This is a genomic window from Alcanivorax sp. (assembly GCF_002726155.1).
GTDB lineage: Bacteria > Pseudomonadota > Gammaproteobacteria > Pseudomonadales > Alcanivoracaceae > Alcanivorax.
In genome coordinates this window covers 1-111750 of the sequence record NZ_PBSH01000050.1, presented here as the reverse complement: position 1 = coordinate 111750, position 111750 = coordinate 1, and the positions used below count along the sequence as shown (strand labels likewise).

Genomic DNA, 111750 nt, shown 5'->3' with positions numbered 1-111750 from the left:
TGTTGTCAGCCTTCACGCGAACCTTGACGTTGTAATCAACGACTCGCTTGATGGGTACAAGAACCTTCATAGGATCCTCGGAATGTTCCATTGGGTGACTTGTAGAAGGAGGCGACATGACGCCGTTGCCGGGTCCACCCCCGCGAAAGAGGGGCTATCTTGAACGCTCGCCTACAACAGGTCAATAGGCCGAAAATCTGTAAGCAGATGATTTTGCTGCAAATAGACCACACAAACTGTCCACTTTTTGTGACCTGTCGGTCGGCGATTTTCTTGTAAATCAACCATCTAGCAAGAGATAATCCAAACACTTGTTTGAAAGTGCCCTGCGCCGGTTCAAATGTTGACACAAGTTCGCGTCCGCAGGGTCAACCCCAGTAGTGGTGTGGTTTCTTCTATCTCTATATACTCCGCGCCACCCCAAGGCTGGTCTCGGTTGGCCACTGAGAAAGGGTTTCTGTTACTAGTAATGTCAGAACCTCTTTCTCAGTGGCTCCCGGGCCAAACACGCAATCGATAGCGAGGAGACAGGCTGTGGAACGCGAATCTATGGAAGTCGACGTAGTCATCGTCGGCGCCGGTCCTTCCGGTCTGGCAACCGCCTGCCGTCTGGGTCAGATCGCCCAGGAAACCGGTCAGGAAATCAGTGTTGTTGTTGTAGAGAAAGGCTCCGAAGTTGGCGCTCATATTCTTTCTGGTGCCGTGCTCGAACCACGCGCCCTGAACGAACTGTTCCCTAACTGGCAGGAATTGGGCGCACCGGTGAACACCAAGGTCACCGGCGACGAGATCTTCTTCCTCACCGGCCCGGAAAAGGCACAGAAAGTGCCTAACATGTTCGTCCCTAAAACCATGCACAACGAAGGGAACTACATTATTTCCCTGGGTAATCTGTGCCGCTGGCTGGGCGAGCAGGCCGAAGGCCTGGGCATCGAAGTCTTCCCCGGCTTCGCCGCTACCGAAGTGCTGTACAACGACGACGGGTCTGTTAAAGGTATCGCTACCGGCGATTCCGGCATCGGCCATGACGGCGAGCACAAGCCCAGCTACACGCCAGGCATGGAGCTTCACGCCAAGTACACCATCTTCTCAGAAGGTTGCCGTGGCCACTTGGGCAAGCAGCTGCAGGAAAAATTCAACCTGCGCGAAGGCACCGATCCTCAACATTACGGCATCGGTATCAAAGAGCTGTGGGACATTGATCCTGCCAAGCATCAGGAAGGCCTGGTGGTTCACACCGCTGGCTGGCCGCTAACCGAATCCGGCTCACCGGGTGGTGCGTTCCTGTATCACATCGAGAACAATCAGGTTGCTCTGGGCCTGATCACCGACCTGGCCTACTCCAACCCGCACGTTTCTCCGTTCGACGAGATGCAGCGCTGGAAGACCAACCCGGAAATCAAGAAGCATCTGGAAGGCGGAAAGCGTGTCTCTTACGGCGCACGCGCCATCTCCAAGGGTGGCCTGCAGTCCTTGCCGAAGATGACCTTCCCTGGCGGCCTAATGGTGGGCTGTAACGCCGGCACCCTGAACTTTGCCAAGATCAAAGGCACTCACACGGCCATGAAGTCAGGCATGATTGCCGCTGAAATTCTGGCTGAAGCCCTCAAAGGTGGCCGCGGCAGCGACGAGCTGACCGAGTACAAGGATGCCTTCGAGAAGAGCTGGGTTTACGAAGAGTTGCACGCCCAGCGCAACTTCGGCCCGGCCCAGCACAAGTTCGGCAATCTGGTTGGTTCCGCCTTTGCCTTTGTCGACATCAACCTGTTCAACGGCAAACTGCCCTTCACCATGCGCGATACCACACCGGATCACGCTACCCTGAAGCCGGCGGACCAGAGCAAGAAAATCGACTACCCGAAACCGGACGGCAAGATCACCTTCGCCAAGCTGGACAGTGTTTTCCTGTCCAACACCAACCACGAAGAAGATCAGCCCTGTCACCTGACGCTGAAAGATCCGAGCGTGCCACTTGAGGTTAACCTGCCCAAGTGGGACGAGCCGGCCCAGCGTTATTGCCCGGCGGGCGTGTACGAAGTGGTGGAAGACGAGAACACGGGCGAGAAGCGTTTCCAGATTAACGCCCAGAACTGTGTCCACTGCAAAACCTGTGACATCAAGGACCCCACCCAGAACATCAACTGGGTGGCCCCGGAAGGTACCGGCGGCCCGAATTACCCGAACATGTAATTCGCCACGGTTTCCGTGTCACAAACAAAAAAGGCGCCTTTTCAGGCGCCTTTTTTGTTATGGCCGGACAGTCAGGAGCAACAACCCTGGGAGCCCGGCATCAAAGGTCAGGCCAGAGGCCTTTGCAAACGCTGGATCACCCGGGCGCGCTGCTGCGCACGGTTCTTGCGCAGGCGGTACCAGGCCAGACGAATGCGATAATCCAGGGCATCCATCATCGCCAGCGGAGGCATGGCCGGCATGTGCAGGTCCGGTTTGCGGGACTGAATCCGTACCGGGGCTTCAAGTGTCTTGGTTTCGTTGTGCTTCATGGTCTCCTCCCTGTCTGATGACAATATGGAGTGGCTGGGCTGTGATTGGCCTCCATGATGCAATCAGGTTTATCATCAGTAAATCGAAAAGAACTGCACCTATCGTTCAATTTTTCTGAAAGGCCTGCCATGCCACCCAACCCCCCTCTCCAACCCCTGCTGGATACGGAAATTCTGCGCAGTTTCGTGGCCATTGCTGAAACCGAGAGCTTCACCCAGGCCGCCAACGAAGTGTTCCGCACCCCCTCCGCATTGAGCATGCAAATCAAGCGCCTGGAGGAACAGGTCGGCCAACGGCTATTCCTGCGCGAAGCCCGTCGGGTCAGCCTGACCGCCGAAGGGGAAGCCATGCTCGGTTACGCCCGGCGGCTACTGAAACTGAACCAGGAGGCGATCAGCCACTTCACCGCCCCGGAGCTGGAAGGCACCGTACGGCTGGGCACCCCGGATGATATCGGCACCCGCATTCTGCCCCAGGTGCTGACCCAGTTTTCCCGCTCCCACCCTGCGGTGCAGGTGAATGTGATTGTCGGTCGCAGCGCCGACATGTTGCAGCAGCTGGATGCCGGCAAACTGGACCTGATTATGGTAACCACGGGCAAACAGGCGCGTCCGGCACGAGGGGAAGTGGTGCATAGCGAGCCGCTGGTATGGGCAGGCGCCCAGAGTGGTATCGCGGTCACCCAGAATCCTCTGCCCCTGGCGTTGGCCAGCCAGGGTTGCCCCTGGCGAAAAATGGCGCTGGAAGCGCTGGACCACAGCCAGCATCGCTACCGGGTCGCCTATACCAGCGAACATTGTGCCGGCCAGGAAGCGGCCATGCAGGCGGATCTGGCCATCGGCCCCTTCCCTCTCAGCCTGATCCAGCCCCCCTTGCAGCAACTGGGTGACGAATACGCCCTCCCCGAACTGGGCGATTATCAGATCGCCATGCTTTACCGTGGCGAAGAAGGGTCAGCCACCCACGTACTCGCCGGTCATGTACGGGCGGTCTTCCGGGCACTGCGGTTGTAATACGTTTGAGCACTGCTCAGATGATACAAATGATTTATTTTGTCTCATTGTTTGATGATGCATTCCTCGTTAGCATAAATGAAACAAGCGTATGAACGGCCCTGCGGGCCAGTAGCGTCGAGGAATAATAATATGAATGCACAAGCCAACCACTTGGGCAAAACCCGGTTCGAGCACGAATGGCCAACACCGCTGAGCCCGGAACAACTGGACGAGCGCTTCCCCGGCATTCTGGACACCTCCATGGTCATGGCCGCCGGCGCCAACATTATTATGCAGCTGGCCCTGCCGGCGGTGGGCTATGGCGTTATGGAAAGCCGCGTCCCCAGTGGTTCGGTGCTGCACAATCCGCTGAAACGAACGCGCACCACCTTTACCTATCTGGCCGTGGCCATGGTCGGGACCGCAGAAGAGAAACTGGCCTATCGCCGCGCCGTCAACGGTGCCCACGCCCAGGTCTACTCCACCGATGAATCGCCGGTGGAATACAACGCGTTCAATCCCGAACTGCAATTGTGGGTTGCCGCCTGCCTGTACTGGGGCTTTGCCGACACGCACCAGAAGCTGCGCGGCCCATTGAGCCGCGCAGATCAGGAAGCGCTTTACCAGCTCTCGCACCCTCTGGGCACCACCCTGCAAGTGAATCAGGACATGTGGCCCAAAGACCTGGATGCCTTTGAAGCCTATTGGCAGGACGGACTCAAGAACCTGCGTATCGACGAACCGGTTCGCGAATTTCTGATGGTGATTGCCGATCTGAAATTTCTCAGCCCAGTCAGCCAGTTCCTGTTCGGCCGCTTCAATCGTTTCATTACCACCGGATTTCTGCCCGAAGAGATACGCGACAAGATGCAGCTGGAGTGGAACGACAAGAAACAACGTCGCTTCGAACGCACCGTTCGCACTATCGGCAAGCTGATTCATATTCTGCCGCGCCCCATGCGGCAACTCAGCTATACCCTGCCCCTGCGCGACTTCCGCAAGCGGCTGGCCAAGAAAAAACCGTTGATCTAACGGCCACTGAGTCGGCCGCTATGCCTCTGGCACAGCGTCAAACACACCGTGCTGCTCGGCCTTCGTCAGCGCCCGGCTTTCACCGGGCGCCAAGGTGGCATCTAACTGGATGCCACCCACTGCCAATCGATGCAACGCCGTTACCGTCTTGCCGCTACGCCCGAACATTCGCTTGATCTGGTGGTACTTGCCCTCGTGAAGCCACACATCGGCCTCGAACGCAGAGCGGATAACCAGCCTGGCCGGTTGCGTATGGATTTTCTCGAAGTCGAACCACATTCCCCGCGCAAACGCCGCCACATCCGCCTCACTCAGGGCCTTGTCGACCCTCACCCGGTAATGCTTCCAAAGGCCCGTTTCCGGCAAGCTCAAACGCCGCGACCAGACCCCGTCATTGGTAAGCAGCATCAACCCGGTGCTGTTAAAATCCAATCGCCCGGCAAGGTGAAGCCCCTGGCGCTGATCCTCCGGCAGCAAATCCATCACCGTCATGTGCTGCTCATCGCGGGTCGCACTGACCACTCCAGCGGGCTTGTTCAGCATCCAATAGTGCCGCGTCTGCTGTGCCAACAACCGGCCATCGCATTCCACCCGATCAAAGGGACCGATACGAAGCTGGCGATCACGGACCACCTCCCCGTTCACGGACACTCGACCGGCAGCCAAAACCGGTCGCAGATCACTGCGGCTTGTTTGCAGCTGCTGACTGAGAAAACGATCGAGACGGTGGTAACGGCTTGGCATGACGCAATCATAATCGTGCAGCTCACCGCTGGCGAACCGTTCCAGCCCTATAGCCATAACCGATAGGTGCAACCGCACCCGAATCCGTATAATTGAAAAAATCCTGGCAGTGTCACTGCATCAAGCAAAACACAAGGGACAGACTTTCACGCTTGGGTTCCCGGTTTATGCAACAAACAACATTCCGCACCTGGTCCTCCCTGCACACCTGGACCAGCCTTATCAGCACCGCCTTCCTGTTAATGCTTTGCATCACCGGGCTGCCGCTGATCTTTCATGATGAACTCGATAACGTTCTGCATGGCGACAACTGGCAGCCGGCCAACCCTGACGGTGCGCTGCTGAGCCTGGACGCTATTCTCGAGCAGGCGGCGCAGCACCGCCCTGGTGAAGTGCCGCTGTACATGAGCTTCGATATCGACCGGCCGGTTATCAACGTCACCAGTGGTCCCGCTCCGGATTCCCCCGGCCGCGACATGACCATGGCGTCTTTCGATCGAACCAGCGGCGAGCCGGTACCCGGGCACGATGGCTTCGACATCATGGAATTCCTGCTACAACTGCACACCGACATGTTCCTGGGCTTACCCGGCATGCTGTTCCTGGGCGCCATGGGCCTGCTGCTGATCATCGCCATTGTGTCCGGCGTTGTGCTCTATGCCCCCTTCATGCGCAAACTGGAATTCGGTGCCTTGCGCACCCAGCGCGCCAAACGCATCAAGTGGCTGGACTATCACAACCTGCTGGGCATCGTGACTGTTGCCTGGCTCACCGTGGTGGGCCTCACCGGTGTGGTGAACAGCCTTGCTGACCCCATCACCACTACTTGGCGAACCCAGGCACTGGCCGACCTGACTGCCGGCTACCAGGGCGACACGGTTCCCACCCCGATGGAGATGGCCTCGCTGGATGATGCCGTCAAGCAGGCAGTAGAAGCGGCACCAGACATGACCCTGCAATTCGTGGCCTTCCCCGGCGGCTCCTGGTCCACCAACTATCACTACGCCATTTTCCTGCACGGCAACACGCCGCTGACATCGCACATCACCACCCCAGTACTGATTGATGCACGCACCGGAGAGTTTGCCGGCATGCGTGAGATGCCCTGGTACAACAAGGCACTCGCCCTTTCCGGGCCACTACACTTTGGGGATTACGGCGGATTACCGCTGAAGATTCTCTGGTTTGTACTGGACCTGTTTACCATTGTGGTGCTGGTGACCGGACTATACCTGTGGTGGGTACGGCGCCGAAATCGCACAGCAGGAGGTGCATGATGGGCCGTATTTTTGCCCTCCCCCTGCTGATAGGCATCACCAGTATCGTGGGGCTGCTGGCCGCGCTGCTCGGCGATGGCGTCTACGACGCGGTCTCGTGGTTAGGCTTGGGCCTCCCGGTGGCCGCCGTGATTTACGCCTACGCCAAACGACACTGAGCGCCACCACAGCAGACGACTGTAGGAGCCCCACTTGAGGGACGAACAGCGACGGAGAGGATCGAAACTCGTCTCACCACAGAGCAGAAGCCGCAGAGACAATCAGATTTCTTTTCAGGCTTGGATTTCGCCCCTCAAGTGAAGCTCCTACAGGGAAGAAAAGCCATTAGAAGCGCACGGTAACAGCCGAAATAAACGCATCGCGCGTGCCGATGAAACCATCGTATTCCAGCATCACCGACAACCTCGGCGTCACGTCCCAGTTGGCTCCGGTCACCAGATTCCAGCGGTCAGAATTGCTCTGATCCACCTCGTAATCCAGCACCTGATCCGTACCCGGTATAGCCAGACTGCCGGCCGCCACCGTGCGCACATCCAGATAGTTGCCACCGGCAAACACCGTCAACCGCCCTGCCCGATTTAATGCAAAACCGCGGCCCAGGCGTGGGCTAATGGTAAAGGCACGCCCTTCCAGCGTAGTCTTATCGGAATCCGTCCAGGTCACGTTGAACGGCACCAGCAGAAACCAATCACGCCAACCGGAGGCCACCACGCCACCGGCACCGTAATTTATCGGGCTCAGGTCCACCTCAATGGGAAAACGTACCTGCTTGCCTTCAAACAGATAGCACACCGGCGGCCTGATCGCGCCGGTACAGTCCTTGCCGATTTGATCCAGCATGGTGTCGCCATCCAGTTGGATATCCAGATCCAGATCCCCGTTTACCTGCCCGAAGGTGCCATACAGATTCAGGAACGGCAGCACCCAGGCATCCACCTTGATCTGCTCCGTGATCAGGTCACTGTCAGCACCGAAAGACACAAAACGGTACGGCCGGGTGCCATTACCATTAAAGCCCACCTCCAGGTTTTCGATGCGCATGTCCTGGCGAACCGCCGCCCGCAACACCCCCACGCCAAAGGGCATGGGCAGGTCATAACCCCGCGCTACGGCCTGCTTGCCAAGCAATGGCAAGGGATGATTCCAGTAACGCGGAGCATCGTCGCTCAGGGTGTCATAACTTGTATGGCGGTTTGGGAAGTTATACTGGGACAGGCCCGTATCCGACAGCCGATGATTGACCCGTACCTGGCTGATATCCATGCTGGCACCCGCTGACACGCCCGCCTCACTGGACACAAACAGCTCAATCCCCGCATTCCCGGAGCGCATCTGTTCATCGCTGTCACCCACATTGGAGGCCGCGTTGGACTGCAAAAGCCATTTGCCATCCATGATCTGCTCGATCACGACAGGGTCGGTAATGACGGCGACAAACCGTTCCGCCCGCGCACCCAGTCCCAGCCCCATGCGAACGGAATGAATATCCAGATAGGTATGAGTGCCATCACGCTGGTCGTGCAATACCGCCACCGACGTGCCGCCACCCAATGGGCCCAGAAACAACACATCAGTGGTACCAACAATATAAGCAGGTGCACTATCCAGCTTCTGCTGCAACGCCGGCATCTCGGCAGAGAACTGCTGCAGCGCCTTGTCGGTTTTCCAGTCTACTTGCTGGCGTACCGCATCCACATCGGCCACAGACATTCCCACACAACCGGTAAGAACCCCCGCCACACCGAAGATCAGCAATGCCAGCCTGGCTGATACGAACAAGTGCCCCATCCACCGTTTCCCTCTGCCACTTATCGGGCATTCCATCACGCTGTTACTGGATGGTGGACGGTTTTAGGGGAAGTGTCACGCGACTGACAAGGAACTCAGGACGACCAGCGTGATGGTCTAGCCAGGGAGCCCCAGGCCGTTATATCCCAACGCGACGACAACCCCGCCAATAACAATGCACAACACAACAGATAGCTTGAGTTCGGAAGAGGGCCCCGAAATGGTGGCGATATCGCTCGACAAGAGCAGCGAGATATCGAAAGCCCTGACCGTCCAGGCGCCAATCATTCCGCACTTTTTTCAAACGGGAACACCCCGCCCCACGGCCAGGACCTGTCAACCCAGCTCCCTTACGGCTGTCTGTCGAAGGTTTTCACCCCTTCCGGGATCTTGAACCAGTCCTGCTTTTCACTGATCCAGATATGCGCCTGGGGCTCAAGAATACTGGTATCCGCCAGATTGGCCGGCTTCAATTTGATGCTGTCCGGTTCGTCCGGGTTGACGTGATAAATGCGATTACCGCAGGTGGGACAGAACATTGCCGCACTGGTATTGCCACTATCAGCGGTACGCAGCCATTCGCGCATTTCACCGTGAAACACGATGTCTTTGGCATGCACAACAGCGGTAAGGCTGAACGCGCTGGTGGACAGCTTCTGGCACGCCTTGCAGTGGCAAGCCAGTACCTTCTGGGGTTCGGCCAATAACTGGTAGGTCACCTCGCCACACTGGCAGGCGCCATCGATTGGGTAGGTCGCCATCATTTCCTCCGTTCATTCAGTCATTCGATTTACGGGCACTTCCGACACGCCCATAACATGCCAGGTCGTCTCTGCCTGATTGCCTGGCCCATTCATCTGCCCATTGAGCCAACGGCCCTATCGCTTCCATGAGCTGAGTCCCCAATTCGGTGAGGGCGTAGCCACTGCTCTCTTCCAACGCAACAATTCCCGCCTCACGAAGCTCCTTGAGCCGGGACATCAGCACGTTGGGCGAGCTGATACCACACTCCTGTTGCAGTGCGCGGGTACTCTTTCGCTGCTGGTGTCGCAAGCACCAGAGAATACGCAACGCCCAGCGACGACCAAGCAGATCCAGGGCCACCATGATTGGCTGGCCCGATTGGGAATTGCGAACCGGCTGGCCGGGTTTAACAGGTCGACTTTGCGTCACGCTTGATCTCCTGGTCAATCGCTATTACTTTGATAGCGTTATTTATTTAATAGCGCCATGCTAGCACATGCGAGGAGCAAACCATGATCATTGATGCTTGGGCCCAACACCCCACTCTGCGTCACCTTCAAGACCCCATTTTCGATTCGCTACGGCGATGGACCAAAATGCCAACGCCACAATCAGAGCTTCCTGTATCGACAACGGTTGCCCTGATGGATGCCGGAAACGTGGATCTGAGCTTGATATCTGCCTGGGAAGCGCCCGGCAAGAGCATGATTTCCAATGATGAAGTCGCTCAGTTCGTTCATCAGGCGCCAGACCGATTAATCGGTGTCGGTTCGGTCGATATCTCACGCCCCATGGCAGCGGTGCGGGAAATTCAACGCTGCGTTAATGAGCTGGGCTTCAAAGCCATACGCGTACTGCCCTGGCTATGGGAAGTGCCACCCACCGATCGGCGTTTTTATCCTGTGTATACGGCCTGTGCCGAACTCGGCATTCCTTTCTGTACCCAGATTGGCCACACCGGCCCGTTAATGCCCAGCGAAGTGGGACGCCCTATTTACCTCGATCAGGTGGCGCTGGATTTTCCAGAATTGAGTATTGTCGCTGGCCATATCGGCTACCCGTGGACCGAAGAAGCCATCGCGGTTGCCACCAAACACGAAAATGTCTACATCGACACTTCCGCCTATACAACCAACCGTTACCCCGCCGCACTGGTGGATTTCATGCGTCACCACGGTCGTAGCAAGGTATTGTTCGGGACCAATTACCCCATGATCACGGCCGACAAGGCCCTGGAGGGGCTCGACGCCCTGGGGCTCGATGAGGAAGCGAAAACGCTTTTTCTTGCTGGCAATGCTCAACGGGTTTTTGACCTGCCCTAAAACAGGCAATGATTTACCGGGGGCTCCCGGCGTTCCTTGAGGGACGGTAGCGGTAGTGCCCGGTAATCGGATAGTCGAACAGCATGTTCTCCAGCTCAGGGCCCGCACCAATGTTATGCACAATCAGCGGGTTGTCGCTGCCTTCGCTTGTCCGGTCTGTGACAATGCCAATGTGCGGCAAATTACCTGGCAACATCCAGGTCACCACGTCACCGGGAGCGTAATCAGCCGGCGCCTGGCTTATGGGGAGAGATTCGCCATGGCGACGGAAGAAAGCCTGCAAGTTCGGCACGCGGCGGTGATCGATATTGCGATCGGTGGAACTTAGCCCCCAGATCCGTTTGGACGGATATGCCGCGAAGTGGGCTGCCATATCCTCATGAACCAACACCTGAAGGTCTACACCGAGGGCACGGTAAGCACGAATGATGACATCCGTGCAGACGCCAATATTCGCCGGCACATCGCCATTGGGGTAATCCAACCGGTAATAGGCGCCGTTGTAAGTTACTCGATGTTCCGTGCGCTCAAGCGCCGCCGACACCAGATCCTGTTGAAAAGCGTTTGCCTGCACAACGCCTGACAACAGCATCCAAAGTAACGCTAACCCAAGTGCCATACGTTGCGGCATATGCCTGCCCCTCTTTCTCACATCCATTCAACGAACTCTTTCCTGTCGGTTAGCAGAGATTCAGAATGAAGGGTTAGCTATTAGAGCGTTGCGAAAGCGCCACCCAACCGAAGAACAACATAAAGGCCACGTCATTGAGCCCATAGATGCTAAAGAAAGCCCCGGCGAAAAGATCTTGCTCATACAAAGCACCAAGGTCATTGCTAAAGATCCACAATCCCCAAGCCACAACGTATACCAGCTTCTCAATGGCAAAGGCCGCCGCCAACCAGCGAAGACTCCCCTTGATAAAGGCCGCCCCTAAATAGGCTAACCCCCACACCACAATCATCAACAACCCAAAGTTGGACATCACCACCGGATCGGCCTGATTGATGACGTCATTGGTGAAGGCACGGGAAAAAAGCAGCACGCCGCCGATGTTCATGGCAGCGGCGGCGATAAAACCGTTTCGGATCAGGTTGGCGTTCATTGTTTCTCCAGAGAGTGTAGGGATACTTTTGATTTCATTCTGCTTGCTAGGACACGACAAGATCACCATTTACAGGCTGAGCCGGAAGCCTGCTGTAGGAGCGCCGCTTGAGGCGCGAAAAAGCTAGCCACCAACGCTTTCGGATTTGATGAAATGCACGAAGCAAGACCTGACCCTCGTGTCCATGACCCTCGTGTCCATGTTCGAAACAGCAAATCTCTCATGGAGCAAAAGGGTCAGACCTCATATTTCACACCTCTCCTAGAAAATAACCGTTCGCTTACCAACGGGACTACCAACGACTGACAACTCTTTCCTGGAATCATGCCAGAATGCGGTGGAGGTCTGTGAAATGTGAGGTCTGACCCCGTGACGCCCACAGATCACCAGTCGGTTTACTCTTTAACCCAGCAGTATTCTTTATCTACATACGCCATAGGAGGGGTAACAATTTTCTTTCCTTCAGAAAAATCGGCAATCACTTCTTCGATAACAGTTTCACGAGCGATCTGTTTTCTACGCATCTCCGCCCTTTCTTGTTCATCAAATACGAGTGACAAAGGTGCTTTAGACTGCTCTTTTTGATAATTATTGGAATCAAGCCTTACATAATCAGTAATTGCTCGAAGATTTGTAGATGAAAGTTGGCTATTTATCACATCCAAAGTGTATTCATACGGAATAAACTCTTCATTCTTAGCCTTATAGAGGTAACTTTTTGCCTCCCTAAATCCATACCCAACTTGTCTGTTATACACTGGAATATCGAAATCAATTTCAAGATCATCAAATGGCACACCACCTTCCCGACCTAGACCACGAAACACAACGCCCGCATCTTTAAATTCGGCATCTTTGAGCTCATCCCACTCTATGCCGGATTTCCAGAATAGGGCTGGACCACTAAACATTCCAGACGCTATTTTGAAAACACTTCCACCAGCCCCACATGTAAAAATCATTTCCGCACCGGAGTAAGACTCCAAAACTCGATCAAACTCGAAATGCATGCTTTTTCTATTGTTTTCTGCCCCAGACGCCCCCGAAACAGACAATCCAAGCAAAAAAACCAGCAGCTTCGTCATAATCACGATCCTCAATAATCTAAAACGATTAGAATAAAACGCAAAAGGGGTCAGGGTCAGACCTCATATTTCACACCCCTACCAGAAAATAAGCGTTCGCTTGCCAACTGGGCTACCAACGAATGACAACTCTTTCCTGGGATCATGCCAGAATGCGGTGGAGGTCTGTGAAATGTGAGGTCTGACCCCGTGACCTCCGTAATGGGAATTGGGAGACCTGACCCCATTGCTTTCATTTAGGTTTAATTTTTTATCTAACCCAGCCTAACCAAATCAGAAAATCGTCATTTCAGTGTCATCTTGAGAATCTACTTCAGGAGCGCAGCTTAAAGCGCAAAACCTCAACCTCTAGTGCTTTTTATCAATTCGCTCAAGCTTTCTAAGCCATCATAAGTACTAGGTATTTTTCCAGGATCCGAAAGCACACCGCTAAATATTAAGTTTTCGAATTTCTCTAATGAACCTGAGTCTTGTTTTTTTATCTTACCTGAGTACTCAGCATAACTCTGGATGAACTGACATAGGGTTTTCCTTAGTTCAATCTGATCAACCTGACCTTTAACTGATCGATAATTAAACAAAACAACCCTAAAAAAATATATAAGAACTATTTCAATAGAGATCAAAGGAAAAACAAGGAAGAAATTATCAGAATTGATAACAAACCCATCCCCGTTACTGGAAACGACAAAGACAACTTCAGCAACAAGGGGAGCGACAATTGCCACTCCCATAAAAACAAGCCAGCCAAGAAGCCACCGAGCCTCTAAAATCTTCTTCTTGGCCAAATCTGAAAACCCCTGATATAGACCAACAAAATTAAAGCCAACTTCATAATCTTTCAATTTATCGCCAATAACCTGCACAGATTTCTTTTTATCTTCTATCTCTTTATTCCACTCGCCCTTTAACTTTTTCGCCTCCTCGACCGCACCGGAGAACCCACGAAAAGAGTTTATATCATGATGATTAACAAACTGCTTAATCATATTCGCAGGCATTATATAAGAAGCATAGACCACTTGAGACCTTACTGATTCACTCAAAAGTTCTGTCTGATATTGAATCCTGTCTTTTATAGACCGAAGATCCATTGACATCTCTTTACCAGGGCCTACAAAAAAATCGAACTCACACAAAAACCTATAGCAGAAAACAAATATTTTCTCTATAACCTTCTCATTTCCAGAGTCAAAATCATCTAGGTATCCAAAGAAACGCTGCCCAACATGTTCAATATTAAATTCACACCGATCATCCCAAGCCCTGAGGTCAGACACCATAGCCCCAACAATCTCTCTTGATATTTCAAGCATGAAGTTTTCATTTTCCCCTTCTAGAACCACACTTGATTTTCTCAAAAAATTTTCTAAGGCAGTCTTTCTATTCTCTTGTACAAAAAATTCCACGCTCCCCCTCCTAGAACCTAAACATAGAGTAATGCCGATTTAGTTCAAAATTTCTTCCATTCCAAACTATAAAGATCATCCCGACGATCGCGCAGGTTGGTCACCGACCCTTCCCTGTGTAGCAGCTTCAGTTTTTCCAGATCCACATCCGCGAACATCAGCATCTCGGTATTGGGGACCGACTCACTGATGATGGCATCGTGGGGAAAGTAGAAGTCGCTGGGAGAAAATACCGAGGACTGGGCGTACTGGATGTCCACCGCATCCACTCGCGGCAGGTTGCCCACGGAGCCAGAAATGGCCACGTAGCATTCGTTTTCGATGGCACGGGCCTGTGCGCAGTGGCGTACACGCAGGTAGCCGTTCTTGGTGTCGGTCCAGAACGGCACGAACAGGATATCCATTTTCTCGTCGGCGAGAATCCGGCCCAGTTCGGGGAATTCCACGTCGTAGCAGATAAGGATGCCCACCCTACCCGCATCGGTATCGAATACCTGCAGCTTGTCACCACCCTGAATCACCCAGTCACGGCGTTCATGGGGGGTGATATGGATCTTGTACTGGGATTCCACCGAACCATCGCGGCGCATCAGGTAGGCCACGTTGTAGACCTTGTCATCCTCAATCACCGGCATGGAGCCGCCGACAATGTTGATGTTGTAGCTCACCGCCATGTCCGCCAACGCATCGCGTACTTCTTCGGTGAAGCTGGCCAGGAAGCGCACCGCTTCCACGGAGTTCAGTTCCGGGCGCAGGCCCATGAGCGGGGCGCTGAAGAATTCCGGTAGCACCGCGAAGTCGGCCCGGTAATCGGACAACGCATCGATAAAGAATTCCACCTGATTGAGCAGGTCCTGCACGTCACGGGCGGCGCGCATGCGGCGCTGGACCACGCCCACACGCACCACGGTACGGCGCGGCCATTCGGCGTCGTCATCTTCCGGTTCGTAGAGGATGTTGTCCCATTCCAGCAGGGTGGCGTAGCCGTGGGAGTCTTCGTCTTCCGGCAAATACGCTTTCATCAAACGCTTCACGTCGAAGCCATTGGAAAGCTGGAACGACAGAATCGGGTCGTAAATGGCGCGGGATTCCACCTGCTCGATGTACTCGGTGACCTTCATCTGGTCAGCGTAGTTGGTGAACCCTGGCAGGCGCCCCCCGGCCAGAATGGCGCGCAGGTTTTCTTCCCGGCACAGCTCCTTGCGGGCTTCGTAAAGACGACGCCCCAGACGGTAGCCGCGGTACTCCTTGTCCACAAACACGTCCAGGCCGTACAGGGCATCCCCCTTCTTGTCGTGGGAGCGCACCTTGTCATCAGTGATCAGGTCTTCGTAGCGGTGCGGGTTGGAGAAACGGTCGTATTTGACCTTGATGGTCAGCGCCGTGGCCACCAGCTCGCCATTGTCTTCGATCACCAGCTGCCCATCCTGAAAAATGCGGATCAAGGTCTTGATGGTGTCTTCCGGCCAGGCCCCACCAATATCGTGATAGACCTGATTCATCAGACGCGCCAGCGCCGGGTAATCGTCTTCGGTGAGAGTACGCAAACGCAGGCGGGTTGTTTCTTCGGCCATAAAAAAACTCCGTTTTCGCTGCACGCGTCACGCTCAACGCAACAACGCGATACAGATCAATTCATCTCTTCAATGCCGCACCCGCGCGTTAACGCTGCAGGTTACGACGGTTTTTTGCTTTTCCATGTTGCGTGCCGCGTGCCGCATGCTGCGTCTCTTGTTGCATGTTGCTTCTCTATTTACGCATTCAATGGCGGGAAGGAAATCAACCAGCTCATTTCCTGATTCTGCAACGCATGCATGCCACTGGGATAGAGGGCTACACCATCCGGGCGAATAAAAAGCACGCCCCCTTCATTCAAGCCAACAAAGCCGGACTGGTGCTCGCGGACAAAACCACACACCTCGCTCCACTGCGGCTGCAATGAAGGTGGAATGGTTTCGTAGCCGATGACACCATTGGCCAGAGGGTCATCGATGGCGACCCGGTCGCGATACAGGCCCACCGCGTCTTCGCCGACCAGCAACACCATGCCCTGATGAAAGTGGAGCAGGGTCACGTTACCGCGCGGTGGCAAGCTGAGGTTTTCCTGTTGGTCAATAATGGTGTCCATAAACTCTGAAACCTTACGTAATACGGGCGGATAAATGGCTGAAAACATTGTAATACTTACCGGCGCCGGAATCTCTGCGGAATCCGGCATCAAAACCTTCCGCGCCGCTGACGGACTGTGGGAAAACCACCGGGTGGAAGATGTGGCCACCCCGGAAGCCTTCCTGCGCAATCCCCTGCTGGTGCAGAACTTCTACAACCAGCGCCGCCAACAGCTGCTTACACCGGCCATTCAGCCCAATGCGGCCCACCGGGCACTGGCCAAGTTAGAGAAAGCCTTCCCGGCGGGCAAGGTACTGCTGGTGACCCAGAACATCGACGACCTCCACGAACGGGCTGGCAGCCGTAATCTGATCCACATGCACGGCGAACTGCTCAAGGGGCGCTGCCAAACCAGCGGCGGCCTGGTGGACCTGGACCACGACCTGACCGTCAACCTGCCCTGCCCACTCTGCGGCGGCAAAGGCTGCCTGCGCCCCCATGTGGTGTGGTTCGGGGAAATGCCCCTGCAGATGGACGCCATCTACCGCGCCTTGTCCCAGTGTGACCGCTTTATCAGCATCGGCACCAGCGGCAATGTCTACCCGGCCGCCGGCTTTGTGGAAGAAGCCAACCGCCATGGTGCGCACACCGTGGAACTGAATCTGGAGCCCTCCCAGCGGCTCACCGCCTTTGCGGAGCACCAGCATGGGCTGGCCAGCGAGCTGGTGCCGGCTTATGTGGAAGAGTTGATTGCAGGACTCTAGCTGCTAGCTACGAGCTTCTAGCTGCGAGGAACACCCGTTTCTTAAATAACCTGTCAGGTATGCGGATTCGGTCGGAACCCGGGCACTGACTATTCGTACCCCAGGACCACCTCGCGCCTGGTAGCTAGCAGCTCGTAGCTAATAGCTGGCTTTTCCTTCATTGCCTCCTTCATTGCCCCACCCTATGGCGCAGACAGCCCCCCTTGATATTTCTATAACCGGCTGATTCCGCTAGACTGCTGAACCTCTACAAAGGGAGTGTCAGCCAGAGCCCGCCGCGCAAGAACGGGGCACGGGGCCTCCAGCAACTACAGGTAGCAAAGCACATCATGACCGACAAGCAGGTAGACGACCTTAACATTGCCTCGCAGGACGTACTGATTACGCCCAACGCGCTGAAGGAAAAATTACCCCTCAGCGATAACGCCCGCCAGACTGTTATCAGCGGCCGCGAGACCATCCGTAATATTCTGGACCGCAAGGACCACCGCCTGTTTGTGGTGATTGGCCCCTGCTCTATCCACGATACGGACGCCGCCATGGAATACGCCGCCCGGCTGAAGAAGCTGGCCGACGAGGTGAGCGATACCATCTACCTGGTGCTGCGTGTCTACTTTGAAAAGCCGCGTACCACCGTGGGCTGGAAAGGGCTGATCAACGACCCTTACATGAACGATTCCTTCAAGGTGGAAGACGGCCTGCATATCGCCCGCAAGCTGCTACTGGATGTGGCTGAACTGGGCCTGCCCGCCGCCACCGAGGCGTTGGACCCGACCACCCCGCAGTACCTGCAGGACTTGATCGCCTGGAACGCCATTGGCGCGCGCACCACCGAGAGCCAGACACACCGGGAAATGTCTTCCGGCCTGTCCAGCCCGGTGGGTTTCAAGAACGGTACCGATGGCAGTCTGGATGTGGCCGTGAACGCCATGCTCAGCGTAAAACACCCGCACCGCTTCCTGGGCATCGACCCGGAAGGCCGCGTGGCGCTGACCACCACCAAGGGCAACCAGTATGGTCATGTTGTGTTGCGTGGCGGTGGCGGCAAGCCGAACTACGATTCCGTATCCGTGGCGCTGGCTGAACAGGCGTTGGAGAAAGCCGGTGTCTCCACCAACATCATGGTGGATTGCTCCCACGCCAACTCCAACAAGGACCCGGGCCTGCAGCCGCTGGTGATGGAAAACATCGCCAACCAGATTCTGGAAGGCAACGAATCCATCCTTGGCCTGATGGTGGAGTCACACCTAAAATTCGGCAACCAGAAGATCCCGCCGAACCTGGACGATCTGGAATACGGCGTGTCCATCACCGATGGCTGTATCGCCTGGGACACCACCGAAGAAGCCATTCGCAACATGGCAGACAAGCTGCGCGAGGCACTGCCGAAACGGCAGAAGTAATCGCCCCGCTGCTGACAAAAAAACCGCCTTCAGGGCGGTTTTTTTTATGGTTCATCGCGCGCTAGAGGGAATGACATGCACAGAATGTCCCCAGCTCGACTGCCGCTACGCTCAGTACGACTGTGGGCAAGCTGCCACTACAAAACGCGCCCACGCCAGTCAGCACAAAAAAAGCCCGGCAATTGCCGGGCTTCTTCAAACGTTTAGCAGAACTAACTTCAGCCGCCAAACAAACCGGCCAAGCCAGAACCTCCCTCCAGCAAACACTCGAATGCCAGCGTCGGGCTAAGGCCTCCTGCAGCCGCATCAGGGCAGATTCCATCAAGGATCGGATCAAGCGGCGTGCCGTCACCGCCAGCGCCACCACTGATGGCTTCCATGAAGCACGCCGCAGGGTCCACGTTACCGTCGGCAGACTCTTCTGAACAAATCTGGTCGGTCAGCGGATTGGAGCCCGAGATGGCATCCTGAATATCACCGAAAGCAGAACCGGCTTCGATCAGACAGTCGAAAGGCGTCGTCGGCCCCAGATCCGCTTCGGAAGCATCCGGGCAGAACTGACCCAGTACTGGCGCCAGCGGGTTGCCATCAGCACCCGGCAGGCCACCACCACCCGGAGCAAAACCACCAGCGGCTTCTTCGAAGCAGGCAGCCGGATCAATCGGGCTATCTGCAGAGGCTTCCGGACACAGTTGCTCGGTCAGCGGATTGCTGCCCAGCAGCAGCTCCTGCACATCGCCAAAGTTACCGCCAGCTTCGGTCAGGCAATCCAGCGGAGTGGTCGGCCCCAGATCCGCCTCGGAAGTGTCCGGGCAGAATTGAGCCAGTACCGGCGCCAGCGGGTTGCCATCAGCACCCGGCAGCTCACCACCGCCCGGCGCAAGACCACCGGCCGCTTCCATGAAACAGGCTGCCGGATCAATCGGGCTGTCTGCAGAGGCTTCCGGACACAGTTGCTCGGTCAGCGGATTGCTGCCCAGCAGCAGGTCCTGCACGTCGCCAAAGTTACCGCCAGCTTCGATCAGGCAATCCAGCGGAGTGGTCGGCCCCAGATCCGCCTCGGAAGTGTCCGGGCAGAACTGAGCCAGTACCGGCTCCAGCGGGTTGCCATCAGCGCCCGGCAGCTCACCACCGCCTGGCGCAAGACCACCGGCCGCTTCCATGAAACAGGCAGCCGGATCAATCGGAGCATCCGCAGAGGCTTCTGGACACAGCTGCTCGGTCAGCGGGTTGCTGCCCAGTAACAGGTCCTGCACATCGCCAAAGTTGCCGCCAGCTTCAGTCAGACAATCGATCGGCGTGGTCGGGCCCAGATCTGCTTCGGAGGTATCCGGACAGAATTGAGCCAGTACCGGCGCCAGCGGGTTGCCATCGGCACCCGGCAGCTCACCACCGCCCGGCGCAAGACCGCCGGCCGCTTCCATAAAGCAGGCTGCCGGATCAATCGGAGCATCCGCAGAGGCTTCCGGACACAGTTGCTCAGTCAGCGGATTGGAGCCCAACAGCAGGTCCTGCACGTCCTGGAAGTTACCACCGGCTTCCGCCAGGCAATCTACCGGAGTGGTCGGGCCCACTTCGTTTTCAGCGGTTTCCGGGCAGAACTGCTCCAGCACTGGCGCCAGCGGATTATCACCGCCCCCACCGGGTAGGCCGCCAGCACCACCGGCCGCTTCTTCAAAGCAGGCAGCCGGATCAACCGTACCGTCAGCAGACTCTTCCGGGCACAGCGCCTCGGTCAGCGGGTTGGAACCGGAGATCAGATCCTGAACGTCACCAAAGGCGGAACCGGCTTCGGTCAGACAGTCGATGGGTGTGGTCGGACCCACTTCACCAGCAGCGGTTTCCGGGCAGAACTGTTCCAGTACTGGCGCCAGCGGATTATCGCCACCACCACCGGGCAGGCCGCCAGCACCACCGGCCGCTTCTTCAAAGCAGGCTGCCGGATCGATAGGCGTGGTCTGGGCCGCTTCCGGGCACAGGTTTTCAGTCAGCGGGTTCGGACCGAGCAGCAGGTCCTGCACATCCTGGAAGTTGCCACCGGCTTCCGCCAGGCAATCTACCGGGGTGGTCGGGCTGACTTCGTTTTCAGCGGTTTCCGGGCAGAACTGTTCCAGCACTGGCGCCAGCGGATTATCGCCACCACCACCGGGCAGACCACCAGCACCACCGGCCGCTTCTTCAAAGCAGGCAGCCGGATCAACCGTACCGTCAGCAGACTCTTCCGGGCACAGCTGTTCGGTAAGCGGGTTGGAACCGGAGATCAGATCCTGAACGTCGCCAAAGGCGGAACCGGCTTCGGTCAGACAATCGATGGGCGTGGTCGGGCCCACTTCCCCTGCAGCGGTTTCCGGGCAGAACTGCTCCAGTACTGGCGCTAGCGGGTTATCGCCACCGCCGCCACCGGGCAGACCGCCACCGCCAACTTCCATGAAGCAGGCTGCTGGATCAATTGGGGTGGTCTGGGCCGCTTCTGGACACAGGTTCTCGGTCAGCGGGTTCGGGCCCAGCAGCAAGTCCTGTACATCGTCAAAATCACCGCCCGCTTCTGCCAGACAGTCCACAGGGGTTGTCGGACCGATCGGTGCGGCTGCGGTATCCGGACAGAATTGTTCCAGCACCGGCGCAAACGGGTTACTGCCATCACCACCGCCCGGGTCGCCGGGGAAACCACCAATACCCATGGTCGCTTCGGCGAAGCAATCCGGCGGGTTCACTCGGCCATCTGCCGCATCCTGAGGACAGATCTGTTCTGTCAACGGATTGGGCGCGGTGATCATGTCGATGATGGTGATATAGACACGGCTGGCTTCATCCAGACACGCGGTCGGAGAGGCAGGGTTGGGCGCAATCGAGCCGGTTTCCGGGCAAAGCTGCTCGGCAATCGGATCTGCGGCGCCATCACCACCGTCACCACCACCGGGCAAATTGCCACCAGCGGCGGCTTCTGCGAAGCAGTTGGCAGGGTCGACTGTGCCGTCCATGGATTCTTCAGGGCAAATCGCCTCGGTAATCGGGTTGGAACCGCCCAGCAAATCGCCGGCATTCTGAAGATTGCCCGCCGCTTCCTGCAAACAAGCCGCAGCAAAGGTGCCGGACTGCTCGAAGAACCCGGTCAGGGCAGTCTGCGGATCTTCCTGCAGCATGGCAGGATCAAACAGGCCGGCAGGATCAAAGGCCACCGCCGCATCCGGGCAGAACTGCTGAACAATCATGTCCTGTGACAGCTCGAAACCGGTGTCGTCTTCCGACCCTTCTTCACCTTCAGTCAAACACTCACCGGGATCCATGGATCCCCCATCGCCGGCGTCGCCAGACGCATCCGGACACAAGGCATCGGTAAGCTCATTCTGTTCGTCGATGATCTCTGCGATTTCCGGTGGTAGCGCGCGCGTGGCAGCGTCCGAGGTGTTGGAAGCGGGCGTTGAGCTGCTGCCTCCCCCACCACAGGCTGCCAGCATTGCCGCAAGGGCGCTGCTGCCGACCAGAAGTTTGAATTGATTAGCCAAGATGAACCCCTCCATCATATCTTTGTCGTTATGGCCCCCAGAACAGGAGCTGGTAGCATCGACTATGAAAGGGATGTGCAATCTGCTGTAGAGCAAGGAGGTTGGTAGACTGTTAACAAGCGTAGCCAGCGTTACCCATTAGTGTCTGAACAAGGCTCAGGACAACTTTTTGATTACAGTCCGGCCATGATCGGCAGCGAGTAGCTAGTAGCCTCCGGCAATCTGCGCACGGGCCCGTACATGGGCCGCCTCATCGCTGTGGCCTAGCCTGGCATTCACAAATACGCCAATCTCACGCAGTGCCATACTGGCCTCGGGCAACCAGGCGGCAAGGGCATGGAACACATGGGGCATCTGCTCCCAAACCTGCAACGTATGCTCTACCCCCGCCCGCTCGGCCTGGTCCGCCACCCGCACCGCATCACTGTAAAGCACCTCAGTACTGCCCACCTGAATCAGCAATGGTGGCAACCCCGAGTAATCGGCAAACACGGGGGACAACAAAGGCGCAGCCGCATCCTGGCCCCGGCTGTAGGACTTGGCCACAAAGCGCAATGCACCAAGCGGAATCAACGGATCGTTGTCTGCATTAGCGTGAATGCTCTCACCGCTGCAGGTGAGATCCCCCCAAGGGCTGATCAGCACAGCCGCAGCAGGTAACGGCAGTTTCAGTTCACGCAACCGCAGTAAGGTAACCAGGGAAAGATTGCCGCCGGCGGAATCCCCCGCCAGCACGATATGCTCCGGCCGGTAACCGGTATCCAGCAACGCCTTGTAAGCGCGCACCGCATCTTCCAGGGGTGCGGGGTAAGCCCAGTCAGGCGGCTGGCGATAATCCAGCGCCAGCACTTTGGCGCGGCATTCACGGCTGAGCCGCCAGGTCACCGCCCGGTGGGAACGGGGCGATCCGAAAAAATAGGCCCCCCCGTGAAAATACAGCACCACCCGATTACTGCGCACGTTGCGCCCGGCAATCAACCACTCACCAGGGACTCCCCCCATATGAGCGCGGGCAATATGCACTGACGAAGGCACCGGTAAAGCCAGGGTAACGGCATCAAAGCCCAACTGAGAGAATTTCATAAAACGGCGGCTAAAGCGGATACGACTGACCACCGGTTTGACCACACCCTTGATGGTCCGGGTGATCACTTTTCCTTGCCAGCTCCGGGCCGGATAATGTTTCTTGTTGTTGTCTGCCATGCTTTTGGCCGTCCCACTGTAGAGACTTGAGCCTAAGTGGTCATCCCGGCTTGAACAAGCCACAATAAGTCACACTTTATTCATCCACGGTCAAGGATTTAACCCGCGTATGAAAACCCTGCGGCAACGCTGGCAACACATCATTTTCGGCACTGACACCCCCGCCGGGCAGTTATTCGACATCATTCTTATTGTGGCGATTCTGGGCAGTGTTATTGCCGTGATGCTCGACAGTGTGTCCAGCCTGCACGAAGAATACGGTGTCGCGCTGTACGCCGCCGAATGGTTCTTCACCATTCTGTTTACGATTGAATACACCATCCGGCTGTGGGTCAGCGAACGGCCGCTGCGTTATGCCCGCAGTTTTTTTGGCGTTGTGGATCTGTTGTCGATTATCCCCACCTATCTGAGCCTGCTGATCCCCGGCTCCAATTACTTGCTCACCATCCGTGCCTTGCGCGTACTGCGCGTGTTCCGGGTGATGAAACTGGCCAAGTTCATGGGCGAGGCCAACCAGTTGGGCATTGCCTTGATCCGCACCCGACGCAAAATCGCTGTGTTCATGTTTTCCGTGTTTGTGGTGATTATTATTTTCGGCAGCCTGATGTATGTGGTGGAAGGCCCGGAGCATGGTTTCTCCAGTATTCCGCAGAGCATTTACTGGGCCATTGTGACCATTACCACGGTGGGCTATGGGGACATTTCACCGCAAACATCACTGGGGCAATTGATCGCATCGCTGGCCATGATCACCGGTTATGCGATTATTGCCGTGCCCACCGGGATTGTGACCGCCGAAATCTCAGCGGCCCGGGTGAGCATGCGTTATGAACGTGAATGCCCCGGTTGCCACCGCCATTCCCACGAGCCCGACGCCCGCTTTTGTCAGCAATGCGGTGAAGAATTACCGAAGCTTTCCCTGAAAGGGCCGGATGATTAAAGACAACGGCAGATTTTTAGCTTCCAGCTTCCAGCTTCTAGCTTCTAGCTTCTAGCTTTGATCGTCCTGCGGACAATGTTCGCGCTACGCGCGGTTCGCACCCTAAACGGTGCTCCTACAGCGACTTCGTAGGAAAGCAGATGCTGAGGAATTTTTCCGCCTTTCTTTATCGAAGCTAGCGTAGCTCGTAGCTCACCCCTGCTTTTACCCGTCAATCAGGCCCTTCTCACGAAGCACCTGAATAAACAGATCAGGCTCTGGGCGAACCCGGTAATTGTCTGTCAGGTGCTGATACACCAGCCGGCCTTCGCCATCCACGATAAATACCGTTGGCATGACGGTGTCACTGTCGTAGCCCAGCGCCTCCAGCCCGGCCGGGGTACCACCCGCATCGACAATACCTAAAGCACGCGCCGCCTGATTGTCATCATCGCGCAGGTATTCAAAATCCACCTGAAATTGCTTTGCCAGGTCCGCAGACTGGCTATGGGATTGCGGGCTGATCAATGCCACACGCACTCCTTGGGCCTGCAACGACTGGTACTGCGCCGCCACTTCACGAATCTGTGCCATGCACAACGGGCACCAATTACCGCGGAAGAACAGCATCACCATTGGTTGGCCCGCGTAATCCGCCACGGTTACCGGCTTGCCCTCCAGGTTCGTGAACGTAACGGCCGGCAACGGTTCACCCAGCGCCACATTTGCCCCGCGAGCACCATAGCGGCTATACCAGCGGATATAGGCGTGCACCCCGAGCAGGTTGAGAACCGCCAGGCTAACCATCACCACACAGGCCTGACCGGCCAATGCCAGGCTGATAACCGCCAGCGTACCCAGCAAGGTCGGCCAAAATACCGTTGGCAGATTCTCGCTGGTGCGCGCCGGTTTCAATACGAACAGATAACTGAAGAATCCCACCGAGGGGACACAGGTCAGCAACAATACCGCCCACGGCCAGCCGCCACCGGTAAACAGCTGCCAGAGCGCCATGCCAGTGGTGAACACCGCCAGGGAAATAAAGGTGGAGATAAACAGTGATTTAAGGCTTTTCATCGTCGTTCCCGTTTCGAATCAGTGGATAAGATGCGAAACAGGAACCCGCGTTACAAGGGAGCCTCTGAATAACTCCTTGCATGCTCAGTCTTTCAGGCTGGTTCGCCCCCTCGGCCAAGGTAAAGAGGGGCGCGCTTTTGAAGGTGTCCCCTAACTGGGATCGAGATATGTCCATCCATCGACTCTTCACCTTCAACACGCAACAACGAGTGCGGGCCAGCCTGAAAGACCCGAAGGGCACGGCCTGGAGCGCCCATCTGTTACGCCTTGTCTCTTGGAAAGGGAACCACCCTGACCATCGAGACAAGACACAACAGCTGCACGCTCCAGACCACGCTGAGTACGCAAGGAGTTATTCAGAGGCTCCCAAGCAAAATGATGCCAGGAAGAAAATAAGAATCAGCTGGTGCAGGTTTCCAGCAAGCCGCGCAGCTCCGGAATACAGGAGCCACAGTTGGTGCCCGCCTGGCAGCCTTTGCCGATAGCTTCCACGGAGTCCGCGCCCTCTTCCACCACACCCTCGATGGTTTTCTGACGGACCTGGAAGCAGCTGCAAATCACCGGCCCCAGGTCTGGCCCTGCATCCGCCGGTTGCCCGGCAAGGATCGCCATGTGCTGGATGTCCGCATCGTCAGCAAAGCAATCTGCCAACCAATCCACGTCGCACACCGGCAAGGTTTCGCCGATGGCCAGCCAGGCCAGCAAGCGCCCGTCCTTGTCCAGCGCTGCACGCCGATAGTGGCCAGTGGCTGGGTCGTTTAGCGCCAGCCATTGTGCTGCCTGTGGCAACCAGTCGTGGAGCTGTTGTTCGGTTAGGTCCGCATCGCCGGCCAGCCGATAGCGTTGTACCTGGCCCGCCTGCAAAAATGCATCGACGGGAACTCGGGCCCAGTACTCCACGGCGGGTGGGGACGCCGCCGTGAACAACCAGCCATGCCAGCGGGGTTGCCAGTCGCTGACGTTAACCGGCGTATGTTTGAACGCCGGCTGGCCGGAATGCGGATCCAGACGTGCCGGCACCAGGGCATCCACCCGGGCGCGGCGAGAAAACTGATCGGTCCAGTGCATGGGCATGAACGCGGTACCGGGGCGCTGCCCGGTATCGCGGGTGACCCGCACCAACGCATCACCGACACGGCTGGTCAGGCGCACGAAGCCGCCCTCCTGCAGTCGATAACGCTCGATATCCTTGGGATGCAATGCCGCAAAGGGCTCGCTGAGATGGGCAAACAGGCGCCCGGCTCGGCCGGTGCGCGTCATGGTATGCCACTGGTCCCGAATTCGCCCGCTGTTGAGAATAATCGGGAAGGCATCGCCGATCTGGCGCACAGGGGGATTTTCACAGGTCACAAAACGGGCCCGCCCACTGGGAGTAGAAAACTGGCCATCGGCAAAACAGCGGGGATCGCCCTTCAGCGGCCACTGCTGTGGCTGCCACTGGGCATATTGGTCGGCGCTCAGGTCCGCAGCTCCGGTCAAATCCAGCCGCTTGCCAAATTGGCCGGCCACCGCGGTGAGCGCCGAGTACTCGGCAAAAATGTCGCGTTCATGCTGATAAGGAAAGGCGTCGGCAAAGCCCATGCGTTGCGCCACTTCGGTAATGATCCACCAGTCTGCTTTCGCTTGCCCGGGGGCAGGCACAAAGGGCCGCTGGCGCGATACGCATCGCTCGGAGTTGGTGACCATGCCGGATTTTTCGCCCCAGCCCAGGGCCGGCAAGCGAATATCCGCACAGGCCAGCGTGTCACCGCTGGCCACGCAGTCAGATACCACCACGGTGTCGCAGGCCATCAGTGCCTGGCGTACCTTGTCCGCTTCCGGGAGGGAATCCACCGGGTTCGTGGCCATGATCCACACGGCTTTCACCTCGCCGCTGGAAACCGCCTCGAACAGCTCAACGGCAGTAAGACCGTTTTTTGTGGCCAATGCCGGCGCCTGCCAGAAGTCCGCCACGGCGGCGTGGTGCGCCGGGTTGTCGATATCCAGATGCACGGCCAGCTGGTTGGCCAACCCGCCCACTTCCCGGCCCCCCATGGCGTTGGGTTGCCCGGTGATGGAAAACGGGCTGGCACCGGGCTTGCCTACCCTGCCAGTGGCCAGGTGGGCATTGATAATGGCATTGCCCTGGTCAGACCCATTGCGGGCCTGATTCACGCCCTGGGAAAACACGGTAACGGTACGCTCGCAGGTGGCGAACCAATGATAAAACGTGGTCAGGTCCACCTTGCTCACACCCATCTTCGCGGCCAGTGTGTCCCAATCGTTGCCCTGGCTGCGGGCGGTTTCCAGGGTCGCCTGAAAGCCTTCGGTATGGGCGTCGATGTAGGCCTGGTCCAGCGCTTTGTTGTCGTCCAGCCAGGTGAGCAAACCATTGAACAGCGGCACGTCCTGCCCCGGGCGAATGGCCAGGTGAAGATCGGCCAGGTCACAGGTAGCCGTGCGGCGAGGATCAATCACCACCACTTTCATGTCCGGGCGCGCCTGTTTGGCGGCCACGATGCGCTGATACACGATGGGATGCGCCCAGGCGGTATTGGAGCCGGTGAGGATGACCAGGTCCGCCAGCTCCAGATCTTCGTAGCAACCGGGCACCACGTCTTCACCGAAAGCACGTTTGTGGGCGACCACGGCGCTGCTCATGCACAGGCGGGAATTGGTATCGATATTGGCGCTGCCGATGTAGCCTTTCATCAGCTTGTTGGCCACGTAATAATCTTCTGTCAGCAGCTGGCCAGACACGTAGAACGCCACCGCATCTGGTCCGTGCTCCTCGACGATGCGACGGAACCGCCCGGCCACTTCATCCAGCGCCTGGTCCCAGGACACCACCTCGCCATCCACTTCCGGATTCAGCAATCGGTCCTGATCGCCCAGGGTTTCCAGTACCGATGAACCTTTGACGCAGAGCCGCCCGGCATTGGCCGGGTGCTGCGTGTCCCCTTTCAGGGTTACGCCGTCGGTGCGGATACCACAACCCACGCCGCAGTACGGGCACGTTGTGCAGATGGCTGTACCGGCGTTCGTTGCCACCGCTTTAGGGGTATTCGCTTCAGCACTCACGCCGCGATTTCCTCCGAATTCTGATCTCTGTCGCCGGGGCGTTTGCAGAAGGCCTCGCCCAGCAACAGGGTTTCACGCAGCGCGCTGATGTCTGTCTTTTCCTTCCACAGTTTTTCGAAAAACGGGGCGTCAGACACATCGCCATAGAGCACCATGCCAACCACACGGTTATCGCGAATCTGCAGCCGGCGGTAGCTGCCCGGCAAATTCAGCTGCTGGGTTTCGCCCGGGCTGGCGTCCTTCTCTTTATCACCGAGAAAATCTCCACAAGACACCAGGTCGATGCCGGAAATTTTCAGGCGTGTGGCGGAATCCGCGTAGAGATAACGGCGGTGCCCCAGTTCCGCCAGGTGGCTGGCACAAACAGACGCCTGTTCGTACAGCGGAGCCACCAGGCCAAAGGTGCGCTCGCGGTGTTCCACGCATTCGCCGATGGCATAGATGGCCGGGTCAAAGGTCTGCAAGGTATCGTCAACACGGATCCCTTGATTCACCGTCAGCCCGGCACTGGCGGCCAGTTCGGCACGGGGCACAATGCCCACTGCCTGCACCACATAATCCGCCGGCAACCGCTGGCCATCTGCCAGGTGCACGGCGGCCACCCGGCCATGGCGATGCTTTTCTGAGCTGCTTTTTCCTGAGCCTTTTTCTTCCGGGTACGTGCCTTCGATGGACTGGGTGCGCGCCTGCATTACGAACTTGAGCCCGCGGGCCTCCAGGTCCTGTTGCAGGCGATGCCCTGCGCTTTCATCCAGCTGCTGGTTGAGCAGATGGCCGCGACTGTGGACCAGGGTCACGTCATGCCCCTGCTTCACCAGCGCATCCGCGGCTTCCAGCCCCAAAAAGCCGCCGCCCACGACCACCACCCGGGCAGCCGAGAGCGACAACAACCGTCGTACATCGTAAAGATCCCGGAAACTGACAACACCATCCAGGCTGACGCCTTCCACCGGTAACTGACGCGGCGCCGCCCCCGTGGCCAGCAGCAACCGGTCGTAATCCAGCAGGTGCCCGGCAGCGGTTTCCACCTGCCGCCGGCGGCGATGAATCGCCACCACCGGGCTACCGGTAATCAAGCGAATATTGCGATCCCGATACCACTGGTGAGGGTGCGTGGTAATGGTCTTTTCATCGGTGCCACCGCCCAGCAGGGGCGACAACATGACGCGGTTGTAGCCGGCGAAGGGCTCATCCCCCACCACCGTGATCTGATACAGATCCGGTGCCAGGCGAGTCAGCTCTTCCAGCAGGCGGCAAGCCGCCATGCCATTACCCACTACAACCAGTCGCTTCATTCGCACGTCGTCCTGTGGATTTGTTTCAGGCCGGGGTGGCCAGTTCGATCACGTCACCCTGCACCCGCACCGGGTACACGGTCAGCTTGACGCTGTCGTCTTCGATGCATTGCCCGGTTTCCAGGTCGAAGTGCTGCTTGTACAGCGGTGAGGCGACAACACGCTTGTCACCCAATGAGCCCAACAGCCCCCGGCTGAGCACGTTGGCATGGCTAAACGGATCCATGTTGTCCAACGCGTAGAACTTGCCGTCACGAGTGCGGAACAAGGCGGCCTGGCCCTTGGGCAGGCGCACGCCTACCCCGGTGCCCGGCAACACGTCGTCAACGCTGCAGATTGCTTTCCATTCCACGGTCACTGCGCTATTCATGGCTTACGCCTCCTCAACCAGTTCGATGCGTTCGTGCTCGTAGGCCGGACGACGCTGGCCGCGCTCACGCACGTAGGCCAGGTTATCGTCCGCTTCGGCGGTCTCATTGATGAAATGGTTAAAGCGTTTCACCGCTTCCGGATCCTCAATGGTGGACTTCCACTCGCACTGGTAGGTCTCAATCACGTGCTGCATCTGCGCTTCAAGTTCGTCACCCATGCCCAGGGAGTCGTTCAGGATCACGTCTTTCAGGTAATCCAGTCCGCCTTCCAGGTTTTCCAGCCAGACACTGGTGCGCTGCAAGCGGTCCGCTGTTTTGATGTAGAACATCAGGAAGCGGTCGATGGTCTTGATCAGCTGCTCGTCGGTGAGATCCGACGCGAACAGATCCGCGTGGCGCGGACGCATGCCGCCGTTACCGCACACATACAGGTTCCAGCCCTTCTCGGTAGCGATCACTCCCACATCCTTGCTTTGCGCTTCGGCACATTCGCGGGTACAGCCGCTCACCGCCATCTTGATCTTGTGTGGGCTGCGCAAGCCCTTGTAGCGATCCTCTACCTGAATGGCGGTGCCCACGGAGTCTTTCACACCGTAGCGACACCAGGTGGAGCCCACACAGGATTTCACCGTACGCAGGGATTTACCGTAGGCGTGCCCGGTTTCAAAACCGGCATCCACCAGAATTTTCCAGATTTCCGGCAACTGCTCCACACGGGCACCGAACAGATCCACCCGCTGGCCGCCGGTGATCTTGGTATAAAGATCGTATTGCTTGGCCACTTCCCCCAGCACGATCAGTTTGTCCGGGGTGATTTCGCCACCGGCCACACGGGGCACGATGGAATAGGTGCCGTCGCGCTGCATATTGCCCAGGAAATAATCGTTGGTGTCCTGCAGCCCGGCATGTGGTTTATTAAGTACCCAGTCGTTCCAGCAGGACGCCAGCACATTGGCCACGGTCGGCATACAGATGTCACAGCCGTCACCGCTACCGTGTTTTTCCAGCAGCTCGTCGAAGGTAGTGATCTGCCCGACGCGCACCAGGTGGTAAATTTCCTGGCGGGAATACGGGAAGTGTTCGCAAATGTGGTTATTCACTTCCACACCGCGTTTTTCCAGCTCGCTGTCCAGCACCTGCTTCACCAGCGCGGAACAACCGCCACAGGTAGCCGACGCCTTGGTGCAGGCTTTCAGGTCGCCCACGGTCTGGGCACCGCCGTCGATGGCGGCACACAAATCGCCTTTGGAAACGTTGTTACAGGAACAGATCTGCGCCGTATCAGGCAGTGCATCGGCACCCAGCAGCGGCGCACCATCAGACATGGGCGCCACCAGCGCAGACGGGTCACCGGGCAGGTCCATTTCGTTCAGGCAAAGCTGCAACAGGTTGCCGTAATCCGCGGCATCCCCCACCAGCACGGCGCCCAACAGTTTCTTGCCGCACTCACTGATTACCGCTTTCTTGTAGACACCGGCGGTCTGGTCCATAAACACGGTGCTACGACAGCCGGGCGTGTTGCCGTGAGCATCACCGATGGAGGCCACATCCACGCCCATCAGTTTCAGTTTGGTGCTCATGTCCGCACCGGCAAATTGCTGTTCGGCCTTGCCCATCAGGTGCTCGGCCGCGACTTCGGCCATTTGGTAACCCGGCGCGACCAGGCCAAAGATGCGACCTTCCCACAACGCCACTTCACCAATGGCATAGATATCTTCGTCGGAGGTCACGCAGTGGTTGTTGACCACGATGCCGCCGCGTTCGCCGATGGCCAGCTCGCAGGCCCGGCCCAGTTCGTCCTGGGGACGAATGCCCGCCGAGAAGACAATCACATCGGTTTCCAGATACTTGTCTTCACCGAAGTTCATGCGGTGCGTGCAGTTTTCGCCGTCGACAATATCCTGGGTACCGGTGCTGGTGTGCACGGTGACTCCCAGTTCCTGAATCTTGTCTTTCAGCAGGCCGCCACCGAAATCATCCACCTGCACGGCCATCAGGCGCGGGGCGAATTCCACCACGTGGGTCTCCAGGCCCAGATCGTGAAGCGCCTTGGCCGCTTCCAGGCCCAGCAGGCCACCACCGACAACCGTGCCCACCTTGCCGGTTTTGCTGGCGGCAATCATGGCGTCCAGGTCGTCGATGGTGCGGTACACAAAGCAGTTATCGCGATCATTACCGGGGATCGGCGGCACGAACGGATAGGAACCGGTGGCCAGTACCACCTTGTCATAGGGCAGGGTCTCACCGGTGTTGGTGGTGACCGTTTTGCCAGCCCGATCAATCGCGTCAACTTTGGTGTTCAGTTTCAGCGTAATGCCGTGCTCTTCGAAAAAACCTTCCGGCACCAGCGACAGGTCATCGGCGGTCTTGCCGGAAAAGTAACTGGTCAGCCCTACGCGGTCATAGGCCGGCAGAGGCTCGGCACACAGTACCGTAATATCAAAAATCTCCCGGCCACCCTGGACCACCAGAGACTCCAGATAACGTTGTCCGACCATCCCGTGGCCGATCAGAAGAAGTTGTTGCTTTGCCATAAGGCTCACCCTCGCGGTGCGTAACTGACACCCGCACTACAGCAATCCCTATGCCAACTTTATAACTCTATGTAATTTATGGATTTATTCTCTTTTTTTCCGAATAACCACAAAAAACCTGCTTTCTTTTAATGCGCCAGTGCACGAGATGAATGCACTTTTATGTGCACCGATATGAACCACAATCGCGCTCTCCCTTTGCGCACAGCCGGTGCATTTCCCTCGCAACAACACCGCTTACCCAAGACAAATCAAACAGTTAACTGGCTGGCACAGGAGTTGCTCGCAACCCCCCACCGTTAATCGCCCATGCATGGAGTAGTCATGAGCGCAGATAGACTGAATCTTCTGAATTTTTCATTGCCACGCATCCGCCTTCTCCATTTAAGTTGGGTGGCGTTCTTTATCAGTTTCGCCCTGTGGTTTTCCCACGCCCCATTAATGGGGCACCTGCGCGAGGTCTTCGACCTGACCAGCGAACAGGTAAAGGCATTACTGATTCTCAACGTCGCCCTGACGATTCCGGCACGGGTGGTGATTGGCTCTTTGGTGGATCGCTTTGGCCCGCGCCGGGTTTTTTCTACCCTGCTGATGAGTGCAGCTCTCCCCTGCTGGGCCTTCGCCCTGTCCAACAGCTTTGAGCAACTGGCGATCAGCCGCTTGCTACTGGGTTTTGTGGGCGCCAGTTTCGTGGTCGGTATTCGCCTGATCAGTGAATGGTTTCCCGCCCGGGAAGTGGGCCTGGCGGAAGGTATTTATGCCGGCTGGGGGAACTTCGGCGCCTTTGCCTCTTATGTCACGCTTCCCACCCTGGCCCTGTTTTTTGGTGGCGAAGACGGTTGGCGCTGGGCGGTGGCCAGCACCGGCTTTATTTCCTTCTTTTACGGGCTGTTCTTTATGTGGCGCGCGCGCAATACCCCCGCCGGCGCCTCCTATTTCAAACCGAAAAAAGCCAGTGCGCTGGAAGTCAGCAACCGGCGTGACCTGTTCTTCTATATTGGCGCCAGCCTGCCGTTGTACATCGCGTTGTACATCATCGTGTGGCGGCTGGGCCCGGCAGGATTTCGCTTGTACGACAGCAGTACCCAAGCCATTTTCATCGTCGCTGTCAGTTTGCTGGCCGCCATTCAGTTATCTCAGATATGGAAGGTCAATCGCGAACGCTGGCAGCAAAGCGCCCCGGAACAGGACAGCTATCCCTTCAAGCAGGTGGCCATTCTCAACCTGTCTTACTTCATTACGTTCGGCTCGGAACTGGCCGTGAATTCCATGCTGCCATTGTTCTTCCTTGACACATTCAGCGAAGTCACACCGGTCACCGCCGGTTTACTGGCGTCCGCCTTTGCCTTCACCAATTTAGTGGCGCGCCCCGGCGGTGGCTGGCTTTCCGACCGCATTGGCCGCAAGAAATCCCTGACCATTCTGTTCTGTGGGTTGCTGATGGGCTTTGTGCTGCTCAGCCAGATCAACAGCGGCTGGCCTGTCCTGCTCGCCATGGCGGCCACCATGGTCTGTTCCTGCTTTATTCAGGGCGGCGGCGGTGCCATTTTTGCCACTGTGCCGCTTATCAAACGCCGCCTTACCGGGCAGATTTCCGGCATGGTCGGCGCCTACGGCAACGCCGGCGCCGTGGTCTTTCTCACCGCACTGACGTTTGTGGATGCCAGCACCTTCTTCCTGGTCATCGCCGCCTGCGCCACCGCCGTACTGGTTGCCGTCCAGTTTCTGGACGAACCCAGGGGGCACATTGCAGAGGTGGATGAAGATGGCCGCGTTCAATTAATCGAAGTGAGCTGAATGGCCTTACATGCGCGTGCCCCATTGCGCCGGCCATCCATCATCCACCCCACCCACAGGAGCAGGGCTCGACCCCGGCTCTGCGGGTAGGGGCAATGCCCCAATCACGAACACTTTTCGTGCACCACCCTACAGCTTGCCGTTTCACCAACAGGCACCCTGTTTTCTAAAAAAGCACAAGAAAACAAAATTAATTCATCAAAATCATAGCGTTACAAACTGGCACGCAGATTGCTTTATCCACACTTGTCATCAATGCTTCCGTGTATGGAGATACCATGAGCGCCGACAAGCTGAACCTGCTGAATTTTTCCGCGCCACGCATCCGGCTGTTGCACCTGAGCTGGCTCGCTTTCTTTATTACCTTTGTGGTGTGGTTCTCCCACGCGCCCTTAATGGGCCACCTGCGCGAAGCCTTCGATCTAAGTGCAGAACAAATCAAGGCGCTGTTGATTCTTAACGTGGCACTAACCATTCCTGCCCGGGTGGTGATTGGTTCGTTGGTGGATCGCTTTGGTCCACGGCGGGTATTCGGCCTGCTGTTGATACTCGCCGCCTTTCCCTGCTGGGCTTTTGCCCTGTCGACTACCTTTGAGCAATTGGCGGTCACCCGCCTGCTGATGGGGTTTGTGGGGGCCGGCTTCGTGGTGGGTATTCGCCTGATCAGTGAATGGTTTCCGGCCCGGGAAGTGGGGCTGGCTGAAGGTATCTACGGCGGCTGGGGCAACTTCGGCTCTGCCGCTGCGGCCATTACGCTTCCTACCGTGGCGCTACTGTTCGGCGGTGACAATGGCTGGCGCTGGGCAATTGCCAGCACCGGTGCACTGGCGATGGCTTACGGTGTGTTCTTCCTGTGGCGCGCGCGCAATACCCCCGCCGGCGCCTCCTATTTCAAACCGAAAAAAGCCAGTGCACTGGAAGTCAGTACCCGCAAGGATCTGTTCTTCTATCTGCTGATGAGTTTGCCGCTGTATATCGCTCTGCTGGTGATCGTATGGCGCCTGGGTCCCAGCAATCTGGATCTGTTCGGCAGCACCATGCAAATCATTCTGGCCGCGCTGATCGTCAGCCTGGCGGTCGTGCAGCTGGGGCAGGCCTGGCGCGTTAACCATGAACGCCTGAAAACCGGTGTTGAGGAACACGACCGCTACAGCTTCAAGCAAGTGGCCATTCTTGATCTGGCCTACATGGTGACCTTTGGTTCGGAACTGGCCGTGGTCTCCATGCTGCCGCTGTTCTTCACTGATACCTTCAGCCTGTCTGCAGTGACCGCCGGCCTGCTCGCGTCCGGCTACGCCTTTATGAACCTGGTCGCACGGCCGGGTGGCGGCTGGGTCTCTGACAAGTTTGGCCGCAAGAAATCCCTGGCCATCATGCTGTGCGGCCTGATGGTGGGCTACGGAATGATGAGCCAGATTGCCGGTAGCTGGCCCATCGCACTGGCCGTGATCGCCACTATGTGCTGCTCGTTCTTCGTGCAGGCCGGTGAAGGCGCCGTGTTCGCCACCGTGCCGCTGATCAAGCGCCGCCTCACCGGGCAGATTGCCGGCATGGTCGGCGCCTATGGTAATGCCGGTGCAGTGATCTTTCTGACCGTGCTGACCTTTGTGGAACCATCAACTTTCTTCCTGGTGATTGCCGCCAGTGCAGCGATTGCTCTGGCTGCCGTTCAATTCCTGGATGAACCAAAGGGGCACATCGCAGAAATTGATGAGAAAGGCGAAGTACAGCTGATTGAAGTTGGCTGAGCCACACTGATCTCCGGGCTTACAAGGACAGTAAGCCCGGCTCACTACAAGCACCGCCATATCAACGGTATAGGAGCATCAAGATGGACGTGTCCACCGCCTCGGCAACCGCGCCCCTTAGCCTGATAGAGCCAGAACTGCATCCACGCGTTCGTATTGGCCAATTCAGTGACAGCGGCCCCAAGCTGCATAACCAGGACGCCCTGGCCATGCAGATACCGGAAGGGTCGCTGATGCGCACCAAGGGCATCGTGGCAGCACTGGCCGATGGTCTGTCCAGTGCGGGCGCAGCCCGGGAAGCGGCGGAATCCTGTGTGCTCGGTTTTATCAGCGATTACTACGCCACCCCGGCACTATGGAGCGTGCCCCGCTCTGCCCAGCGGGTACTGGAAGCCCTGAACCGCTGGCTATGTCGACAAACCCTGGCCGGGGAAAGTCATCTGTGCACACTGTCCCTGTTGATTTTGCGCTCACGCACCGCCCACATCTTTCAGGTGGGCGACTCCCGTGTCTGGCGCCTGCGCAACAACAAGCTGGAATGCCTGACCCGGGATCACAGCCGCATGATCGGCGAGAATCGACAGGTACTGACCCGCGTTATGGGCGGTGACACACGCCTGGATGTGGATTACAGCAACAGCGATCTGCAAGTGGGCGATGTCTATCTGCTAACCAGCGATGGTGTACACGGATTTCTTACCCGCTCACGCATGCAGGGTATTTTGCGCGGCGCCAACCAGCCGGAACTAGCGGCGCAAACCCTGGTGGAAGCGGCGCTGGCCAACGGCAGTGACGACAACCTCAGCTGCCAGGTACTGCACGTGGAAGGCTTGCCCGATGCCAGTGCCGATGAAACCCTGAAACAGCGTGGCAACCTGCCGCTTCCCCCGCCACTGTCTGCCGGTATCCGCATCGACGGCTTTACCGTGAAACGGGAGCTCTATGCCAGTGTGCGCAGCCACTTGTACCTGGTGGAAGACAACGACGGCAAACAGTCGGTATTGAAAACGCCATCGGTGAATCTGGAAGATGACCGCGATGCCCTGGAGCGTTTCGTCATGGAAGGCTGGGTGGGCAACCGGTTGCGCAACCCACATTTACTCCATGCCCTGCCTGTGCCCGACAACCCCTCGTGCTTGTACCAGCACCTGGAATTTATCGACGGTGTGACCTTGAAGCAGTGGTTAAAGGAACACCCGGATGCACCGGTTGAAGAAAAACTGTATCTGGCTGATCAATTACTCAATGGCGTGCGGGCCCTGCACCGTGCCGATGTGATTCACGGGGACCTGAAACCGGACAACATCATGGTGGATACCGAAGGGCTGGTCCGCATCGTGGATTTTGGCAGCTGCCATTGCCGCGGCATGGAACAACACACCGCCAGCATTCCACTAGGGACCCGACACTACAGTGCGCCGGAACTGGTGGAAGGCGAAGCGCCCAGTGAGCAGAGCGACCTGTTCTCCACGGCCGTCATCATTCATGAAATGCTCACCGGTGCCCTTCCCTGGCAGGGGCGCTATGAAAAAGCCGTGCACCGCCCGCTGCCGCCCCTGCAAGGGCACAATGCGTTTATCCCCCTGTGGATCAACAACGTGCTGCAACTGGCACTGCAACGGCAACCCAAGATGCGCTTCACCGATGCGGCAGAATTTCGCGACGCACTGCGCCGCCCGGTACGCAGCAATAAACCGGTAGCGGATAGTAATATTCGGCAATTACGGATGTGGAAAGGCGCGGTGGTGGTCCTGGCCGTGTTGCTGCTTATCAGCGTTACGCTACGCTGACGCAACCAGAAGAGGCCAAGCTTGTCGGGCTAGGCGCCCGACAAGTGCTATAAGAAAGTCAGCGGTTAGTCTGCCAGACTACCAAGAGAGAACGTTTCGCCGTTGCTATGCACTTGCAGGATATCACCCTGCTGCTCGGCCCAATCGACCAGCTGGTAAAACGCCGAGCGCCCGATCAACGCATTGAGATTATCTCGCACACACAGGTACGGGGAAGGCTCGCCGGTTTCGCTGTCAGTATTGACCCAGAGCGGATGGCCTGCGCCGGCAACCACATGGCTGCCCACATTGGTGGTGAATACCAGTTTTGTGGTGCCACCCTCCTCAACCTGCTGCACTTCGGTGGCAACAAAGGGCGCATCGTCCACCTGAATACGCAGTTTCTCCACCGGTGTAATCAGGAAATAATCCTCGTCTTCACGCAGCAGAATGGTGGAAAACAGCGCCACCATTCGTTCCCGTTCGATGGGCGACTCCTGATAAAACCAGGTGCCGTCGCGGGCAATACGCATATCAATATCGGCATGGCGTTCCGGATTCCACTGATGCACCGGCGGCAGGCCGGTTTCATCGCCTGCGGCTTTTTCCAATAGTGCCAGCAGCTCATCGGCCTGTTTCATCGTGGTCCCCGCTGGCCCTTGTTGCCCATGCGAATACCAATCTCGATCAGGAAATCCAGAAAGTCATCCTTGTCGTCGATTTGCTTCTGGTAAAACGGCGATTCCATCAACGCCACGGCGCCGTGGGCAAATGCCCAGGCGGAGCAGATGTGATACATCGGCGGCACGTCTTCCAGTGACCCTTCTTCCATGCGGGCTTTCACGATATCCGTGAGCCGCGCAAAATTGGCCTCACGGATGCTGTGCAGCTTGGCCACCAGTTCGGGCAGGGCATGATCCTTGATGACCTTGTTTTCCAGTCGGTCAAACAACTGATAACGCTTGGGATCGGAAATCCGGAAACGGAAATATTCCCGCGCCAGGCGTTCCTTGTTATCCGCATCGGAGATTTGCTGAAACACGCCGGCCAGGTCTTCCTCATAGCGCAGCATCAGCAGCAGGTAGATTTCGTTCTTGGTTTCGAAATGCTTGTAGATAGTCCCTTTGCCAATACCCACCCGGTCCGCAATCATTTCCACGGTTACCCGGTCTTCGCCTTCTTCCAGAAAAAGGGCCAGAGCCGCATCGAGAATCTCACGCTCTCGCTGGCGAAACTCCTGAGCCTTGCGTGTGGCTTTTTCCAGATCACCCATTTATTTCTCCTTGCGCCCGGGTATGCGGGCCTAGCCGACTGAACAGTCGCAATTCTAACGCATTCCCTTTTTATACGCATATCGGATAGCCGCCTACGGAATCGCCGGCAGCATCTCGCCAATAGCCTGTTAGGGCCTGTTAGCATAGCGTCATGGTTTTGCACCTCGCATTCCTCTCAACCCAGCGCATGGAGGCAACACAACATGACCCGTTCTGACGGCAGCGCCCCGGATATCGCCCGCGAATTCCCCCAGCAGGACGGCCTGCTTTACCTCAACCATGCGGCCGTCGCCCCCTGGCCACAGCGTACCCTTGACGCGGTAACTGAGTTTGCCCGCCAGAACGTGCGTATCGGCGCGCGGGATTATCCGCACTGGTTGAAGGTGGAGCAGCAGCTGCGTGAGCGCCTGGCCTGGCTGGTGGGAGGCGTCAGCAGCGAGGAAATTGCCTTGCTCAAGAACACCTCCGAAGGCCTCTCCGTCATTGCCCAGGGCCTGGAGTGGCAGGCTGGTGATCAGATTATCATCAGTGATCAGGAATTCCCGTCCAACCGAATTCCCTGGCAAGCCCTGGCTAACCAGGGCGTGGAAGTGATCGAGGTCAATCTGGAGGGCGACAACCCGGAGCAGGATGTCATTGACGCCATGGGGCCGCGCACCCGTCTGGTGTCTCTCTCCGCCGTCCAGTACGGCACAGGCCTGTTGATGGACATGGCGCCCATTGGCGCCGCCTGCCGGGCACAGGGCACACTCTTCTGTGTGGATGCGATCCAGATTCTCGGCGCGCTACCGTTCTCAGCAGAGCAGGCAAACGCCGATTTTGTGGTGGCCGACGGCCACAAATGGATGCTCGGCCCGGAAGGGCTCGCCCTGTTCTATTGCCGCCGGGCGGTGCAGGATCAATTGATCCTGCGTCAACACGGCTGGCACATGGTGGCCGAACCCGGCGATTACACCCGCCGGGACTGGCAGCCGGCCAGCACCGCCAAGCGCTTTGAATGCGGAAGCCCGAACATGCTCGGCGCCCACGCCCTGAATGCCTCCCTGTCACTGCTGCAAGACACCGGCATGAACGTGGTGGCCGATGCCCTGCAACAACGGGTGCAACGGCTGATCGAAGGGCTGAACGACAAAGGCGCCACCCTGCTCAGTGCCCCAGCCCCGCAACGGCGGGCAGGGATTGTCACTTTCCGCATGCCCGAAGAAGCCCCGGGCGATACCTTCCAGCGCCTGAAAAAGAACGGCGTGGTGTGCGCGGAACGCGGCGGTGGGGTGCGCTTTTCGCCACACTTCTACACTGCCGATTCGGTCATCGACCAGGCTCTGGAGCTGCTGTAAGCTCCAGAACCTCATACGCGCCTCGTTATGGATACCGGAGCCTCACAGATGAACCGACAGCTGGCCTTTTATCAATGGATTTGCCGCCGTTTGCAGCGGGATGAGCAGTTCAGCGGCCAGCCCAGCGCGGACCTGGAAAGCCTGCGCACGGTGCTGAAATCCTGCGATGTGCTGTTGGTGGCCGGGCACAGCAGCGTAGACCGCACCTTCAAGGTGATCGGCGATAGCCGCTACGCCCGCGCGGTACTCTACATTGGTCGCCTGCACGACGTGGCCGACCCGGCCCTGCGCGCCCTGTTGGCGGACTACACTCCTTGCGAACCGGATACCCAGCTGGTGATTGATGCCCGCCTGGAACGGGGGCTGATTGTGGAACCGCTGTCAGCCCTGGAAGGTCGTCAGATTCGCGTCTGTCGGGCACAGGGGCTAAGTGACAATGAAGCCCAGGATGTACTCCGCTATGCCATCAGCCGCATTGGCGCCGGTGGCGCCCAGTCCTGGGGCGCACTGGCCATGATGACCCTGCTTCCCTGGCGCTGGCTGCCCCTGCGCTGGCGCACCGGCCTGTTCCGACGCTGGGCCGGTGAATTGATCAAGGCGCTTAGTGGCACCGTCGTCGCCGATGCCTTCAGCTTTGTGCAATTCCCGGTCATGCCGCTGGTGAAGGAAAGCGAACCCGCCGCCCGCTTGCTGCGGCTACAACCCAGAGCCATTACCGCTGCGGACTTCGACCACTCGCCCTACTTCGAGATTATCAAGGCGCCTTTCCAGCTGGATGCCATTCCCAAGGGCATTGATGCCCTGCCCTGGAAGGGCAATCAAGGTGCGCTGGCGCCGGAACGTCAGCGCCACCTGTCACTGGTGGAGCCGCCGAACGGACACCACGGCTAGTAGCGCCAGCAACCACCAGGACAGACTGCCCCCGCCACCGCCACCATCACTCCCGCCACTGGCAGTACCGTCAGTGGACGCACTGTTGCGCGCCTGGGCCGGATGGGTGCTCGCCGAGCTATCGTTAGCCGGGTAATCCCCGTTATCGGTCCACACCTGCACAATCAGACTGTCGTCACCCTGACCATCCAGAATCAGTTGCTGGGACGCCACTTCACCGGGCGACATATCGCCCAGCCCACACTGCACCAGGCCGCCCCCGGCACAGTTCTCAGGCAGTGACACCGCGCTCCACCCGGACGGCAAGGTAAAGCCGACCCGCACCCGCGCCGCCGCCTGGTGCGTCGCCGCATTGGTCACCTGGGCGTTGACCCGCACCAGGTCATCATTGCCCCGCTGCGTGGTCAGGCTGAGCACCACATCCGGTTCATTGCTGAATACCAGCTTGAAACTTTCCCCTAGGCTGGCGAAGTAATCGTGGGACACACTGCTGATCGGCTCGACGCGAACCTCATCCACCCAGCGGCCACTGGCACTGAGGGCAACGCTGTAAGTCGAGGTCTCTTGCCCCAGCGCCAGGTCCGCACTGCCACGGCAGTCTGTATAGCCACTGTTCTTCACGCAGGTCAGCCCGGGAACACGGACCGTAAGCCCGTTCTTGTGGGTGATTCGCAGGCCCACGTTATTGGCCCGGGTCTGCTGGCTGGTGTTGGCGATGCCAGTGCGCAACGTAGCGGAAGTCCCCGGGCTGCTATAGGTGTCAGCGGTGCTGCCGGTGAGCGCCAGATCCACCAGGCTGCCTGAGGTGGTTTGTTCCAACCAGGTTAGATAACGATCCACACGGGTATAAACTGCGGGCACGCCGGCGGTGGCGCACCGTTCATGGCCGTAGCTGGTAATACCAACCAGCCATTGTTGCCCCGGCTCGCCGTACACCAAAGGCCCGCCGCTATCACCACGACAAGAATCCTGGGCAACACCCTGAGGATTCATTTCACCCGCACAGATCTGGTTACCGCTCAGGTTGCTCCACTGGCTGGCGCAATAGCCGCTGGACACATAATCCACACGGGCTTCGCGCAGGGAGTCGGACAGGCCATTGCCGCTGGGAGACGTGGACCCCCAGCCCATTATCTGCAGGGCCTCGTCGCTGCTGCCCCTGGTCAGCGCAGACACGGTCTGCGCTTTGGCCAGATCCAGTGGCCTGGCAGTACTGTCTGAGGCCAATTGCAACAGCGCCAGGTCATTGTGGAAAGTGACCGCGCGATAACCCGGGTGTACCCGCACCGAAGAGACCGCCAGGCGTTCCGCCGGGTTGGCCGCCGTCCGATCCAGGCTCCCCAGGGCCACGAACAGGTGCCCCGCCTGCAGGGTGGCGCCACTGGAGGTCACCACGCAGTGCGCCGCTGTCAGCACCCAGCCAGGTGCGATCAGGGTGCCACCACAAAGTGTGGCGCCATAGGCGGGATTTCCGGATCGACTGATTTCCACTTCGGCCATCCACGGCCGGATTGTTGCTACGTCCTGTCCCCCGATGATCCGAGGTTGAGCGTCAAGCGCCGATACCGTTTGAGCCAGACCCATCCCCAGCACCAGGGCGAACATCAAACGATACATAAGATTACCTTTCGTTAGCATTACGTTACGGAGCGCATACTAACTAAGGTTTTCGGCGTAATCCTGTGACCCAGTTCTGATATTACAATGGTGGCACATTCGTACCTGAAGATGCTGAAAAATGACTACCAAGTTCAGTCATTTTTCGCCAACTTTTGCCACTTTTAGCGACGAAATCCATCAAATTGCAAACAGTTACAGTGCATCAAAACCTTCTAAAATTTACTGCTTATGATGGTAAACATTTTACGTTTTGGTGTTACTCTTTCGGCCCTGACTGATCCGTCACCGTCGCCCCGTCATCATGTTCATCGCCAGGTTCCGGTAACGCCCTGCGTGCTTTTGCACCCAGATCTTTCAGTTGCTGGGCCTGGCGGTAGAGGTTGCCGCGGCCGCTGCTGAGGCGCTTGAAGGTGGTGTCCCATGCCAGCTGAGCCTTGCCAATTTTGTCTCCCAGGTCGTCCATGGACTCCCCGATCAGTGATACCTGATCGCAGATTTTCCCTGCACGATCGGCAATATCCAGAGCATTGCGGTTCTGGTATTCGTAGCGCCAGATATTCTGGATCGTGCGCAAGGTCACCAACAGCGTGGTCGGGCTAACCAGGACAATGTTGCGGGCAAAGGCATCCGTATAGAGGCTGGAATCCTGTTCCATCGCCACCATGAACGCACCTTCGATAGGAATAAAGAGCAGCACGAAATCCAGGCTGCGGATCCCTTCCAGGCCACTGTAATCCTTGGTATCCAGGCCCTTGATGTGGCTTCGCAGTGAGGTCAGGTGATCACGTAATGCCTGTTCGCGCTCCTCTGGCGTAGACGCCGAAGACAGCCGCTCATAGGCAACCAGAGACACTTTCGCATCAATCACCACATCCTTGTTTTCCGGCAGGTGAACGATGGCATCGGGCAGGCGGCGCTGGCCGCTTTCGTCTTTCAGGGTGACCTGGGTTTCATACTCGCGTCCACGCGTCAGGCCGGAAGACTCCAGCACCCGTTCCAGAATCATTTCACCCCAGTTACCCTGAGTCTTGGCCTGCCCTTTCAGTGCATCGGTCAGGTTTCGGGCATCCTCGTGCATCTGCTGGTTCAGGCTTCTCAGGTGGCCCAGCTGCTCGATCAGAGACGCCTGGGCACGGGTCTCGTCACTGTGAATCTGGTCGACCCGGCGACGGAAATCCGCCAGCTGCTCACGGAACGGTTTGAGCATGCCATCCAGGCCCTGCTGGTGCTGCTCCTGCAGTTGCTTGCCGCGCTGGTCGAGCACCTTCCCAGACAGGTTTTCAAACTCCTGTTTCAGTTGGTTGCGGCTTTGCTCGGAAAACGCCAGTTTCTCCTGCTGGCCGGCCAGCCGTTCTTCCAGGCGCGCTTTCTCAGACCCCAACTGTTGCAACTGCGCGTCGCTGTCCCGCTGGCGCTGTTGCTGCTCTTGCAGCTGCTGCTTGAGCAACGGCACCTGAGCCAACGGCTCGCTCAAGGCGTGCTTTTCGGCCAGCAACGCCGCCTCGCGAACTGCCGCCCGGCGCCGCTCGATCAACACCGCAACCAGTGCCGCCACGGCACCACCACATAGCGCCGCCAGCGCCACCATTGCATACAGATTCATGCTTGCGCCTTGTTGAACAGGGAGAAGAAGTTATCCGCAGTGGCCTTGGCCAGTTCGGCCACACTAACGCCTTTAAGCTCAGCGACACATTCAGCCACCTGCGCCACATAACGGGGTTCATTGGGTTTGCCACGGAACGGCACCGGCGCCAGCCAGGGCGAATCGGTTTCAATCAACAGCCGCTCCAGCGGCAGCTGCTTCACGGTGTCGCGCAGAGCCTGGGCGTTGCGGAAGGTCACGATACCGGAAATGGAAATATAGAAACCCAACTCAATGGCCTGCAAGGCCATGTCCAGGTCTTCAGTGAAACAGTGCAACACCCCACGCACCTTCCCCCCACCGTGCTCACGCAACAGCGCCAGCGTGTCTTCCTTGGCGCCACGGGTATGCACAACCAGCGGCAGGCCGGTTTCCCGGGCCGCCTGGATATGGGCGATAAAATAGCGTTGTTGCCACTCCCGCTCTTCCTTGGCGTAGAAATAATCCAGCCCGGTCTCACCGATGGCCACTACCTTGGAATGCGCCGCCCGCTCTACCAGCTCGGCGGATTGCGGCTCGCGGGATTCCTTGTAGAGAGGATGCACGCCAACGCTGGCGAAGACGTTATCGTATTGCTCGGCCAAGGCCTGCACTTGCGGGAAGGTCTCCAGGTCCACACCGATACACAGCATATGGCTAACCCCCGCCTGCGCCGTGGCCGCCATCATCGCCTCAAAATCGCCTCCATGGGCGTCAAGATTCAGGCGATCCAGATGGCAATGGGAATCCACAAAAGGGCTAGCAGTCACAACAGGCTCCAACATTAAAAACGCAGGTATTGTAGAGCAGATAGGTAACACGCGACACGCTGCACGTGGCCACGCTTGATGCCAGACGCCGGATGCTAAACGCAAAAGCGGCAATACCCCAAGGTATTGCCGCTTTAAAACTGAACAACTCAACGCCGGGGTTTAGCTTCTAGCTTCTAGCTTCTAGCTTCTAGCTTCTAGCTTCTAGCGTCCGGCATCCGGCGTCCGGCGTCCGGCGTCCTACATCGTATGCGTCGGTCGATCCGACTCCAGCGATCCTGCCAGGTGGTTTTCGATGGTGACACGGGCGGTGTCATCCTGGTCGGAGAACTGCACGCCGATCCCGGCGCTACGGTTACCTTGAGCGCCTTTGGGCGTAATCCAGATCACCTTGCCTGCCACCGGAATCTTGTCGGCTTCGTCCATGATATTGAGCAACAGGAAGATCTCTTCCCCCAGCTTGTATTGCTTCTCGGTGGGAATAAACAGGCCGCCATTGGTAATGAAGGGCATGTAGGCCGAGTACAGCACCGCCTTGTCTTTGATGGAAAGCGACAGAATGCCACTACGACCGCCGGGCATTTTCATGAACGAGCCTCTTACGAAATTATTATTAATCTTTGATAAAGGTTAGTGCGCTGCCGCCGCAGCGTCAACGCCCACCAACACCAACAGCCACTGCTCGTACAGCAATTCCTTGTTGGGGTTAGCGCCAGACAGCAAGGCACGGCGCCCTTCCAGCACCCGCTGGGCGGCCCGCAACAAACGCGCCGGTGGCACCGCCTTGCTGAGTCGCTCCAGCAGTGGAGCCAGGGAGGCATCGGCGCTCTGCTGGCCCGAGAAGCGCTGATGCAGACAGCGTGACAACCAGCCATAAATCACCCCGGCCATTTCCGTGGGGTCATGTTTGGCGAGCACCGGCGACGCTTGCGCCACCGACTGACGCCCTTCTGCCACACTGACCAGTGTGTCGAGCAAACGGGCCCGGTCGGCAAACCAGTCCGCCTGCTCCAGTGCCAGCGCCTGTAGCGGCGCACCTTGAGCGGCATCCAGTAACGAGGCGGCACTCTCGCCCACCTGGCTCTGCAACCACTGCAGCGCCTGGTCATGCTCCGGTAACGGCAAGGTGCGCTGCTGGCAGCGACTGCGAATGGTCGGCAATAACAGGGTCGGCTGATCACTGACCAGCAGCAACAAGGTCTGTGCGCCCGGCTCTTCCAGGGTTTTCAGCAATGCATTCTGGGCATTGCGGTTGAGAGCTTCCGCCGGATACACAATGGCAACCCGGTAGCCACTGTACTGAGCCGTGCGGGTAGCAAACGCCACCAGCTTGCGGACCTGATCAATCTTGATGGTTTTGCTTTTTTCTTCCGGGCTGAGGCGGTGCAGGTCGGGGTGAGTACCGGCGGTGCTGAGCTGGCACCCCTGACAGTGGCCGCAAGGCAGCCCTGCGGAAGGTTTCTCGCAAAGCAAGGTCTGGGCCAGGGATTCGGCCAAGCGCAGCTTGCCAATGCCTTTGGCACCGGTCAGCAGCAAAGCATGGGGCAGTCGCCCCTGTGCGTGCTGGTCCAGCAGCTGCGCCATGGCATCGCCGTGCCAGGGGCACGGTGCCTGAACTTTCGCGCCGGTTACGGCCATGCCAGCATCTCCTCGACTATCGCGCCCAGCTGTTGCTGTACCGACTCCAACGGCTGCCCCGCATCCACGGTGCGGAACCGGCCGGGCTCCTGGGCTGCACGGGCCAGATAACACTGGCGGATACGTTCAAAAAAAGCCCGGTCTTCCTGTTCGATGCGATCCAGAGCGGCACGTTTGCCGGCACGTGCCATGCCCACCTCTACCGGCACATCAAACAGTACGGTCATGTCCGGGCGGGTGTCGCGAATGACCAGGCTTTCCAGGTCGGCAATAGCGGCACTGTCCAGCCCGCGCCCTGCCCCCTGGTAAGCCCAGGTGGCGTCCACAAAACGATCACACAACACCCATTCGCCACGGGCCAGTGCCGGGCGAATTTTCTGTTCCAGATGTTGCGCGCGGGCGGCAAACACCAGCAGTAACTCCGTATCGTCCGCCATGGGTTCATCACCGGGCGCCAACAACACGCCACGGATCGATTCCGCCAGTGCGGTGCCGCCGGGCTCCCGACTCACCGTCACCGTTTTACCCGCTGCTCTAAGGGAATCGGCCAACCATTCCAGATTGCTGCTCTTACCAGCGCCCTCGCCGCCTTCCAGAGTGATAAAGCGGCCACTCATTGCCCGCCTCCGGGTGAAGAACGGTAGCCTTCCCGGCGCTGCAGCTGATACTCACGCACGGCTTTGCGGTGCTGGGCCAGTGTTTTGGAAAAGGAATGACTACCATCGCCCCGCGCCACAAAATACAGGGATTCTGTTTTTCCCGGGTTCACCGCCGCGAGAATCGCTTCGCGGCCGGGCATGGCGATCGGCGTGGGCGGCAATCCCCGAATCACATAGGTGTTGTAGGGAGTCGCGCGACGCAGATCGGAGCGGCGAATATTTCCGTCATAGGCCTCACCCATGCCGTAGATCACCGTCGGGTCGGTTTGCAGGCGCATGCCCTTGTTTAAGCGGTTGGTAAACACCCCGGCAATTTCCGGGCGCTCTTTTGGCACACCGGTTTCCCTTTCCACGATAGACGCCATAATCAGCGCCTCGTAGGGCGTGTCGTAGGGCAGATCTTTGGCCCGCTGCTGCCAGGCTTCATCAAGAATGTTTTCCTGACGCGACAGCGCCCGGGCCAGGATGGTCAGGTCTGCAGTGCCACGGGTGTAGAAATAGGTTTCCGGCGCGAACCAGCCTTCCGGATGGCGGCCCGGGCGACCCAGTTCCGCCATCACTTGCTCATCGGTCAGCCCTTCCAGTTGGTGCTCAAGCGTTTCCAGAGAGGCCAACCGGGCACGCAGCTCCCGGAAGTTCCAGCCTTCCACCAGAGTCAGGCTGCGTTGCAGCACATCGCCCCGGTCCATTTTCTCCAGCAGGGACAACAGCGAATCACCGGGCTTGAGTTGATACTCACCCACATGCATGCGGCCATCCATGCCGGTGAAAGCAGAATAAAGGCGCGCGCCGACACGGCGGAAACGAGCTTCCAGGCCCTTACCCAGGATGCCTTCATCATTGAGGTTATACAGCACCCGGCTTAAACCGGCGCCCCGGGGCACCTCCACCGTTAATGCGTCAGAAACCGGTAATGGGCGATGTAGATAACTACTGACCCAGGCCCCCGCCACGGGTACAGCGACTACCAGCAAGACAACCAGCAGTCCAAAAATACGGATTTTTTTTCGCATAGTGCGGTTATTAGCCCTTCAGTGAGCCGGCCAAAAAGGTTTCTGTCGACTGTTGCAGTTCCCGGACCGATGCCAGCACCGGCCAATGCCATTGCGCCAGTTTACGCACCGGGAGCACGCCGACAATACTGTTACACAGAAACAGCCCGTCAGCAGTGCGCAGCTGTGACAGCGGCCGCAGATCGCAAATCACCTTTTCACCTTGTTGTTGCAACGTGTCGAAAAGGTGGCTTCGCATGACGCCGGCCACGCCGGCTCCAGCGGCAGCCAGATCAGGCATCCACCAGTGATCGGCGAACCGGGCAAAAAGATTCATGGAGGTGGCTTCCAACGGCTGCCTGCGGGTACTGAGCAACAACCCTTCGTCCCAGCCCTGACCCGCCACTTCGCGGCGAGCCATTACCTGAGGAAGCCGGTTCAGATGCTTGAACCCTGCCAACGGCTCAGGATACAGCGGCGTCTGGCAGAGCCCCAGCACCAGACCTTCGCGGCGAAGCCGTTCAGACCAGGCTGGCAGCTCCCCACTTTGCCACAACACCGTGGGTTTTGCCGATGCAGGCGGCAAATAGCCACGGCCGCCAACGCCGCGCGTGACCGTCAACTTGACCACTCCAGGCTCACCGCGGAGCGCGGCAATCCCTTCATTCAGAGCAGCATCAAGTCGGGATTGATCGGGTAACGCAATATCCAGCGCGTGCAGCCCGGCCACCATGCGAGCACGGTGGCGCGACCACAGGGGCGCTTCACCGGAGGCAGCCACGCGCACGGTTTCAAAAACACCGTCGCCGTAGGCGAGACCGCGGTCACGGGGATTCAGCGGCATTACACCTTCTTGAACAGCAGGGTACCGTTAGTACCACCGAAACCGAACGAGTTGGACAACGCGTACTGAATGGTGCGTTCCTGCGCCTGGTTCGCCACGAAGTTCAGGTCACAGTCTTCGTCCGGGTTATCCAGATTGATGGTGGGCGGCGCCACCGAATCACGCATGGCGAGAATGGAGAAAATCGCTTCCACAGCCCCCGCCGCCCCCAGCAAGTGCCCAACCATGGATTTAGTCGAGCTCACCGCCAGATTATAGGCATGGTCGCCAAACAGGGTTTTCACCGCCATGGCTTCTGCCACATCACCCATCTGGGTGGAGGTGCCGTGGGCGTTGATGTAATCCACCTGCTCCGGCTCGACACCGGCATTTCGCAGGGCATTACGCATGGCCCGCATGGCACCGTCGCCGCCCTCTGCCGGAGAGGTGATGTGATAGGCATCATCACTCATGCCAAAACCGGCCAGCTCTGCATAAATCGTGGCACCACGGGCCTTGGCGTGCTCGTACTCTTCCAGTACCACCGCGCCGGCACCATCGGCCAGCACGAAGCCGTCCCGGTCCTTGTCCCAGGGACGGCTGGCGGCTTGCGGGTCATCGTTACGGGTGGATAGCGCACGGGCGGCAGCGAAACCACCCAACCCCAACGGCGAAGAGCCCTTCTCCGCGCCCCCGGCAACCATTACGTCCGCTTGCCCCAGCACAATCTGCTGGGCAGCAAAACCAATGTTATGGGTCCCGGTGGTACAGGCCGTTACCGTGGCAAAGTTGGGCCCTTTCATGCCGTACATGATCGCCAGATTACCCGCGATCATGTTGATGATGGTCCCAGGCACAAAGAACGGTGACAGCTTGCGGGGGCCGGAATCGAGCAGCTTGCGGTGATTGTCTTCGATATTGGTAAGGCCACCAATACCAGAGCCAATCGCCGCCCCCACACGCTCGGCATCTTCCTTTTCCATGTCCAGGCCCGCATCACGCACCGCCTGAATAGCCGCCACCAGCCCGTATTGCACGAAGACGTCCATCTTGCGGGCATCTTTGGGGGGCAGGTACTCGGAAATATCAAAATCAGGCACCAGGCCGGCAAAACGGGTAGCAAAAGGCTCCGTATCAAAGTGCTCGATGTTACGAATGCCACTCTTGCCCGCCTTGATACCTTCCCAGGTAGAAGCCACATCGACTCCCAGCGGCGTGAGCATTCCCAACCCTGTAATAACGACTCGACGTGACGTCACCCGATACCTCCCAATCCATTATTTTGGCGCCATTTAACGGCCGTAATGCGACAAGATTACTACAAGCGGCCCGGTAACAGGTCGCCGTAATGTAAGAAAACGTCACTTGTCGCCACAAATATTCTGGCCACAAAAAAGCCGCAAGCTCATTGAACCTGCGGCTTTTCTGTTATTCGAACAACCGAACTCAGCTGTGTGCTTTGATGTAATCCACAGCGGACTGGACGGTGCTGATTTTCTCAGCTTCTTCGTCCGGAATTTCAGTTTCAAATTCTTCTTCCAGGGCCATCACCAGCTCAACGGTGTCCAGGGAGTCTGCACCCAGATCTTCAACGAAGGACGCTTCTGATTTTACGTCTTCCGGCTTAACACCCAGTTGCTCAACGATGATTTTGTTTACGCGTTCTTCGATGCTGCTCATGATCGTATTACTCTCCTGATTAATGGTGTGCTAGCACCTGTCAGCGGCTATTCTAGGTGAACGCTGTTTGCGCTTGCAAGCCGACTGGACCGATGCCTTCCCTTGAAGTTTTTCCAAATATTTTCTTCTGCGAAAACAGTCAATTAGCCAGCTTTCCCAGAAACGTTCAGATGCCCATTTTTTGAGCTACCCGGTAAACATGCCCCCATTGACGTGCAAAGTGGTTCCGGTTACATAACCACCGCCATCACTGGCCAGCCAGGCAACAGCGCTGGCTATCTCCGCCGGCTGCCCCAAACGCCCCAAGGGGATCCCCTGCAAAAGCGCCTCTTTCTGGGCTTCCGGCAAAGCCTCTGTCATGTCCGTCTGAATAAAGCCCGGTGCAACAGAATTCACCGTGATATTACGTGAGCCAAGCTCGCGGGCCAACGCCCGTGAGAAACCTTCCACACCGCCCTTGGCCGCCGCATAGTTGGCTTGCCCCGCATTGCCAATGGTACCGACCACCGAACTGATATTGATGATCCGGCCCCAACGCGCCTTGGTCATGCCTTTCAAGCATGCCTTGCTAACGCGATAAAGGGAATTCAGGTTGGTATTGATGACATCTTCCCACTCATCTTCCTTCATCCGAAGCATGATGTTGTCGCGGGTAATGCCGGCGTTATTCACCAGCACCAAAGGAGCACCGAATTCATCGTTGATGCTTTTGAGTGTCTCGTCCACCGACGCCTTGTCGGCCACGTTGAGCATCTTGCCGGCACCGTTTTCACCCAGCGCATCGCCAATGGCTGCCGCGCCGCTTTCCGTGGTGGCTGTGCCAACAACAAAGAAGCCGTCGGCAATCAACTGCTCGGCAATCGCCCGGCCAATGCCGCGGCTCGCGCCAGTCACCAACGCCACTTTTTTCTCTGACATGCTTATTCTCCTTGCAGCGCCGCCGTGAAAGCGTCTTCTGTTTCCAGCGGACGGGCCGCCATGTCGCGATCAATACGCTTGACCAGTCCACACAGGACCTTGCCCGGGCCACACTCGTAGAGATGCCCTACGCCCTGCTCTTTCAGCGCCTGAATGGTTTCCACCCAGCGCACCGGTGAATAAAGCTGGCGAATCAACGCATCGCGGATTTTCTCCGGATCCGTTTCCATTGCCACGTCCACATTGTTGATGACCGGCATTTCCGCCGCATGAAAACGTGTACCGTTCAAGGTATCAGCCAGTTGCTCCGCCGCAGGCTTCATCAGCGCACAGTGAGAAGGCACGCTCACCGGTAGCGCCATGGCGCGTTTCGCCCCGGCCTCTTTACAGGCCGCAATCGCGCGCTCAACCGCATCCGCGGAACCGGCAATCACCACCTGACCAGGCGCATTGTAATTGACCGCCTCAACCACGCCTCCCTGCGCCGCTTGCGCACAGGCAGCGCGAACCTGCTCATCATCCAGACCCAGGATCGCCGCCATGCTGCCTTCACCTTGCCCCACCGCCTTCTGCATAAGCTGGCCACGGGTGCGAACCAGCCGCACGGCATCGCCCAGATTGATGACACCGGCACAGGTCAATGCGCTGTATTCACCCAGGCTATGCCCGGCCAGTACATTCGGCCGCGGACCACCGCTTTGCTCCCACAGCCGCCACAGGGCAACGCCTGCGGTCAGCAGCAGAGGCTGGGTAATTTCGGTTTGATTCAGTGCTTCTTTCGGCCCTTCCTGGGCCAACGCCCAGAGATCTTGATCCAGTGCACCGGAGGCTTCCTGAAAGGTCTGCTTCACTGCCGGACGTTCGGCAAATTCACTCAGCATTCCCAGACTCTGGGAGCCCTGACCGGGAAAAATAAAGGCTGTCTTCGACATTCAACATCCCCTTAAAAATAGACAGGAATAGGCAGGCCGCAGTATGCCGGCTTTCGCTTTCGCTGTCCGGTCGGGCCTGAAACAAAGTATGAACAACACCGGGGCCAGCTGACCCCGACGCAGATTTCAGTCGGCGCTGGCCTGACTCAGTGCATCACTGATCAGTGAGGGCACATTGCGTCGCGCCTCCAGTTGAGCCACCTCCAGCGCGCAGGCGAAGCCTTCCTTGCTGGTGCCACCATGACTTTTCACCACCACCCCACGCAGGCCGACCAGGCTTGCGCCATTGTAGTGATCCGGGTCCATGCGCTTTTTCAGGCCCACCAGAACCGGCAAGGCAAACAGGCCACACAACTTGCGCAACCAGGATTGCTTGATTTCTTCACGCAGCATGTTGCCGATCATTTTCGCCACGCCTTCCATGGTTTTCAGCGACACGTTGCCGACGAAACCATCACAGACCACCACATCCGCTTCGCCGGCAAAAATGCCATTCCCTTCCACAAAGCCCACATAGTTCAGGTCATCGGCTTCGCGTAACAGGCCTGCCGCTTCCTTGATCTGTTCGTTGCCCTTGATATCTTCCTCACCGATGTTGAGCAGCGCCACTCGAGGGTGCTCTACACCATCCACCGCACGCACGACCGCCTGCCCCATCAGGGCAAACTGCAGTAAATGAGCGGGTTCGGAATCCACATTGGCGCCCAGATCAAGCATGTGACAGTGGCCGCTGGCCGTGGGGATAGCCGTACAAATGGCAGGCCGATCCACCCCTGGCAGGGTTTTCAGCACAAACCGGCTCACCGCCATCAGGGCACCAGTATTACCAGCACTGACCGCTGCCTGAGCGCGTCCTTCCTTGACCATATTGATGGCCACACGCATGGAGGAGTCTTTTTTCTGCCGCAGAGCCACGGCAACAGGGTCATCCATGGCCACCACTTCGGAGGCTGGTTGGACAGTGACACGGGGGTGGCCGGCGATACCGGCCTGGGACAAGGCATCAGCCAGGGGATCGGGCTGGCCGACCAGAATGATGTGCATGTGCGCATGGCGAGACAGCATGGCCGCCACGGCGGGCACTGTTACGGACAAGCCGTGATCCCCCCCCATGGCATCCACTGCTAGCGTCACAACCGGCATGGGCTGCTTCCTTTATTCAAATTTGGAGGCATTCTGACAAAAATCATTCGGCGGCGACATATTCCCGCCTTCGATCACAAATCCACTTACAAAAAATCCTCCCGAAGGAGGATTTAAGTGTGCCACGAAAGCCAAATCTTTACTGCACAGGGGCAGTACGAGACCAGGCCGGCACAAAAAACGGGAGCCGCAGCTCCCGTTTTCACACAACTTATTCGTCGTCAGATTCACCCTGACTGATCACCTGGCGGCCACGGTACATGCCGTCAGGAGAAATGTGGTGACGACGATGCACTTCACCAGTGTTGGTGTCTTCAGTCAGCGCAGCGGCGGGCAGCGCATCGTGAGAGCGGCGCATGCCGCGCTTGGAACGGGTTTTACGGTTCTTTTGAACAGCCATTTCGAGCTCCTCGGGCGTTTATTCAGCCTGAATTTACTTGCCTTGACCTTTTAATTTGGCCAGCACGGCAAAAGGATTATCCGCGTTTTCGTGTTTCTCAGGTTCACCGCGGTCCTGCGGTAAAGCTGTCGGGCAAGGGTCATGCAGAGCCACCAGTGGCATGGCCAGCAACAGCTCCTCTTCGATCAGATCGGTGAGAACCATGCGCTCTTCGCCAACCAACCAAGGGTCCAATCGCCCCGGCAATGCCTTGGCCTGATCCTCATTCCACACCAGCGCCACGTCGATATGGGCGGTAATGGAATAACTCACGGGCTCCAGGCAGCGCTGACATGGCAGCACCAATACGGTGCTAACCTCGCCCTCGATACGCCGATGCCCCTCATCATCACGATCGAATGCCAGCGATATTGCTACTGGCTGGTCCAGACTTTCGCGGTATTCCTGCAGGCGAGGCAGGTCTCCAACGGTAAGCTGGCCTTCAACGATGCGACCTTGATCCGCATATTTGCGAGGATCGAGGAACTGTGGCAGTTGCCCTGAAAACATAAGCGCGCAATTCTAGGGCCGTGAGGCCCTGCTGTCAAAGTTAATGTGAGGCACTAAGCGCCTGAGTCAACAGGGTTTTTCGTGCGTCATGAAAAAATAATCCTTACACTTGCCCCCGCAACGCGCGGAGACCCCCATGACTGACCAGACACCGACCCTGTTACTCGCCTCTTCATCGCCGTTTCGGCGCCAGTTATTGGACAAGCTGAAGCTGGATTTTATCCACCAAAGTCCGGATATCGATGAATCCCGGCATGAGGATGAAAGCCCTACCGCCCTGGTAATGCGCCTGGCCCGGGAAAAAGCCCTGGCGTTGGCCGACCAGCATCCGAACACCCTGGTTATCGGCTCCGACCAGGTCGCCGTGATCGGCGATCAAGTCCTGGGCAAGCCCGGCGACCGGGACACCGCGATCCGCCAACTCAGCGCCGCCAGCGGTCAGCGGGTATCCTTCCTTACTGGGTTGTGCCTGCTCAATACCGCCACCGGCCGCAGCCAGGTGGCCTGTGACCCGTTTCATGTGCAATTCCGCACCCTGAAACCAGCCCAGATTGAACGCTACGTGGATGTCGAACAGCCACTTAACTGTGCCGGCAGCTTCAAATCCGAAGGGCTGGGCATTGTATTATTCAAGGCACTGGAAGGACGCGACCCGAATACACTGGTGGGCCTGCCACTGATCGTACTGACAGAATTCCTGGCCGCCGAAGGGATTCAACTGCCTGTATAAAAGGAAAGAGGCGAGCCCCGAACACCATTGCGTATTTCAGGACTCGCCTCTTCTAGCTTCTAGCTTCTAGCTTCTAGCTTCTCGTAGCTCGTAGCTCGTAGCTATATATGATCAACGAATCACCGGCGAGGCGCTCAGACCCAACTGGGCCGCCATACCTTCACCAATGGATACACCGAAACGACGAATGAATTCTTCCATGGGAGAACGGCTGGCGCTGTAATTCAGCATCTCTTCCTGGCCGGCCACCTCACGAACCACCTGCCCCGGGCTCATCAGGCCGTCAATCAGCCCCAGATCCAGTGCTCGCTCACCGGTCCAGAACAACCCCGAGAACAGTTCCGGGTGACCATCCACCTTCAGTCGATCACCCCGCCCTTCTTTCACTGCAGTAATAAACTGCTGGTGAATGTCATCCAGCATGGTCTGTACATGCTTGCGATGGGCCGGCTGAATCGGCGAGAACGGATCCATCAGGTCCTTGTTTTCGCCGGCGGTGAGCACACGGCGCTCCACACCCAGCTTGTCCGCTGCCTGCTCCAGCCCGAACCCAGCCATGATCACACCAATGGAGCCAACGATACTGGCCGGGTCCGCATAGATCTCATCCGCTGCGGAGGCGATGAAGTAAGCCCCGGAGGCGCCCACATCGGTAATGGCCGCGTATACCTTCTTTTCCGGGTATTCAGCACGCAGGCGCTTAATGGCGTTATACACCTGGTTGGATTGCACCGGCGAGCCACCCGGGCTGTTGATCTTCAACAGTACGGCAGTGGTGTTTTCCGCTTCAAACGCCCGCGTCAGGCCGGTAACGATCAAATCCGCACTGGCATCCTGATCCGGCGCGATCACACCGTTTACGTCAACAATCCCCACATGCGATTCCGCCATGGTCACGGCAGAACCGGTTTTACCCGGAATCACCATAACCAACAGGGTAAACAGGTATATAAAGGTCAGCGCCTTGAAAAAGATACCCCAACGGCGGGACTTGCGCTGTTCATCCTGGGCCTGCCCCAGCAATTTCTCGATCAGCTTCCATTCCCGCTCATTCTGCGGGGGCTGGGAAGATGGCTGATTTTCCATAGTCACACACTCTCCATTACAAATTCAGACGCCGCCAAACCCACCAGCGGCAGCAAATGGTCCAATCTGTCGATAACCGCCAGAGGCTCGCACGGGAGCAATTGCTCCACCGGGTGGGCGCCATAACTCACGCCAATACGGTCCACTCCGGCAGCACGGGCCATTTCCAGATCGAATGTCGTATCGCCCACCACCACGGCCCGCTCAGGCGGCACGGCCATAGCCTCCAGCAACTCCAGCACCATGGCCGGATGTGGCTTGGACTGGCTTTCATCGGCGCAACGGGAGGCATGGAAATAACGGTCCAGACCGGTATTCCCCCACACCCGCTGCAACCCCTTGCGGCTCTTGCCTGTGGCCACCGCCAGCTTAAAGCCACTTTCACGCAAGTGAGTCAGCACCTGTTCCGCCGCCGGATAAAGGGCGCTGGGTGTCTGCTCGGCGGCGATAAAGTGGAAAGCGTAGCGATCACGCATGGCGACGATCCCTGCATCGTCCAGCTGCGGATAGAGCGTGGCGATGGCTTCCGGCAATCCCAGCCCGATGATACTGCATACCACCGGGTCAGCCAGGGAGGGCAGCCCCAGATCCAATGCTGCCAGCTGCATGCAGCTGACAATACGACCGGTAGAATCCATGACCGTGCCATCCCAGTCGAAAATCACCAGGTCATAAGGACGCGCATTATTCATCGCTGACTCCTGAGGGTCGTCAAAATCGCCTCGTAGTCGTCATCCAGCGGCGCGGTAACCGTCAGCCACTTGCCCGTGTTCGGATGCACAAACACCAGGGTGCGGGCATGCAGACAAAGACGCCGGCGGCCGATCTCAGTCAGCAGGGCCTCCCCTTTCGCAATTCCGTATTTGTCATCCCCCAACAAGGGAAAGCCGCCAAACTGGCTATGTACCCGAATCTGATGGGTGCGACCGGTTTCCAGAGTGGCCTCCACCAATTGCGCCCGAGCAAACCGCTCGAGCAGGCGATAATGTGTCACCGAGGGCTTACCCTCGCGGGAGACCCGCACGATGCGCTCGTTGCCATTCATCATTTTCAGCAAAGGCGCATCAAGCGTGCGCTCCTTGCCCTTGAAGCCCTGACACAGCAACCAGTAACGCTTTTCCACCTGACCGCCCTGCATCAGGCGCTGCAATTTACGCAGAAACGAGCGCCGCCGGGCCACCATGATCAAGCCACTGGTATCCCGGTCCAATCGGTGCACCAGCTCCATTTCCTTTTCATCGGGATACATCACCCGCAGAGCCTCGATCAGTCCCAGGCTGACACCACTGCCACCGTGCACCGCCAGGCCTGCTGGTTTGTTGAAAATGAATAGCTGGTCATCTTCATAGACACAGGCCCGGCGCAGACGCTCGGCCAACCCTTCGCTCACCGCCGGCGGCGCGGCGGATTCACTGGTACGAATGGGCGGGATACGCACCACGTCGCCACTGGCCAGACGAGTGGTCTGCTTGGCGCGCCCCTTGTTAATACGTACCTCACCGGAGCGGATAATCCGGTAAACACGGGATTTGGGCACCCCTTTAAGATGGGTAAACAGGAAGTTATCCAGGCGTTGACCGTGCCGGCCTTCATCAATGGTGACAAACGTCACGCGGTTCGCTGCGGGGGTATCTTCAGACATGGCGCGATTCTATGCGTGATCGGGGTAAAAGTCTGCATCTACTGTGGCGAGGCTCAGCAATCTATCTGATTGATCCGGCTGGCCTTTTGTTGCTATAGTCAAGCGTCGACCTGAATAGGCAACGGCGACGCGCAGCGAACATTCGCCGTTCGGCCCTCTCCGGCTACAGCCGATGAAGACAGAGCCCGCCCCCAGGTCACAGAAAAAGCGTCAGGCCCACCTTCCGCACGGGAAACCCCCTCACGGAACTGGGCATACGCTGCAGAAGACCCATTTACAGCGTCCGAAAACGGGCCCTGAACATTAACGATGGTGGCCTGCAGCGCCGGTCAAACGACCTGGAAAACAGACAGACAAGAGTTTACACATTGCTGTGTGAGGATAACCACGGCAATCGCGTGAAGCATTACAGACTGGCCAACTGCCAGCATGATTACGCACTAAACATTGCACACAACTCGGAGAGCCGCTGACTCAGGCAACACGATCACCAAGGAAAGCGATCCACACGCCCAGCGTGCGCCCGACCCGTGACCTGCCTGCCACAGCACTCCCCCTGGTCTGCTACCGGTTACATCCGGCCCTGCCCCATGCCACCACAAACTTGTGGTAGCACCATGAAACGTATGCTTATTAACGCCACTCACCCTGAAGAGGTTCGGGTGGCACTGGTCGACGGACAACGTCTGTATGACCTGGATATCGAACACCGCACACGGGAACAGAAAAAAGCCAACATCTACAAAGGCAAGATCACCCGGGTAGAGCCTTCCCTGGAAGCCGCCTTTGTCGACTTTGGTGCCGAGCGCCATGGCTTTCTTCCCCTCAAGGAAATTTCCCGCCAGTACTTCCAGAAAGACCCCAAGGACATCCAGGGTCGCGTTAACATCAAGGAAGTCATCAAGGAAGGTCAGGAAGTCATCGTTCAGGTGGCCAAGGAAGAGCGCGGCAATAAAGGCGCCGCCCTCACCACCTTTATCAGCCTGGCGGGTCGTTACCTGGTTCTGATGCCCAACAATCCCCGTGCCGGCGGCATTTCCCGTCGTATCGAAGGGGAAGAGCGCGCGCAACTTAAAGAAGCGCTGGGCGCATTGACCATTCCCGACGAAATGGGCGTCATCGTGCGTACCGCCGGCTTGGGACGCAGTGCTGAAGAGCTGCAGTGGGATCTGAATTACCTGCTGAAACTGTGGACCTCCATCGATGAGGCTTCCCAGGATCGCAAGGCGCCCTTCCTGATCTATCAGGAATCCAACGTCATCATTCGCGCCATCCGTGATTACCTGCGCAAGGATATCGGCGAAGTCCTGATCGACTCCAAGAAAGTCTACGACGAAGCCCAGGGTTTTGTTCAACAGGTCATGCAGGACTTCCAGCACAAGATCAAACTGTACGACGACGAGACCCCGCTGTTCTCCCGTTTCCAGATTGAATCGCAAATCGAAACCGCTTTCGAGCGGGAAGTGAAGCTGCCTTCCGGTGGCTCCATCGTGATCGATCCGACAGAGGCGCTGGTCTCCATCGACATCAACTCCTCCCGTGCCACCAAAGGTGCGGATATCGAGGAGACCGCCCTGCAGACCAACCTGGAAGCCGCAGAGGAAATTTCCCGACAGCTGCGCCTGCGGGATATCGGCGGCCTGATCGTGGTGGATTTCATCGACATGGGCCCGGCACGCAATCAGCGTGACGTGGAAAACCGCATGCGTGATGCACTGGAAGCGGACCGCGCTCGCATCCAGCTCGGTCGCATCTCCCGCTTCGGCCTGCTGGAACTGTCCCGTCAGCGCCTGCGCCCCAGCCTGGGGGAAACCTCCAGCATTGTTTGCCCACGCTGCGACGGCCAGGGCCACATCCGTGACGTGAAATCCCTGGCGCTGAGCATCCTTCGTCTTATCGAAGAAGAAGTGATGAAGGAGCGCACCGGCGAGATTCAGGCACAGGTGCCGGTGGCCGTGGCCACCTACCTGCTCAATGAAAAGCGCGATCCCCTGCGTGCCATTGAGAAGAACCACAAAGTCCGCGTGGTAATCATCCCCAACCAGAACCTGGACACGCCCCACTTCGAAGTGGAGCGCATCCGTGATGACCAGACCAGCACCCAGTTGAGCCATGAAATGGACCTGCTGGAAGGCAACAAGGATGCGGATATCGCCTCCGCTCAGGACACGGAAATCAAGACCCAGGAACCGGCCGTCAAACTGATGGCACCGGACACCGCCCCGCCGCCGCCCAAGCCCGCGGCTGCCGCACCGACGCCACAGGCCCAAAACCTGGGCCTGCTGGCACGTCTGTTCTCCTGGCTCGCCCAGGTCTTTACCGCTGAGCCCAAGCCGGCCAAAGCAAAGAAAGCACAACCCCAGCGCAAAGGCGATAACAAGCAACGCCAGCAGCAAAACACCCGTGGCGGCCGCGGTGGCAACACCCGCAACCGTAACGACAACCGCAACAACGATAACCGCGGCAAGAACGACAACCGCAACAAGCGTGATGGCGGCAAAGGTGGCGATAACGACAATCGCAATAACCGCAACAAACGCCAGAACGACAAGGACGGCGGTCGCAAGAACGATAACCGTCAGGCGGACAATCGCTCTTCCGACAATCGTGACAACCGTGGCGACAACAAGGACGACGGCAACCGCAACGAACGCCGTGGCCGCAACGACAACCGTCGCAACAACCGCAACAACGACAATCGCAACGACAGCCGTGGCGATAATCGTGGCGACAACAAGCCCGACAACAAGGGCAATGACGGTGGCAAGCCGCGCAATAACCGCAAGCAGGACAACGCTGCTGACAACACCGAGAGCAAAGGCAGCGACAAGGGCCCGAAAGCCCCCCGCCGCACCGATGCCAAAGACGATCGTCCGCTACGCGAACGCCAGCGTCCTGGCAAAGGGGAAAACAATAGCGACGGCAAGAATGCGGTAGCGCAATCCCCTGCGGACAAGCCGCAGCGCAATAATGCGCCCAAACCGGCCCGGGTGCGTAACGAGCAGCCCGCACCGGTGGATGATGAAGGTCACCCACCTGCCAAGCTGGTTCCGGCCCAGGAGCCGTCTGCGCAAGCGAAGGCCGACGATCAGGCTAAAAAAGAGGGCGCCGACAAGGCTGCCGAGGTAACGGAGCAGAAGCCGGCGGCCAGCAAGCCACAAGCCGCAACTGAACCGAAGCAGGAACAGACCGCCGCACCGGCTCAGCCGCAGCAACCTGCTGCCGAACAACAACCGGCCGCCCAGGCCCCGGCCGCGCAAAACACCGCCGCGCCGAAAGCCGAAGACGACAAGCCGGCCACCGCTCAACCGGCAGCCAGTGACAGCGATACGGCTACCACTGCTCCGGCGCAGGAAGAAAAGCCGGTGGCCGAAGGCCAGCCGCAGCAGCCCAAGGCTGACGCCCCGAAAACCGCCGATGCCGAAAAAGCGGCGCAACCCGCGCCACAAGCTGAAGCGGCCAAAGACGCTCCGACAGCGCCGGCAGCAGCTCAACCAGAAGCGGCCAAACCGGCAGAGGCGCCAGCGCCGAGCAAACCGGTAGAGGAAAACAAGCAGGCAGAGAAAACAGTAGAGGCCGAGGCTCCCAAAGCAGAAGCCCCCGCCGCCGAGCCTGCTGCACCGAGCCGCGCCAGCAATGATCCGCGCTCCCCGGGCTACAAACCCACCCCGGCGGCCCCGGCACCAAAGGCGGAAGAAAAGCCCAAGCCGGCCCCAGCCAGCAATGAGTTGCCCAGCCGGGCCAAGGAAGTGAAAGCGGTCAAGGCAGAAGCCAAGCCTGCTGCTGCCGAGCAGGGCCGCGCCAGCAACGACCCACGCCAGCGCCGCCGTGAGCAGCTCGCAGCCCAGGAAGCGGCTGCCAAGGCGCAACAAGCGGAATCGTCCTCGGAAGACTGAGGACATTCCAGCCACAAAAAAGCCCGCTTCGTGCGGGCTTTTTTGTGGGTCCATTTATTGCTGCAGCTACATGCTGAAATCAATTGCGGCCATGGGTCTATCGGGCTCTCTGGCTACGGTAACAGCACCGGCTCCTGCTCCAACGACACACCAAACGTCGCCTGCACGTCAGCGCACACTGCCTCTGCCAACGCCACCACATCCGCACTGGTGGCACCGCCATGATTGACCAGCACCAGCGCCTGCTCACTATGCATGCCAACAGGCCCCAGCCGCTTACCCTTCCAGCCGGCCTGCTCGATCAGCCACCCTGCTGCCAGTTTCACTCCATCCGCTTGTGCGTACGCCACCAAATCCGCAAAGCGCATCTTTAACGCATCACCCCGCTCTTTTGTTACGACCGGGTTTTTGAAAAAACTGCCCGCGTTAGCCAACACGGCAGGATCCGGCAGCTTACTCTGACGCACCGCAATCACATGCTCTCGAACCGCAGCGGGGGAAATATCCGCTTGCGACAAGTGGCCGAAACGCGCCTTAAGCGGCCCGTAGCTCACGTTACACTGGGGTGCTTTATTCAGACGAAGCTCAATGCCGGTAATGATATAGCGGCCACGATCACGGCTTTTGAAACGGCTGTCGCGGTAGGAAAATTCGCATTCATGGCCGGCAAAATGGTCTACCTGAGCGGTGACCACATCCATCACCGTCACCTGCTCCAGCACCTGGGACAACTCGACGCCATAGGCACCGATATTCTGAAAAGGCGCCGCCCCCGCCGTACCGGGAATCAAGGAAAGATTCTCCAGCCCTTGCCAGCCTTGCTCGACGGTCCAGGCCACCAGATCATCCCAGTGCACGCCTGCACCGGCGGCAACCCAGACATGGGCGTTGTCTTCCTTCACCTGCGCCATGCCATCAATCGCCAGGCTCAGTGTCAGCCCCGGCAGATCAGAACGAATCACCAGATTGCTGCCTTCACCGATCACGAAAAGTGGCTCTGCCGGATTACGCTCCGCCAGCACCTGTGACAATGCATCCAACGTGGTCGGGCGGGCCAGACGATGGGCTCGCGCCGGCAACCGCAGGGTATTCAGGGACGTCAAATCCGCATCACAGATCTGCTCGAACGAACCGGTCGGTGGCGCCGCCTGGCTCACAGCTGCTCCCGCACGCGGTTCAACAATCCTTCAGCGCCATCTTCAATCAAGTCCAGCACGGTATCGAATCCGTCTTCGCCGCCATAATAAGGATCGGGCACTTCCCGCACCGAAGTGTGCTGTGCATAGTCCAGAAAACGGGCAAGAGTGCCCTGATACGATGCGGGTCGCATGACCTTAAGATCCGCCAGGTTGGCGTCGTCCATGGCCAGCACCCAATCAAAGTCCGCAAAATCCTCCGGGCTGACTTGCCGGGCGCGCAAGGACGCCATGGAATAGCCCCGCCGCAACGCCGCCTCCTGGGTACGGGGATCCGGCGCCTTGCCGATATGCCAATCGCCGGTTCCAACGCTATCAATACGAATGCGGTCTTCCAGGCCTGCAGCCTTCACGCGTTCACGAAAAACCACTTCCGCAGTGGGTGAACGGCAAATATTCCCCAGACAAACAAACAATACCGACACGCCCATCATTTGCCTCCCAGCTGCGTCCGCAGGCGATCAAGGTCCGCTTGGGTATCGACCCCACCCGGCACTGCCTCACAGGCAGGCTCCACGTGGATGGCCACGCCATTGGCCATGGCCCGTAGCTGCTCCAGAGATTCCAGCTGCTCCAGTGTGGCCGGCTGCCATTGCACATACTGATGCAAGAACGCTACCCGGTACGCGTAGATCCCGATATGCCGCCACCACTGCCCTGTTGACATATCCTGTTTGCCATCGGCAAAGGCATCACGATGCCATGGCACCGGCGCCCGGGAAAAATACAGTGCCCTGCCCGCATCATCGAAAACCGCCTTCACCACATTGGGATTAAACAGGTCTTCCGCGCTTTCAATGGCTTCACACAGCGTTGCCATCTGGCAGTCCGGGTTCGCCGCCAGATTGGCCGCTACCTGATTGATCACCGCAGGAGGAATCAATGGCTCGTCACCCTGCACATTGACGATAATGTCATCGTCAGCCAGCGACAGTTTTGCGGCCACTTCCTGAAGACGATCGGTCCCGGAAGGGTGATCATCACGGGTCATGACCACCGGCACGGTGTCACCCAACACATCGGCAATACGAGCATCGTCAGTGGCCACATAGACCTGATCAGCACCACTTTGCTGGCAGCGTTCCGCCACCCGCTCCACCATGGTTTTACCGGCAATGTCAGCCAACGGCTTGCCCGGCAAACGGGTAGACGCATACCGCGCCGGCACCACTACATAAAAACTCATTCTCTACCTCGGTAACAAGATCAGGGCAGAAGTTGAAAGTGTAAAGTTCAAAGTTAAAACGCGAAGATGTTCAACGTGGGTTTTGATAATTTTCCATTCCGCGCTGATCGGTACGCGGGCACAGCCTTGGCTGTCATTCCCGCTTTGGACACGCTATTCAACTTTGAACGTTACACTTTCAACTCTCTTTACCGTCCATTCCTAATGCCCGATCAATCATCTGATCCAGCAACCCGTCCGGCAAGCTCGCGGTCACCGGAAGAAACCACCAGTGAGGCTCGGCAAAGGGCGCACACTTCACCGCGTCCTTTTCTGTCATCAACACGGGCAGCCCATCGGCAAAGGCCAGATCCGCCGGCTGATAGGCATGATGGTCGGGGAAAACGTGAGGCGTCGTGCTGAGCCCCAGAATACTGAGCAGATTAAAGAAGCGCTTGGGATTACCAATGCCGGCGACCGCATGGACCTGGGGATGTTGGCGCAGAAAGTCGTCAGGGCTGAGGGTACGGTCGTCGGCCAGGCATTTCATGCCTGACGGGCGCATGATCATGGGATGGGCACCAGTCCATCCCCCGCCAGTGCTGATGACAAAATCCACTTCCTTGAGTCTCGTGGCAGGCTCTCTTAATGGACCTTCCGGCAAACAACGGCCGTTACCCAGGCCGCGCTGACCATCTACCACCACCACTTCGGCGCTGCGCGGCAGAGCATAATGCTGCAAGCCATCATCGCTAATCACCAGATCTGGCGCGTACTCGCGAATCGCCACATCCAACGCATTGCGCCGGTCAGGATCCAGCACCACAGGGGCGCCGGTACGGCGAGCAATCAACACAGGCTCATCCCCGACTTCCAGCGCATCACTGCTAGCAGACACATGCTGGGGATACTGCTCGGTTTTACCGCCAAAGCCGCGGGATACCACCGCTACGTTCAAACCTCGGGCGCGCGCCGCTTCCACCAACGCAATCACCAACGGGGTCTTGCCTGCCCCCCCCACAGTGATATTGCCCACCACCAATACCGGAACGGGAGGGCTTGGGCGCTGTTTCCTGAATTGTTGCAGACGGCGCCGCGCCTCAAGAGACACCAGCGCAGACAGAGGCCGCAGCGGAACCAGCCAGGGACTGCCCTTATACCAACCCTGTTGAATCCATTCGCTCAGTGACCCCATGTCGCCCGCTTACTCCTCGGAAAAATTCATCCGGTACATTTGCGTATAGAGCCCGTTCTTTTCCAGCAATTCCTGGTGCGAGCCCTGCTCAACCAACTGGCCCTGATCCAGCACCATAATGCGGTCTGCTTTTTCGATGGTAGACAGGCGATGGGCAATGACCAGGGTGGTGCGCCCTTCCATCACCTGTTCCAGCGCCTGCTGGATGTGGTGCTCAGATTCGCTATCCAGGGCACTGGTCGCTTCATCAAGAATCAGAATAGGCGCATCCTTGAGCAGCGCCCGGGCAATGGCGATCCGCTGCCGCTGGCCACCGGACAACTGCACACCATCCTGGCCCAACAGGGTATCCAGTCCATGCTCAAGCTGTTCAATAAAGCGCCAGGCGTGGGCGTCCTGCGCCGCTTTTATGATGGTGGCATCGTCCGCACTGCGAAGCTCACCGTAGGCAATGTTGTTTCGCACGCTGTCGTTAAACAGCACCACCCGCTGACTGACCATGGCGATCTGGTTGCGCAGCTCGCCAAGCTGGTACTCATCCAGGGGAATGCCGTCGAGAAGAATGCGCCCCTGATCCGGATCAAAAAAGCGCGGCAGCATGGCGCTGATGGTGCTTTTACCCGCGCCAGAACGCCCAACCAACGCCACCGTCTCACCGGCCTTGATGGAAAAGTTAAGATGCCGCACCACCGGAGAGGCCGGGTCATAACCAAAGGTGACCCCTTGGAACTCGATATTACCGTCCGCCTTGGTAGCCACCGCATAGGTACCGGTATCCACTTCCTGTTCGGTATCCAGCAGCTCAAACAGACTGGCTGCACCCGTTACGCCCCGCTGCACTTTCACGTTCACATCCGTGAGTTGCTTGAGTGGTTTCTGGATCATGCCGGCAGCTGCAATGTAGGAGAGGAAGCCTCCCACGGTCAGGTCTTCACCCATCAAGTGAATATACAGATAGGTAATGGCCCCAATGCCCACCGCCACAAACAACTGCACGATGACCGTACTGGCAATCTTGCTGGCATTGAGCTTCACGTTCTGCTTGGCAAAACTGCGGCTGACGTTGTGGAACCGGTCCGCTTCCTGTTTCTGGCCGCCAAAAATTTTCACCTCGCCACTACCCTCGATGGCTTCACCCAGAAAGTGGGTAATGTTCGCCATGGACGACTGAATGCGGCGGCTGATTTTACGGAACCGCTTGCTGGTCACATTCATGACCACGGCAATCAAAGGCGCCACGGCCACCAGAATCAGTGTCAGTTTCCAGTTTTGCCATAACAGAAAACCGAACAGGCCAATCACCGTGAGGCCTTCGCGGATAATCACGATGATGGCATCGGTACCGGCACTGGTGACCTGCTGCGCATCAAAGATGATCTTCGACATGATGCGGCCAGACGCATTGCGGTGGTATTCCGACTGGGGCAATTTCAGCACATGGCCGAACACATCATTACGCAGCACATACACAATCTGCTGGGCAACCCAGTTCATGGAATAACTGCCCATGAACTGGCCCAGGCCCTGAAAAATCACCAACACCAATGGCGCAATCGACACGATCAGCACGCGGGCATCGGTCGGGTTGACGATGGTTTCCCCCAAGTAACCGGCCAGCTGTGCCGCCCCGGCCTGGGTCCCGGCATACAGGGCATAGCCAATAACACTAATAATCAGCATGAACCAGTAAGGACGGACGTAGCTCAGCAGCCGCTTGTAGGTAGGCCACACGTCCTCGGGGGAAAGAGGTTGAGTCATTGTGCCTCGTTGGGGGATTCGCGAGTGGTGAGCGACAGCTTAACAAAACCCAGCTGCCCGGCCACGTCATAAACACGCACGACAGCCTGATACGCCACATTGGCGTCCGCATAAATTTGCAACGGTTGATCCGTTTTATCCTGCCCAAGACGCAACAGCGCAGTGCGCAACGCATTGCTGTCACTGGCCGCCAGTTTCTCGCCGTTCACCAGGTAATCGCCCGTGGAGGTAATCGTCACTTCAACCTGATCATCTACCTGAGCCTGCGGAGCGCCATCGGCTTCCGGCAAGGTGATCGACAACTGTGTCTTGTCATCAAAGGTGGTCGAAACCATGAAGAAAATCAGCAGCAGAAACACCACATCAATCAAGGGTGTCAGGTTAACGCTGATCTCCTCCTGGCTGGGCCGGGGAAATTTCACGCCTTCTCTCCCGGTTCTGCCTCACGATCACCGTGTACCAGATCCACCACATGAACGGCGCTTTGCTCCAGCTCCACGGTAATTTCTTCTACCCGGCGTACAAAGAAGCGGTGAAAGAAAATTGCCGGAATAGCAACCACCAGGCCCGCTGCAGTGGTCAGCAGTGCCTGGGAAATACCACCAGCCAGCTGTGCCGCGTCACCGGTACCGTGAATCATGATCGCCGCAAATACATCAATCATGCCCACCACGGTGCCCAGCAAGCCCAGCAGCGGAGTAATCGCCGCAATAGAGCCCAGCGTGCTGAGAAATTTCTCCAGTTCGTGTACCACACCGGTAGCACTCTCTTGAATGCTTTCTTTCATGATGTCACGGCCATGGCGAGCATTGGTCAGGCCGGTCGCCAGGATGCGACCCAGCGGCGAGCTGTCGCGCAGCTTCACCAGATTGCCTTCATTAAGCAGGCCGCGCTTCAGCAGCGTCTGCACCTGGGGAACCGTATCCGCCGGCGCCAGTTTGCTGGGCCGCAAGGTCCAGAAACGTTCAACCACAATGGCCAGCGCCACCACTGAACAGATCAAGATCGGGAGCATCATCCAGCCCCCGGACTGCACAAGATCTTGCACCTTAACTTCTCCCCTTGCTCACAAATCGGGTTACCAAAAACGCCAGCGGGCCGGTCCATGCCAGGGCCGGGCATACGCTTGTCGCCATTTTGTTATAAGCCGGCCATTATCGACGCCCCCCTGTCGAAACACAATCATGCCATCCAGGTCGGTGCGCAGAACTGTGATGCCCGCGCTATCCAGCTTGTGCAGCACCTGCGGATGAGGGTGGAGGAACCGGTTACGGTAGCCGGCGCTGACCAGCGCAACATCGGGCTGCAGCTGGCGCAGCAAGGCATCACTGGTGCTCGATTTACTACCATGATGCCCCAGCACCAGCAGATCCACCGGCGACAATGCCCCAAGCAAACGGTATTCCTCCTGGATACCGATATCACCCGGCAGCAGCGCAGAGGCAAAGGCGCCATCCACATGCAGCACGCAGCTGGCGCCATTCCCAGCCCTCCCTGGTTCACCGGGCCACAGCACCGTGAAGGTCACACCGTCCCAATGCCACTGATCACCGGCCTGGCATAATTGGCTACCTGGCACCCTGTGCGGCTCGCCACTGAGCAGCAGGCCAGGTGCCGGCAAGTCAGTCAGCCCACCGGCATGGTCATTGTCACCATGACTGATCACCGTGCGGTCGACCTGCTGCCCCGTCACCGACAGCCACGGCCTCATACTCTGGGCCGCCATACTGCCACCGGGCCAGGACGGCCCGGCATCATAAACCAGCAGGTGTTCACGGGTACGTATTGCCAATGCCAGCCCCTGCCCCACATCAAAAGCCGTCAACGACCACTCCCCCGGCGCCAGTGTTGCCGGCTTCTGCGTCAACCAGGGCAGCAGGAAAAGCGGCAGCAACCGTCGAGGAAAAGGCAAAAAAGGCATCAGCAGTAACATCACCCCAACCATCAGGACAATGCCTGCGGTCATGGACGGTAGCCTTAGCCATGACGGCACCCCCAGATTCGCCAGCCAAGTCATGACCCACACGGAAAATTCCACCCCGGTGGCGGCTGCACCCAATAGCCAGGGCTGCTGGAACAGTGCCCCCAGCAATGCCGCAGGGATCACCAGCAAGGTATAAAGCGGAACCAGGATCAAATTTGCCAGCGGGGCGCTGGGTGTCCACTGCTGAAACAGCACCGCACTCGCCACGGCCATCACCACCGGCAGCAACAGCATCAACCGCCAGGGCGCATGGCTGCGGGTTAGCATGGCAATACAGGCAACCGCACCGAAGGACAGCCACAGGCTCGCTGACAGCGCAGCCAGAGGCGTGATCAACAACACCACCAACAGGGCCATACCCAACGCCCGCCACAGCGAAACCGGCACTCGCCACCACTGGGCCAGCGCCACCACCATCAGCATTATCAGTGCGCGCATGGTGGGCAGACTGAAACCTGCCAGTGCCGCATACCCCATGGCACCGAGCAACCCCGGCAGCCAGGCGAGTTGCTGAAGCGAATATCGTCGCAGCCCAGGAATGACGCCTTGCAGCACTGGCGCAAGCAGCGCCCTGCCCAGCCACCAGAACCACCCCGCCACAATGGCAATATGCAGCCCGGAAATGGCCAGCAGGCGAGCCCCGCCAGTGAGTTGAAAGGTACGCCAGAGAGACGGCGGCAACCGGGCACGGTCGCCAACAACCAACGCCGGTAATACCGCTTTGCCGAAGGGAGAATCAGACACCGATGCCGCCACCCGAGAGGACAGCACCTCCCGCCAGGCATCCACGCCCCCATGATTGGCGAGTACCGAAACACGCTTGAGCTTGCCACGGGCATCCACCCCGGCGGACAGATCTGCACGGGCACGGTCCGGACCAAAGCGGTTATACACACCACGGTGCACCTTCAGCTCTGCATCCAGAGCCACCCGGTCCCCCGCGCTTAGCAACACCGAAGGCGCGTAGCTATTGAGTACCACCCGGTGCGTGCCGGGCCATGCCTCACTGCCCCACACCACCAGGCGGATCTGTTGGCGAACCTGCCAGCGACCAAAGCGAAATTCACGGCGAGTCACCGGAATATCCAGCACCCGCCCCTGCAGGCTGAGCACCGCCCGCTCCTGCTCCGCAGGCAGACGTTGCGCCAGTCCCTGATGCAGTTGCCACACGCCGAAACCGTAGCCCAGCACCAAGCAGACGAGCCACAGGGAACGGAAACGCCACATTCCCACCACCGCCACGGCACAAAGCACCAGCAACGGCCACAACACACCCAGCCAGCAGCCCGCCACCATGGCCGCTGCCGTCCACCACATACGCATCCTTGCTCCGCGGTATTTTCTGAAACGACGACGTGAAAACAAACAGACATCACAACATAGCGATTCTGTCGACGAACCCACAATCCCGAAAGCCGTCAGCGAAGGAGTATGCCTTTTTTATCGATGCGGGCATAATAGCGCCCGCGGGGAAACAGGAAGGGAGCACACACGCCCTTTTACCCCACTTTTTTCGCGGTTAATCCCGGCACGAACGTACCGGGCATAGCAACGAACTGATAGAGTGCGTTCGTGGACGGCAAGATAAATAACGCCAGCCAGAATGTACCGGGGCAGCCAGACGCTCCCGACCCCAGCCAGTAGATGCGAGTTCATGCCAAAACGGATATTCCGCAAATACCTGCCAACACCCGAACGCATTCGGCAGACCAAGTCGTTGAGCTTTCTCGGGGAGGTGTTGTCGGACCCCAATCTCTGGCACATCAACCGCCGCTCACTGGCGGGCGCCGCCTTTATCGGCATTTTCTCCGGCTTGCTCCCCATTCCCCTGCAAATGGGGCTGGCCGCGTTACTGGCGGTACGCTTTCATTGCAACCTGCCGCTGTCGGTGATGCTGGTCTGGATTTCCAACCCGGTCACCTATGTCCCCATCTTCTACTTCACCTACCGCATCGGTGCCTGGTTATTGGGCATGCCGCCCCACAGTGGCGAAGGCATTACTGTGGCCTGGTTTGTGGAGCAGTTGATTCCCCTGTGGGTGGGCTCGTTGCTGTGCGCATTCCTGTTCGGTGGGCTGGCCTACCTGGCAGTGAAGGTCAGCTGGCGGCTGGCGGTGATTCGTAGCTGGAACCTGCGGGCGCACCGGCGCGTCCGGGCGGAACGCCGGGAGGCCAGACAGGAAGCAAAGGAAAACGCCAAAGAAGAGGCAAAACGTGAGGCCGACGAGGCCCGCGACGACTCAAAGCCGCCGCAGTAACCCGTCGTGCAGCTCATATTGCTGCGGGCAGCGGGAGGCAAACTCCCTATCGTGGGTCACGATCATGAACGCCGTGCCCAGATTCTCATTCAACTCGATCATTAACGCCTGCACTTGTGCAGCGGTGCGCTCATCCAGATTCCCGGTGGGCTCATCCGCCATTACCAGTGCCGGCTCGGTCACCAGCGCACGGGCAATGGCCACCCGTTGACGCTCCCCGCCGCTTAACGCCGAAGGCTTGTGCTTGAGACGAGGTCCCAGCCCCACCCGTTCCAGAATCGCCGCGGCCCGGGCCTGACAATCCGCCGGCTTCTCGCCACGGATCAACAACGGCATGGCCACATTTTCCAGCGCGGTAAATTCCGGCAACAGATGGTGAAACTGGTAAACGAAGCCCAGATAGCGATTGCGCAGCCGCCCGGTTTCGCGATCGTTCAGCGATGCCACGGAAGTACCTGCAATCGAAACCGTACCCCGAGTGGCGTGATCCAAACCACCGAGCAGATTCAACAAGGTCGACTTGCCTGAACCGGACGCACCGATAATCGCCAGGATATCGCCCTTGTGTACGGTCAGGTCCACACCCTTGAGCACTTCCAGTTCGTTATTGCCCTCTTCGTAGGCTTTCACCAACGTTTGCGCATGCAGGACAGGCGTTGAATTATTCATAGCGCAGCGCCTCCGCAGGTTGTACCCGGCTGGCACGCCAGGAAGGATACAGGGTGGCAGAGAAACTAATGAACAACGCGATCCCCACAATGGTGCCCACATCGGACCACTGCAGCTCGGACGGCAGATAATTCACAAAATAGGCATCAAACAAGCGGGTATTAAAGGTCTTCTCTACCCACTCGGCAATGTTGCTCACATTGGTGGCCAACAGCACCCCCAACACGGTACCCAGCAAGGTCCCGGCCACGCCAATCAGGGTGCCCTGCACCATGAAAATGCGCATGATCGTCCCCGGTGACGCTCCCAGCGTGCGCAACACCGCGATGTTGCCGCGCTTCTCGGTCACCAGCATCACCTGGCTGGAAATAATATTGAAGGCCGCCACCGCCACAATGAAGCTGAGCAACAGCGTCATCATGGTCTTTTCCATCTTGATGGCCTGGAAGAGGTTGCCGTGGCTGCGGGTCCAGTCACTGGTGTAGTAATTCGGCCCCAGCTCCTGTTGCAGCGTCCAGCCCAGATTGGAGGCACTGAACAGGTCGTTCAGCTTCAGCCGCACCCCTTGCACTGTGCCCGCCTGGCGAGCCAGCTTGGCGGCGTCCGCCACATTCACATAGGCATAAAGCGAGTCGACTTCGGCCCGCACCCGGAAAATCCCGGTGACGGTGAATCGCTTGAAACGGGGCATCACCCCGGCTGGCGAGATAGTGGCTTCCGGTAGCACCAGGGTCACCTTGTCACCCAGTTCTGCTCCCAAGCGCCGCGCCAAGCCATAGCCCAGCACCATATCAAACTCGCCCGGCTCAAGGCTTTCCAGATCCCCCTGGTGCATGAAATCGCCGACGATGGACACCTTGCGCTCGGCATCAGGCTCAATGCCGTTGATCAGCGACCCTGCCACATTGCCACGATGGGTCAGCATGCCCTCCAATTGCACAAACGGTGCTGCCGCCTCGATCTGATCGTGATGGTCCAGCCGGTTAGCCAGCGCCTGCCAGTCCTGCACCGGCTCACGGCCATGCACCGACAGGTGCGTCACCATGCCCAAAATGCGGGTCTGCAGCTCACGATCGAAGCCGTTCATGACAGATAGCACCGTTATCAACACCGCCACGCCCAACATCAGGCCCAGTGCTGAAATCAGTGTAATCACCGAAATAAAACTGTTGCGGGCACGGGCGCCGGTATAGCGCAGCCCCACATAGAAGGATAGAGGTCGAAACATGCAGCGCATTTAACCCGAAACCCGGGGCAAATACTACGGCCATTACCGCCGGAAGCCGGCGCAATGACCCCAGCACTCCGCTTTGTGATCGGCGTCAGCGTTCGCCTGCTAGCAAAATGGTTGAATAAGTTTACCTAACTTTCTAATATCGAAAGAAAATACAATCTCGCCGGGGGAAGAAATGAAGATAAAAATAATGACGTTGCTGGCCTCAGCAGCGCTGGCCATGCCCGCTGCCTCACTGGCGGCCGACGTTCCCCAACGCGGCATGTCCCAATCCCAGGTCCGCGCAGAATTCGGCGCCCCCAACCAGAGCAAGGGCCCGGTGGGCAGCCCCGCCATCACCCGCTGGTTCTACAACGGCTTCACCGTCTACTTCGAAAACGACACCGCCTTGCACACCGTCGTTGATCGGCCGGCCAGTGCGGCACCGGATGTAGTCTCCGGCCAGCAGGTCGATACCTTGCCCCCCATCGAAGAAAAAACGGAAGAAAAAACTGCAGCCACCGCCAACGCACCGGCATCTTCAGCCAGCGCCAGCGACAACAACGATCAGGGTGGGCCGGTCTTCGATCCGGTTTCCGGCCGTTTTGTCAGCGAAGGCGACAGCGACGCCAGCCCGGCACAATCCGCGCCTGCCGCTACCACCCCAAGCCAGGCCACACCTCCTGCACCGGAAACGAAAGCCGCAGCCACCCCGGAAAGCGCTCCCGCCGCTCCCGACACCGCCAAGCCAGCGAAAAAGACAGCAGAAACAGCTCCCGCCGCTGCAACCAAGGCAAGTACGCCTACCCAAACAACAGCTCCGGGCGCAGGCTCCACCGACGAAGGCGAATTCCGCTTTGACCCCGTCACCGGCCGCATCATCATCGCCGGCGAAGACACGCCCGAGCAGGCTGCACAGAAGAAAGCGGCCAGCGTAGAGAAAGAAGCCCGGCAGTCCGTTGACCAGGCCAGCGAAGCGGCCAATCAAGCGGTAGAAGACAGCCAGGCCAAAGCACAAAACGCCGTTGATGACGCCAACGAGAAAGCACAGGCTGCACAGGCTGAAGCCGAGCAAAACGTGGAAGAACACGTCGAGCAGGCAGAGCAGACCCAACAGGCCGCAGAGGACGCGGCGAACGACGTAAAAGACACAGCCGATGACGGCGGTTTCTATATTGACTGGGGTGCCCGCCAGTAGCACACTCGCGCGCATAGCCAACCCTGCGGACACTCTTCGCTATGCGCCAACTTCTTCCTGAATGGACTCCCCAATGGGGGGTCCTGCTCGCCTGGCCCGACGCCCATACCGATTGGGCCGATCACCTGGCCGACGCCGAAACCTGTTATCTGGATATCCTCGCTGCCCTGCTTGATCACGAGCATGTGCTGCTGGTGTGCCGTAACGCCCACACCCGTGAACATATTCACGCTCAGGTCGCTGCACGGAGCATCGACGCCCAGCGCCTGCAGGTGGTGATCGCCGACTACAACGACACCTGGGCCCGGGATTTCGGCCCCATTGCCATTCGCAACGGCGAGCAGACACAGCTGCTGGACTACACCTTTACCGGCTGGGGCGGCAAGTTCGCCGCCGACAAGGACAACGCCCTCAACCAGCAACTGCCCTGGCAGCTCCCCCTGGAAACCCACGCCCTGGTACTGGAAGGCGGCGCCATCGATACCGATGGCCATGGCAACCTGCTGACCACCCGCCACTGCCTGCGCAACCCCAATCGCAACCCGGACCTTTCGGAAGCGGAACTGACCGAACAGCTGAAACAACAGCTAGGCGTCAGTGATATCTGGTGGCTGGACCATGGCGAATTGGAAGGCGACGACACCGACGCCCACGTGGACACCCTCGCCCGCTTTGTGGACGAGAAAACCCTGGCCTATGTGCAATGCCAGGATACCCACGACAGCCACTACCCCGGCCTCGCCGCCATGGAGCAGGAACTGCAGCGCCTGGCAGCTCAGCATAATTTGACCCTGGTCCCGCTGGCGCTGCCCTCTGCCCAGTATTGCCGCGAGGGAGAACGTCTGCCGGCCACCTATGCCAACTTTCTGATCACCAACGAGAAAATTCTGGTGCCGGTTTATGGCTGCGACACCGACCAGCAAGCACTGGATGCGTTGCAGTCCGTATCCGGCGCTCGCACGGTGGTGGCCGTCAACTGCCGGGTACTGATCGAACAGCATGGCAGCCTGCACTGTGTCACCATGCAATTGCCGCAAGGCGCGCTTTAATTATCTATTCAACACTGAGCCCAGCCAGCCCAGTACAAGGAAAATGCCCATGCGTGTTGCCGTTATCCAGCAAACAAACACCGCCGACCTGAAAGCCAATCTGGATCATTCCCTGGCGAAGGTGCGCGAGGCCGCCGCCCAGGGCGCCGAACTGGTGCTGCTGCAGGAATTACACCGCAGCCTGTATTTCTGTCAGACCGAGGACACCGGCGTCTTTGATCTGGCTGAATCTATCCCCGGCCCCAGCACCGACACCCTGGGTGCACTGGCCAAAGAGCTGGGCATCGTCATCGTCGGCAGTCTGTTTGAAAAGCGCGCCACCGGTCTCTACCACAACACCGCCGTGGTACTGGAAAAAGACGGCAGCCTTGCCGGCATCTACCGCAAGATGCACATTCCCGACGACCCGGGCTTCTATGAAAAATTCTATTTCACCCCCGGCGATGCAGACTTCAACGATGGCCGCAGCGGCTTCAGCCCCATCGACACCAGCGTGGGCAAACTGGGCCTGCTGGTGTGCTGGGACCAATGGTACCCGGAGGCCGCCCGCCTGATGGCACTGGCCGGCGCCGACCTGCTGCTCTACCCCACCGCCATCGGCTGGGATCGCACCGATGAACAGGACGAACAACAGCGCCAGCTGGACGCCTGGATCACCATTCAGCGCGCCCATGCCGTGGCCAACGGTTTACCGGTGCTGGTCGCCAACCGCACCGGCTTTGAACAAAGCCCGGCGGACGACAGCGGCATACAATTCTGGGGAAACAGCTTTATCTGTGGGCCACAGGGCGAATTCCTGGCCCAGGCCGACAGCGACAACGAGCAGGTGCTGCTCGCTGATGTAGACATGCAACGCAGTGAATCCGTACGCCGCATCTGGCCCTACCTGCGCGACCGGCGCGTGGACGCCTATGGCGAATTGCGCAAACGTTATCGGGACTAGGCGCCCCTTCTGAGCGGCTTGCCAGGCAGGCCAATCGCGCCATCAAGAATGGATTTCACAATAACCAGAGCGGAAATGACGAAAATCGTGCGGGGAAAGCCGCAATTATTATTTTTGGGGGGCTAAAAATAGCGATTCTGTCTCGCACAAGAGCGAAAACGCCATCAAAAAAGTAAAACTTATATTCAGGAATAAGCACGTTTATCAGGCGATCAATTCCCTCCCTTTCCTGTGGGGACTTTCTCAAAAAGAAAATCCATAAAAACCCGCGTCTTCGCCGGTAAACACTTCCTTTCCGGGTAAACCAAATAAAAATCCAGATCCGGCGGGCGATAATTCGGTAACACTTCCACCAGGCGCCCATCATCAAGATAAGGCTGAATATCCCAGGCACTTTTCAACGCGATCCCCATGCCGTCCACAGCCCATTGCAACAACACTTCACTATGGTCCGTCTGCAGCTTGCCCCGTACCTTAATAGAATGCTGACTACCCTGGTCATCGTACAGCGGCCAGAAGTCCTTGAACGACGCATGGCAATCCAGAATCAGGCACTCATGGTCGCGTAAATCCTCCGGGGTTTTCAGCGCAGGGTGTGTGGCCAGGTACTGCGGAGAAGCGATCAAGTGGCAGCGGTTGTCCATCAGCTTTCTGGCCACCAGAGAAGAGTCTTCCGGCTGCCCAATGGCAATCGCCACATCCAGCCCTTCACTCACGAAATCATAGGGCCTGTCGCCCAGAAACAGTTGCACCGGCACCTCAGGAAAACGCGCGATAAACTCTTTCACAAGCATCGCGATACGGTTGCGTCCCAACCCCATGGTCGACCACACGCGCAAGGTGCCGTGGGGTCCCTTGGCAAGCTGCACCACCGCCTCGGCAGTGTCCTCCAGATCGCCCATCAAACCATCCAGCCGCTCAAACAAAGCGCGCCCTTCATCGGTCACCTTCATCCCCCGGGCATTACGGTTGACCAACCGCACCCCCAGCTCTTGCTCCAGGTGGCGCAAGCGCTGGCTGATGGTCGCTGGCGACATCCCTAATACCCGCGCCGCATCGGTCATCTTCCCCGCTTTGACCAACTGCACAAACACGCTGAATTCCTTTATCAGCTTTACCGTCATTTTTATTCCTAAAAGTAGTTTTTATTTTTTTCGGTTTTTAAAAGGTGCACCCAAGTCCTAGTCTGAAGCTCGTTCATAAGCCCTATACATAAACGTAAAAAGTCTCACGAACAACCACTAACCAACAAAAACAGATACCAACAACAGGGAAACGTGATATGAAAATGCCATCTTTCCGGTACGCCGGTTTGACTTCGCTTGCTTTTTTCGCCCTCACCCCAACCGCCATGGCCAATATGGGCAATATCGGCACCAACTACGGTGTATTACCGGGGGATGTGGCCAGTGCCCAGGCACTCTCGCTCTTCAACAGCGATGTATCTGCCACCTATTACAACCCGGCTTATCTGGCCCATGACGAACGCGGGGAGCTGACGTTGGGGCTGTTACATGCCGAGCACGACTTGCGCATCAGCAGCCAGGGGGGCGCGGCACCGCTGGGTCGCAGCAGTGACGTGATTCAGGACACCCCCTCCCAGCAAACCCTTATTGGGATGAAAACGAATCTCAGTTCACTGACAAAAAGTGAGCACCCGATTTATTTTGGTTTTATCGCGGGCGTGGAGAAATACGGCGAGGAAATGCTGGCCTTTAACTCCAGCACCTCCAACAGCGGGCAATATTTCAGTTACGGGCGCCAGCCGCTGTTCCTGAATCTGGGCGGGGCCACCGAAGTCCTGCGCGGCATCGATGTCGGCCTGACTGCCCGCGTCACCCTGCACGCGGACGCCGAGCTGTACGCTTATACGGACCTGCAAGGCAACACCAGCCTGGAAAGCCTCAACGTCAGCGCCAAGCCGTCTATCCGCCCGGTTTTCGGCATGAACGTGAACTGGGCTGAAACCTTCTGCGGTGGCGGCGACTGTCTGTTTGACGGCATCGAAACGGCCCTCTCCTTCCGTGGCCATTCCAATACCGAAACCAAGGTGGAAGCCACCACCATTATTCCCGGCACCATTCCTGCTCCCGGCCTCAACCTGGCCATCGCCACCCTGGATGCCTACCAGCCGGATATCACCTCCCTGGGCATGCTGTACCGCAGCGACCGCTGGCGCCTCGGGCTCACCCTGGAATACCAGGCCTGGTCCGATCTCAGTGACGAATTCGAAAGTGACACCATCAAGGACCAGGCCAACCTGAACTTCCAGGATGTGCTGATCCCGCGCCTGGGGGGCGAATTCCGGGTGAACGACATGCTCACCCTCACCGGCGGCGTCGCCTTCCAGGAGTCGCCTCTGGAAGGCAAACGCAGCCTGGATGTGAACTACCTGGATGCGGACCGCACCCTCATCGGCCTTGGCGCCACCCTGGAACTGCGTGATCCGCCTGTTCTGGCTTACCCGCTATCCCTGTCTTTCGGCTACCAGTACCAGATGATCGACGAGCGGGATTTCGAGCTCACCTCCACCGATCCCATGGTGCCAGTGAATCCCTATGAAACCGTCACCACCGAAGGAGACGTCAGTGTCTTCTCCGGCTCCATGACCATGAAATTTTAATCGGAGGCTATAATGAAAAAAACGCTAGCAACCCTCACCTCCGCCGTGCTGCTCGCCGCCTGCGGCGGCGAAGACAGTGGCAGCACCAACACCGACACCTGGAACGCCGGCAGCCAATCGCTGGTGTACAGCTACCCGGCCAAGGGGCAAACCGAAATTGCCACACCTGCCCCGGTGATCCTGCGTTTCACCAGTGCAGTGAACAGCAGCAGCGCACAAAGCCACATCACCCTGCACGAGGGCAATCGCAACGGCACAAGCCTGAGCTACACCCTGCGCGAAATCGATAACGGCCGCGGCCTCGTGCTCACCCCCGACACCCGGCTGGCACCGCTGTCGCGCTACACCGTCGTCGTCGATGGCCTGCCGCTCATGGATGGCGATACCGACAGCCATGTTTTCAGCTTCACCACCCGCGCCCTGGAAGAAGGGCCAAGCAGCCAGGTACTGGCAAGCAGCGACTTTGCGCTAAGCCGCCTGGTGCCCGACGGCCAAGCGCTACCGGTCATGGACTTCTCCACACTCCGGCTGCAGTTCTCCCAGCCGCTGGACCCGGCCAGCGTTCAATATGGCAACGACAGCACCGACACCCTCACCCTGAGCGGCCCCGGCGGTGAGCTGGTCGAAGCCCGGGTACTGGTAGACGGCCCCTACCTCACCCTCGACCCAACCAGTGACCTGACACCAGGCCAAAACTACACCCTGACACTGGCAAGCGGGCTCGCCAGCACCGCAGGCAATGCACTGGCTGCCGACAGCTACACCCTGACCCCCAAAGACTCCCGCCCCCGCGAAGTCATGGTCCAAAAAGTCAGTGACTCGGCCAACCGCGCCCTGCTGTCACCACTCACCGGGCTGCCGATTAACGAGGTGCCCATCAACGCCACCCTGCTGGGCGACGACAATGCCACCCAACAAGGGGGGGACGTTCACGCTGAACTGGCCTTCGTGCCCAACTACCCGGAGGTCACCCCCTTCACCGTATCCAGAAGCACCATCCTGTCCGGCACCAGCATCGACGTGAACATTGGCGGTGAAGTCCCCGCCGGTTTCAGTACCGGCGCGGTTAACGTTCACTTCCTGTCCGATGCCAGCGGCTACCTGCTGCCCAACCCCTACACACAGCGGGCCGATGCCCCACGGCAGGTGCGCCTGTTCATGGATGTGGCCATGTCCACCGAAGACCCCACCGCCAATGGCGCGGTCACCCAGGACATCCTGCATATCGAACTGGTAGGCACCGCCCTGGTGGTCGACGGCATCATGACCATTGATGCGGTCAGCATGGTAGAGCCGAATATCCTCGGCCAGGAACGGGGCTACGGCACCCTGAGCTTCCACATGGAAGCCTACCGGGACCAACTGAACCCGCCAGAACAGGTGGCAGATACCACGCCGCCAGAGCTGCAAAGCTGGATGCCCGGAGACAATGCCACCCAGCAGAAACCCGGCGAGCCGATTGTGCTGAATTTCAGCGAGCCCCTGGAAAGAAGCACCCTGGCCGGCAACATCGTGTTGCAGAAGGACGGCCTGGACATGCCCTTTCAGTTCCAGGTGGATGGTGCCAGTGTGGTAATCCAACCGGATGAGCCACTGGATTACAGTGAATACCAGCCAGGCGTGCCAGCACCGATCTATACGCTGGCCCTGAACAGCCAGATTACCGACCTGGGGGATAATCCTCTGACAGCAGAAAACCTGCAGTTTGAACTGGCAGAGCGGATTCCAACACGGATGATTCAGGTTGAGCAGTATTCCGATCAACTGGAAGAGGCGCCCGTTCCAAAGACTTCACCACTGGTTCTCAGCGCGTATCCCGGTTATCCCTGTGTAACGGATGCAAGCACCCGGGATCTAGCCAACAATATCGCCGGCCGATGCCAAGGGGGCAGCCCGGGTTATACCGACGGCACACCGATGGATCAGGTTCCAGCAGACGACCTGCTGCCTGTCATGCCGTTGCCAGCCAATCATCCAGTGACAGTGCAGTTCAGTAAGGCAATTGCGCCGGAAAGCGTCGTACTGGGGCAGAGTTTTCAAGTCCATGAAATTACCGTCGACGGCAGCATCCTCGAAATGGTGCCCGGCAAAGTGAAAGTCAGCAGCAAAAGCCTGACGTTCTGGCCTGACATGCCCTGGAAACCCGGGGCACTGTATCGCTATCAAATGGCCTCCAATAATGTCACGGAACCAACGGCCGTCAATTTCGCCTATACGTATCTGGGCTCCAGCAATGCAACCTGCGATGGCACCGGAGCAATCTGCTCTCAAGATGGTATGCCGCTACTCACCCAGCCACTGGGTGAACAAGAAAGAACACCCACCCAAAATTTTCCAACTGGCGGCATTAATGTAGCTAATTTCCTGCTCACTGCAGTCCCGTATTTTCAGAATGCGGGCGGCCCTCATCTGGAAATCTTTTTTCGAGGTGAAGGCAGCACCAACCATGTACTACAAAGTCTTTCAGCTGCTTCATCAGCCGATACGAACAGCAATCTTATGGGTGAAGCAACTGTAAAAATGGGTGTCCCGCCCTTGCTTCCAGCATTTGCAGGATTTGAATTCGATAGCGAAGGGATTGCACTTGGAAGTGACTTTGTGACACCTGTTACCGCAGAGCCCATTGGAGAGGAGCCTCTTCCCCAAGAAACACAAAGCGGCATTGAACAGCTGCCCAATAGCGCAAGAATAGCGTCACTCAATATAGAAGGATCGGAAACGCCGGCCATTTTAGATGGCGCCACACAGGCATTCTTCCAAAGCGGACTAACTTTTGCAGGCATTGACGGTGGAAATATCGGCTGTGGCTACGAGGCCACAATTGGGAATGATGGTGGTCGTTACACCGCAATTGCTGATGTTCCTGCGATTGATTACGCGTCCACGATTACCGATCCTAGTGCACCCATCGACCTTTCCTCCATTCCTGAAGGGCACAAGGGTGACCCGATCGAGTGCGAGGAAAGACAGTTCACAAATCTGCAGGTAGCATTGAGCGCTATTGTGACCAAGGAATATGACCCAGAAAAAGGCATCAAGGTTCTTATTTTTCCATCACAAATCTTTGGTAGCTCAGTCCCTATCTATACTCGAAGCTTTTTGTATGGCAGCAACCTGCTATCGGCTCCCACTGGCATGCAGATACTCAGGATGCGTTATGCCGAAGACAGTCAAGGCAACCGCACCAAGCCCATTACTGGCTGGATACATGCTGGCGAGGATGGCCCAGAGCTTTCAGCCAACGTTGATCTTTATATGGACATTCCCTATGTAGACGGAATTCTGAAATCAGCCACTTTCGGCAACAACCTTCACAGTTACCCAATCAGCATGAATCTGAATGGCCCTGTCGAGTTTCTGGACGATGGACGGATGGTCATCGAGCAGTTCAATGAAAATGATGTGGATATTGATTTCAAAATTTTCTTCACATCTGGGGGAACACTTATGGGACAAGTACCCCTTAACATTCCGGCCGGAGGAAGTTATATGCAGCTAATATCCTCACCTATTAAAAATATTCAGTAATCAAGATGGCTGCCCTAAATGGGCAGCCTTCATATATCACCCAATAAAAAACTTTCTTTCTTATCCAGCGCAAACCCCTACCCTGTGATTCACTACGCTCCTCATACGCCTTCCCATAAAATCTCATAAGACACTAAATCTAATTCCAGCTTTTATTTTTTTGATGTTGCTATGAAAACAAAAAAACACAAACATGAACCCGCTCTTCACAAAGCGTATCGCAGTTTCGTTGAAGTCTGTGAAGGGACTAATCAAATAATTTTCCAACTATGATAATACGGAGAAAACAATGATCAGTTCCCTTAAAAAAATAGTAGTCGCAACAGCGGCCGCCTCTTCCTTGCTGGCAACAGCAGCGAATGCAGCCGATATTTATCAGGGTGGTGTGGTCGTTCCCAGCGTCAGCGGGGTAACCTTTTACGGTAGCAATATCCAGCTCACCAAAGGTGCCGTTAACCTCAACTGCAACCTAAGCCTCGACGGCGACATTGCGCCAGATGGCAGCGGCGGCGCCAACATCCAGGTAACGGGTGGTAGCGTAACAGGTGCTGGTTTTTGTGGTTTGGTCAACCTGACCAACTTCCCCTGGACTGCTCATGTGGATGCTGCGGATGCTCCCGTACCCCCGGCGAACACTCTGGTTCCGGTCACCTTCAACGGCATCACTGTCCAGGCATCCTTCCTGGGCACTTGTGGCCCGGGCCCGGTGACTGCCATGTACAACAATGGGGCCTCTGTTCCCAACACCGATGCTTCATCTTTTGATTTTGCTGCAAGCCTGAATCCAGGAAACTGCTCCATCACAGGCAAGCTGTCTACCCAGATGCCTTACAGCACTGAAGATGTTGACGTGTACTAATGAGTAACCAGGGCACCACGCATTCTGTGGTGCCCTCCCCTTAAGCATCAATTCAAAAACAAGGTTCGTTATTCACTAAATATCGACACTGAGAAAAAAACCAACTTTATTCAGTCACTCTATCGCACTGAAAACTTGATCGCCGAGTGGTTTACAGTGCGCCTTTATTACCCGCCACCCGGCGGGTATTTTTTATGCCCCATGGCTTCATAGTTTATTTTAAACCAGAGACTATAACGAAATGACTGCAGAGCGGTTAACTAGCATTTCCAGTGCCTGGGAATAAGAAAACGTCTGTGTCAACGACGCCGCCAAAGGCAGAATCGTATTGGCAAGCCGCAATTCAAAATCGTCCGGATGCAGCCCGATGCGTATCGGTGTTCCAGAGCGGCGGGACTGGCTGATATTGATGGCATTGAAAAAGCGTAACGTCCAGGCACGAAATACGGTGTCCGCTTCAAAACCTGCCAACGGCAGCCGAGTGAAGGTGCCTTTGTGGGTATCGTGAACACCAGACAAGGTTTCCACATACCGAAACGGCAACCCGGCAAGCTGTGCCGGGGTCAACGCGCCCAATGCCCACGCCGGCGGCACATAGAGCGGCGATGGCGTCAGGCCATTACGGATAAACCAGCGATAACAGTCCCACACCAGCCGCTGAATGCCGTCGCCGGAGAACGACAGATGCTCCGCCACATCCCGTGACAACAGCGCGCTGTGCAAGCGGTGATAAAGCGTCATGGGTGGCTGACAACGGTGGGACCAACCATGGCCGGCCAACGGATGCCCCGCCTCCTGCAGACCCCGTAACCAATCCAGGTCATCGGCCTGCCAGTCTTTACCGGGAACCACCAGCAAGGTCACCGCTTGGGCGGGCAGGTTGAGCCTCGCCAGCATGGCGGTGACACGCGTGCGGGTTTCGGGCATTACATCGTGAATCGAAACCAGTGCGGTTAATGGCTCAGAGCGCATTGCGGATGTAACTGCTGCTCAGGCGGCGCAGCAATGCCAGGGTGGGAGAAGGCAGCGCCGGGTTTGGGTTGGGTGCCAGCGTAGCGCAGTGGGCCAGCACTGCCGTCCATTGTGTCACCGCATGGTCGTTCATGGATAAGGCAGCCTGGCGGGCCTGGCCGGCCTTGAGCGAGCGCGTCACCGGGCTGAGTGATTGCAGGCGCTCGAGGGTATCGAACAGGCTTTCCCCTTCGTCCATGATCCACAGGCCGTTGGCCAATGCCGGCCATTCATTGATGCCGCAGGCCGGCGTGGTAATCACCAACCGCTCCCGCGCCATGGCTTCCAGCGCTACCGTACCAAAGGCTTCCACCGATGAGGGCAACACCAGCACCTGACAGCGATCCAGCATGCTGACCACTTGCTCACGGGCACACCAGCCGTGGAAATGCAGGTTGCCCTGCTCGCCGCAGGCCTTTTCCACCTTGCCGCGCAACGGGCCATCGCCGGCAATGTCAAACTGCAGGTCCGGGCGACGGGACGCCAGCGCGAGGAAGGATTCAATGTTCTTTTCCGCCGCCAGCCGGCCCACATAACAAACCCGCTGTACGGTATTGTCTAGCTCGGCCACTGGCGTATGCACGAATTCGCGGGCCAACGGTGTGCCTACAAGTTGTGGATTGCGCGCCCCCGCGGCCCGCGCCTGGGCGATCATCGATTCGCAGATGGTGGCGGCGGTTTCGCTGCCCTGAAACAGGGTACGGTTCACCCAGTTGAGAAAGCCCCCGGCCAGCCGCGCCAGCCGCTTCCCCCAATACAGCTCCACCAGGCGGTTGTAATCTGTCTGGAAGGTGACGCATACCGGAATCCCCCACTTCTTGGCGATCCAGTAGCCGATCATGGAGAAAATGCCCGGCCCCGGAATGACGATCACATCTGGTTTCATTTCCCAGACCAGCGCGCTGAGCTCACGCACTTTGGGAAAGAACAGCCGCTGGGTGGGGTCGCCGGGAATCGGTATGGACGCTCCCTGGCAAGGATGAGGATCCTGCATGCAGGGCTGCACCAGTTCCACTTGCGCCACCTGATCTTTCAGATGCGAGACCAGGTCCTGGAAGTAGGCGCCGACGCCATTCCGCCCCTTGATCGCATCCACCACAAACAGTATGCGTAGCTCTTTGGTATCCATGGCCGGCAGTATCCCGGCCGCTCATGTCGATAATGTGACAGGGTGGTCACGCCATGACGGTGTAATTGCGACAAGATGTAACAAGAGGAGACGCAACAGGCTTCACGCTGCATGCAACACGCTCAGGCGTCAGGCTTATGGAAACCGAAGCGCTCATACACCCAGCCAAACCTGTGCAGCAACGCCTCACCACTGACACCCAGGGCATCCAGAGAATACTGATGGTCACTGCGGTACTGCCTGGCCTTGCGGTCCTGCTCCTGCAGCCGCTGACAAAATTGCACGTCGGGCTGCCAGCCAAACCGCTGGTAAAAACCCAGTACAGTCTCGCCTGGAGCAGATGCCAGGGTCTCCATCACCGACAGCGCCTGGCGCTGTTCCGGCATCTGCTCTACTACCTCCAACAGGTGCCGATAGTAGTATTCCAGCATCGCCAGAAATCCTTCACGCCAGTAGGCGGTGGTGTCGCGACCATCGAACAGGCGCGCGCCTATAAGAATGGAATTCACCTGCGATGGCACCGCCGCAGAGGGGCTGCGCAGGCAGCCGATAAAACGGGCATCCGGGAAAGCTTCGGCCAAGGTTTCCATCCACGGGGTAAACGACGGGTTCTTCGATAGCAGGATTTTTTCCGGGCCGTGGAAGTAAAGGTGGCGCTGAATAAAACGGCGGTAAGCGCGCATCAGCCGCTGTTTTTCTTCCGGGCGGCCATCGCGGTCCAGAAACGTCAGTTGCCACAGGGCAGGAACAGGCACCACAAGCACCAGCAGAAAGCAGCCCCATACCGGGATCAATCCCAGATAATCCTCTTCCGGATCCAGCAGCCCGGTCTTGTGCACGCCGTCCAGTCCGCCCAACAAACGCCTTTCCGCCCAGAACAGAAGCCGCGCACCCGGGCGACCGATCACTTTGTCCAGACGAGCGACACCGGTCCAGAAATAACGCTGGGTAATCGAGGGCGCAAACAGCAGCTCCCATAACGCTGTGGTGGTAAACCGCGTATCCATGGCCAGCAGGCGATGGAGAAAGGTGGTGCCGCTGCGTGGCACCCCGGTCACAAACAACGGCTGACGCACAGTCACGCGCCGGAACGCCGGGAACAGCAGATAATCCAGGCCCAGGCCGATACCGTTAATTCCCTGTACCAGCAGGAATAACGGCCAGAACAGCAGCATCACCAGCAGCCGCTGTAACGAAAATCCACGCAGTTGCCCCTGGTAACCGGGAAACCAGCTGGCGGCAAACAATGCGGTATAACGTTTCAGCAGCGTTGGCATGATCAGGCTCGAAGGGAAGAAACGTTGAAACAATAAAACAGTTTCAAGTCACAAAAATGACAACACTGCCTCTTGTGTCCAGGTCACAGCGCTGTCATCTTTCTCGCAAAGAATAGCGCTATGACTGTGCCAATGACCGACCTGACGAACCCTTCTGCCTACCCTGCTCTGGTAGGCCACCGTGGCGCCCGCGGCGAAGCGCCGGAGAACACGCTGGCCAGCTTTCAAGTGGCCATTGAAGCCGGTGTGACGGAAATGGAACTGGACGTGCGGCTGTCCTCCGATGGCCAATTGATCGTGCTGCACGACAGCGACGTCACCCGCACCACCGGTGTCCGCGGCAATGTACGCCAGTACACCCGTGCCCAGCTTGGCGTGATGGATGCCCGCCGCAATACCCCCGGCTGGCACAGCCCCACCGGCATTCCCTCACTGCAGGAAGTGGTTGAACTCTGCGGCCCGGATATGCGTTTTCAGTTCGAGGTGAAAGGCGCAGACCGTACCGTCCTCCACCAGCTGGCTCATCACCTCACGCACATGATCCATGATCAGCAGCTGCAATCACGGGTGGTAATTACCTCCAGCCACACCGGCTTTCTACGCATGATCGGCACCATGGCCCCGGATATCGAGCGGGGTTACGTGTGCCAACATCGTTACCTGCAACCCACTCGCCGCGCCAAGGGGCTGGGCTGCAGCTGGGTGATCGCACATTACTCGCTGGTCGGCCCGGCGTTGATGCGCCGTGCCAAACGACGGGGCTTGAAAGTGTCCGTGTGGACGGTGAACGACCTGACCGAAGCCGAACGGCTGGCCAAACTGAAAGTGCACAGCATCATCACAGACTTCCCCACCAGCTTTGTCAGCCACTTCCGCCGCAAACACCGTTACGGCTCTTCGGAAGCGGCCTCCATCAACGGCTGATCGTTAAGAAACGCCATGATCTCTTCTTTACGGGCCATGGCGTCCTTGCGCCCCATCTCGATCAAGGCATTGGTGAAGCCGGGCTCAAACAGCAGATAACTCATGGCGCTGGCCCCGGGGGAACGGGTCGCCCCGGAACTGCGCAGGAAAAATCGCAAGGTGCGGGGCAATTCACGAATATGCTCCGCCGCAATTTCATCAATGGGCCGCGAGGGATAAATTTTCAGCACATCCACTTCGCGAAGCTTGATACCGTGCTTTCTACGGGTGCGCTCGCCCAGAGCAGACAAGGTGTGATTGATTCGCTCAAGCCGCTCCACGTCCCCTTCCAGGGTATCCACGAACACACTGTTCAACACATGCCCCAGCACCTGGGCCATGGAAGGGTAGCCACTGAGCCGACGCTGATGCCCGGCACTGACGTTGCCGGAGACACCAATCACCAGTAAGCGCGTGGCACCCAGATGCAGCGCCGGGCTCAACGGTGCCAACTGGCGCAGCGCCCCGTCGCCATAATAGGCGCCGTCCACGTTGCTGGCAGGAAACAGGATAGGAATGGCCGCCGATCCCAACAAGTGCTCCACCCCAATGTTCGAACGCTTGCCCTTGCGACGCGCCCGGATCCATTCGGGCAATTCATCCGCGCCCTGAAAAAAGCTCACCGACTCACCACTGGCATAGGCAGAGGCCGTAATCGCCAATGCCCGCAGGTGCCCCTGATCCAGACTCTCCTGGATACGGCGAAAATTAATCACCAGTGACAACAACCGCTGCAGTGGCGTGTTATCAAGAAGGGAGCTGCGCTCCGGGGTTTTGCCCGTGGCCACGCCAGAGAAAAACCAGCGCATCACGCCCCGCAGACAGGCGTACAGGTCCGTGCGGTAAACCTGCTCTGCGGTAATATTCGACCAGACTCGTTCAAGCCCTCGCACCGCAGCGCGGTAGTTGCCAGCATTGGCTGACAGCGCCGCCGCATTGATCGCCCCCGCCGAGGTGCCACAGATGATCGGAAACGGGTTGGGCGCACCACGAGGCACCATCTCCGCAATCGCCGCCAGCACACCGACCTGGTAGGCGCCGCGCGCGCCACCGCCGGACAATATCAATCCTCTCACCGGATCCTGCTTGTGCATCGATACCCTCCCTGTTGGTTGTGGTCAGTATGCCGCGCTGACCGCCCGGCCACCACCGCTGGTCGCAGCAATAATGCTGGCGGGAACATAACCGCTGCCTTATGCTGAACGCACTCAAGGACACAGGATTATGTGCGCTTTCTCCCTCCGCCCCGCTCTCCCCGACGACCTGGATGCGCTCACCGCGCTGGAACAGCGTTGCTTTTCTTCTGATCGATTGTCGCGCCGCAGTTTCCGTAAATGGCTCAAGCGCCAACACGCCGGCTTGATCGTTGCGCTGGATGAACAGCAGCAACTGGCAGGCTATGCGCTGGTGTTGTTGCAGCCCGGTACGCGCCTTGCCCGGCTTTACTCCATTGCGGTGGATCCTCAGCAACGGGGCAAAAAACTCGGCGAGCACTTACTGGACGCCGCCGAAGATTATGCTCACCAGCAGCGGCGCCTGTTCCTCCGCCTGGAGGTGCGCAAGGACAACACCACAGCTATCGCCTTGTACGAACGCCTGGGTTACCGCCTGTTTGCCCAGAGGGCTGACTATTACGAAGACCACGAAGACGCCCTGCGTTATCAAAAACGCCTTCACTATCAACCGAAAAATCTACGCGGCACTTCCAACCCGCAGCATTTACCCTGGGTCCAGCAAACGACTCCGTTCACCTGTGGCCCCGCCTGCCTGTTAATGGCCCTGGCCGCGCTGAAACAGCAAACGCCCACGACCACAGAAGAACTGTTGCTGTGGCGCGAAGCCACCACCATTTTCATGACCGCAGGTCATGGTGGCTGCCACCCGTTGGGGCTGGCACTGGCCGCCCGACACCGTGGCCTCAACGCCCGCGTCTGGTGTAACCAGACCGGCCCCCTGTTTGTGGATTCAGTGCGCGACAGCGATAAAAAAGCGGTTATCACCACCCTGCATAACCACTTTGTCAGCGAATGTGCGCAGCAAAAAATTCCCGTCTGTTACGAAGATTTCAGCGCCGCTGACGTGGACAAGGCCATTACCGCCGGCAGCATCGTTCTGGTGCTGATCAGCACCTGGCGGCTGGATGGCCGCAAGGCGCCACACTGGGTGGCTATCAGCGGCAGCGACGAAGAATGCTTCTACATACATGACCCCGACCCCGGCGAAGACCAGGTGCCGATGGATTGCCAACACGTGCCCATCACTCGGGAAAAGTTTGATCAGATGCGACAATACGGCCAGGCAAAGCTGCGCACGGCAGTGATATTGAGCCGCCCCTGAATAACGCTTTGTTGCATGAACATCGCAATAAAGCCGTTTCGAAAAGCGAGTTTCGAGTCACGAAAACCTGAATTTTCCGCTCTTTGAGGTTTTTCTTTTCGAAACACACTTCTCGCAACTCGCAACTGCTGTTATCGCGCCGCCAGCGATGTTCCTACCGGTCGTTCAGGCACAAAAAAGCCCGCACAGGGCGGGCTTCTTGTGGCCGGGCACGGGCTTACATCTTCATCACGTCCTTACCCAGAGCGGCTGCTTTTTCGCTGTTCACCTTGCGGGCATTCTCTTCGCATGCGTCGTCGTTACCGCCGCAGATTTCACAGTCCTGTTTCATGCCCAGTGAGGCCAGGCCACCACAGGAGCCTTTAACCGGCTTGTTGGAAAGAATCACGCCCACAGCCATGCCGGCGAAAAGCAGGCCAATGAAAACTACTGCTGCCACAATGGTCATGAACATGTTACTTACCCTCCACAATTGCATCGAAGGCGGGAGTCGATAACTCTTCCACGCCCTTATTGGTTCTGACAATAAAAAAGACTGCCAGTTCATGGTCTTTGGCGAAAGCCATTCCTTCATCCGGGCCCAGCACCGTCATGGCGGTGGCCAGGCCGTCGGCCATCATGGCACTTTTGTGCAAAACGGACACCGAGGCCAACTGGTGCTCCACCGGGTAACCGGTACGGGGATCAATGGTATGGGAATACAAGCGGCCTTCCGACTCAAAGAAGTTCCGGTAATCGCCACTGGTGGCCACGGCCATGTTCTTGAGGTCTACCACCTGCTCCACCTCGCGAACGCCCGCAATCGGGCGTTCCACGGCAACCCGCCAGGGCTGTTTATAGGGCTTGCTGCCCTTGCCCAGCAGTTCTCCGCCGACTTCTACCAGGTAGTTATTCACCCCATGGCTATCCAGTAAGGTCGCCACCTTGTCCACCGCAAAGCCTTTCGCAATGGATGACAGATCCACATACACGCCGCCGGGTTGCAGCAATTGCTGGTCGCTGAGCAGCAGTTTCTGCCAGCCAACCCGTTCCTTCGCTGTCTCGACTTCGCTGGCCTCTGGCGGCTCGAATCGGTTCGGGTCCGGTCCGAAGCCCCACAGGTTAACCAGCGGCCCCACCGTCACGTCATAGGCGCCGCCGGTTTGTTCCGACAGGGAGAACGCGGCCAGCAGCACCTTCACCGTATCTGCGGGCAGATTCATCAGTGCCCCCGGCTCGGCATTGTTGAAACGGCTTAGGGAGGAATCCGGGCGGTAGGTGCTCATCTGGGCGTTCACCTGCTCCAGCGCCGCTTCGATCTCCCCCTTCAACGCTTCCACGCCTTCATCCGGGGTGCCGGTGTATTTGACGCTCCAGGTGGTTCCCATGGTGGGACCACTGAGTACAGACAGGCGATTCTTGCTGTCATCACAGCCCGTCAGCAGCAGCGCCAGGGAGACAATCAGCAGAGGAAGAATGCGGGGCATTGTCATGGTCCGGTGGTTAGCAGGAGCGAGCTCAAAGGTTAAAGTTCAAACGCGCGTTGCCCAGACACCACGCTGACACGGCTATAACCGCGACGAGCGATTTCGCAGGGAAATGCACAAGATCACCGCTTACCTTTTCAACTTTAAACTTTGAACTTTCAACTTAAAGAAACGCCGGCCCGAAGGCCGGCGTTTGGAATCATCCGCCGAAGTCATCCAGCAGGATATTTTCCGGTTCCACACCAAGATCTTCGAGCATCTTGATTACCGAGGCGTTCATCATCGGCGGACCACACATGTAGTACTCGCAGTCTTCAGGAGCCGGATGGTCCTTCAGGTACTGTTCGAACAACACGTTATGGATAAAGCCGGTGAGGCCATCCCAGTTGTCTTCGGGCTGCGGATCCGACAGGGCCAGATGCCACTCGAAGTTATCGTTCTCGTCCGCGAGCAGATCGTACTCTTCATTGTAGAAGCACTCACGCACACTCCGTGCACCGTACCAGAAGCTGATCTTGCGCTTGGAGCTCAACCGCTTGAGCTGGTCGAAAATATGGCTACGCATGGGTGCCATGCCCGCACCACCACCGATGAACACCATTTCCGCATCGGTCTTCTTGGCGAAGAACTCACCGAAGGGTCCGAATACGGTGATCTTGTCACCCGGTTTCAGGTTGAAGACGTAGGAGCTCATGATCCCGGGCTGAATATCCTTGGACCCCGGAGGCGGCGTCGCGATACGGATATTGAACTTCAGAATGCCCTTTTCTTCCGGGTAGTTGGCCATGGAATAGGCGCGAATCACTTCTTCGTTGTTCTTGGTGTTCAAGTCGAAGAATTTGAAACGTTCCCAGTCACCGCGGTATTCCTCGTCGATGTCGAAGTCGGAAAACTTCACATCAAAGGGCGGCGCTTCCAGCTGCACATAACCACCCGCGCGGAAATCCACGTTTTCGCCTTCCGGCAATTTCAGCGTCAGCTCTTTAATGAAAGTGGCAACGTTATTATTGGCAATAACCTCGCATTCCCACTTCTTCACGCCGAAGAATTCTTCCGGCACCTGGATCTTCATGTCCTGCTTCACGTTGACCTGGCAGCTCAGGCGCCAGCCATCGCGAATTTGCCCTTTGGTGAAGTGGCCTTCTTCGGTGGGAAGAATGTCTCCCCCACCGTCGAGCACCTGGCAGCGACACTGCGCACAGGTACCACCGCCACCACAGGCGGAGGACAGGAAAATCCCCTGGTCTGCCAGGGTGCCCAACAGCTTGCCGCCGGCAGGCGCATCAATGCCTTTTTCGGCATCGTCGTTAATATCGATGTGTACGTTACCGGTTGCCACCAGACGGGAACGGGCAGCAAGAATCACCGCCACCAGCGCCAGCACAATGGCAGTGAACATGACGACACCGAGAATAATCTCAACACTCATGATTCAACTCTCCCCTTACAGCTGCACGCCGGAAAATGACATGAAGCCCAGTGACATCAGACCCACGGTGATGAAAGTGATGCCCAGACCTTTCAGACCATCCGGTACGTCGCTGTACTTGAGCTTTTCGCGGATACCCGCCAGCAATGTAATCGCCAGCGCCCACCCGGTACCGGCACCCACGCCGTATACCATGGACTCACCCAGGGTGTAGTCACGCTCCACCATGAACAGGGAAGCACCCAGAATGGCGCAGTTCACGGTAATCAGCGGCAGGAAGATACCCAGCGCGTTGTAGAGGCTCGGCACATACTTGTCCAGGGTCATCTCCAGAATCTGCACCAGCGCGGCGATAACGCCAATGTAGCTGAGCAGCCCCAGGAAACGCAGATCCAGTTCGGCCAGCGCCGGCACACCGGTCCAGGCCAGTGCCCCTTCATCAAGCAGGTAGGTTAGCAGCAGGTTGTTCACCGGCACGGTGATGGTCAGTACCACCACCACGGCAATCCCCAGGCCAATAGCAGTCGAGATCTTCTTGGATACGGCTATAAACGTACACATGCCCAGGAAGAAGGCCAGCGCCATGTTTTCAACAAAGACGGCGCGGACGAACAGGCTCAGATAATGTTCAAACATTCCTCGTCTCCGTTAAAACGCGTCGCTGACACGGGTGTGTGGCTTCATCTTGAAGTCGTCCGGCTCTACCTGCTCCGGCTTCCACGCACGGATGGCCCAGATGAACAACCCGATCAGGAAGAAAGCGCTCGGCGGCAGCAGCATCATGCCGTTGGTCATATACCAGCCACCCTCGGACACCTTGGGCAGAATTTGATGACCGAAGAGGCTACCGGCACCCAGCAACTCACGGGTAAAGCCGAGGCCCAACAGGATCGCGGAGTAGCCCAGGCCATTGCCCACACCATCCAGGAAAGACGGGATCGGCGGATTCTTCATGGCGAAGGCTTCCGCACGGCCCATCACGATACAGTTGGTGATGATCAACCCCACGAACACCGACAGCTGCTTGGAAATGCTGTAGGCGTACGCTTTAAGAAACTGATCCACCACGATTACCAGCGACGCAATAATGGTCATCTGCACGATGATCCGAATGCTGGAAGGAATGCTGTTGCGAATCGAGCTTACGAAGAAGTTCGAAAACGCGGTTACTGCGGTCAATGCGATACACATGGTGACCGTAGTACTCAGGTTGCTGGTTACCGCCAGCGCGGAACAGATACCCAGGATCTGCAGCGCGATGGGGTTGTTGTCGAAAATCGGACCTAACAGAATGTCCTTGGTTTTCTCCGCCATTACGCGTCTCCTTCCGGCTGCTCGCTGGATTCAACGGCATCAGTGGCTTCTGCCACATCACCGCCACCTTGCTGCATGCGCTTCAGGTAGGGGCCAAAGCCGTTCTCGCCGACCCAGAAGCGAAGCAGGTTGCTGACACCGTTGCTGGTCAGGGTAGCACCGGCCAGGCCGTCCACCTTGTGTTCAGCATTCGGGGTGTTGCTTTCCACCGTACCCTTGATGACCTGGATTTCCACCTCGCCCTGATCACCGTACAGCTTCTTACCATGCCACAGGGCCTTCCATTTGGGGTTATCCACTTCACCGCCCAGGCCCGGGGTTTCGCCATGCTCATAGAAACCCAGACCGGCCACGGTGTTGGCATCCGGCTCCAGCGCCAGGAAACCGTAAAGCGTGGACCACAGACCATAGCCGTGAACCGGCAGGATGATGCGGCTCAGTTCGCCATTATCACCACGGGCCAGATATACCTCAGCCACGTCCGCCTGGTTCTTGATACCGGCGATGTCCACGTCACCACTAAGGCGCTCGGACTGGGCCGGATCCTTGGCGGCGGTACGCTGATCGTAGCTTTCCGGCATTTCGACATAGTCACCGCTATCGATGTCGACAAACTTGCGCTCGATGGACTTGAACTGCTCGTTCACGTCCTGGCTAGCGTCGTACATGCCGGCGGCAAGCAGGATGTTCATGCGCTTGTCGATCAGCTTGTTTTCGTTCTGCACCGGGCGCAGGCTCACGGCGGCGGTAGCAACCACCACACCGCAGACCACACACACCAGGAAGGCAACCAGCAAAGTCTTGCCGACGCTTTCATTTTTTCCAGCCATTACACTTCTCCCCCGGTACGACGCAGACGACGGCGAATGTTTGACTGAGTGACAAAGTAGTCAATCAGCGGCGCACACAGGTTACCGAACAGGATTGCCAGCATGATGCCTTCCGGGAAGGCCGGGTTGATTACCCGGATCAGGACGGTCATCACACCAATCAGGGCACCGAAGATGTATTTACCGGTGTTGGTCATGGACGCAGACACCGGATCGGTGGCCATGAAGATCATGCCGAAGGCGAAACCACCCACACTCAGGTGCCAGTACCACGGCATGCCGAACATGGCGTTGGTCTCGGACCCGATCACGTTGAACAACGCAGACATGCCCACCATGCCCAGGAACACGCCCAGCACAATGCGCCAGGAAGCAATCTTGGTCATCAACAGGGCCGCGCCACCGATCAGGATAGCCAGAGTGGACGTCTCACCGATGCTGCCCTGAATGTTACCCAGGAAGGTATTCATCCAGCTCAGGCTGGCGGCCGCCGCCGCCGCGCCTTCGGTCAGCGCATTACCGGTCAGGCCAGCCGCGTAGTTCAGGCTGCCAGAGGCGGCCAGAGACAGGGAGGTGGCGCCGGAGAAGTTGTCCACGGCGGTCCAGACTGCGTCACCGGACATCTGCGCCGGGTAAGCAAAGTACAGGAACGCACGGCCAACCAGTGCCGGGTTGAGGAAGTTCTTGCCGGTTCCCCCGAACACTTCCTTGCCGATAACGACACCAAAGGAAATCCCCAGGAAGACCTGCCACAGCGGAATCGACGGCGGCAGAATCAGGGTGAACAGAATACCGGTCACGAAGAAGCCTTCGTTAACCTCATGGCCGCGCTTCCACGCGAACAGGCCTTCCCAGATGAAACCACCCAGGTAGACGGTAATCAGAATGGGAATATAGTAGACCGCACCATGCAGCACGTTGGCCCAGATACTCGCCGGATCAAACCCGGTCAGCGCCGCCACCAGGTCACTGCGCCAGCCGGCCAGCGGACTGGCACCGAGCTCGGCAATCTGCAGGTTGGCCTGATAACCGGTGTTCCACAGACCGAACAGGATCGCCGGGAAGGTGCAGAACCACACCGTCATCATGATCCGCTTCAGATCGAGACCATCACGCACGTGGGCCGCGGAACGGGTTACCGAATCCGGGGTGTAAAGCATGGTGTCGAACATTTCGTAGAAGGTGTAATACTTCTCGAATTTGCCACCCTCATGGAAATGGGGGGACACTTTGTCATCCAGAAACTTTCTCATACCCATGCTCAGCCCTCCGCCTCAATCGTGGTCAGGTTGTCGCGCAGAATCGGACCGTATTCATATTTGCCCGGGCACACGAAGGTGCACAGGGACAGGTCTTCTTCCAGCAACTCCAGGGCACCGAGGGCCGTGGCGCTGTCGGTATCACCAACCACCAATGCGCGCAGCAGTTGCGTCGGCAGAATGTCCAGCGGCATCACTTCTTCATAGGCCCCCACCGGCACCATGGCACGCTCGGAGCCGTTGGTGGTGGTGGTGAAGTTGAAGCGCTTGCCCGGCATCAGCTTGGACAGGTAGATGTTCATCACCGAAAAACGGTTGGTGCCGGGGGAGATGTAACCCAGCAGCTCACGTTCATGGCCTTCACGCAGGACCGTCAGCTGGCTGGTGGTGCGGCTCAGCCAGGCCACCGGGCCACGGGCGTTGTGACCGTTCAGCACAGAGCCGGATACCAGGCGGTTATCGCCACTTTTCAGCTCGCCCTGAACGAAATCATCGACACTGGCGCCAACACGGGTGCGCAGGGCACGCGGTGTTTTTGCCTGCGGGCCGGTCAGCGCAACCACACGGGCGGAGCTGATCTTGCCGTCGGTAAACAGGTTGCCAATGGCAATCACGTCCTGATACCCCACGGACCAGACGGTTTTGTGCAGGCCCACCGGATCCAGGTGGTGAATGTGGGTACCCACATTGCCCGCCGGGTGCTTGCCCGCAAACGCTTCTTCACGCACCTGGCCACCGGCAAAGCTCGGCAGGTCCGTGTTCGGACCACGACACACCCATACCGGACCGTCCGTCAGGCGGCTCAGCACCACCAGACCATTGCGGAAGGCCTGCTCGTTTTCCTTGATCACCACCGCCGGGTCCAGCGCCAGGGGGTTAGTGTCGAGAATGGAAACGAAAAGGGAATTGGGGGTACTGCCGGGTGCCGGCACTTTGCCGAACGGGCGGGTACGCAGCAGGGTCCACTCACCGGAATCCACCAGCTGTTGCTGTACCGCTTCGCGGTCCAGGGAAGCCAGCTGATCGGCGTTGTGAGAGGAAAAGGTGACTTCATCTTCCTGGTCTGCCACTTCAATCACCACGGATTGAAGCACGCGCTTGTGACCACGATTGATCGCAATCACCTTACCGGCAGCAGGAGCGGTGTATTTCACACCCTCGGTTTTCTTGTCCGTGAAGATCAGCTGGCCTTTCTTGACCACGTCTCCCTCGCGGACTTCCATAGTGGGTTTCATCCCCACATAGTCACCGCCGAGCACGGCAACAGAACGAACCTGATGACCTTCCTCAATCGTCTGGCGCGGCGCACCAGCGATGGGCAGATCAAGGCCCTTCCTGATTTTAATCATAGTTTCTCGCCCACGTTGCGTGTTGCTGAAGTCGAGGCACACCCCCAGATCGCCCTGAAAAACAGGGAATTACCGGGAGTGTTCGCAAATTCCGGAATATGCAATGGATGCCGACAAAAACCCGGCGGGCACATTATAAAGTCGTACCTGCCTGTTCGCCAGCACCGTCAGACCCGCCTTTTGTCGCATGGAACCATCTTGGTGCGACTTAAAAACAGGAAATGCACCGAAAAAAAGCCCGCAGGGCGGGCTTCTTCATTCCGGGGTTCAGTCCTTTGGATACGCCGGGAATTCCACCCCGGAGATTTGCTGCAGGATGCGAAGCACCTGGCAGCTGTAGCCGAACTCGTTGTCATACCACACATACAGCACACAGTGGCGGCCATTCACGATGGTCGCTTCCGCGTCGATCACGGAGGCGTGACGGGAGCCGACGAAATCCGTAGACACCGCATCCGGGCTGCTTACGAAATCCACCTGGCGCTGCAATGGAGAATGCAGACTCACCCAACGCAGGTAATCGTTGAGCTCTTCCAGGGTGGTTTCCTTGCCCAGAGTCAGGTTCAGGATCGCCATGGACACGTTCGGGGTTGGAACGCGAATGGAGTTACCGGTCAGCTTACCGTTCAGGTTCGGCAATACTTTGGTGGCCGCAGTGGCCGCACCGGTTTCGGTCAGCACCATGTTCAGTGGCGCAGAACGACCACGACGGGGACCTTTATGGAAGTTATCCAGCAGGTTCTGGTCGTTGGTGTAGGAGTGCACGGTTTCCACGTGGCCAAACTCGATACCGAACTTGTCTTCCAGCGCTTTCAGCGGCGGAACGATGGCATTGGTGGTACAGCTGGCCGCGGAAATGATCTTGTCGCTGTCTTCGATCAGATCATTGTTCACGCCGTGAACAATGTTCTTCATGTTGCCCTTGCCCGGCGCCGTCAACATCACGCGGGATACACCGTTGCACTGCAGGTGCTGGGACAGGCCTTCTTCATCACGCCACTTACCGGTGTTGTCGATTACCACGGCATTGCTGATGCCATAATCAGTGTAATCGATGGATGCCGGGTCGCTGGAGTAGATTACCTTGATGAAGTTGCCATTGGCGATGATCGCATTCTCTTCTTCGTCCACGGCAATGGTGCCGGCGAACGGGCCGTGAACGGAATCACGACGCAGCAGGCTGGCGCGCTTCTGCAGGTCACCCTTGCCAGATTCGCGTACCACAATAGCCTTCAGGCGCAGGCCATCGCCGGAGCCGGCTTTTTCGATCAGCAGGCGAGCCAGAATACGGCCGATACGACCGAAGCCGTACAGCACCACATCGGTACGCTCAGGCATGCCAACCTTGCTGCTCACCGCTTCCGCCAGCTCTTCGCGCACGTAGTCTTCAATAGACAGGCCGCGATTGTCCTTTTTGTACTCCACCGCCAGTTTACCGACATCAATCCGGCAAGGGCCGAGATCCGACTTCGCCACTTCCTGAAGGATCGGGAAGGTATCGACCACAGACAGCTCGGAATCTTCGACCTGCTTGACGAAACGGTGGCTCTTCAGAATCTGGATAACAGACTTGTTGACCAGGGAACGGCTGTACACGGTCGTGGTAACGTTCTTTTCACGATGCAGGCGGCCGATCATGGGGATCATGGCTTCTGCAATTTCTTCGCGATTTTTCCAGCGTCCGAAATGGTCTTCCAGTTTGCTCACGGAGATGGCCCTCTCAGTTTGGGTTCAGGCGGCGGAAAGCGGCGTCATTGCCCTGCTTCCCGTCCCACCTGCGGTGGTGGAGTTCGGGGCGCGCATAATAGCGCCAAAAAGCCGCATTATCCACCCGGGTTACGGGGATATTGCGCGCCATGATTCGGCCCTGGCCGAAACAAACCGCCAGTGCATCAGCCTTATCATCCCGCAGGCGGTGCTTGCAAAGCGCTGGCCACTTGTTCGCGCAGCACCGGCACCACTTCCTCATCAAACCAGGGCCGCTGGCGCAGCCACAGGCGATTGCGGGGGCTGGGATGGGGCAACGGGAAAAACCCCGCCTCCAGCGCCCGGGCAAAATGCCGCACATTGTCGGTGAGCGTTTTACCCGGCTGCGGCAGGTAGTAACGCTGGGCGTACTGCCCCACCAGCAACGTCAGACGCCGATTCGGCAGCTCCGCCAGCAACCGATCGTGCCATTGCGGCGCGCATTCCGGGCGCGGCGGCAGATCGCCGCCTTTCCCGCGCCCCGGGTAACACAGCCCCATGGGCACTATCGCCACCTGGTCCGCGTCGTAGAACGTTTCAGGGCCGATCTGCAGCCAGTCCCGCAACCGTTCACCGGACGGGTCATTCCAGGGAATGCCGGTTTCATGAACACGCGTCCCCGGCGCCTGGCCCACGATCAACAGCCGTGCCCCCTCCCCGGCCTGCACCACTGGCCGCGGCCCCCGAGGCAGGTGCGGCTCACACAGCCGGCAAGCGCGCACCTCTTCCAGCAGGTCAATCAGCTGTGTCATTCCGCCGGGCTGTCAGAGGGGTGCAAACGCATCAGCCCTTCCTGGGCCACCGACGCCACCAACGTGCCGTCCTGGCGATAGATGGAACCGAAGTTCAGGCCACGGGAACCGCCGGCAAAAGGACTGTCACTGCGGTACAGCAGCCATTCATCAATACGGAAGTCATCATGGAACCACATGGCATGGTCGATACTGGCGCACTGCACATTGGGCTGCCAGAAATTCATCCCGTGGGGCAGCATGGCGGTGCCCATCAGGCCGAAGTCCGAACAGTAGGCCAGTAGTGCCCGCTGGGTCATAGAGTCGGCCTCGACCCGATCCACCACCCGGAACCAGACTTCGCGGATCGGCGGTTTGGGCTCAGAGGAAATGGAGTCCTGCGGCGTTACCGGGCGAAACTCCACCGGGCGCTCGGTCAGGAAATCCTGCCGGTACTGCTCCGGCAAGCGATCCACCAGCTTCAAGCGAATCGCCTCATCGTTTTCCAGCCCCTCCGGGCCCGGCACCTCCGGCATCGGTGCCTGATGGCAAACGCCCTCCTCGGCCACCTGGTAGGACACCGCCAGAGAAAAAATCGGTCGGCCATGCTGGATCGCGTTCACCCGGCGTGTGGTAAAGCTCTTGCCGTCACGGATACGGTCCACGTCATAGACAATCGGTATATTGAAGTCCCCCGGGCGCAGAAAATAGGCATGCAGCGAATGCACAGGGCGACTCTCATCCACCGTCCGCGATGCCGCCAGCAGCGCCTGCCCGGCCACCAGCCCCCCAAATACGCTGCGCTGGCCATTGGCCTCGCTCTGCCCGCGAAACAAATTGTTCTCCAACTGTTCCAGGTCAAACAGACCCATCAGCTCCTGAACCGGTGCTTTCATAGCCAATCCTCAGCGCAATAAAACCAATGGTCGCCATACTACCTGCAACTAAAAAGAATTTTGAGATTGACGACATACTGGAAAGTAGGCAGGCGCAATAGCGGATACAGCTTGTTTGTTTAACAAAGAAATGCCTAATATGTACTCAACGACTAAAGAAGGCCCGACCTTCTGCATCTCCTGGGGGACAATCTGATGCTTCAATCACTTCGCTATTGCCTGGCGGCAATAGGGGTTTTCTGCGCGCTTGCCACAACTTCTGCCCACGCAGAAGTCCCTTCCCGCCTGGTAGTTCAGGGATATCTCACCGACCTCAGTAGCCAGCGCCCTTTACACGGCACCTTTGATGTGGAGGTCACCCTTTACGATATGTCCGGGCGCACCACGGAATATCAAACCGCCGGCGGCACCGCCACCGATCCCCAGGGGCTCGGCGCGGTACTGTGGACTGAAACCCAGGTAATTACCGCCGAAGACGGCCGCTACAGCGTGGTTCTCGGCGACGACGCCAGCAACCCGCTACCCGACGATTTACTCGGCAGCGATCAGGTCGAACTGGGCCTGGCCATCGATGGCGACAGCGAAATGATGCCGCGCCTTGCGGTTACCACCGGTAGCGTCCCCTACGCCTTTCAGGCCCGTGAAGCCGAACAGGTCACTGGTGATATTGAACCACTCTCCCTGAGCATTGACGGGCAACTGCTGATTAATGAAAACGGCGAATGGGTTGGCCCGGATAGCGGATTGGTTGGTCCAAAAGGCGATACCGGTGATGCGGGGCCTGCTGGTGCTGACGGCGTTGATGGCGTTGATGGTGCAACCGGGCCTATTGGTCCTGTAGGTCCCGCTGGAGCTGACGGCGCACAAGGACCTGTCGGCCCTCAAGGCTTGCAAGGCCCCATGGGGCCCATTGGCATGATGGGCCCCCCTGGCTCTCCCGGCATAATGGGTCCTCCCGGCTCTCCCGGCTCGATGGGGCCTCCTGGGACTCCCGGCTCGATGGGGCCCCAAGGCCCAATGGGCCCCACTGGCATGACCGGCCCCGCCGGCACCTTCAGCACCAGCAATATTGCCCATAGCACCTGTAACAGCGCGACAAGCTGTCAGTGCAGCAGCGGTGTCGTTCTGGCTGGCGGTGTTCAGTGCGCCAGTGATAGCTACATCACCAACAGCTACCCCAGTGCTGCAGGCACCTGGAGTGGCAGCTGCGAAACCTGGCAAACCGGCGTGGCAGCAACCCCTGCCGCTATCACCATTACTTGCGCGGTTACCAACTAATGACCATCACCCGACGGCAATTCATCGCTGCAGGGGGCGCGGCCGGCGTGCTGTTAAGCACCCCTCTGCTTGCGGGTGCCACTGCCACCCGCGTAGAACTGGTCAATGGCGCCCGCGCCATTGCCCTGGGCGACAACCAGCGACTGCAGGTCAGCGATCATGGTCGCCAGGCACTGTGGCAACGCAATGGCAGCATTCAGAGCCTCACCACCGGCGCCCCCTACGAAACCCGTATCGTGGCCGCCGCACTGGATGGCGACAACGTTGTCCTGCTCGATCGCGGCCAGCGCCAGCTCCGCTGGCACCGGCCTGACGGTTCACAGGCGCGCCAAATCAGCCTGACCGAGCTGCTGGAGCCTGCTGACTTTGTCCTTCATCGCGAACACGCATTGATTGCGGACGTGCACGGCCACCGGCTGATGCGCCTGAATCTGCGCACAGGGGCGAGCCAATGGATAGAGAGCGATCGCCCCCTGAATGGCCCTGCCTCACTGGCCAAAACCGGGGATCGCATCAGCCTGCTCACTGTCGGTGACCGGCGTCTGCATCACTTCACCCTGGCCGGCCTTAGCCTGGGGAGTGAAGTGAGCGCCATGAACATGCCCAGCGGGCTGACCGCCGTCAACGACCAGCTACTGGTGATGGACCGGTGCCAGAAACAACTTTGCTGGGCAGATCGTTCCACTCCGCTACTGGCACTCCCCCAAACCGGCGCCCAGCAGCTGGCTCACTTGAGCTGGCAACCGGGCAGTAACCTGCTGATCAGCGTATGAGGTCACTATGAGCGAACCCTTTATCGCCGAAATCCGCATCTTTGCGGGTAATTTTGCCCCTCGCAACTGGGCGTTCTGCAACGGGCAACTTTTGCCTATTAATCAAAACGCCGCCCTGTTCAGCCTGATTGGCACCATTTATGGCGGGAATGGCACAACGGTATTCAATTTGCCAAACCTGCAAGGCCGAGCACCAGCGCACCCCGGTCATGCCCCCGGGCTTGGAGATTACGACCCGGGCCAGCGGGTGAATAACACCCAGTCCAGCGTAACGGTGGTGCAAGGCGTCACACCAGATCGTGGATTAGGCAGTAACCAGACCACGCGCACTATTACCGCCAAAATACCTGCTGGCGATCAGCGTCACCCTTACTTGGGCGTGAACTATATTATTGCCCTGCAAGGGCTCTACCCATTCAGAAGCTAGGAGCCCCACTGATGAGCGAACCCTTTCTCGCTGAAATCCGCATTTACGGCTTCAACTTTGCCCCCAGAGGCTGGGCCTTTTGCGATGGTCAGATTCTGCCAATCAACCAAAACCAGTCTCTGTATTCTCTGTTGGGGACCACCTACGGCGGCGACGGCAGAACCAGCTTTGCGCTTCCAGACCTGCGCGGCCGCACCCCAATGCATCTGGCATCCGGCAACATCAGCCAAGGCAGCAAAGGGGGAACCCTGAGCGACACCGACGACGGAGAAACCCTGGACAGCCTGACACTGGACCGCAACCTGGACAGCACCCTGAATAGCACACCAGTTGCCACCCAAGGCGCGCAGATGCCCACCATCGCGCTTAACTTTGCCATCGCCCTGCAAGGGATTTTCCCACCCCGCAGCTAACGAGAGGTCCCTATGTCTGAACCCTTTATCGGCGAGATTCGCATGTTTGCCGGCAATTATGCCCCGCTAGGCTGGGCATTCTGTGATGGTCAACTATTAGCGATATCGCAAAACGATGCACTGTTCTCCCTGTTCGGCACCATTTACGGTGGCGACGGCAGCACCACATTCGGCCTACCGGATTGTCGTGGCCGCTCCCCGGTGCACGCCGGCAAGGGCCCGGGGCTTCCTGAGGTTCATCTGGGCGACAAAAGTGGCGGCAATGCCAGTGGCGCGGTTGCGGCTACCACCAGCGTCAGCATTGATCGCGGCCTGGGGAAAACACAACAGACCTGGGAGGCGCTTCCCGTGGGCCAAGCGCACACCACACCACAACTGTTTGTGCATTTCATTGTGGCCCTGTTCGGCATCTACCCTTCCCCTTCGTAATGCACAGCTACCGTTTACGCCCGGCCAGTGACAGCGACACGCCGATGTTACTGGCCATCTACACCAGCACCCGTCAGGAAGAAGTGGCGCAAACCGGCTGGCCCCAGGCGCAGCAGGATGCCTTTCTGACCCTGCAGGCAAAAGCGCAGCACGAACACTACCTCAAGCATTATCCGGAAGCGGAACGGCACCTGATCGAACTCAACGGGGAGACCGCCGGGAGGCTGTATGTCTCGGACTGGGAGCAAGAGATCCGCATTGTGGACATCGCCCTGCTGCCCGCCTTTCGTGGTACAGGACTGGGATCACAGATCCTCTCCACCTTGCAATCACGGGCTCGCCAGTCCGGCAAGCCCCTGACCATTCACGTGGAAACGAACAACCCGGCGCGGCGACTCTACCTTCGGCTGGGCTTTGAGGAGCAGGAAGACAAGGGCGTCTACCTGCTTATGCGCTGGCAAGCTGGCGATTGAACACCGCCTCGAAATGGTAGGTACCATCGCTGGCGCCTAGCGGCCCCACCGGCACCAGAAACACGGACGCCTCACCCAGCGTCTCGTTGCGCATAACCACCGCCCCTTGCTCCAGTTGTAGCGGGCCCGCGAACAGCAGGGAAAAGCACTCCCAGCCCTCGGGGGACACCGGCACATTCACTTCCGCCAGCGTCAAACTTTCGCCATTTTCCAGCGCGAACGCCTGCCCTTCACAGTCTTTCCATTGTTGTAATGTGATCATGCCACCTCCCCAAATGATGCCCGCAGTGTAGACGGCGCTGACGGCACCGTCACCCTTGGCTACAATACGCCGCCTGATATCTCACCGAATGCGCAGGAACAGGTCTCGATGAAGCTACTCCCCGACAGCAACCTCTTTCCCAGCGGGCGAGAGCACTACAAGGACTGGGCCGGCCTCAATGCCGGCAGCATGGCTGCCGTACTGGCCGAACTGGCCCGCAGCGAAGACCACCTGTTCATGATCCTGGCACCCAACAGCAGTCGTGCCCAGCAGCTTACCGACTCCCTGAGCTTCTATCTGGCCGGCAGTGAAACGCCGGTCATGCTGTTCCCGGACTGGGAAACCCTGCCCTACGACCTGTTCAGCCCACACCAGGACATCATCAGCGACCGCATTCAGGTGCTGCATCAGTTGCCCGCCACTCACAAAGGCATTCTGGTGGTGCCGGTCAATACGCTGATGCAGCGCCTGGCGCCGCCGATCCACATCACCGGCAACAGTTTCCTGCTCAAGGTGGGCGATCGCTTCGACATGGAAGCCACCCGCAGCCGGCTGGTCGCCAGCGGCTATCGACAGCGGGATAACGTGTACGAGCACGGCGAATTTGCCGTGCGTGGGGCGATCATGGATATCTACCCCATGGGCGCCGAGCAGCCATTTCGTATCGAACTGTTCGACGATGAAATCGAATCCCTGCGCCTGTTTGAAGCGGAAAGCCAGCGCTCCACTGGCAAAGTGGACGACATCACCCTGCTGCCCGCGGCGGAATTCCCCCTCAGCGCTGAAGGCATCGCCCGCTTCCGCAGCAACTTCCGCGATACCTTTGACGTGGATACCCGTCACGTCCCTCTCTATCAGGATGTGACGGACGGCCTGGCAGCACCCGGCCTGGAATATTATCTGCCGCTGTTTTTCGAGCAGATGGCCACCCTGTTCGATTACCTGCCCGACGATGTGCGCCTGGTAGAACTGGCTGACTGCCAGAGCGCCATCGAGCATTTCTGGCAGGATGTGGAGCAACGCCACGAATCCCGCCGCCACGATATTCACCGCCCGATTCTGCCCCCCTGGCAATTGTTCCTGCGCCCGGACGAACTGAACGCGGCCCTGAAACAGCACCCGCGCGCGCGCCAGACCACTAGCGATTCGGGCGGCGCAGACCAGGCTATTCACTTTGATGTGGCCCCCATGCCCGCGCTCACCGCCGATGTGCGCGCCAATAATCCGCTTGCCCTGCTGCATACTTTTTCCGACGCACACCCGGACACCCACATCCTGATCTGTGCGGAAACCGCCGGTCGCCGGGAAGCGTTGCTGGAGCTGATGCAGAAAATTCAGATCCAGCCGGCCATGAAAGACAACTGGCCAGATTTCATTGCCAACCCGGCGCGCTGGAGCCTGACCCGGGGTGAACTGGATGCGGGTTTCTACGCTCCGGAACATGCGTTGTTAGTGGTCACCGAAAACGATCTGTACGGCGAACGGGTGTTGCAACGCCGGCGCCGTAAATCCAGCAGCGACGATGGCGCCGCCGAACAGGCCTTCCGCTCCCTGGGCGAAATGACCGTGGGCTCCCCAGTGGTCCATCTGGAACACGGCGTGGGCCGCTATCTGGGCCTCACCCACATGGAAGTGCACCGCCAGCAACACGAGTTTTTACTGCTGGAATACGCCGGCGGCGACAAACTCTATGTGCCGGTGTCCTCTTTGCACCTGATCAGTCGTTACGGTGGCGGCGACACCGCGCCACTGAATCGCCTCGGCACCGAGCAGTGGACCAAGGCCCGCCAGAAAGCCGCCGAAAAAATCCATGATGTGGCCGCCGAACTGCTGAACACTTACGCCCGCCGCGAGGCCCGGGAAGGTCGTCAGTTCGATGTGGACCTGAACGACTACGACCGTTTCAGTGCCGGCTTTCCCTTCGAGGAAACCCCGGACCAGCAAGCCGCCATCGCCTCCGTGGTGGCCGACATGCAATCCAGCCAGCCCATGGATCGGCTGGTTTGTGGTGACGTGGGCTTCGGCAAAACCGAAGTGGCCATGCGCGCCGCCTTCGTGGCCGTGGAAAACCAGACCCAGGTCGCGGTACTGGTGCCAACCACCCTGCTCGCACAGCAACACTACGAATCCTTCACTGACCGTTTTGCCGACTGGCCCGTAAATATCGAAGTGCTGTCGCGCTTTCGCAGCGCCAAGGAAAAGACCCAGGTGCTGCAACGGCTCAAGGAAGGCAAAGTGGATATTCTGGTAGGCACCCACCAGCTACTCCAGGAAACCGTGGCTTTCGACAATCTAGGCCTGATTATTGTCGATGAAGAACACCGCTTCGGGGTGCGCCACAAGGAACGCCTGAAACAGATGCGCGCCGAGTGTGACATTCTCACCCTCACCGCCACCCCCATTCCGCGCACCCTGAACATGGCCATGAGCGGCATGCGTGATATTTCCATCATCGCCACACCGCCGCAAAAACGCCTGTCGGTGAAGACCTTCGTACAGCAACACAACGACACCGCCATCAAGGAAGCCCTGCTTCGCGAACTGCTGCGCGGCGGCCAGGTGTATTACCTGCACAACGACATCGACACCATGGAGAAAACCGCCGCGGATATTCGCAAGCTGGTGCCCGATGCCCGGGTCGGCATTGCCCACGGGCAAATGCGCGAGCGCGAGCTGGAAGCGGTGATGAGCGACTTTTACCACCGTCGTTTCAACGTGCTGGTGAGCACCACCATCATCGAAACCGGCATCGATGTGCCCAGCGCCAACACCATCATCATCGATCGCGCCGACAAGCTCGGCCTGGCCCAACTCCACCAGCTCCGTGGCCGGGTGGGCCGCAGCCACCACCAGGCCTACGCCTACCTGATTACCCCCAGCCCCAAGGTGATGACCAAGGACGCCATCAAACGGCTGGAAGCCATCGAGCAAGCCACCGACCTGGGCGCCGGTTTCATGCTCGCCAGCCAGGACATGGAAATCCGTGGTGCCGGTGAGCTGCTCGGCGAAGAGCAGCATGGCAACATCGAAACCATCGGTTTCAGCCTCTATATGGAAATGCTGGAACAAGCGGTGGAAGCGCTGAAACGCGGCGAGCAACCGGATGTGGAAAAACCCCTCAGCGGCGGCCCGGAACTGAACCTGCGCATTCCCGCGCTGATCCCGGAAGACTACCTGCCCGATGTGTTCGGCCGCCTCACGCTCTACAAGCGCATCGCTGGCTGTAAAACCCGCGCGGGGCTGAAAGAGCTGCAAGTGGAAATGATCGACCGCTTTGGCCTGTTGCCGGAACCGGTGAAAAACCTGTTCGCCGTGACCGAACTACGCCAACAGGCTGAACGGCTGGGCATTATTCGCCTGGATGCCCACGCCACTGGCGGCAAACTGGAATTTGGTGAGCGCACTCCGGTGGACCCGCTCACCATCGTCAAGCTGGTCCAGTCCGGCCCCAACCGCTTCAAGCTGGAAGGGGCCAACGCCCTGCGTTTTGTGGAAGACAGCGAGACACCGGAGGAACGTATCCAGGTCGTGCAGGAACTACTGACGCGCCTGGCAGCCCAAAGCATCAAGACAGGCAGCGCAAGCTGAAGGCACAGGTGAAGACAGGCGTAACACCGAGCCGTTAACCACGCTTTTGTCACAAAATCCGCGCCGATTACCCCATCGCCCGTGAGCAATCCAGGCTTATTGGGGTATAGTCGGCACCCATATTAAACGCCAGACGCATGACGCCTGATGCAATAAAACCGGAAAACAGGTTTTTGATCTTGGGGCGGTCAGAGTTTAGGCATCCGGCGTCGTGCGTTATGCATTCGGCGTTATAAGGCGGCACAAGGAGTGTTCAATGCATCGCGCTTTACTGTTGGTTGTTCTGGTCCTGTTAGGCAACACCGCTATCGCACAAAGATGGTACAAAGTGGAAGTGCTGGTGTTTGCTCAAAACAATGCCAGCAGTGAAGAAATCTGGGCAACTGGCCTGCAGCCTCACTATGCCTCACAGGCCGTGACCATTGGCCAACCGGAAACCAGTGAAGCGGCCGACCCGGATGCCGTTGCCCGGGGCGCCTGGCAGCCGCTGTCCCAGGACGACGAAGTGCTTGGTTATATGCTGGAACGCATGGAAGGCACCGGCGACTACCGCGAGCTGTATCATGCCGCCTGGGAACAACCCATCGGCAGCAAAGCAGAGACATTGCCGGTCTATGTGCGCGGCGGGCAAACACTGCCCACCGAAGGCGGCGAAATACCGGAACTGGAAGGCACCCTGCAGTTCAGCAAATCCCGCTATCTCCATGTAACACCACAAATCTGGTTTAACACGCAAAGCAACGGCGAGCGCCTGTACGTGGACATCGACGAGAAGCGCCGCCTTGCGGGCCACCAGGTGTACTATTTCGACCATGCCCTGTTCGGCATGCTGATTCGCGTTACGCGAAGCTAGGCAATGACGGGAGCCGGGACATATCTCCACGGAATCCCGTAGAGTGATTACGTCATAATGAGCAAGAAAAAAACGCAGTACAGCGTTCACTATCACACCATTCAAGCCAACCGTGTTGCACTGCGACAGTTTTTGACCGAACAGGGAAAGCTCGAACTCCTGGCCCAATTACGCACTCCCCGTGCGGCACCTGAAGATTTCCCCTCCGGCCGTATACCGGTTGAGATCGTCAGCAATGATATTCGCATGGCTGCGGAGGTCACCCAGGAAGAAAACCTGGGCCTGGAAATCATCGATCGTATCGATGTACATGCCATGCCGTTGTTTCAATCCATTGACATGGCTCTCAGGCCCATGAAAGAACACATGGAAAGTGTTCCCCTTAGCCTGATTCTCAGATTAGTGGCGCGGTACTTCCGCATCGCATCGGAAGTCGTCGTGATTGAGGTGAACGAATCACGCGGGGAGATCGAAATCGCTTTCTTGCCAACCGTTCCGGGGGTAATCAATTACCACCAGATTGAAGGAGCCATGCTGGGGTTATCCCGCCTGGTCTTCACCTTACGCGGCGCACTTCCTTCCTTGGTCACACTGCAACGGCAACCTGCAACTATCAACGTTGCGTTGTTTAAACGCAGCTTTCGCCAGATCCCGCGCTTTGCTTCCTGTAAAAATGCGCTGAGTTATCGCATTGATGGGCAAGCCGATATCAGTGGTAACAAGCTACAGCTGGGGGCGGTCATTAACATGCTGGAAAGTCAGTTCCCGTCTTTAACCATGAGCGAGCAAGTCAGGCTGACATTGCGCACCGTACTGGGATTCATTGAACCCAAGCGTGAAAACATAGCCATGTTTTTCAGTATGAGTGTGAGCAGCTTTCAACGGCGCTTGAAAAGCGAGAATCTCACCTTCAATGAAATTCTGCAGTCGGAAAGGAAAAAACTCGTTGAGGAGTATCTTGTTCAAAATCGCTTCAATGCGAACGAAACAGCTTTTCTTTTGGGCTATCGGGCCAAGAGCCAGTTCCTGAAAGCGTTCAGGAACTGGTTCCAGATGACACCTTCCGAATACCTTCAACGCAGGGTTGAAGGTAGCCCGGAAAGGTAAATCACTCAGAGGCTGTTATAGGCATCACAGCCCAAGGCCTCAAACTCTTCCCTCGTGTAATACTGTGCCGTTGGCAGGTACTCACCCATCACAGCACTTTCATCGCCAGGAGTTTCGGTGTTCTGGATCGTCTGTTCAAAGCCGTTCATTGGCTTCATATTGCGGACAATCAGCAGAGATTTAGTCAGATCATCTTCACGACCATCAATGATAGAAAAGCCATCGCCATGCTCTGCCCATTCGAGATAGCCAATACCACAATCAGAGGTCGCGTTGGAAGGGCGGTCTTCAGGAAGGCTGGTCACGATAGTGTATCTACCGTCAGGATTGATGGAAATTTGTTCGTCATACAGACACGCCTGTACTTTCTGTGAGTAGTACTCATTTTGGCAAATGGACCAATAACGTAGTTCTGAGGAAGAAATATCGAAATATTCCTCACCACTCAGGGTTTTAGGCGTGGCCGGAATCTCCCCACGAATCACGACTACCGGTTTAATGGTTCGATCCAGGTGAGTGTAGTGGCATAGTAAATCTGGCCACCTGATTTTGAGTGTATGATCACTCACATAATGAATCAGGTGAAGACGATGGCGAAAACTAGAAACTTCAGTCC

100 protein-coding genes are annotated in these 111750 nt (G+C 58.1%); 34 read left to right on the top strand and 66 right to left on the bottom strand.

The annotated features are described in order from the left end of the window. The first annotated feature begins 534 nt into the window (after nucleotides 1-534). Nucleotides 535-2190, top strand: coding sequence for an electron transfer flavoprotein-ubiquinone oxidoreductase (locus tag CL546_RS15465; RefSeq protein ID WP_290496553.1), 1656 nt, complete (start codon nucleotides 535-537; stop codon nucleotides 2188-2190). Between the two features lie 107 nt (nucleotides 2191-2297). Here CL546_RS15465 and CL546_RS15460 read toward each other — a convergent pair whose 3' ends face one another. Next, nucleotides 2298-2501, bottom strand: coding sequence for a hypothetical protein (locus CL546_RS15460; RefSeq protein WP_290496551.1), 204 nt, complete (start codon nucleotides 2499-2501; stop codon nucleotides 2298-2300). 129 nt (nucleotides 2502-2630) lie between these two features. Here CL546_RS15460 and CL546_RS15455 point away from each other — a divergent pair, with 129 nt between their 5' ends. Beyond that, nucleotides 2631-3515 (top strand): LysR substrate-binding domain-containing protein, encoded by an 885-nt coding sequence (locus tag CL546_RS15455; RefSeq protein WP_290496550.1) that lies wholly within the window; start codon nucleotides 2631-2633, stop codon nucleotides 3513-3515. Nucleotides 3516-3647: 132 nt separating this feature from the next. Next, a complete protein-coding gene (locus CL546_RS15450; protein WP_290496548.1) occupies nucleotides 3648-4529 on the top strand; it encodes an oxygenase MpaB family protein in 882 nt (293 codons plus the stop codon). Between the two features lie 18 nt (nucleotides 4530-4547). Here CL546_RS15450 and CL546_RS15445 read toward each other — a convergent pair whose 3' ends face one another. Further along, entirely contained in the window at nucleotides 4548-5330 is a 783-nt protein-coding gene (locus CL546_RS15445) for a pseudouridine synthase (RefSeq protein ID WP_290496547.1), read from the bottom strand. 110 nt (nucleotides 5331-5440) lie between these two features. Between CL546_RS15445 and CL546_RS15440 the strand changes: the two genes are divergently transcribed. After that, a complete protein-coding gene (locus CL546_RS15440; protein ID WP_290496546.1) occupies nucleotides 5441-6550 on the top strand; it encodes a PepSY-associated TM helix domain-containing protein in 1110 nt (369 codons plus the stop codon). Beyond that, nucleotides 6547-6708: a hypothetical protein gene (locus CL546_RS15435; RefSeq protein WP_290496544.1), complete on the top strand. Its 162-nt coding sequence runs from the start codon at nucleotides 6547-6549 to the stop codon at nucleotides 6706-6708. Before CL546_RS15440 ends, CL546_RS15435 begins: the two co-directional genes overlap by 4 nt. 166 nt (nucleotides 6709-6874) lie before the next feature. On the opposite strand, the gene CL546_RS15430 is transcribed toward CL546_RS15435, so the two are convergent. The 3 genes from CL546_RS15430 to CL546_RS15420 all read right to left on the bottom strand — a co-directional run bounded on the left by CL546_RS15430 (nucleotide 6875) and on the right by CL546_RS15420 (nucleotide 9511). After that, entirely contained in the window at nucleotides 6875-8338 is a 1464-nt protein-coding gene (locus tag CL546_RS15430) for a lipid-binding SYLF domain-containing protein (protein WP_290496542.1), read from the bottom strand. A gap of 350 nt (nucleotides 8339-8688) precedes the next feature. Further along, nucleotides 8689-9099, bottom strand: coding sequence for a GFA family protein (locus CL546_RS15425; protein WP_290496540.1), 411 nt, complete (start codon nucleotides 9097-9099; stop codon nucleotides 8689-8691). A gap of 16 nt (nucleotides 9100-9115) precedes the next feature. Continuing rightward, complete coding sequence (locus CL546_RS15420; protein WP_290496539.1) at nucleotides 9116-9511, bottom strand: winged helix-turn-helix transcriptional regulator; 396 nt, start codon at nucleotides 9509-9511, stop codon at nucleotides 9116-9118. Nucleotides 9512-9594: 83 nt separating this feature from the next. Between CL546_RS15420 and CL546_RS15415 the strand changes: the two genes are divergently transcribed. Further along, a complete protein-coding gene (locus CL546_RS15415) occupies nucleotides 9595-10404 on the top strand; it encodes an amidohydrolase family protein (protein WP_290496537.1) in 810 nt (269 codons plus the stop codon). A gap of 13 nt (nucleotides 10405-10417) precedes the next feature. Here the strand turns inward: CL546_RS15415 and CL546_RS15410 are convergent, their stop codons facing one another. The 6 genes from CL546_RS15410 to CL546_RS15385 all read right to left on the bottom strand — a co-directional run bounded on the left by CL546_RS15410 (nucleotide 10418) and on the right by CL546_RS15385 (nucleotide 16129). Then, nucleotides 10418-11035: a DUF1287 domain-containing protein gene (locus tag CL546_RS15410; protein ID WP_290496536.1), complete on the bottom strand. Its 618-nt coding sequence runs from the start codon at nucleotides 11033-11035 to the stop codon at nucleotides 10418-10420. A 73-nt stretch (nucleotides 11036-11108) separates the two neighbouring features. Further along, entirely contained in the window at nucleotides 11109-11507 is a 399-nt protein-coding gene (locus tag CL546_RS15405; RefSeq protein WP_290496534.1) for a hypothetical protein, read from the bottom strand. Nucleotides 11508-11902: 395 nt separating this feature from the next. Next, complete coding sequence (locus tag CL546_RS15400) at nucleotides 11903-12592, bottom strand: hypothetical protein (RefSeq protein ID WP_290496533.1); 690 nt, start codon at nucleotides 12590-12592, stop codon at nucleotides 11903-11905. A 341-nt stretch (nucleotides 12593-12933) separates the two neighbouring features. Further along, on the bottom strand, nucleotides 12934-14001 hold the full coding sequence (locus tag CL546_RS15395; RefSeq protein ID WP_290496532.1) for a hypothetical protein: 1068 nt from the start codon (nucleotides 13999-14001) through the stop codon (nucleotides 12934-12936). A gap of 44 nt (nucleotides 14002-14045) precedes the next feature. Further along, complete coding sequence (locus tag CL546_RS15390; RefSeq protein WP_290496530.1) at nucleotides 14046-15575, bottom strand: bifunctional GNAT family N-acetyltransferase/carbon-nitrogen hydrolase family protein; 1530 nt, start codon at nucleotides 15573-15575, stop codon at nucleotides 14046-14048. 179 nt (nucleotides 15576-15754) lie between these two features. Next, on the bottom strand, nucleotides 15755-16129 hold the full coding sequence (locus tag CL546_RS15385) for a hypothetical protein (RefSeq protein WP_290496528.1): 375 nt from the start codon (nucleotides 16127-16129) through the stop codon (nucleotides 15755-15757). A gap of 34 nt (nucleotides 16130-16163) precedes the next feature. Here CL546_RS15385 and cobB point away from each other — a divergent pair, with 34 nt between their 5' ends. Together cobB and CL546_RS15375 are read left to right on the top strand one after the other, a co-directional pair. Further along, nucleotides 16164-16874: a Sir2 family NAD+-dependent deacetylase gene (gene cobB, locus CL546_RS15380; RefSeq protein WP_290496527.1), complete on the top strand. Its 711-nt coding sequence runs from the start codon at nucleotides 16164-16166 to the stop codon at nucleotides 16872-16874. 329 nt (nucleotides 16875-17203) lie between these two features. After that, the gene (locus tag CL546_RS15375) at nucleotides 17204-18277 is read left to right on the top strand and encodes a 3-deoxy-7-phosphoheptulonate synthase (protein ID WP_290496526.1); all 1074 of its coding nucleotides are present in this window, start codon (nucleotides 17204-17206) and stop codon (nucleotides 18275-18277) included. A gap of 218 nt (nucleotides 18278-18495) precedes the next feature. Here the strand turns inward: CL546_RS15375 and CL546_RS15370 are convergent, their stop codons facing one another. Beyond that, the gene (locus CL546_RS15370; protein ID WP_290496525.1) at nucleotides 18496-21783 is read right to left on the bottom strand and encodes a hypothetical protein; all 3288 of its coding nucleotides are present in this window, start codon (nucleotides 21781-21783) and stop codon (nucleotides 18496-18498) included. Nucleotides 21784-21987: 204 nt separating this feature from the next. Beyond that, on the bottom strand, nucleotides 21988-22986 hold the full coding sequence (locus CL546_RS15365; RefSeq protein ID WP_290496523.1) for an alpha/beta hydrolase: 999 nt from the start codon (nucleotides 22984-22986) through the stop codon (nucleotides 21988-21990). Between the two features lie 109 nt (nucleotides 22987-23095). On the opposite strand from CL546_RS15365, the gene CL546_RS15360 reads away from it, so the two are divergent. Further along, nucleotides 23096-23926 (top strand): ion transporter, encoded by an 831-nt coding sequence (locus CL546_RS15360; RefSeq protein ID WP_290496521.1) that lies wholly within the window; start codon nucleotides 23096-23098, stop codon nucleotides 23924-23926. Nucleotides 23927-24130: 204 nt separating this feature from the next. Here the strand turns inward: CL546_RS15360 and CL546_RS15355 are convergent, their stop codons facing one another. The 5 genes from CL546_RS15355 to nirB all read right to left on the bottom strand — a co-directional run bounded on the left by CL546_RS15355 (nucleotide 24131) and on the right by nirB (nucleotide 32242). Continuing rightward, nucleotides 24131-24982: a peroxiredoxin family protein gene (locus CL546_RS15355; RefSeq protein ID WP_290496519.1), complete on the bottom strand. Its 852-nt coding sequence runs from the start codon at nucleotides 24980-24982 to the stop codon at nucleotides 24131-24133. Nucleotides 24983-25381: 399 nt separating this feature from the next. Then, on the bottom strand, nucleotides 25382-28042 hold the full coding sequence (locus tag CL546_RS15350) for a nitrate reductase (RefSeq protein WP_290496517.1): 2661 nt from the start codon (nucleotides 28040-28042) through the stop codon (nucleotides 25382-25384). After that, nucleotides 28039-29337, bottom strand: a complete 1299-nt coding sequence (locus CL546_RS15345) for an NAD(P)/FAD-dependent oxidoreductase (RefSeq protein ID WP_290496516.1) — start codon at nucleotides 29335-29337, stop codon at nucleotides 28039-28041. The genes CL546_RS15350 and CL546_RS15345 overlap by 4 nt, the downstream gene beginning before the upstream one ends. Before the next feature lie 25 nt (nucleotides 29338-29362). Then, entirely contained in the window at nucleotides 29363-29707 is a 345-nt protein-coding gene (gene nirD, locus CL546_RS15340) for a nitrite reductase small subunit NirD (RefSeq protein ID WP_290496514.1), read from the bottom strand. A gap of 3 nt (nucleotides 29708-29710) precedes the next feature. Continuing rightward, nucleotides 29711-32242, bottom strand: a complete 2532-nt coding sequence (gene nirB, locus CL546_RS15335; protein WP_290496513.1) for a nitrite reductase large subunit NirB — start codon at nucleotides 32240-32242, stop codon at nucleotides 29711-29713. A 324-nt stretch (nucleotides 32243-32566) separates the two neighbouring features. Here nirB and CL546_RS15330 point away from each other — a divergent pair, with 324 nt between their 5' ends. From CL546_RS15330 to CL546_RS15320, 3 genes are all read left to right on the top strand, one after another. Then, on the top strand, nucleotides 32567-34039 hold the full coding sequence (locus tag CL546_RS15330) for a NarK family nitrate/nitrite MFS transporter (RefSeq protein WP_290496511.1): 1473 nt from the start codon (nucleotides 32567-32569) through the stop codon (nucleotides 34037-34039). Between the two features lie 278 nt (nucleotides 34040-34317). Then, entirely contained in the window at nucleotides 34318-35787 is a 1470-nt protein-coding gene (locus tag CL546_RS15325) for a NarK family nitrate/nitrite MFS transporter (protein WP_290496509.1), read from the top strand. A gap of 83 nt (nucleotides 35788-35870) precedes the next feature. After that, nucleotides 35871-37577: a bifunctional protein-serine/threonine kinase/phosphatase gene (locus CL546_RS15320; RefSeq protein WP_290496507.1), complete on the top strand. Its 1707-nt coding sequence runs from the start codon at nucleotides 35871-35873 to the stop codon at nucleotides 37575-37577. A gap of 65 nt (nucleotides 37578-37642) precedes the next feature. Here CL546_RS15320 and CL546_RS15315 read toward each other — a convergent pair whose 3' ends face one another. Together CL546_RS15315 and CL546_RS15310 are read right to left on the bottom strand one after the other, a co-directional pair. Further along, nucleotides 37643-38197 carry a DUF1285 domain-containing protein gene (locus tag CL546_RS15315; protein ID WP_290496506.1) on the bottom strand — a complete coding sequence of 185 codons (555 nt, stop codon included), beginning with the start codon at nucleotides 38195-38197 and terminating at the stop codon, nucleotides 37643-37645. Next, nucleotides 38194-38829, bottom strand: coding sequence for a TetR/AcrR family transcriptional regulator (locus CL546_RS15310; protein WP_007149564.1), 636 nt, complete (start codon nucleotides 38827-38829; stop codon nucleotides 38194-38196). The genes CL546_RS15315 and CL546_RS15310 overlap by 4 nt, the downstream gene beginning before the upstream one ends. A gap of 204 nt (nucleotides 38830-39033) precedes the next feature. On the opposite strand from CL546_RS15310, the gene CL546_RS15305 reads away from it, so the two are divergent. Then, a complete protein-coding gene (locus CL546_RS15305; protein WP_290496504.1) occupies nucleotides 39034-40167 on the top strand; it encodes an aminotransferase class V-fold PLP-dependent enzyme in 1134 nt (377 codons plus the stop codon). 48 nt (nucleotides 40168-40215) lie between these two features. Then, nucleotides 40216-41058: a hypothetical protein gene (locus CL546_RS15300; RefSeq protein ID WP_039925853.1), complete on the top strand. Its 843-nt coding sequence runs from the start codon at nucleotides 40216-40218 to the stop codon at nucleotides 41056-41058. Here the strand turns inward: CL546_RS15300 and CL546_RS15295 are convergent. The 15 genes from CL546_RS15295 to CL546_RS15225 form a co-directional block, all read right to left on the bottom strand. Next, nucleotides 41023-42675 (bottom strand): S1 family peptidase, encoded by a 1653-nt coding sequence (locus CL546_RS15295; protein WP_290496502.1) that lies wholly within the window; start codon nucleotides 42673-42675, stop codon nucleotides 41023-41025. The genes CL546_RS15300 and CL546_RS15295 overlap by 36 nt on opposite strands. Nucleotides 42676-42934: 259 nt before the next feature. Then, nucleotides 42935-44281: a DNA recombination protein RmuC gene (locus CL546_RS15290; RefSeq protein ID WP_290496500.1), complete on the bottom strand. Its 1347-nt coding sequence runs from the start codon at nucleotides 44279-44281 to the stop codon at nucleotides 42935-42937. Then, nucleotides 44278-45084, bottom strand: a complete 807-nt coding sequence (locus CL546_RS15285; RefSeq protein ID WP_290496499.1) for a TatD family hydrolase — start codon at nucleotides 45082-45084, stop codon at nucleotides 44278-44280. The genes CL546_RS15290 and CL546_RS15285 overlap by 4 nt, the downstream gene beginning before the upstream one ends. A 225-nt stretch (nucleotides 45085-45309) precedes the next feature. Further along, nucleotides 45310-45657, bottom strand: coding sequence for a PilZ domain-containing protein (locus CL546_RS15280; protein WP_007148593.1), 348 nt, complete (start codon nucleotides 45655-45657; stop codon nucleotides 45310-45312). A 42-nt stretch (nucleotides 45658-45699) separates the two neighbouring features. Next, nucleotides 45700-46707 (bottom strand): DNA polymerase III subunit delta', encoded by a 1008-nt coding sequence (locus tag CL546_RS15275; protein ID WP_290496496.1) that lies wholly within the window; start codon nucleotides 46705-46707, stop codon nucleotides 45700-45702. Next, complete coding sequence (gene tmk / locus CL546_RS15270) at nucleotides 46698-47324, bottom strand: dTMP kinase (protein ID WP_290496494.1); 627 nt, start codon at nucleotides 47322-47324, stop codon at nucleotides 46698-46700. The genes CL546_RS15275 and tmk overlap by 10 nt, the downstream gene beginning before the upstream one ends. Further along, entirely contained in the window at nucleotides 47321-48379 is a 1059-nt protein-coding gene (mltG, locus tag CL546_RS15265) for an endolytic transglycosylase MltG (protein ID WP_290496493.1), read from the bottom strand. The genes tmk and mltG overlap by 4 nt, the downstream gene beginning before the upstream one ends. Nucleotides 48380-48389: 10 nt before the next feature. Further along, nucleotides 48390-49202: an aminodeoxychorismate lyase gene (pabC, locus tag CL546_RS15260; protein ID WP_290496491.1), complete on the bottom strand. Its 813-nt coding sequence runs from the start codon at nucleotides 49200-49202 to the stop codon at nucleotides 48390-48392. Continuing rightward, nucleotides 49202-50440, bottom strand: a complete 1239-nt coding sequence (gene fabF, locus CL546_RS15255; protein WP_290496490.1) for a beta-ketoacyl-ACP synthase II — start codon at nucleotides 50438-50440, stop codon at nucleotides 49202-49204. The genes pabC and fabF overlap by 1 nt, the downstream gene beginning before the upstream one ends. A 187-nt stretch (nucleotides 50441-50627) precedes the next feature. Continuing rightward, complete coding sequence (gene acpP / locus CL546_RS15250; RefSeq protein WP_007149764.1) at nucleotides 50628-50861, bottom strand: acyl carrier protein; 234 nt, start codon at nucleotides 50859-50861, stop codon at nucleotides 50628-50630. Between the two features lie 186 nt (nucleotides 50862-51047). Beyond that, a complete protein-coding gene (fabG, locus tag CL546_RS15245) occupies nucleotides 51048-51779 on the bottom strand; it encodes a 3-oxoacyl-ACP reductase FabG (protein ID WP_290496487.1) in 732 nt (243 codons plus the stop codon). Nucleotides 51780-51781: 2 nt separating this feature from the next. Then, nucleotides 51782-52711: an ACP S-malonyltransferase gene (fabD, locus tag CL546_RS15240; protein WP_290496485.1), complete on the bottom strand. Its 930-nt coding sequence runs from the start codon at nucleotides 52709-52711 to the stop codon at nucleotides 51782-51784. Between the two features lie 126 nt (nucleotides 52712-52837). After that, complete coding sequence (plsX, locus tag CL546_RS15235; RefSeq protein WP_290496483.1) at nucleotides 52838-53854, bottom strand: phosphate acyltransferase PlsX; 1017 nt, start codon at nucleotides 53852-53854, stop codon at nucleotides 52838-52840. A gap of 211 nt (nucleotides 53855-54065) precedes the next feature. After that, a complete protein-coding gene (rpmF, locus tag CL546_RS15230; RefSeq protein WP_007151009.1) occupies nucleotides 54066-54254 on the bottom strand; it encodes a 50S ribosomal protein L32 in 189 nt (62 codons plus the stop codon). Nucleotides 54255-54287: 33 nt separating this feature from the next. Beyond that, entirely contained in the window at nucleotides 54288-54803 is a 516-nt protein-coding gene (locus CL546_RS15225) for a YceD family protein (protein ID WP_290496479.1), read from the bottom strand. Nucleotides 54804-54939: 136 nt separating this feature from the next. Between CL546_RS15225 and CL546_RS15220 the strand changes: the two genes are divergently transcribed. Then, nucleotides 54940-55533, top strand: coding sequence for a Maf family protein (locus CL546_RS15220; protein ID WP_290496477.1), 594 nt, complete (start codon nucleotides 54940-54942; stop codon nucleotides 55531-55533). Nucleotides 55534-55644: 111 nt separating this feature from the next. Here CL546_RS15220 and sppA read toward each other — a convergent pair whose 3' ends face one another. The 3 genes from sppA to CL546_RS15205 are packed head-to-tail and all read right to left on the bottom strand — an operon-like array spanning nucleotide 55645 to nucleotide 58261. Then, nucleotides 55645-56619 (bottom strand): signal peptide peptidase SppA, encoded by a 975-nt coding sequence (sppA, locus tag CL546_RS15215; protein ID WP_290496556.1) that lies wholly within the window; start codon nucleotides 56617-56619, stop codon nucleotides 55645-55647. Nucleotides 56620-56621: 2 nt separating this feature from the next. After that, nucleotides 56622-57311, bottom strand: a complete 690-nt coding sequence (locus tag CL546_RS15210; protein WP_290496476.1) for an HAD-IA family hydrolase — start codon at nucleotides 57309-57311, stop codon at nucleotides 56622-56624. Further along, nucleotides 57308-58261 carry an RluA family pseudouridine synthase gene (locus CL546_RS15205; protein WP_290496475.1) on the bottom strand — a complete coding sequence of 318 codons (954 nt, stop codon included), beginning with the start codon at nucleotides 58259-58261 and terminating at the stop codon, nucleotides 57308-57310. Before CL546_RS15205 ends, CL546_RS15210 begins: the two co-directional genes overlap by 4 nt. A gap of 617 nt (nucleotides 58262-58878) precedes the next feature. On the opposite strand from CL546_RS15205, the gene rne reads away from it, so the two are divergent. After that, nucleotides 58879-62157, top strand: coding sequence for a ribonuclease E (gene rne / locus CL546_RS15200; RefSeq protein WP_290496473.1), 3279 nt, complete (start codon nucleotides 58879-58881; stop codon nucleotides 62155-62157). A 113-nt stretch (nucleotides 62158-62270) separates the two neighbouring features. Here rne and murB read toward each other — a convergent pair whose 3' ends face one another. From murB to CL546_RS15160, 8 genes are all read right to left on the bottom strand, one after another. Then, nucleotides 62271-63314, bottom strand: coding sequence for a UDP-N-acetylmuramate dehydrogenase (murB, locus tag CL546_RS15195; protein WP_290496471.1), 1044 nt, complete (start codon nucleotides 63312-63314; stop codon nucleotides 62271-62273). Further along, complete coding sequence (locus CL546_RS15190) at nucleotides 63311-63784, bottom strand: low molecular weight protein-tyrosine-phosphatase (protein WP_290496555.1); 474 nt, start codon at nucleotides 63782-63784, stop codon at nucleotides 63311-63313. The genes murB and CL546_RS15190 overlap by 4 nt, the downstream gene beginning before the upstream one ends. Then, nucleotides 63784-64539 carry a 3-deoxy-manno-octulosonate cytidylyltransferase gene (gene kdsB, locus CL546_RS15185; protein ID WP_290496470.1) on the bottom strand — a complete coding sequence of 252 codons (756 nt, stop codon included), beginning with the start codon at nucleotides 64537-64539 and terminating at the stop codon, nucleotides 63784-63786. Before kdsB ends, CL546_RS15190 begins: the two co-directional genes overlap by 1 nt. Before the next feature lie 178 nt (nucleotides 64540-64717). After that, nucleotides 64718-65713, bottom strand: a complete 996-nt coding sequence (lpxK, locus tag CL546_RS15180; protein WP_290496468.1) for a tetraacyldisaccharide 4'-kinase — start codon at nucleotides 65711-65713, stop codon at nucleotides 64718-64720. Nucleotides 65714-65722: 9 nt separating this feature from the next. After that, the gene (msbA, locus tag CL546_RS15175; RefSeq protein WP_290496466.1) at nucleotides 65723-67471 is read right to left on the bottom strand and encodes a lipid A export permease/ATP-binding protein MsbA; all 1749 of its coding nucleotides are present in this window, start codon (nucleotides 67469-67471) and stop codon (nucleotides 65723-65725) included. Beyond that, nucleotides 67468-67893, bottom strand: coding sequence for an ExbD/TolR family protein (locus tag CL546_RS15170; RefSeq protein WP_063519846.1), 426 nt, complete (start codon nucleotides 67891-67893; stop codon nucleotides 67468-67470). Before CL546_RS15170 ends, msbA begins: the two co-directional genes overlap by 4 nt. Beyond that, nucleotides 67890-68519 carry a MotA/TolQ/ExbB proton channel family protein gene (locus CL546_RS15165; RefSeq protein WP_290496465.1) on the bottom strand — a complete coding sequence of 210 codons (630 nt, stop codon included), beginning with the start codon at nucleotides 68517-68519 and terminating at the stop codon, nucleotides 67890-67892. Before CL546_RS15165 ends, CL546_RS15170 begins: the two co-directional genes overlap by 4 nt. Nucleotides 68520-68549: 30 nt before the next feature. After that, the gene (locus CL546_RS15160; protein ID WP_290496463.1) at nucleotides 68550-70778 is read right to left on the bottom strand and encodes a DNA internalization-related competence protein ComEC/Rec2; all 2229 of its coding nucleotides are present in this window, start codon (nucleotides 70776-70778) and stop codon (nucleotides 68550-68552) included. A gap of 331 nt (nucleotides 70779-71109) precedes the next feature. On the opposite strand from CL546_RS15160, the gene CL546_RS15155 reads away from it, so the two are divergent. Next, entirely contained in the window at nucleotides 71110-71712 is a 603-nt protein-coding gene (locus tag CL546_RS15155) for a DUF2062 domain-containing protein (protein WP_039925826.1), read from the top strand. Here CL546_RS15155 and lolD read toward each other — a convergent pair. Continuing rightward, the gene (gene lolD / locus CL546_RS15150) at nucleotides 71695-72381 is read right to left on the bottom strand and encodes a lipoprotein-releasing ABC transporter ATP-binding protein LolD (protein WP_290496461.1); all 687 of its coding nucleotides are present in this window, start codon (nucleotides 72379-72381) and stop codon (nucleotides 71695-71697) included. The two genes, CL546_RS15155 and lolD, sit on opposite strands and share 18 nt — an antisense overlap. Continuing rightward, on the bottom strand, nucleotides 72374-73609 hold the full coding sequence (locus CL546_RS15145; RefSeq protein WP_290496459.1) for a lipoprotein-releasing ABC transporter permease subunit: 1236 nt from the start codon (nucleotides 73607-73609) through the stop codon (nucleotides 72374-72376). The genes lolD and CL546_RS15145 overlap by 8 nt, the downstream gene beginning before the upstream one ends. Before the next feature lie 181 nt (nucleotides 73610-73790). On the opposite strand from CL546_RS15145, the gene CL546_RS15140 reads away from it, so the two are divergent. From CL546_RS15140 to CL546_RS15130, 3 genes are read left to right on the top strand one after another with little or no spacing between them, the layout of a single operon-like run. Continuing rightward, on the top strand, nucleotides 73791-74792 hold the full coding sequence (locus CL546_RS15140; protein WP_290496458.1) for a hypothetical protein: 1002 nt from the start codon (nucleotides 73791-73793) through the stop codon (nucleotides 74790-74792). Nucleotides 74793-74833: 41 nt separating this feature from the next. Beyond that, the gene (locus CL546_RS15135; RefSeq protein WP_290496456.1) at nucleotides 74834-75841 is read left to right on the top strand and encodes an agmatine deiminase family protein; all 1008 of its coding nucleotides are present in this window, start codon (nucleotides 74834-74836) and stop codon (nucleotides 75839-75841) included. 49 nt (nucleotides 75842-75890) lie between these two features. Next, on the top strand, nucleotides 75891-76784 hold the full coding sequence (locus tag CL546_RS15130; RefSeq protein ID WP_290496454.1) for a carbon-nitrogen hydrolase: 894 nt from the start codon (nucleotides 75891-75893) through the stop codon (nucleotides 76782-76784). Between the two features lie 212 nt (nucleotides 76785-76996). On the opposite strand, the gene CL546_RS15125 is transcribed toward CL546_RS15130, so the two are convergent. Then, nucleotides 76997-77908 (bottom strand): LysR family transcriptional regulator, encoded by a 912-nt coding sequence (locus tag CL546_RS15125; RefSeq protein WP_290496452.1) that lies wholly within the window; start codon nucleotides 77906-77908, stop codon nucleotides 76997-76999. Between the two features lie 158 nt (nucleotides 77909-78066). On the opposite strand from CL546_RS15125, the gene CL546_RS15120 reads away from it, so the two are divergent. The 3 genes from CL546_RS15120 (at nucleotide 78067) to CL546_RS15110 (ending at nucleotide 83794) form a co-directional block, all read left to right on the top strand. Then, nucleotides 78067-79407: an OmpP1/FadL family transporter gene (locus tag CL546_RS15120; RefSeq protein WP_290496450.1), complete on the top strand. Its 1341-nt coding sequence runs from the start codon at nucleotides 78067-78069 to the stop codon at nucleotides 79405-79407. 12 nt (nucleotides 79408-79419) lie between these two features. Next, nucleotides 79420-82935 carry an Ig-like domain-containing domain gene (locus CL546_RS15115; protein ID WP_290496448.1) on the top strand — a complete coding sequence of 1172 codons (3516 nt, stop codon included), beginning with the start codon at nucleotides 79420-79422 and terminating at the stop codon, nucleotides 82933-82935. A gap of 289 nt (nucleotides 82936-83224) precedes the next feature. Further along, complete coding sequence (locus CL546_RS15110) at nucleotides 83225-83794, top strand: hypothetical protein (RefSeq protein WP_290496446.1); 570 nt, start codon at nucleotides 83225-83227, stop codon at nucleotides 83792-83794. Between the two features lie 231 nt (nucleotides 83795-84025). On the opposite strand, the gene CL546_RS15105 is transcribed toward CL546_RS15110, so the two are convergent. The 3 genes from CL546_RS15105 to CL546_RS15095 form a co-directional block, all read right to left on the bottom strand. After that, entirely contained in the window at nucleotides 84026-84766 is a 741-nt protein-coding gene (locus tag CL546_RS15105; protein WP_463671047.1) for a polysaccharide deacetylase family protein, read from the bottom strand. Further along, nucleotides 84756-85934, bottom strand: a complete 1179-nt coding sequence (locus CL546_RS15100; RefSeq protein WP_290496444.1) for a glycosyltransferase — start codon at nucleotides 85932-85934, stop codon at nucleotides 84756-84758. The genes CL546_RS15105 and CL546_RS15100 overlap by 11 nt, the downstream gene beginning before the upstream one ends. Nucleotides 85935-86056: 122 nt before the next feature. After that, nucleotides 86057-87211 (bottom strand): sulfotransferase, encoded by a 1155-nt coding sequence (locus CL546_RS15095; RefSeq protein ID WP_290496443.1) that lies wholly within the window; start codon nucleotides 87209-87211, stop codon nucleotides 86057-86059. 132 nt (nucleotides 87212-87343) lie between these two features. Here CL546_RS15095 and CL546_RS15090 point away from each other — a divergent pair, with 132 nt between their 5' ends. Next, nucleotides 87344-88135 (top strand): glycerophosphodiester phosphodiesterase, encoded by a 792-nt coding sequence (locus CL546_RS15090; protein WP_290496442.1) that lies wholly within the window; start codon nucleotides 87344-87346, stop codon nucleotides 88133-88135. Here CL546_RS15090 and CL546_RS15085 read toward each other — a convergent pair. Beyond that, complete coding sequence (locus CL546_RS15085; RefSeq protein ID WP_290496441.1) at nucleotides 88099-89268, bottom strand: patatin-like phospholipase family protein; 1170 nt, start codon at nucleotides 89266-89268, stop codon at nucleotides 88099-88101. The two genes, CL546_RS15090 and CL546_RS15085, sit on opposite strands and share 37 nt — an antisense overlap. Before the next feature lie 130 nt (nucleotides 89269-89398). Here CL546_RS15085 and CL546_RS15080 point away from each other — a divergent pair, with 130 nt between their 5' ends. After that, nucleotides 89399-90511, top strand: coding sequence for a GNAT family N-acetyltransferase/peptidase C39 family protein (locus CL546_RS15080; RefSeq protein WP_290496440.1), 1113 nt, complete (start codon nucleotides 89399-89401; stop codon nucleotides 90509-90511). A 217-nt stretch (nucleotides 90512-90728) separates the two neighbouring features. On the opposite strand, the gene nqrM is transcribed toward CL546_RS15080, so the two are convergent. From nqrM to CL546_RS15025, 11 genes are all read right to left on the bottom strand, one after another. Further along, entirely contained in the window at nucleotides 90729-90965 is a 237-nt protein-coding gene (gene nqrM, locus CL546_RS15075) for a (Na+)-NQR maturation NqrM (RefSeq protein WP_290496439.1), read from the bottom strand. A 1-nt stretch (nucleotide 90966) separates the two neighbouring features. Continuing rightward, on the bottom strand, nucleotides 90967-91977 hold the full coding sequence (locus tag CL546_RS15070; RefSeq protein WP_290496437.1) for an FAD:protein FMN transferase: 1011 nt from the start codon (nucleotides 91975-91977) through the stop codon (nucleotides 90967-90969). A gap of 199 nt (nucleotides 91978-92176) precedes the next feature. Further along, nucleotides 92177-93406, bottom strand: a complete 1230-nt coding sequence (gene nqrF, locus CL546_RS15065) for an NADH:ubiquinone reductase (Na(+)-transporting) subunit F (RefSeq protein WP_290496435.1) — start codon at nucleotides 93404-93406, stop codon at nucleotides 92177-92179. 15 nt (nucleotides 93407-93421) lie between these two features. Further along, nucleotides 93422-94042: an NADH:ubiquinone reductase (Na(+)-transporting) subunit E gene (gene nqrE, locus CL546_RS15060; protein WP_007150757.1), complete on the bottom strand. Its 621-nt coding sequence runs from the start codon at nucleotides 94040-94042 to the stop codon at nucleotides 93422-93424. Between the two features lie 12 nt (nucleotides 94043-94054). Then, nucleotides 94055-94720 carry an NADH:ubiquinone reductase (Na(+)-transporting) subunit D gene (locus CL546_RS15055; protein ID WP_007148629.1) on the bottom strand — a complete coding sequence of 222 codons (666 nt, stop codon included), beginning with the start codon at nucleotides 94718-94720 and terminating at the stop codon, nucleotides 94055-94057. After that, nucleotides 94720-95550, bottom strand: a complete 831-nt coding sequence (locus tag CL546_RS15050; RefSeq protein WP_290496431.1) for a Na(+)-translocating NADH-quinone reductase subunit C — start codon at nucleotides 95548-95550, stop codon at nucleotides 94720-94722. The genes CL546_RS15055 and CL546_RS15050 overlap by 1 nt, the downstream gene beginning before the upstream one ends. Next, complete coding sequence (locus tag CL546_RS15045) at nucleotides 95550-96809, bottom strand: NADH:ubiquinone reductase (Na(+)-transporting) subunit B (protein ID WP_290496429.1); 1260 nt, start codon at nucleotides 96807-96809, stop codon at nucleotides 95550-95552. Before CL546_RS15045 ends, CL546_RS15050 begins: the two co-directional genes overlap by 1 nt. Nucleotides 96810-96811: 2 nt before the next feature. Beyond that, on the bottom strand, nucleotides 96812-98158 hold the full coding sequence (locus CL546_RS15040) for a Na(+)-translocating NADH-quinone reductase subunit A (RefSeq protein ID WP_290496426.1): 1347 nt from the start codon (nucleotides 98156-98158) through the stop codon (nucleotides 96812-96814). Between the two features lie 267 nt (nucleotides 98159-98425). Further along, nucleotides 98426-99865 (bottom strand): glyceraldehyde-3-phosphate dehydrogenase, encoded by a 1440-nt coding sequence (locus tag CL546_RS15035; RefSeq protein WP_290496424.1) that lies wholly within the window; start codon nucleotides 99863-99865, stop codon nucleotides 98426-98428. Nucleotides 99866-100059: 194 nt separating this feature from the next. Beyond that, nucleotides 100060-100656, bottom strand: coding sequence for a uracil-DNA glycosylase family protein (locus tag CL546_RS15030; RefSeq protein ID WP_290496422.1), 597 nt, complete (start codon nucleotides 100654-100656; stop codon nucleotides 100060-100062). Next, complete coding sequence (locus CL546_RS15025) at nucleotides 100653-101531, bottom strand: acyl-CoA thioesterase (protein ID WP_290496420.1); 879 nt, start codon at nucleotides 101529-101531, stop codon at nucleotides 100653-100655. Before CL546_RS15025 ends, CL546_RS15030 begins: the two co-directional genes overlap by 4 nt. 195 nt (nucleotides 101532-101726) lie before the next feature. Between CL546_RS15025 and CL546_RS15020 the strand changes: the two genes are divergently transcribed. Genes CL546_RS15020 through CL546_RS14995 form a run of 6 tightly spaced genes read left to right on the top strand, consistent with a single transcriptional unit; the run spans nucleotide 101727 to nucleotide 105324 of the window. Next, on the top strand, nucleotides 101727-102809 hold the full coding sequence (locus CL546_RS15020; RefSeq protein ID WP_290496418.1) for a collagen-like domain-containing protein: 1083 nt from the start codon (nucleotides 101727-101729) through the stop codon (nucleotides 102807-102809). Beyond that, nucleotides 102809-103582, top strand: coding sequence for an NHL repeat-containing protein (locus tag CL546_RS15015; protein WP_290496416.1), 774 nt, complete (start codon nucleotides 102809-102811; stop codon nucleotides 103580-103582). Before CL546_RS15020 ends, CL546_RS15015 begins: the two co-directional genes overlap by 1 nt. Before the next feature lie 7 nt (nucleotides 103583-103589). Beyond that, entirely contained in the window at nucleotides 103590-104009 is a 420-nt protein-coding gene (locus tag CL546_RS15010; protein ID WP_290496414.1) for a phage tail protein, read from the top strand. 11 nt (nucleotides 104010-104020) lie between these two features. Then, the gene (locus tag CL546_RS16535) at nucleotides 104021-104422 is read left to right on the top strand and encodes a phage tail protein (protein WP_366604486.1); all 402 of its coding nucleotides are present in this window, start codon (nucleotides 104021-104023) and stop codon (nucleotides 104420-104422) included. A gap of 12 nt (nucleotides 104423-104434) precedes the next feature. Next, a complete protein-coding gene (locus CL546_RS15000) occupies nucleotides 104435-104851 on the top strand; it encodes a phage tail protein (RefSeq protein WP_290496412.1) in 417 nt (138 codons plus the stop codon). Further along, nucleotides 104851-105324, top strand: coding sequence for a GNAT family N-acetyltransferase (locus CL546_RS14995; protein WP_290496411.1), 474 nt, complete (start codon nucleotides 104851-104853; stop codon nucleotides 105322-105324). The genes CL546_RS15000 and CL546_RS14995 overlap by 1 nt, the downstream gene beginning before the upstream one ends. Here the strand turns inward: CL546_RS14995 and CL546_RS14990 are convergent. Next, nucleotides 105299-105586, bottom strand: coding sequence for a DUF6916 family protein (locus tag CL546_RS14990; RefSeq protein ID WP_290496409.1), 288 nt, complete (start codon nucleotides 105584-105586; stop codon nucleotides 105299-105301). The two genes, CL546_RS14995 and CL546_RS14990, sit on opposite strands and share 26 nt — an antisense overlap. 108 nt (nucleotides 105587-105694) lie before the next feature. On the opposite strand from CL546_RS14990, the gene mfd reads away from it, so the two are divergent. The 3 genes from mfd (at nucleotide 105695) to CL546_RS14975 (ending at nucleotide 111134) form a co-directional block, all read left to right on the top strand. Next, complete coding sequence (mfd, locus tag CL546_RS14985; protein WP_290496407.1) at nucleotides 105695-109174, top strand: transcription-repair coupling factor; 3480 nt, start codon at nucleotides 105695-105697, stop codon at nucleotides 109172-109174. A gap of 256 nt (nucleotides 109175-109430) precedes the next feature. Continuing rightward, nucleotides 109431-110027: a peptidoglycan binding protein CsiV gene (locus CL546_RS14980; RefSeq protein WP_290496405.1), complete on the top strand. Its 597-nt coding sequence runs from the start codon at nucleotides 109431-109433 to the stop codon at nucleotides 110025-110027. Nucleotides 110028-110084: 57 nt separating this feature from the next. Then, nucleotides 110085-111134 carry a helix-turn-helix transcriptional regulator gene (locus tag CL546_RS14975; protein ID WP_290496403.1) on the top strand — a complete coding sequence of 350 codons (1050 nt, stop codon included), beginning with the start codon at nucleotides 110085-110087 and terminating at the stop codon, nucleotides 111132-111134. A 5-nt stretch (nucleotides 111135-111139) separates the two neighbouring features. Here CL546_RS14975 and CL546_RS14970 read toward each other — a convergent pair. Next, a partial coding sequence (locus CL546_RS14970; RefSeq protein WP_290496401.1) for a hypothetical protein occupies nucleotides 111140-111750 on the bottom strand: 611 nt, incomplete at its 5' end.

Excerpts from the sequence above, each read along its gene's own strand:
- CL546_RS15460 (WP_290496551.1), bottom strand. The coding sequence starts at position 2,501 with ATGAAGCACAACGAAACCAAGACACTTGAAGCCCCGGTACGGATTCAG.
- CL546_RS15455 (WP_290496550.1), top strand. The coding sequence starts at position 2,631 with ATGCCACCCAACCCCCCTCTCCAACCCCTGCTGGATACGGAAATTCTG.
- CL546_RS15450 (WP_290496548.1), top strand. The coding sequence starts at position 3,648 with ATGAATGCACAAGCCAACCACTTGGGCAAAACCCGGTTCGAGCACGAA.
- CL546_RS15445 (WP_290496547.1), bottom strand. The coding sequence starts at position 5,330 with ATGGCTATAGGGCTGGAACGGTTCGCCAGCGGTGAGCTGCACGATTAT.
- CL546_RS15440 (WP_290496546.1), top strand. The coding sequence starts at position 5,441 with ATGCAACAAACAACATTCCGCACCTGGTCCTCCCTGCACACCTGGACC.
- CL546_RS15435 (WP_290496544.1), top strand. The coding sequence starts at position 6,547 with ATGATGGGCCGTATTTTTGCCCTCCCCCTGCTGATAGGCATCACCAGT.
- CL546_RS15430 (WP_290496542.1), bottom strand. The coding sequence starts at position 8,338 with ATGGGGCACTTGTTCGTATCAGCCAGGCTGGCATTGCTGATCTTCGGT.
- CL546_RS15425 (WP_290496540.1), bottom strand. The coding sequence starts at position 9,099 with ATGGCGACCTACCCAATCGATGGCGCCTGCCAGTGTGGCGAGGTGACC.
- CL546_RS15415 (WP_290496537.1), top strand. The coding sequence starts at position 9,595 with ATGATCATTGATGCTTGGGCCCAACACCCCACTCTGCGTCACCTTCAA.
- CL546_RS15410 (WP_290496536.1), bottom strand. The coding sequence starts at position 11,035 with ATGCCGCAACGTATGGCACTTGGGTTAGCGTTACTTTGGATGCTGTTG.
- CL546_RS15405 (WP_290496534.1), bottom strand. The coding sequence starts at position 11,507 with ATGAACGCCAACCTGATCCGAAACGGTTTTATCGCCGCCGCTGCCATG.
- CL546_RS15400 (WP_290496533.1), bottom strand. The coding sequence starts at position 12,592 with ATGACGAAGCTGCTGGTTTTTTTGCTTGGATTGTCTGTTTCGGGGGCG.
- CL546_RS15390 (WP_290496530.1), bottom strand. The coding sequence starts at position 15,575 with ATGGCCGAAGAAACAACCCGCCTGCGTTTGCGTACTCTCACCGAAGAC.
- CL546_RS15385 (WP_290496528.1), bottom strand. The coding sequence starts at position 16,129 with ATGGACACCATTATTGACCAACAGGAAAACCTCAGCTTGCCACCGCGC.
- cobB (WP_290496527.1), top strand. The coding sequence starts at position 16,164 with ATGGCTGAAAACATTGTAATACTTACCGGCGCCGGAATCTCTGCGGAA.
- CL546_RS15375 (WP_290496526.1), top strand. The coding sequence starts at position 17,204 with ATGACCGACAAGCAGGTAGACGACCTTAACATTGCCTCGCAGGACGTA.
- CL546_RS15365 (WP_290496523.1), bottom strand. The coding sequence starts at position 22,986 with ATGGCAGACAACAACAAGAAACATTATCCGGCCCGGAGCTGGCAAGGA.
- CL546_RS15360 (WP_290496521.1), top strand. The coding sequence starts at position 23,096 with ATGAAAACCCTGCGGCAACGCTGGCAACACATCATTTTCGGCACTGAC.
- CL546_RS15355 (WP_290496519.1), bottom strand. The coding sequence starts at position 24,982 with ATGAAAAGCCTTAAATCACTGTTTATCTCCACCTTTATTTCCCTGGCG.
- CL546_RS15345 (WP_290496516.1), bottom strand. The coding sequence starts at position 29,337 with ATGAAGCGACTGGTTGTAGTGGGTAATGGCATGGCGGCTTGCCGCCTG.
- nirD (WP_290496514.1), bottom strand. The coding sequence starts at position 29,707 with ATGAATAGCGCAGTGACCGTGGAATGGAAAGCAATCTGCAGCGTTGAC.
- nirB (WP_290496513.1), bottom strand. The coding sequence starts at position 32,242 with ATGGCAAAGCAACAACTTCTTCTGATCGGCCACGGGATGGTCGGACAA.
- CL546_RS15330 (WP_290496511.1), top strand. The coding sequence starts at position 32,567 with ATGAGCGCAGATAGACTGAATCTTCTGAATTTTTCATTGCCACGCATC.
- CL546_RS15325 (WP_290496509.1), top strand. The coding sequence starts at position 34,318 with ATGAGCGCCGACAAGCTGAACCTGCTGAATTTTTCCGCGCCACGCATC.
- CL546_RS15320 (WP_290496507.1), top strand. The coding sequence starts at position 35,871 with ATGGACGTGTCCACCGCCTCGGCAACCGCGCCCCTTAGCCTGATAGAG.
- CL546_RS15315 (WP_290496506.1), bottom strand. The coding sequence starts at position 38,197 with ATGAAACAGGCCGATGAGCTGCTGGCACTATTGGAAAAAGCCGCAGGC.
- CL546_RS15310 (WP_007149564.1), bottom strand. The coding sequence starts at position 38,829 with ATGGGTGATCTGGAAAAAGCCACACGCAAGGCTCAGGAGTTTCGCCAG.
- CL546_RS15305 (WP_290496504.1), top strand. The coding sequence starts at position 39,034 with ATGACCCGTTCTGACGGCAGCGCCCCGGATATCGCCCGCGAATTCCCC.
- CL546_RS15300 (WP_039925853.1), top strand. The coding sequence starts at position 40,216 with ATGAACCGACAGCTGGCCTTTTATCAATGGATTTGCCGCCGTTTGCAG.
- CL546_RS15295 (WP_290496502.1), bottom strand. The coding sequence starts at position 42,675 with ATGTATCGTTTGATGTTCGCCCTGGTGCTGGGGATGGGTCTGGCTCAA.
- CL546_RS15290 (WP_290496500.1), bottom strand. The coding sequence starts at position 44,281 with ATGAATCTGTATGCAATGGTGGCGCTGGCGGCGCTATGTGGTGGTGCC.
- CL546_RS15285 (WP_290496499.1), bottom strand. The coding sequence starts at position 45,084 with ATGTTGGAGCCTGTTGTGACTGCTAGCCCTTTTGTGGATTCCCATTGC.
- CL546_RS15280 (WP_007148593.1), bottom strand. The coding sequence starts at position 45,657 with ATGAAAATGCCCGGCGGTCGTAGTGGCATTCTGTCGCTTTCCATCAAA.
- CL546_RS15275 (WP_290496496.1), bottom strand. The coding sequence starts at position 46,707 with ATGGCCGTAACCGGCGCGAAAGTTCAGGCACCGTGCCCCTGGCACGGC.
- tmk (WP_290496494.1), bottom strand. The coding sequence starts at position 47,324 with ATGAGTGGCCGCTTTATCACTCTGGAAGGCGGCGAGGGCGCTGGTAAG.
- mltG (WP_290496493.1), bottom strand. The coding sequence starts at position 48,379 with ATGCGAAAAAAAATCCGTATTTTTGGACTGCTGGTTGTCTTGCTGGTA.
- pabC (WP_290496491.1), bottom strand. The coding sequence starts at position 49,202 with ATGCCGCTGAATCCCCGTGACCGCGGTCTCGCCTACGGCGACGGTGTT.
- acpP (WP_007149764.1), bottom strand. The coding sequence starts at position 50,861 with ATGAGCAGCATCGAAGAACGCGTAAACAAAATCATCGTTGAGCAACTG.
- fabG (WP_290496487.1), bottom strand. The coding sequence starts at position 51,779 with ATGTCAGAGAAAAAAGTGGCGTTGGTGACTGGCGCGAGCCGCGGCATT.
- fabD (WP_290496485.1), bottom strand. The coding sequence starts at position 52,711 with ATGTCGAAGACAGCCTTTATTTTTCCCGGTCAGGGCTCCCAGAGTCTG.
- plsX (WP_290496483.1), bottom strand. The coding sequence starts at position 53,854 with ATGCCGGTTGTGACGCTAGCAGTGGATGCCATGGGGGGGGATCACGGC.
- rpmF (WP_007151009.1), bottom strand. The coding sequence starts at position 54,254 with ATGGCTGTTCAAAAGAACCGTAAAACCCGTTCCAAGCGCGGCATGCGC.
- CL546_RS15225 (WP_290496479.1), bottom strand. The coding sequence starts at position 54,803 with ATGTTTTCAGGGCAACTGCCACAGTTCCTCGATCCTCGCAAATATGCG.
- CL546_RS15220 (WP_290496477.1), top strand. The coding sequence starts at position 54,940 with ATGACTGACCAGACACCGACCCTGTTACTCGCCTCTTCATCGCCGTTT.
- sppA (WP_290496556.1), bottom strand. The coding sequence starts at position 56,619 with ATGGAAAATCAGCCATCTTCCCAGCCCCCGCAGAATGAGCGGGAATGG.
- CL546_RS15210 (WP_290496476.1), bottom strand. The coding sequence starts at position 57,311 with ATGAATAATGCGCGTCCTTATGACCTGGTGATTTTCGACTGGGATGGC.
- CL546_RS15205 (WP_290496475.1), bottom strand. The coding sequence starts at position 58,261 with ATGTCTGAAGATACCCCCGCAGCGAACCGCGTGACGTTTGTCACCATT.
- rne (WP_290496473.1), top strand. The coding sequence starts at position 58,879 with ATGAAACGTATGCTTATTAACGCCACTCACCCTGAAGAGGTTCGGGTG.
- CL546_RS15190 (WP_290496555.1), bottom strand. The coding sequence starts at position 63,784 with ATGGGCGTGTCGGTATTGTTTGTTTGTCTGGGGAATATTTGCCGTTCA.
- kdsB (WP_290496470.1), bottom strand. The coding sequence starts at position 64,539 with ATGAGTTTTTATGTAGTGGTGCCGGCGCGGTATGCGTCTACCCGTTTG.
- lpxK (WP_290496468.1), bottom strand. The coding sequence starts at position 65,713 with ATGGGGTCACTGAGCGAATGGATTCAACAGGGTTGGTATAAGGGCAGT.
- msbA (WP_290496466.1), bottom strand. The coding sequence starts at position 67,471 with ATGACTCAACCTCTTTCCCCCGAGGACGTGTGGCCTACCTACAAGCGG.
- CL546_RS15160 (WP_290496463.1), bottom strand. The coding sequence starts at position 70,778 with ATGCGTATGTGGTGGACGGCAGCGGCCATGGTGGCGGGCTGCTGGCTG.
- CL546_RS15155 (WP_039925826.1), top strand. The coding sequence starts at position 71,110 with ATGCCAAAACGGATATTCCGCAAATACCTGCCAACACCCGAACGCATT.
- lolD (WP_290496461.1), bottom strand. The coding sequence starts at position 72,381 with ATGAATAATTCAACGCCTGTCCTGCATGCGCAAACGTTGGTGAAAGCC.
- CL546_RS15145 (WP_290496459.1), bottom strand. The coding sequence starts at position 73,609 with ATGTTTCGACCTCTATCCTTCTATGTGGGGCTGCGCTATACCGGCGCC.
- CL546_RS15140 (WP_290496458.1), top strand. The coding sequence starts at position 73,791 with ATGAAGATAAAAATAATGACGTTGCTGGCCTCAGCAGCGCTGGCCATG.
- CL546_RS15135 (WP_290496456.1), top strand. The coding sequence starts at position 74,834 with ATGCGCCAACTTCTTCCTGAATGGACTCCCCAATGGGGGGTCCTGCTC.
- CL546_RS15130 (WP_290496454.1), top strand. The coding sequence starts at position 75,891 with ATGCGTGTTGCCGTTATCCAGCAAACAAACACCGCCGACCTGAAAGCC.
- CL546_RS15125 (WP_290496452.1), bottom strand. The coding sequence starts at position 77,908 with ATGACGGTAAAGCTGATAAAGGAATTCAGCGTGTTTGTGCAGTTGGTC.
- CL546_RS15120 (WP_290496450.1), top strand. The coding sequence starts at position 78,067 with ATGAAAATGCCATCTTTCCGGTACGCCGGTTTGACTTCGCTTGCTTTT.
- CL546_RS15115 (WP_290496448.1), top strand. The coding sequence starts at position 79,420 with ATGAAAAAAACGCTAGCAACCCTCACCTCCGCCGTGCTGCTCGCCGCC.
- CL546_RS15110 (WP_290496446.1), top strand. The coding sequence starts at position 83,225 with ATGATCAGTTCCCTTAAAAAAATAGTAGTCGCAACAGCGGCCGCCTCT.
- CL546_RS15105 (WP_463671047.1), bottom strand. The coding sequence starts at position 84,766 with ATGCGCTCTGAGCCATTAACCGCACTGGTTTCGATTCACGATGTAATG.
- CL546_RS15100 (WP_290496444.1), bottom strand. The coding sequence starts at position 85,934 with ATGGATACCAAAGAGCTACGCATACTGTTTGTGGTGGATGCGATCAAG.
- CL546_RS15095 (WP_290496443.1), bottom strand. The coding sequence starts at position 87,211 with ATGCCAACGCTGCTGAAACGTTATACCGCATTGTTTGCCGCCAGCTGG.
- CL546_RS15090 (WP_290496442.1), top strand. The coding sequence starts at position 87,344 with ATGACCGACCTGACGAACCCTTCTGCCTACCCTGCTCTGGTAGGCCAC.
- CL546_RS15085 (WP_290496441.1), bottom strand. The coding sequence starts at position 89,268 with ATGCACAAGCAGGATCCGGTGAGAGGATTGATATTGTCCGGCGGTGGC.
- CL546_RS15080 (WP_290496440.1), top strand. The coding sequence starts at position 89,399 with ATGTGCGCTTTCTCCCTCCGCCCCGCTCTCCCCGACGACCTGGATGCG.
- nqrM (WP_290496439.1), bottom strand. The coding sequence starts at position 90,965 with ATGTTCATGACCATTGTGGCAGCAGTAGTTTTCATTGGCCTGCTTTTC.
- CL546_RS15070 (WP_290496437.1), bottom strand. The coding sequence starts at position 91,977 with ATGCCCCGCATTCTTCCTCTGCTGATTGTCTCCCTGGCGCTGCTGCTG.
- nqrF (WP_290496435.1), bottom strand. The coding sequence starts at position 93,406 with ATGAGTGTTGAGATTATTCTCGGTGTCGTCATGTTCACTGCCATTGTG.
- nqrE (WP_007150757.1), bottom strand. The coding sequence starts at position 94,042 with ATGTTTGAACATTATCTGAGCCTGTTCGTCCGCGCCGTCTTTGTTGAA.
- CL546_RS15055 (WP_007148629.1), bottom strand. The coding sequence starts at position 94,720 with ATGGCGGAGAAAACCAAGGACATTCTGTTAGGTCCGATTTTCGACAAC.
- CL546_RS15050 (WP_290496431.1), bottom strand. The coding sequence starts at position 95,550 with ATGGCTGGAAAAAATGAAAGCGTCGGCAAGACTTTGCTGGTTGCCTTC.
- CL546_RS15045 (WP_290496429.1), bottom strand. The coding sequence starts at position 96,809 with ATGGGTATGAGAAAGTTTCTGGATGACAAAGTGTCCCCCCATTTCCAT.
- CL546_RS15040 (WP_290496426.1), bottom strand. The coding sequence starts at position 98,158 with ATGATTAAAATCAGGAAGGGCCTTGATCTGCCCATCGCTGGTGCGCCG.
- CL546_RS15030 (WP_290496422.1), bottom strand. The coding sequence starts at position 100,656 with ATGACACAGCTGATTGACCTGCTGGAAGAGGTGCGCGCTTGCCGGCTG.
- CL546_RS15025 (WP_290496420.1), bottom strand. The coding sequence starts at position 101,531 with ATGAAAGCACCGGTTCAGGAGCTGATGGGTCTGTTTGACCTGGAACAG.
- CL546_RS15020 (WP_290496418.1), top strand. The coding sequence starts at position 101,727 with ATGCTTCAATCACTTCGCTATTGCCTGGCGGCAATAGGGGTTTTCTGC.
- CL546_RS15015 (WP_290496416.1), top strand. The coding sequence starts at position 102,809 with ATGACCATCACCCGACGGCAATTCATCGCTGCAGGGGGCGCGGCCGGC.
- CL546_RS15010 (WP_290496414.1), top strand. The coding sequence starts at position 103,590 with ATGAGCGAACCCTTTATCGCCGAAATCCGCATCTTTGCGGGTAATTTT.
- CL546_RS16535 (WP_366604486.1), top strand. The coding sequence starts at position 104,021 with ATGAGCGAACCCTTTCTCGCTGAAATCCGCATTTACGGCTTCAACTTT.
- CL546_RS15000 (WP_290496412.1), top strand. The coding sequence starts at position 104,435 with ATGTCTGAACCCTTTATCGGCGAGATTCGCATGTTTGCCGGCAATTAT.
- CL546_RS14995 (WP_290496411.1), top strand. The coding sequence starts at position 104,851 with ATGCACAGCTACCGTTTACGCCCGGCCAGTGACAGCGACACGCCGATG.
- CL546_RS14990 (WP_290496409.1), bottom strand. The coding sequence starts at position 105,586 with ATGATCACATTACAACAATGGAAAGACTGTGAAGGGCAGGCGTTCGCG.
- mfd (WP_290496407.1), top strand. The coding sequence starts at position 105,695 with ATGAAGCTACTCCCCGACAGCAACCTCTTTCCCAGCGGGCGAGAGCAC.
- CL546_RS14980 (WP_290496405.1), top strand. The coding sequence starts at position 109,431 with ATGCATCGCGCTTTACTGTTGGTTGTTCTGGTCCTGTTAGGCAACACC.
- CL546_RS14975 (WP_290496403.1), top strand. The coding sequence starts at position 110,085 with ATGAGCAAGAAAAAAACGCAGTACAGCGTTCACTATCACACCATTCAA.